At 33.6% G+C, this 84451-nt stretch carries 81 protein-coding genes and 3 pseudogenes; 47 read left to right on the top strand and 37 right to left on the bottom strand.

What is annotated here, in order from left to right:
• Positions 1–523: 523 nt before the first annotated feature.
• The 5 genes from POF52_RS24175 (at position 524) to POF52_RS24155 (ending at position 5516) form a co-directional block, all read left to right on the top strand.
• Complete coding sequence (locus POF52_RS24175; protein WP_171779158.1) at positions 524–1720, top strand: MFS transporter; 1197 nt, start codon at positions 524–526, stop codon at positions 1718–1720.
• Between the two features lie 13 nt (positions 1721–1733).
• The gene (locus tag POF52_RS24170) at positions 1734–2147 is read left to right on the top strand and encodes a carboxymuconolactone decarboxylase family protein (RefSeq protein WP_271995573.1); all 414 of its coding nucleotides are present in this window, start codon (positions 1734–1736) and stop codon (positions 2145–2147) included.
• Position 2148: 1 nt separating this feature from the next.
• Positions 2149–2940 (top strand): amidohydrolase family protein, encoded by a 792-nt coding sequence (locus POF52_RS24165; protein WP_171779160.1) that lies wholly within the window; start codon positions 2149–2151, stop codon positions 2938–2940.
• 130 nt (positions 2941–3070) lie between these two features.
• The gene (locus tag POF52_RS24160; RefSeq protein ID WP_171779161.1) at positions 3071–3907 is read left to right on the top strand and encodes a helix-turn-helix transcriptional regulator; all 837 of its coding nucleotides are present in this window, start codon (positions 3071–3073) and stop codon (positions 3905–3907) included.
• Between the two features lie 169 nt (positions 3908–4076).
• Positions 4077–5516, top strand: coding sequence for an MFS transporter (locus POF52_RS24155; RefSeq protein WP_171779162.1), 1440 nt, complete (start codon positions 4077–4079; stop codon positions 5514–5516).
• Positions 5517–5610: 94 nt separating this feature from the next.
• Here POF52_RS24155 and POF52_RS24150 read toward each other — a convergent pair whose 3' ends face one another.
• The 3 genes from POF52_RS24150 to POF52_RS24140 all read right to left on the bottom strand — a co-directional run bounded on the left by POF52_RS24150 (position 5611) and on the right by POF52_RS24140 (position 7474).
• The gene (locus POF52_RS24150) at positions 5611–5910 is read right to left on the bottom strand and encodes an ArsR/SmtB family transcription factor (RefSeq protein ID WP_271995564.1); all 300 of its coding nucleotides are present in this window, start codon (positions 5908–5910) and stop codon (positions 5611–5613) included.
• A 15-nt stretch (positions 5911–5925) separates the two neighbouring features.
• Positions 5926–7116 carry an MFS transporter gene (locus POF52_RS24145; protein ID WP_271995562.1) on the bottom strand — a complete coding sequence of 397 codons (1191 nt, stop codon included), beginning with the start codon at positions 7114–7116 and terminating at the stop codon, positions 5926–5928.
• Positions 7117–7186: 70 nt separating this feature from the next.
• Complete coding sequence (locus POF52_RS24140) at positions 7187–7474, bottom strand: ArsR/SmtB family transcription factor (protein ID WP_253948286.1); 288 nt, start codon at positions 7472–7474, stop codon at positions 7187–7189.
• Positions 7475–7736: 262 nt separating this feature from the next.
• Between POF52_RS24140 and POF52_RS24135 the strand changes: the two genes are divergently transcribed.
• The 8 genes from POF52_RS24135 to POF52_RS24100 all read left to right on the top strand — a co-directional run bounded on the left by POF52_RS24135 (position 7737) and on the right by POF52_RS24100 (position 16651).
• A complete protein-coding gene (locus POF52_RS24135; RefSeq protein WP_216651850.1) occupies positions 7737–8342 on the top strand; it encodes a response regulator transcription factor in 606 nt (201 codons plus the stop codon).
• A gap of 226 nt (positions 8343–8568) precedes the next feature.
• Positions 8569–9369 carry a DapH/DapD/GlmU-related protein gene (locus tag POF52_RS24130; protein ID WP_271995555.1) on the top strand — a complete coding sequence of 267 codons (801 nt, stop codon included), beginning with the start codon at positions 8569–8571 and terminating at the stop codon, positions 9367–9369.
• Positions 9370–9381: 12 nt separating this feature from the next.
• Positions 9382–10620, top strand: a complete 1239-nt coding sequence (locus POF52_RS24125; protein ID WP_271995553.1) for a glycosyltransferase — start codon at positions 9382–9384, stop codon at positions 10618–10620.
• A gap of 9 nt (positions 10621–10629) precedes the next feature.
• Positions 10630–12855, top strand: coding sequence for a prenyltransferase/squalene oxidase repeat-containing protein (locus POF52_RS24120; protein WP_271995550.1), 2226 nt, complete (start codon positions 10630–10632; stop codon positions 12853–12855).
• A gap of 34 nt (positions 12856–12889) precedes the next feature.
• Entirely contained in the window at positions 12890–13939 is a 1050-nt protein-coding gene (rfbB, locus tag POF52_RS24115; RefSeq protein ID WP_334314415.1) for a dTDP-glucose 4,6-dehydratase, read from the top strand.
• A gap of 10 nt (positions 13940–13949) precedes the next feature.
• Complete coding sequence (gene rfbA / locus POF52_RS24110) at positions 13950–14849, top strand: glucose-1-phosphate thymidylyltransferase RfbA (RefSeq protein WP_171779042.1); 900 nt, start codon at positions 13950–13952, stop codon at positions 14847–14849.
• 205 nt (positions 14850–15054) lie between these two features.
• Complete coding sequence (locus tag POF52_RS24105; protein ID WP_171779165.1) at positions 15055–15834, top strand: aldo/keto reductase; 780 nt, start codon at positions 15055–15057, stop codon at positions 15832–15834.
• 307 nt (positions 15835–16141) lie between these two features.
• Positions 16142–16651 carry a chorismate pyruvate-lyase family protein gene (locus tag POF52_RS24100; protein ID WP_257064996.1) on the top strand — a complete coding sequence of 170 codons (510 nt, stop codon included), beginning with the start codon at positions 16142–16144 and terminating at the stop codon, positions 16649–16651.
• A 187-nt stretch (positions 16652–16838) separates the two neighbouring features.
• On the opposite strand, the gene POF52_RS24095 is transcribed toward POF52_RS24100, so the two are convergent.
• The 5 genes from POF52_RS24095 to POF52_RS24075 all read right to left on the bottom strand — a co-directional run bounded on the left by POF52_RS24095 (position 16839) and on the right by POF52_RS24075 (position 23270).
• Entirely contained in the window at positions 16839–17225 is a 387-nt protein-coding gene (locus tag POF52_RS24095; protein ID WP_271995542.1) for a hypothetical protein, read from the bottom strand.
• Positions 17226–17981: 756 nt separating this feature from the next.
• Positions 17982–19082, bottom strand: a complete 1101-nt coding sequence (locus POF52_RS24090) for a GerAB/ArcD/ProY family transporter (protein WP_271995539.1) — start codon at positions 19080–19082, stop codon at positions 17982–17984.
• A 212-nt stretch (positions 19083–19294) separates the two neighbouring features.
• Positions 19295–20407: a GerAB/ArcD/ProY family transporter gene (locus POF52_RS24085; protein WP_271995537.1), complete on the bottom strand. Its 1113-nt coding sequence runs from the start codon at positions 20405–20407 to the stop codon at positions 19295–19297.
• Positions 20408–20428: 21 nt separating this feature from the next.
• Positions 20429–21658, bottom strand: a complete 1230-nt coding sequence (locus POF52_RS24080; protein ID WP_271995533.1) for a Ger(x)C family spore germination protein — start codon at positions 21656–21658, stop codon at positions 20429–20431.
• Positions 21648–23270: a spore germination protein gene (locus POF52_RS24075; RefSeq protein ID WP_271995531.1), complete on the bottom strand. Its 1623-nt coding sequence runs from the start codon at positions 23268–23270 to the stop codon at positions 21648–21650. The genes POF52_RS24080 and POF52_RS24075 overlap by 11 nt, the downstream gene beginning before the upstream one ends.
• Positions 23271–23402: 132 nt before the next feature.
• Between POF52_RS24075 and POF52_RS24070 the strand changes: the two genes are divergently transcribed.
• Positions 23403–23627 (top strand): hypothetical protein, encoded by a 225-nt coding sequence (locus POF52_RS24070; RefSeq protein WP_016763705.1) that lies wholly within the window; start codon positions 23403–23405, stop codon positions 23625–23627.
• Positions 23628–23704: 77 nt separating this feature from the next.
• Here POF52_RS24070 and POF52_RS24065 read toward each other — a convergent pair whose 3' ends face one another.
• Together POF52_RS24065 and POF52_RS24060 are read right to left on the bottom strand one after the other, a co-directional pair.
• Complete coding sequence (locus tag POF52_RS24065) at positions 23705–24478, bottom strand: hypothetical protein (RefSeq protein ID WP_271995529.1); 774 nt, start codon at positions 24476–24478, stop codon at positions 23705–23707.
• 481 nt (positions 24479–24959) lie between these two features.
• Positions 24960–25142, bottom strand: a complete 183-nt coding sequence (locus POF52_RS24060; protein WP_271995528.1) for a hypothetical protein — start codon at positions 25140–25142, stop codon at positions 24960–24962.
• 845 nt (positions 25143–25987) lie between these two features.
• On the opposite strand from POF52_RS24060, the gene POF52_RS24055 reads away from it, so the two are divergent.
• The gene (locus POF52_RS24055; RefSeq protein WP_025753496.1) at positions 25988–26260 is read left to right on the top strand and encodes an HU family DNA-binding protein; all 273 of its coding nucleotides are present in this window, start codon (positions 25988–25990) and stop codon (positions 26258–26260) included.
• Between the two features lie 104 nt (positions 26261–26364).
• On the opposite strand, the gene POF52_RS24050 is transcribed toward POF52_RS24055, so the two are convergent.
• From POF52_RS24050 to POF52_RS24035, 4 genes are all read right to left on the bottom strand, one after another.
• Positions 26365–26646, bottom strand: coding sequence for an AbrB/MazE/SpoVT family DNA-binding domain-containing protein (locus POF52_RS24050; protein WP_271995522.1), 282 nt, complete (start codon positions 26644–26646; stop codon positions 26365–26367).
• A gap of 176 nt (positions 26647–26822) precedes the next feature.
• Complete coding sequence (locus POF52_RS24045) at positions 26823–27059, bottom strand: hypothetical protein (protein WP_271995520.1); 237 nt, start codon at positions 27057–27059, stop codon at positions 26823–26825.
• 112 nt (positions 27060–27171) lie between these two features.
• Positions 27172–27732: a L,D-transpeptidase gene (locus POF52_RS24040; RefSeq protein ID WP_271995518.1), complete on the bottom strand. Its 561-nt coding sequence runs from the start codon at positions 27730–27732 to the stop codon at positions 27172–27174.
• Positions 27733–27927: 195 nt separating this feature from the next.
• A complete protein-coding gene (locus tag POF52_RS24035; protein WP_271995516.1) occupies positions 27928–28185 on the bottom strand; it encodes a hypothetical protein in 258 nt (85 codons plus the stop codon).
• 2185 nt (positions 28186–30370) lie between these two features.
• Between POF52_RS24035 and POF52_RS24030 the strand changes: the two genes are divergently transcribed.
• Positions 30371–30946, top strand: a complete 576-nt coding sequence (locus POF52_RS24030; protein WP_029321043.1) for a MerR family transcriptional regulator — start codon at positions 30371–30373, stop codon at positions 30944–30946.
• A 483-nt stretch (positions 30947–31429) separates the two neighbouring features.
• Positions 31430–32731 (top strand): replication protein, encoded by a 1302-nt coding sequence (locus tag POF52_RS24025; RefSeq protein ID WP_271995504.1) that lies wholly within the window; start codon positions 31430–31432, stop codon positions 32729–32731.
• Between the two features lie 66 nt (positions 32732–32797).
• Here the strand turns inward: POF52_RS24025 and POF52_RS24020 are convergent.
• Positions 32798–32882: pseudogene (locus POF52_RS24020) on the bottom strand.
• Between the two features lie 160 nt (positions 32883–33042).
• On the opposite strand from POF52_RS24020, the gene POF52_RS24015 reads away from it, so the two are divergent.
• From POF52_RS24015 to POF52_RS24000, 4 genes are all read left to right on the top strand, one after another.
• A complete protein-coding gene (locus POF52_RS24015) occupies positions 33043–33822 on the top strand; it encodes a plasmid stabilization protein (RefSeq protein ID WP_271995502.1) in 780 nt (259 codons plus the stop codon).
• A gap of 43 nt (positions 33823–33865) precedes the next feature.
• The gene (locus POF52_RS24010; protein ID WP_271995500.1) at positions 33866–34360 is read left to right on the top strand and encodes an SMI1/KNR4 family protein; all 495 of its coding nucleotides are present in this window, start codon (positions 33866–33868) and stop codon (positions 34358–34360) included.
• 71 nt (positions 34361–34431) lie between these two features.
• Positions 34432–34851 (top strand): hypothetical protein, encoded by a 420-nt coding sequence (locus POF52_RS24005; protein WP_176585756.1) that lies wholly within the window; start codon positions 34432–34434, stop codon positions 34849–34851.
• Positions 34852–35655: 804 nt separating this feature from the next.
• Positions 35656–36102: an RDD family protein gene (locus POF52_RS24000; protein WP_271995498.1), complete on the top strand. Its 447-nt coding sequence runs from the start codon at positions 35656–35658 to the stop codon at positions 36100–36102.
• 298 nt (positions 36103–36400) lie between these two features.
• On the opposite strand, the gene POF52_RS23995 is transcribed toward POF52_RS24000, so the two are convergent.
• The 3 genes from POF52_RS23995 to POF52_RS23985 form a co-directional block, all read right to left on the bottom strand.
• Positions 36401–36532, bottom strand: a complete 132-nt coding sequence (locus POF52_RS23995) for a hypothetical protein (protein ID WP_256656521.1) — start codon at positions 36530–36532, stop codon at positions 36401–36403.
• A 222-nt stretch (positions 36533–36754) separates the two neighbouring features.
• Positions 36755–36919 carry a hypothetical protein gene (locus POF52_RS23990; RefSeq protein WP_271995494.1) on the bottom strand — a complete coding sequence of 55 codons (165 nt, stop codon included), beginning with the start codon at positions 36917–36919 and terminating at the stop codon, positions 36755–36757.
• Positions 36906–37427, bottom strand: coding sequence for a hypothetical protein (locus POF52_RS23985; RefSeq protein WP_271995492.1), 522 nt, complete (start codon positions 37425–37427; stop codon positions 36906–36908). The genes POF52_RS23990 and POF52_RS23985 overlap by 14 nt, the downstream gene beginning before the upstream one ends.
• A 274-nt stretch (positions 37428–37701) precedes the next feature.
• Between POF52_RS23985 and POF52_RS23980 the strand changes: the two genes are divergently transcribed.
• The gene (locus POF52_RS23980; protein ID WP_034655635.1) at positions 37702–37926 is read left to right on the top strand and encodes a helix-turn-helix domain-containing protein; all 225 of its coding nucleotides are present in this window, start codon (positions 37702–37704) and stop codon (positions 37924–37926) included.
• 78 nt (positions 37927–38004) lie between these two features.
• Here the strand turns inward: POF52_RS23980 and POF52_RS23975 are convergent.
• Positions 38005–39209, bottom strand: a pseudogene (locus POF52_RS23975) (macrolide family glycosyltransferase).
• A gap of 334 nt (positions 39210–39543) precedes the next feature.
• Positions 39544–39693, bottom strand: a pseudogene (locus POF52_RS23970) (small, acid-soluble spore protein, alpha/beta type).
• A gap of 218 nt (positions 39694–39911) precedes the next feature.
• Here POF52_RS23970 and POF52_RS23965 point away from each other — a divergent pair.
• Together POF52_RS23965 and POF52_RS23960 are read left to right on the top strand one after the other, a co-directional pair.
• Positions 39912–40124, top strand: coding sequence for a hypothetical protein (locus POF52_RS23965; RefSeq protein WP_271995488.1), 213 nt, complete (start codon positions 39912–39914; stop codon positions 40122–40124).
• Between the two features lie 104 nt (positions 40125–40228).
• On the top strand, positions 40229–40513 hold the full coding sequence (locus tag POF52_RS23960; protein WP_074897707.1) for an AbrB/MazE/SpoVT family DNA-binding domain-containing protein: 285 nt from the start codon (positions 40229–40231) through the stop codon (positions 40511–40513).
• 24 nt (positions 40514–40537) lie between these two features.
• Here the strand turns inward: POF52_RS23960 and POF52_RS23955 are convergent, their stop codons facing one another.
• From POF52_RS23955 to POF52_RS23940, 4 genes are all read right to left on the bottom strand, one after another.
• Complete coding sequence (locus tag POF52_RS23955) at positions 40538–41182, bottom strand: hypothetical protein (protein WP_271995486.1); 645 nt, start codon at positions 41180–41182, stop codon at positions 40538–40540.
• Between the two features lie 485 nt (positions 41183–41667).
• Positions 41668–42570 carry an Rpn family recombination-promoting nuclease/putative transposase gene (locus POF52_RS23950; protein ID WP_176585750.1) on the bottom strand — a complete coding sequence of 301 codons (903 nt, stop codon included), beginning with the start codon at positions 42568–42570 and terminating at the stop codon, positions 41668–41670.
• 320 nt (positions 42571–42890) lie between these two features.
• Positions 42891–43265 carry a hypothetical protein gene (locus POF52_RS23945; RefSeq protein WP_176585749.1) on the bottom strand — a complete coding sequence of 125 codons (375 nt, stop codon included), beginning with the start codon at positions 43263–43265 and terminating at the stop codon, positions 42891–42893.
• A 17-nt stretch (positions 43266–43282) separates the two neighbouring features.
• On the bottom strand, positions 43283–44464 hold the full coding sequence (locus POF52_RS23940) for an Alp7A family actin-like protein (protein WP_271995482.1): 1182 nt from the start codon (positions 44462–44464) through the stop codon (positions 43283–43285).
• Between the two features lie 881 nt (positions 44465–45345).
• On the opposite strand from POF52_RS23940, the gene POF52_RS23935 reads away from it, so the two are divergent.
• From POF52_RS23935 to POF52_RS23920, 4 genes are all read left to right on the top strand, one after another.
• On the top strand, positions 45346–46293 hold the full coding sequence (locus POF52_RS23935; RefSeq protein ID WP_271995480.1) for a dihydrodipicolinate synthase family protein: 948 nt from the start codon (positions 45346–45348) through the stop codon (positions 46291–46293).
• A gap of 106 nt (positions 46294–46399) precedes the next feature.
• A complete protein-coding gene (locus POF52_RS23930) occupies positions 46400–47407 on the top strand; it encodes a LacI family DNA-binding transcriptional regulator (RefSeq protein ID WP_271995478.1) in 1008 nt (335 codons plus the stop codon).
• Positions 47408–47581: 174 nt separating this feature from the next.
• Positions 47582–48985, top strand: a complete 1404-nt coding sequence (locus tag POF52_RS23925; protein ID WP_271995476.1) for an MFS transporter — start codon at positions 47582–47584, stop codon at positions 48983–48985.
• Positions 48986–49207: 222 nt separating this feature from the next.
• Positions 49208–49618 carry a VOC family protein gene (locus POF52_RS23920; protein ID WP_271995474.1) on the top strand — a complete coding sequence of 137 codons (411 nt, stop codon included), beginning with the start codon at positions 49208–49210 and terminating at the stop codon, positions 49616–49618.
• 411 nt (positions 49619–50029) lie between these two features.
• Here the strand turns inward: POF52_RS23920 and POF52_RS23915 are convergent, their stop codons facing one another.
• Positions 50030–50395 (bottom strand): hypothetical protein, encoded by a 366-nt coding sequence (locus tag POF52_RS23915; protein ID WP_271995473.1) that lies wholly within the window; start codon positions 50393–50395, stop codon positions 50030–50032.
• A 231-nt stretch (positions 50396–50626) separates the two neighbouring features.
• A complete protein-coding gene (locus tag POF52_RS23910; protein ID WP_271995471.1) occupies positions 50627–51742 on the bottom strand; it encodes a GerAB/ArcD/ProY family transporter in 1116 nt (371 codons plus the stop codon).
• Positions 51743–52087: 345 nt separating this feature from the next.
• On the opposite strand from POF52_RS23910, the gene POF52_RS23905 reads away from it, so the two are divergent.
• The 4 genes from POF52_RS23905 to POF52_RS23890 all read left to right on the top strand — a co-directional run bounded on the left by POF52_RS23905 (position 52088) and on the right by POF52_RS23890 (position 55615).
• Entirely contained in the window at positions 52088–53308 is a 1221-nt protein-coding gene (locus POF52_RS23905) for an esterase-like activity of phytase family protein (protein ID WP_271995469.1), read from the top strand.
• Between the two features lie 452 nt (positions 53309–53760).
• Positions 53761–53910, top strand: coding sequence for a hypothetical protein (locus tag POF52_RS23900; protein WP_176585747.1), 150 nt, complete (start codon positions 53761–53763; stop codon positions 53908–53910).
• A gap of 324 nt (positions 53911–54234) precedes the next feature.
• A complete protein-coding gene (locus tag POF52_RS23895) occupies positions 54235–54897 on the top strand; it encodes a sigma-70 family RNA polymerase sigma factor (RefSeq protein WP_271995466.1) in 663 nt (220 codons plus the stop codon).
• Positions 54898–55468: 571 nt separating this feature from the next.
• The gene (locus POF52_RS23890) at positions 55469–55615 is read left to right on the top strand and encodes a sporulation histidine kinase inhibitor Sda (RefSeq protein WP_271995465.1); all 147 of its coding nucleotides are present in this window, start codon (positions 55469–55471) and stop codon (positions 55613–55615) included.
• A gap of 7 nt (positions 55616–55622) precedes the next feature.
• Here the strand turns inward: POF52_RS23890 and POF52_RS23885 are convergent, their stop codons facing one another.
• Positions 55623–55751 (bottom strand): hypothetical protein, encoded by a 129-nt coding sequence (locus tag POF52_RS23885; RefSeq protein WP_264467375.1) that lies wholly within the window; start codon positions 55749–55751, stop codon positions 55623–55625.
• A 388-nt stretch (positions 55752–56139) separates the two neighbouring features.
• Here POF52_RS23885 and POF52_RS23880 point away from each other — a divergent pair, with 388 nt between their 5' ends.
• The 3 genes from POF52_RS23880 (at position 56140) to POF52_RS23870 (ending at position 56916) form a co-directional block, all read left to right on the top strand.
• Positions 56140–56460: a YbjQ family protein gene (locus tag POF52_RS23880; RefSeq protein ID WP_271995462.1), complete on the top strand. Its 321-nt coding sequence runs from the start codon at positions 56140–56142 to the stop codon at positions 56458–56460.
• A gap of 2 nt (positions 56461–56462) precedes the next feature.
• Entirely contained in the window at positions 56463–56693 is a 231-nt protein-coding gene (locus POF52_RS23875) for a hypothetical protein (RefSeq protein WP_271995460.1), read from the top strand.
• Between the two features lie 67 nt (positions 56694–56760).
• Positions 56761–56916: a hypothetical protein gene (locus POF52_RS23870; protein WP_271995459.1), complete on the top strand. Its 156-nt coding sequence runs from the start codon at positions 56761–56763 to the stop codon at positions 56914–56916.
• Positions 56917–57602: 686 nt separating this feature from the next.
• Here POF52_RS23870 and POF52_RS23865 read toward each other — a convergent pair.
• A complete protein-coding gene (locus tag POF52_RS23865) occupies positions 57603–58241 on the bottom strand; it encodes a hypothetical protein (RefSeq protein WP_271995457.1) in 639 nt (212 codons plus the stop codon).
• A gap of 382 nt (positions 58242–58623) precedes the next feature.
• Between POF52_RS23865 and POF52_RS23860 the strand changes: the two genes are divergently transcribed.
• Both POF52_RS23860 and mprF read left to right on the top strand, forming a co-directional pair.
• Entirely contained in the window at positions 58624–59367 is a 744-nt protein-coding gene (locus POF52_RS23860; RefSeq protein ID WP_271995455.1) for a polysaccharide deacetylase family protein, read from the top strand.
• Positions 59368–59983: 616 nt separating this feature from the next.
• Positions 59984–62551 carry a bifunctional lysylphosphatidylglycerol flippase/synthetase MprF gene (gene mprF / locus POF52_RS23855; RefSeq protein WP_271995453.1) on the top strand — a complete coding sequence of 856 codons (2568 nt, stop codon included), beginning with the start codon at positions 59984–59986 and terminating at the stop codon, positions 62549–62551.
• Between the two features lie 534 nt (positions 62552–63085).
• Here mprF and POF52_RS23850 read toward each other — a convergent pair.
• The 3 genes from POF52_RS23850 to POF52_RS23840 form a co-directional block, all read right to left on the bottom strand.
• Positions 63086–63562, bottom strand: a complete 477-nt coding sequence (locus tag POF52_RS23850; RefSeq protein ID WP_271995451.1) for a hypothetical protein — start codon at positions 63560–63562, stop codon at positions 63086–63088.
• 319 nt (positions 63563–63881) lie between these two features.
• On the bottom strand, positions 63882–64289 hold the full coding sequence (locus POF52_RS23845; RefSeq protein WP_271995448.1) for a CBO0543 family protein: 408 nt from the start codon (positions 64287–64289) through the stop codon (positions 63882–63884).
• 238 nt (positions 64290–64527) lie between these two features.
• Complete coding sequence (locus tag POF52_RS23840) at positions 64528–65292, bottom strand: COG4705 family protein (RefSeq protein WP_271995446.1); 765 nt, start codon at positions 65290–65292, stop codon at positions 64528–64530.
• Positions 65293–65778: 486 nt separating this feature from the next.
• Here POF52_RS23840 and mreC point away from each other — a divergent pair, with 486 nt between their 5' ends.
• The 5 genes from mreC (at position 65779) to POF52_RS23815 (ending at position 70679) form a co-directional block, all read left to right on the top strand.
• Positions 65779–66591, top strand: coding sequence for a rod shape-determining protein MreC (gene mreC / locus POF52_RS23835; protein ID WP_271995444.1), 813 nt, complete (start codon positions 65779–65781; stop codon positions 66589–66591).
• 149 nt (positions 66592–66740) lie between these two features.
• Entirely contained in the window at positions 66741–67436 is a 696-nt protein-coding gene (locus tag POF52_RS23830) for a response regulator transcription factor (protein ID WP_271995442.1), read from the top strand.
• 331 nt (positions 67437–67767) lie between these two features.
• The gene (locus POF52_RS23825; RefSeq protein ID WP_271995440.1) at positions 67768–68451 is read left to right on the top strand and encodes a response regulator transcription factor; all 684 of its coding nucleotides are present in this window, start codon (positions 67768–67770) and stop codon (positions 68449–68451) included.
• Positions 68452–69870 carry a HAMP domain-containing sensor histidine kinase gene (locus POF52_RS23820; RefSeq protein ID WP_271995438.1) on the top strand — a complete coding sequence of 473 codons (1419 nt, stop codon included), beginning with the start codon at positions 68452–68454 and terminating at the stop codon, positions 69868–69870.
• A 140-nt stretch (positions 69871–70010) separates the two neighbouring features.
• Positions 70011–70679: a phosphatase PAP2 family protein gene (locus POF52_RS23815; protein WP_271995436.1), complete on the top strand. Its 669-nt coding sequence runs from the start codon at positions 70011–70013 to the stop codon at positions 70677–70679.
• A gap of 1182 nt (positions 70680–71861) precedes the next feature.
• Here POF52_RS23815 and POF52_RS23810 read toward each other — a convergent pair.
• On the bottom strand, positions 71862–72038 hold the full coding sequence (locus POF52_RS23810; protein WP_016766643.1) for an aspartyl-phosphate phosphatase Spo0E family protein: 177 nt from the start codon (positions 72036–72038) through the stop codon (positions 71862–71864).
• A 1101-nt stretch (positions 72039–73139) separates the two neighbouring features.
• Between POF52_RS23810 and POF52_RS23805 the strand changes: the two genes are divergently transcribed.
• Positions 73140–73580 (top strand): DMT family transporter, encoded by a 441-nt coding sequence (locus tag POF52_RS23805; RefSeq protein WP_016766641.1) that lies wholly within the window; start codon positions 73140–73142, stop codon positions 73578–73580.
• Between the two features lie 344 nt (positions 73581–73924).
• Here POF52_RS23805 and POF52_RS23800 read toward each other — a convergent pair whose 3' ends face one another.
• Positions 73925–74272 carry a DinB/UmuC family translesion DNA polymerase gene (locus tag POF52_RS23800; protein ID WP_271995433.1) on the bottom strand — a complete coding sequence of 116 codons (348 nt, stop codon included), beginning with the start codon at positions 74270–74272 and terminating at the stop codon, positions 73925–73927.
• Between the two features lie 274 nt (positions 74273–74546).
• On the opposite strand from POF52_RS23800, the gene POF52_RS23795 reads away from it, so the two are divergent.
• A complete protein-coding gene (locus POF52_RS23795; protein ID WP_271995431.1) occupies positions 74547–75959 on the top strand; it encodes an ABC transporter permease in 1413 nt (470 codons plus the stop codon).
• Positions 75960–76711: 752 nt separating this feature from the next.
• Here POF52_RS23795 and norA read toward each other — a convergent pair.
• Positions 76712–77911: a multidrug efflux MFS transporter NorA gene (gene norA, locus POF52_RS23790; RefSeq protein ID WP_271995429.1), complete on the bottom strand. Its 1200-nt coding sequence runs from the start codon at positions 77909–77911 to the stop codon at positions 76712–76714.
• A gap of 138 nt (positions 77912–78049) precedes the next feature.
• On the opposite strand from norA, the gene POF52_RS23785 reads away from it, so the two are divergent.
• Positions 78050–78874, top strand: a complete 825-nt coding sequence (locus POF52_RS23785) for a MerR family transcriptional regulator (RefSeq protein ID WP_034652888.1) — start codon at positions 78050–78052, stop codon at positions 78872–78874.
• Positions 78875–79048: 174 nt separating this feature from the next.
• On the opposite strand, the gene POF52_RS23780 is transcribed toward POF52_RS23785, so the two are convergent.
• Both POF52_RS23780 and POF52_RS23775 read right to left on the bottom strand, forming a co-directional pair.
• On the bottom strand, positions 79049–79927 hold the full coding sequence (locus POF52_RS23780; RefSeq protein WP_271995427.1) for an Rpn family recombination-promoting nuclease/putative transposase: 879 nt from the start codon (positions 79925–79927) through the stop codon (positions 79049–79051).
• Between the two features lie 154 nt (positions 79928–80081).
• Positions 80082–80426, bottom strand: coding sequence for a hypothetical protein (locus tag POF52_RS23775; protein WP_271995425.1), 345 nt, complete (start codon positions 80424–80426; stop codon positions 80082–80084).
• Positions 80427–80940: 514 nt separating this feature from the next.
• Between POF52_RS23775 and POF52_RS23770 the strand changes: the two genes are divergently transcribed.
• Together POF52_RS23770 and POF52_RS23765 are read left to right on the top strand one after the other, a co-directional pair.
• Entirely contained in the window at positions 80941–81102 is a 162-nt protein-coding gene (locus tag POF52_RS23770) for a hypothetical protein (protein ID WP_176586540.1), read from the top strand.
• A 225-nt stretch (positions 81103–81327) separates the two neighbouring features.
• Positions 81328–82407: a lysozyme inhibitor LprI family protein gene (locus tag POF52_RS23765; RefSeq protein WP_271995422.1), complete on the top strand. Its 1080-nt coding sequence runs from the start codon at positions 81328–81330 to the stop codon at positions 82405–82407.
• 397 nt (positions 82408–82804) lie between these two features.
• On the opposite strand, the gene POF52_RS23760 is transcribed toward POF52_RS23765, so the two are convergent.
• Entirely contained in the window at positions 82805–84034 is a 1230-nt protein-coding gene (locus POF52_RS23760; protein ID WP_271995420.1) for an NAD(P)/FAD-dependent oxidoreductase, read from the bottom strand.
• Between the last annotated feature and the right edge of the window lie 417 nt (positions 84035–84451).

Genomic DNA, 84451 nt, shown 5'->3' with positions numbered 1-84451 from the left:
AGCTTCTTGAACAATATCTTTAGCTGTTTCTTGGTTTGCACCTTGTTTGATTAAGTATAAATAAAGTTGATTCATGACATTCTTTAATTGATCGTTTGATAACCGATTTTTCAAATGTTTTTCCTCCTTCCTGTCTTATAACGTATTAACAACGAAAAAGTATACAATAATTTCATATTTTTCTATAAAAAAGAAAAAAGTAATTGCTTTTTAAGCAATTACTTTCTCAAAAAAAATCAATCCAGTTAACATAAAACGTATTACAAGAACCAACAAAAGTCCGTAAAAGTATACGTTTACGGACTTTTGTTTCGTATAAGAAATCTATCATTTTTATCATCCTTTTAAGTTTGAAATCAAATTACGAACGTCTTCAGAAAAAATCTACAATCAAAATTAGTTTGTTTAACCAAGAATAATAAATATTGAAAGTAAGACTGGTACTTTTTATAACAGTATAAACTCACTCCTATTACTGGGATTATGTTTTTTGTATCCTAAGTTTAGAAAAGGAGGTGAGAACATGGAACAACGAAATAAAATTAATAAAGGTATTGTATTGCTGATGGCTCTAACCTGTGGTTTTACAGTTTCAAATGTATATTTAAATCAAAATTTATTATTAAGTATGGCAGACTCGTTTCACATATCTTCAAATCAAATAGGAATTATAGCTACTTTAACGCAAGTGGGATATGCTATTGGGAATCTAACTTTAGTACCACTAGGTGATTTATTTGAGAGACGTAAAATCATCTTATCGCTTCTAATACTAGTTTGTTTAAGTCTTGTTGCTTCTGCTATATCAACTAGTTTTATTTGGTTAATAATATCGAATTTATTATTAGGATTCTTTACTATCGTTCCACAAATTATAGTACCTCTAGCTGCTGGTCTTGCTAGCGATAAAGAAAGAGGGAAAATCTTAGGTAATGTAGCTATAGGTTTAGTTTGTGGAATCTTAGGGGCACGTTTTATCAGTGGAATTGTAGATACTTACTTGGGTTGGAGGGCAATGTATTGGATTTCATTCGCATTTACTTTGTTAGTAATTCTACTCATTAGAATTTACCTTCCAAAAAGTAAAGGTAAACAAACAATGAAGTATGGAGAACTACTGGCTTCACTTTGGCCACTTTTTATTAAGGAAAACATATTAAGAAGAGCTTGTATTAGCCAGGGAATGATGTTTGGAGCTTTTAGTTTATTCTGGACTACATTGGTTTTTCGACTAAGTAATTCTCCTTTTCACTATGCGAGCAGTGTTGCAGGGACAATAGGTTTAGTGGGAATAGGTGGAGCATTTGCTACACCCATTATTGGAAGAATAATTGATAAAAAAGGGGCTAATCTTGCAAGTATACTATGTATGAATCTTTCATTGGTTTCATTCTTAATTTTTATCTTGTCGGGTTCGTCTCTAACAGCCATTATAATAGGAAGTTTATTAGTAACAATGGGAACCCAAGCTAATCAGGTAGCTTGTCAAGCTAAAATTTTTCAATTATCTGAAGAAAAAAGAAGCCGTCTAAACGGTATTTATATGGTTTCTACTTTTTTAGGAGGAGCATTAGGATCATACTTAGGTACGCTCGCCTGGAGCCATTTTAAATGGATGGGGGTTTGTTCTGTAGGTTTTATTATGGTTCTTTTTGCCTTCACTTCAATCATCGGTGTAAAAAAGAAATTAAATTCAATTCAACAAGTGAAAATTAATTGAGGGAGAAGATATTATGTTAAAACAAGATGAAAATTTTAAAAAAGGTTTAGAAATTTTAAAACAAATTGATGCTGACAATTATGAGGAAATTGTAAAAAGTTTTAAAGATTCCATTTCACCCGACTTGGGAACATTAGCAGTTTCATTCAATTATGGTCAAATATTTTCTAGACCGGGTTTAGATTTAAAATCACGTCTTCTTGCCACTGTTGCAGGCTTGACAGCGCTTGGAAATACTGAACAATTAAAATTTTATATTAATGGAGCATTAAATGTAGGCTGGACAGAAGAAGAAGTTATCGAAGTAATGTTACAAATGATTATCTATTCTGGTTTTCCTAATGGATTAAATACTATCTTAGGAGTTGCTACAGAAGTTATTGAAGAAAGAAAAAATAAAAATTCTTTAGCTAAAGTAGGTGAATAACTTGATTATAGATAGTCATTCACATGTAACATTTCCTGTTTCTAAACATATTCAACTTATGGATGACTTAGGAATTAACAAGACTATATTATTTTCTACATTAATCCATCCAGAAAAAGCTATAAAATTAAATTCATTTAAACAAGAAATGGAAGCCTTAAATCAAATTCTTAATAATAATGTCAATAGTATAAATGCTAGAAAGAATTCTATGAAGGAACTGGTAGAAGTTATTAACCAATATCCAGATAAGTACATTGGTTTTGGTTCTGTCCCCTTGGGATTAGAAGTCGAAGAAACAAAAAAATGGATTAAGGAATACATTGTAGCCAATAACTTAAAAGGGGTAGGTGAATTCACTTTAGGAAGTGGCCAAATTGCTTTCTTAAAGCCAATTTTTGAGGCATTGAAAGAATTTAAAGGTTTGTCAATCTGGATTCATACTTTTGCTCCTATGCAATTAGATGACATTGTAGAATTAATAGGGCTAGCAAAACAATATCCTGAGATTCCAGTAATTTTTGGACATTTAGGAGGTATAAATTGGCTTCAAACGATTGAACTTGTTAAAAATACTCCTAATGCTTATATTGATACTTCAGCCTTTTATACTACCTTTGCTTTAACCTTAGCGATGAACGAGATTCCAGATAGAACTATATTCGGAGCTGATTATCCATATGGAGATCCTTATATTACTATAGAGGCAATTAAGCGTTATGCACCTAATGCGGAAGTTGAGAGAAAAGTTTTAGGAGAAAATTTCAGGAAACTGTTAGATAATATAGCTTAATTACGTAATAACTTAAATTGGAAGGAGTGGAATAATTTCCACTCTTTTTGTTTTTTGATATTCTAATTGTATTAAGTGTATAAAAGAATTTGATTTCTTTTGTATAGCTTTTTATAGGAGGTATATAAAATTGAGTATTGAAAAAGAAAAAAAGAAGCAGCTTGGTAAGTTTCTAAAATCAAAGAGAGATAAATTGTCTCCTATAGATTTTGGTATCACTATTGGCAAAAGAAGAAAAACTTCTGGACTTAGAAGAGAGGAACTTGCTCAATTAGCCGGTGTTGGCTTAACTTGGTATACGTGGTTAGAACAAGGGAGAGATATTCAGGTTTCAACCCAAGTGTTGGAGAGTATCTCTCGGGTACTAAATTTGAATAATGAAGAGAGAAAGCATATTTATCTATTAGCAAATCATCAAATACCATTGGAAATGAAGGGAAACGTAGAGAATTCGTTGCATCCAGTTGTAAAGAACTTTATAGATCATTTAGAAGATTGTCCTGTATACGTCACAAATGAAAAATGGGATATTATTTCCTGGAATAGTATTGCTTGTAAAGTATTTGGTGATTTTACAAAAATGAGCGAGAAAGAAAGAAATGCTGTCTGGCGTTGTTTTTGCTCAGTAGAATATAAAAGCTTACTTGTTAATTGGGAAGATCATGCTAAGAGGTTACTTGCACAGTTTCGAGGTACTACTAATCGCTTCATTGGTGAGGAGTGGTTTGGAAATTTAGTTAACGATTTAAAAAATAACAGTAGGGAATTCAGCCAATGGTGGGGTGATCAAGAGATTTCTGGGACTCCCATCGGTGAAAAAGAAATTAGACATCCTTACGTGGGAACACTATTTATGGAACACATGACTCTTCAAGTTTATGATTCTCCAGATTTGAAATTAACAGTTTATCGACCCTTAGAAAAGGAAGACACAATTAAAAAAGTTAAAAAGTTATTAAATAAATAATTTATTTTTAAACCTCCTTTAAATTTTGTATGTATAAATATACCCATCTAATAGAACTTTCTCCTTAAAATTTATTAATATCTATCTAAACTTTTGCTGTAGGACAACTGAAATTATAAAGTGATATGTTTAATCCATAGAATTATGAATTTTAAATGGAGGGAAATTCTTGAGAAATTTTAAATGGGAAAAATATCATACTATTTGGTTGTTTCTACTTATAGGTTGGATTTTTAATTCAGCAGATCGTTCAATTACCGGTCCAGTTATTACTTGGATGATACAAAATCATGTTTCATTCTTACAGGATGCTGCTCACCCCTATGCACTAGGAGGGTTTCTAGGTAGTTTATTATTTACTGGTTATATGTTAACTCAATTTCCAGGTGGAATGCTAGGTGATAAGTATGGCTACAGAACAATATTGACCATTAGTCTTATTTGGGCAGGAATAGCTACTCTCTTAAGTGGTCTCTTTTCCTTGTTAATTGTATTCATTATTTTAAGAATCACCGTAGGGTTAGGAGAAGGTGCTTACTATTCTAACGATCGAGCACTAGTTATTGAAGTTACTCCCTATAAAAAAAGGAATCTGGGGATGGGCGTAGTAATAACCGGATTGGCTATAGGTTTAACACTAGGTACACTTTCAGTTCCTTACATGATTGAATTAGGAGAGAACATCCTTGGAAAACATGAGGGCTGGAGGATGCCTTTTATAATTTTAGGGATAGCTACCTTGTTAGTAGGAATATGTTTATATAGTCTATTTAAGCGTGATAAGAAAGAGATGCATTACCGAAATGCATTCATTGAACTATTTTCATATTCACTGTTATTTTTACTCGCTATTTTATTAATCTATAAAGTAACTGATTGGATTGGGTTATCTGATTGGATGGTAGCTGTACTGGAACTTATACTAGCATTTACTCTAATAGCATTTAGTTTGAGAGGTAAAAATAAAAATAAGAATACCTCAATTAATCTTTTTAGTAAAAACCTCTTGCTAATGTATTTATCGGCTGTAGCAATACTATGGAATTTATGGTTCTTTAGTTATTGGTCTATATCTATTGTAACTAGTACAGCAGGAACTTCATTTCTTCAAGCTACTTTGACTGCTGCTTTTAATGCCGGAGCAGGTATCTTAGGATATCCAGCAGGTGGATTTCTAGCAGATTATGTTATGAAAAAAAATTGGAGTAAGAAGTCTTTACTTTGTTTTTTAACTTTTGCGCAAGGAGCTTTAACTATAGCATTTGGATTCTATTTACTATCTGGTGGACACTCTGTACTAATTATGGGAATTCTTTTATTTATCACTAGTTTATTTTTTAACGCTCTTCAGCCTATTTCACACTCTTTAACCGCCGATATGGTTGAAGCAAAATTTCGAGGTTCAGCCTTTGGAATGTGGAATTTAATAGGTGAGATGGGGGCAGTTCTTTCTCCTGTCATTAATGGTGCTCTGAGAGATACAACAGGTAGCTGGATATTCCCGGTATTTTTAGACGGCATTATTATTTTAATAAGCTTTATTCTAATACTGTTTGTAAGTACTAAATCTCCAGATTTTAAATTAGTTAAAAGACAAGAAATTGCATAAAATGTTTTTAATGTAAAGAACTCCCCTTTTTAAATAGGGGAGTTCTTTATAAATTCTATTAATAAATATGGAGTATAAAAACAACAAAACGATTTTAGTGAATATTATCTTTATTATTAAGTATTATTTGAATTAAACCTGGAAATTGAGTATCAATAAGGTCTCTTTTTAGAAATATATAACGTTTAACGCCATCTCTCCTAGTATAGGTTAAGCCTGATTGTTTTAAAATCTTAAGATGATGAGATAAATTAGGTTTAGAACCTGAATATTCAAAAAAATTATAAGGTACTTCTTCATTCTCTATTAATTGAACTAAAAGCATAATTCTAGTAGGGTGATTCAAAGCATAAAACAGAGAAGATAAAGTAATATGATTACCACTAGGGTACATGTGAATTTCAGCCCTTTATTTTACTGCGTTTTGTTCTTTTGTAACATTAGCTTTAACAGGATTTAAAACACCACTTACCTTATAAATAAGAATAGAGATAATAAACATAGATGCTGTAAACGTAGTAACAGAAATGAAGTTACCAAAGTAGTGGTATAGAAACCCAGCAATGCAAGTACCTAGAGTAGTGCCTATGTACATAGCAGAATTTGATAAAGCTGCAATAGTTCCTCTTGCATTTGCAGACAGAGATTGTAATAAACTCATCATTAAAGGGAATAAAATTCCAGCTATAAAGAACATTAGGAAAAAAGCAACTTCTACCAGAGCGATATTATGATAGAAAGGTAAACTAAAGTATAAGGCTGCCATTAAGATTAAACCACCAAAAAGAGTAGAGGCATTACCAATTTTAGAGACATATCCACTGCCAAAGAAGCTTCCACAGAAGTTTCCAATACCTAATATAAGCATAGCGAGTCCTATTTGTGTAACGTTAAAATTATAGTCAGCACTTAACCATGTACCTAAAAAATTAAAGGAAGCAAAGTTTCCTGTTTGGAACAGAAGGTACGCTAAAAATAACGTGGAGGCTTTAGGATTTAAAAATAAAGATCTATAACGGCCAATAATGGATTGTTTATTTTGAATGTTTTGTTTATTTTCTATAGATGGCATTACTACTGCTATTAAAAGAATTAGAACAAATGAACATCCAGATAATACGAAGAATGGTGTATTCCATGAGAAAGAAGCAAAATAACTACCAATAGGCAGACCGAAAGCTTGAGAAATCGCTAAACCTGCTGTAGCAATACCCATGCTTTTTACTATCTTTTCTGGTTTTACCAATAAAGGAATAGATGCCCAAACTTGCGGAGTAACAAACGCTGCACTTATTCCTGCAATAAGTCGCATTGCACACATCATCCAAAAGCTTGAAGCTACACCACAAAGGAATGTTGAAATAGTAAATGCAATCATTCCATATAACATTACTTTCTTTCGGTTCAGATTATCAGATATAGGCCCAGCTATAAAAGCGAAGACAGCATATCCCAGAGCATATGCACTCACCATCCAACCTGAAATATCTGTAGATACATTATATAAATCAGAAAGTGTAGGTAATAAAGGGGATATTAGAAATGTATCTGTACCAATAACAAACATTACAAAGAAAAATAAAGTAATTATTTTATTCATATAAGCTCCTCCATCTTTAATAGTTTTAAAACTTTAAAACTATTGTACAAATTGTAACTTGGAAACTCTCTTAGAGAGTTTCCAAGAAGTTAGGTATATACTTCTCAAATGTTTCTAAATTTAACTTTACGTATTTAGTTCTAGAATCTTTTCTTACAGTTGTTAGTTTCGCCTCTCTCAAAGTTTTAAAATGATACGAAGCTGTTGTTTTTAAAATATCGCATCTTTCCCCTACCTCTCCACAACTTAACTCTCTTCCACTTTGATATAGAGTCCGAACAATTGTAAGCCTTGATTCATCTGATAAGGCCTTGAAAATTTGTACCCTCATCTGATCGTCTAATTGTTTTATATCCATGAAAGTATCATAGTATAAGGAAATTTGAAAATCAAGTAAATTTTAACAATTGCTAAATATACAAAAAAAATATATCTGGTAAAATAAGTACATGATTTTACAAAATAATCCTTATTTCTGTGGTAAAACCCTTTATTTTTTACAAAAAAGTACATTAATTTTAAAAATTTTACAAAAAATAGTTTTAAAAGTATGAAACAATAGTATAAAATGTAATATATTGTTTAAAGATTCTAACTTTTGAATTTTGGAGGAAACATTAATGATTGAAACTTATGTAGTGACGACAAATGAATATTTAGCTTGGATATTAGAATTTTCACTATCGCAGTTTGAGTTTACGTTTTTGAATAAACATGACTCAAATTTTTTCAGAGAAAAAGCTCCTAATTTATTAATTTATGATTTACCAACTGTTCATAACCAATCGGGCCTACATAAAATTTTAAATACTATTACCTGTCCTGTTATGTTTGTTGACTCATCTAACAGAAATGTTATATCTAACACTATTGAAGCCTTAAAACTAAAGGAAAACAATAAAGGTTCTTACCAACATAGAGACAATAACAATTCTTATTTATTAACCAAGAATTTAATCTTTGACATTGAAAGCCACTGTCTTTATAAAGGGGACGAGAAAATTCATCTGTCTACAATTGAGTTTAAATTGTTATACATCCTTACAAAAAACGAAACTCCTTTAAGTTCAGAAGAACTAATAGATTATTTAGATACTACTGGACCAGCAGTTTTATATGTTTATATAAGAAAACTTAGAGAGAAATTAGAAGATAATCCATGTAAACCTCAAGTGTTAGTTTGTTCAAGAGGAAAAGGTTATTACATAAAAAATTTTACTAAATGAACCTTTAAAAAAATAAAGGTTAATCTAAACATAAGTTGAAGGAACAGATTTCTTCTTCATGATAGGATGGTTTTAAGAAAAAAAAAGGGTGTGAGAATAAATAAAAAGTTCAAATACATATCTTAGTGATTTTATTAATGGAAATGAAACTCCACTTATTGAACCAGGTGTAGAGTTAATCAATTCTAAGGTGAGCTCATTTTCATGGGTAAGAAGAGAAAGTAAGTTGTCATCATCTACCATGGATACAGATGTTTTTGTTGGATTTAGATCTATACTCCAAAATGCAATAGTCAAAAGAGGTGTTCAAATAGCTTCTAATGCAAAAATTGGTGGTGAGAAGCTAACGACTATTGAAAAATATGTATGGATAGGTGCCGGGGCTGTCATCAAAGGTGGGTTAAACATCGGAGAAGGGGCTATTATAGGAGCAAACACTATCGTAGAAAAGAATGTTCCACCATACAGTATTATGGTTGGTCAACCTGCTACTAAATTGAAAGATAGAAATATTATGAATGACAGCGAACCTAATTTTCGAAACTTAATAAATGCGTTTAGAAGAAATTTTCGAGATCCTATCCTAAAAAATAACTTACAGAAAGAAATTGAAGATAGATATCAAAAATGCGTATTCAATTTTATTGACGCTGATATTGACGGTAATTTCCCTCTTCACCTAGGAAAAAACATTATCATGATTGGCAAGAAGATTAGTGACTCAAGTGGAAAATTGCAAATAGATGGAGGAATTACCATAGGCAAAAATGTTTCTATAGGTGATTCAACAATTGTCGAAGGCGGTGGAAAGGTTATTATAGGTGACAATGTTAGGATTGGGAAAAACGTACATATTATTTCTACCTCCCATGATTATAATAAACTCTCTCTACCGATGACTTTACTACCAGTCATTATTGAAGATGATGTAACAATCGAAGATGGAGCTAAAATTCTAGGCGGAGTAACTATTTCAAAAGGTTCTTTAGTCAAAGCCAATAGTTTTGTCCACAAAAATAATAGTTAAGGAGGAGTTCATATGGCAAGGATATTTATGGTACCTAATCCAACTGGTACAGGACACAATATGAGAATGTATTCAATAGCATATGATTTGGTTAAGGAGAAAAACGTAAATGTGACCGTTGTTCTCAGTTCTTTACAAGATACCTTTACAGATTTATTTAATGGAATAGGTGTAGAGGTAATAGATTTTAATCCTGAAAAAGTAGTGAACCATACAAAAAAGTCTCATTTAGAAAAAAATTTAAACTGGGAAACAATGATAGGTGGATATTTTTCTAAGACATTCTTCAATGGTTCTAAAATTTTAAAGTACATGAATTTATTTCTTGAAAATAAACCTGATGTAGTGGTAAGTGATTACAATATTAATGCTAGTATCGCTGCTTGTTTACTGAGAATAAAACATGTTTTTGTCACAGAAAGATTTAATTTTACTTTAGTAGACGTACCAAATGATCTTCTTGAAGCTGGAGAATTTAATGTTAACAAAAATGAGCTAGATGAGGCTAGAAATTCAATGAACGCTTTATTTCAGTGGCTAGGTGATAATACTTCATTAATGTTAACGGATAAGCCTTATGTGAAAGATATGGACGAAGGATCTATCATAGAAAAATATTTTCAAGAAGAAAAAATTCAGTTTGTAGGCCCTATGATTAGACCAATCGATCAAAATGATGATCCATCGTTTCTATTTGAACTAGGTGTAAAAAAAGATGCTTATCCATTAATTGTTGCTACAGTTAGTGGAACAACCATGTTTAAAGAAAATAAAGAAAAATTGATATCACTCTACACTAAGCTATTTGAAGATTTAAAGAAGGACTATCCAAAAGTACAAATGGTGCTGTTGGCTAAGGAAGATGTTTCTGTACCTAAGGGGATGCTTTCCATACCGTACATAAGTAATTGGATTCCTCTATTGAAAAAATGTGATTTGTTGTTATCACACCCTGGATGGATAACTGTTACTGAAGTTTCAGCTTTAAAGGTGCCTGCAATCTTTTGTCTATCGTCTTATAAGGAATATCATGAAGCAGAAGCCTTTGAAAGATTAAATAAAATGGGGTATGAAACCAACTATGGGTTTGATTCAGATTTATTTTATAAGAAAGCTCATAGGCTCATCAATAATAAAGAGAACTTAATAAAAAGTTATCAGAACGCGTACAAGGATCACTCAGGTTCCAAACAGGCTGCACATTTAATTACGGAAATTACTTGTGAACATTCAAAAAAAGTATTGAATTGAGGAGATATTATGACAACTATTTCTACAAAGTTACCACTAGAGGATTATTTAATTAATAAGTTTTATGATAAAGAGTTAAATGGTTTTTACGTTGCGGTAGAGAACAATACTATTGTAAGTGATGATAAAAAACTAGAAGATCAGGTTTGGTCGTTATTAGCTTTGGCTTCTTCAAATTACAAAATAGAAGATTTATGTGAAATGTCTAAGAGCTTGGATCGCTATTATGACGAGTATACAAATACTTATCATGAATTAACGGACCGATTCGGCATAGTTCATAGCGCAGGTATGGTAAGGCATACTCATATTCAACTTTTAACATCTTATGGACTTTTAGTAATCGGTAAATATACAAATAGCCAGGAATTAGTTGAGAAAGGATTAAATTTATTTAAAACTATCCATGAAACAGTTTTAGCGAAAGGATCTCCTTCTATTTTAAATGCAAATTTAACTGAACATATTAACCCCAATAAGTACGTTTTGTCTACCATTTTTGCAATTTTAACGCTAGAAGAAGCTTATAAAATAACTAAAAATTCATTATATTCGGAATACATAAAACATTATATTTCAGAAGTAGATAAATTTGAAGATCAAGAGTACGGAGGGGTATACGATTATTTGCTCACAAATGATGAGCCATTTAAATCTAAAGGAAAGAAAACCTTCTCAAATGCATTAGCTACTATAGCCCTTTGTAAGGCGCATGAAATATTACAAGATCCTGGTGTTATTGAAAAGGGAAAATCTTATTTCGATTTTATTGTCAACAACCTGAAGCATCCACTAACCGGTGGTTTTTGGAACAAGGCTAATTATAAAGGGGAAGCTAGAGTCGAGCCAGTTGAATCATACTACAATAATGACGAATCACCATTTCCAGTGAAATATACACACGATCAAGCTTTACTGTTTTTATGCACCCAGTTAATATCTAAATACCATAAAGCTACAGAATATAAAAGCTTAGCAGAAGACTTATTATATCAAGTTAATAAGTTTAAAAGTAAAGATGGAGGTATGTTTATTGGTCAAGGAAATTGGTTTTCCACTCCTACTGACCCAACCGTACCTTTAATTAGACATTTTATGGTGCCCCATCACACGCCAGGTGCATTCTATGCTGGTAATACTGGATATTTACCTTTACACGAGAAACAAGCAAAAACTCAGGCTATAACGTTATGGGTATTAAATACAGCAAATGCTCGCCTAGTTAATGAAGAAAAAGATATTAACCTTGATATGATTCCAAAACATAAAAGTGAATTGAAACAGAATTTAGATAAAATTACTTATCACAAGGATGTTAATTTGAAAATTGATGAGAAATCATATCTGAATTGGCTTGATAAAACAAAATCTGGTGCGGGTTTTGGCCTTACTCCTTATAAGTCACCATTAGGATTTAGATCGGATAAATCACCTCAAAATTTTTCAGCATTACATGTTGTATCAGATTTAACTATTATGGGCGAAAAAATTAGTAAAGAAGATAGGGAATCTATTTTAAGAGGAATGTTTGATTGCCAAAACGAAGATGGTGGTTTTGCAGAACAACCAGGACATTTAAGTGAGGTGTTTACTACCTATTGTGTTATATTAACGGCTTATATTCTAAAATCGAAAGTTCCAAATGAAGAAAAGTGCATTGAGTTTATTCAAAAGTGTCAAAATGAAGATGGTGGTTTTGGTAATTCAGAAGGCTATCCGAGTGATGTATGGCATACTAACCTAGCAGTTCTTGGTCTTCATGCTATGAATGCTAATCCACTAAGCATTGATAAATGTTTAGCTTTTGTAGCAGGTTGTCAAAATGATGACTTCGGTTATGGGGTAACACCAAATGCTCCTTCAGAGACGTTTTCTGTATTTCGAGCTATTGATACTCTTTTAATATTAGGAAAACAACCCACTAATTATGAAGAAACCATTAAATGGCTTAAACAGTGTCAAACAGAGAACGGTGGCTTTCGTTATAAGCCAAATGCTAATGAAAGTTTTGTAGGTAGTTACCATGCTATTGCAGCTTTATATTTATTAGGAGAACTTCCATTGAATGCGGAAAAATGTAAAGAATGGCTTAGTAAACATCAATCGAAGGATGGCGGTTTCTCCCGTGCTATTAATGCCCCTTCGGATACAACTGATGAAGGCTTCATTTGCCTTCAGGCATCCTATATGCTCGAAAGAAATTTAAATCCATACTGGGTAGCAATTATTACTTGATCTTGGTCCATATTTTTTAAAGGAGGCTTTCATATTGAAATATCTTATTACTGGAGGAGCAGGGTTTATTGGAGCAAATTTTTTAAATAAATTTGTCCACCTTAATCCAAAAGATACATTTGTAAATTTAGATAGTTTAGGCTACGCAGGTAATCTTTTAAGTCTGAAGGAAATAGAGAAGTGCGATAACTATTTCTTTGAAAAGGTAGATATTACAGATTATAAAGAACTAGAAAAAGTATTTGAAAGGTTTACTCCAGATGTAGTCATTCATTTTGCTGCGGAAAGTCATGTGGATCGCAGTATTGTTAATCCTGGAAACTTTATAAATGCTAACATTATAGGAACATACAACCTTTTGGAGTTATCTAGAAAGTATTTCGAAAGTAAACCATACTGTCGCTTCCATCATGTTAGCACAGACGAAGTATATGGAAGCTTAGGGAAAGAGGGGTATTTTACTGAAAAAACACCTTACAACCCTACAAGTCCTTACTCGGCTTCTAAAGCAAGCAGTGATCATTTAGTGCGTGCTTATTACCATACCTATGAGGTACCTATAACTATTTCTAATTGCTCTAATAACTATGGACCGTATCAATTTCCAGAAAAGTTAATACCTATTACAATTAAAAACTTTCTTAGTGGTAAAGGGGTATCGATTTATGGAGATGGGCTAAATATTAGAGATTGGTTATATGTAGAAGATCATTGCGATGCCATTTGGGAGATTATAAACTCAGATAATGTTGGAAATACGTATAACATTGGAGGGAATAATGAATTGACTAATGTACAAATAGTTAACATTATTGCAGAAACCTTATCTAATTATACAGGTGAAAATATCCAAACTTATCGAAATTTAATTACGTATGTAAAGGACCGACCTGGTCATGACTACCGGTATGCAATTGATGCAACCAAAGTGCAAAAAGAGTTAGGGTGGTATCCAAACGAAAGTATTAGTACAGGACTTCAAAAAACGGTGAAGTGGTATTTAGATAATCAAGATTGGATGAATAAAGTAGGAAATAAAGAAGAGTATGAAGGCTGGTTAGAGATTAATTATTCTAATAGATGAGGTGAATAAGTTGAAAGGAATTTTATTAGCAGGTGGGAACGGTACACGTTTATATCCTTTAACAAGGGCAACAAATAAACATCTAATGAGCATCTATGATAAGCCTATGATTTTTTATCCCTTATCTACGTTGATGTTAGCAGGTATTAAAGAAATTGCGTTAATATCTTCACCAAAGTATTTGCCCTTATATAAAGAACTTTTAGGAGATGGCAAGCAATTAGGGATTTCATTAACATATATAGAGCAGGAGAAACCTGAAGGAATTGCTCAAGCTTTTTTACTCGCAGAAGAGTTTATAGGAAATGATACTGTATGTTTAACTTTAGGTGATAATATCTTCTATGGAGATGGTTTCTCTAAATTGTTAAAAGAATGTGCCACTCTAGATAAAGGTGGAATTGTTTTTGGCTATCATGTCAATGATCCTGAAAGATACGGAGTAGTAGATTTTGATGAAAAAGGAAACGTTATAGACATTCAAGAAAAACCTTCTATCCCTAAGTCTAACTATGCAGTGCCTGGTATTTATTTTTATGATAATTCTATTATAGAAATCTCTAAAAGTTTAAAGCCTTCAGAGCGTGGGGAACTTGAAATCACCGATGTAAATTTAGCTTACTTGCACAGAGGGGAATTACAAGTGAAAATATTTGGGCGTGGAAGTGCTTGGCTAGACACTGGTACTCCTGAAAGTCTTCTTGATGCAAGTAATTTTGTAGGAACATTAGAAAAAAGGCAAGGAAATAAGATTGCTTGCTTAGAAGAAATAGCTTATAAAATGGGTTTTATATCTTTAGACATGCTAGTTCAGAACATATCTAAAATGCCTAAAGGAGAATACAAAAACTATTTAGTCCAGCTGTTAGAGAGTGAACAAACCAACTTAGTGTTGGCCACTACTGTATAAATTAATAACAAAATGAAAACTAAGGACATTCGGGTTCTTAGTTTTCATTTTATAATGGTACTTTTAATACTATTATAAATAAGCTCCTATTTTTCTATTACAGATTTGCTATGATTAATTCATCAAAGAATATTATGAAACGGAGGAGATACCCGTGTTAATAACAAAAACTTTGAATAATGGCGTAGAAATTCCTGCGGCAGGCATGGGATTTTGGCAAATAAATAATAAAGATAATATTAAAGAAATAATAAGTCAATCCTATTCAACAGGGATTTCGTTAATGGATACAGCTTCTGCATATGGAAATGAGGAACTAATAGGGTCTGCTATACAAGAACTAGAAATTCCTAGAAATGATCTTTTTATTACTACAAAACTCTGGAATAGTAACCAAGGCTATGACTCTACTCTGAAAGCTTTCAACCATAGCTTGAAGAAGTTAAAAACAGATTACTTAGATTTATATCTCATTCATTGGCCGGTAAAAGACAAATTTGTTGAAAGTTGGAAGGCTATGGAGAAGCTGTATGAAGAAGGTTACGTAAAATCTATAGGTGTATGTAATTTCCAAAAACATCATCTACAAACTCTCTTGAATGTGGCCAGTAATAAACCTGCTATTAATCAAGTTGAATATCACCCTTATTTAGTTCAAACGGATTTACACAATTATTGTATAGAAAATGATATCCAGTTAGAAGCTTGGAGTCCATTGGGACAGGGTGAATTATTAAAAGATGAAACTTTGAAGGGAATCTCCGAAAAGTATCAACGTACTGCTGCTCAATTAATTTTAAGGTGGCATCTACAGAAGGGAATAATTCCTATACCAAAGACAATCCGTAAGGAAAGAGTGATTGAGAATTATCAAATCTTTGACTTTAATATAGATGAAGCTGATCTTATATTGATTGATAATTTAAATAGAGATTTAAGGTTTGGTCCTCACCCCGATTCCTTCCAAGAATTTTTTGGTTCTTAAAAACAAAATAGTGTATTTACAATACAAGAAACCTTTCAATTTAACTTTGAAAGGTTTCTTTCTCTTATACAAATAATACATTTTAGGAATAGAAGTTGATAAAACTATGTTGTTTATTTGAAATTGTAGTTAACAAAAATTTAGTTTAACCTAAACGACCATTACAAGTTAAATTTTATATGTTAATGCTACAATATTGATTAAGTAATAAAATAGCTTAGAACCCCTTAATTAGTAAGTTTATTTTATATAGAATTATGAGGAGGGCTTACAAATAAATACTTATCTAGTTAATACGCCTGAGGAAATGATTAATTATTGTTTACGTATTATTTTATCAACAAATGGATCAACCACCTTAGCATTAGAATCCTTAATCATGAAAAAGGTTAGCTTAAATATTATTCATCAAGAGATAGTCACTTTTAATGATTTACCCTCTGATGTTAAAGTATTCTTTAAGAGTAAAGGTCCGTTCGTTAAAAGAATTACATCTTTAAATTTTGAGAACCGCACTCTTTCTGAAAATGTTGTCTATTTTGACATTTCAACTATAGATAAACCTATTCAAAACAGACTTAGTACCGAAAATATCCCAATTGGTAAAATGTTAAACAGTATGGAAAATAAAAGAGTCATTGTATCACACGGATTTAAGGAATATGATGAGTTACGTAATAGCTATCTTCCTCATTCAATTTTAAAGTCTACGTATCCTTATAAGGAATATATTATTATTCGTAATGAAAATTGTTGGTTTCATATAACAGAAATATTTCATTCCAAGGAAATTGTTAGCTGTATAGCAGATAAATAGAATATGATTGATCAGTACCTTAAGTATTATTTAAAGAGAAAAGCATTAAAAACAAAGAGGCAGTTTCCCATGTTATCATATCCTGGGAAACTGCTCTTTTTGTTTTTTTCTTTTTCTAGTCTACATAGTCCATATTCTAGGTAGTAAAAATAAAAGATGGGGAAAGAAATTTCTCTTTCCCCATCTTTTATTTTGGTTTTAACTCAAATTCTTCTGTTTTACCGTCCCATTTGATAGTTACATGAAAGGGTTCGGAGCTATCTTGTTTTGCACATCCTTCACAACCATCATTGATATCCAATTTGCCATCTACTGGTGTTGAAGTTTTATCGATAGTACCATAATCACCTTCAATTTTATATGTAACTTCTCCGATGTTGTCTTTATTGGATCCCTTATAAATAATACTTCCTTCACCATTTTCCCTATCTTTATCTTGAGTTAAGAAATATTGAGATTTCCAATTATCACTTTCCCCTTCAAAACGTAAACTCTTATCTTCTTCACTACAGCTAGCAAGAAGAAGCAATGTACAAATAAATACCATGACTAAACTAAGCTGTCTAAATTTCAAATTTATATCCTCCTAAAAATATCTATTTTTATGTTAACACATCCAATTTAGATTAAGGAGAAAAATGTATATTATATTCAATGCTAGTTTACATAAACACTCTTCCGGAACACACGAAAAAAAAGAACCCCCGTGGCATTGGGGTTCTGGATGGGGCCTTGTTTCTTTTTTATGCAGCTTTTTATACATCCTTGATATAACAACTATTTTCTTTCAGGTGATTGAAGAAATGATGTATAAAAAGCTCACCTTTTATACATATGCTTGTACAGTAAAATATAGTCTTTATGGAAAGAATATGTTATTGTATTTTTGCACATGCATTTTAATAGTGAAAAGCCACCTGTCCTGCAAATACTGGGTGGCTTTTTATTTTGTTGCCGATAAAATTCACTATGGTGACTGACTCTTTTAGATAGCGAACTTTTTTTAAATCATTAATATAAGTAATAACAATATCTTGTATAAATAATCAAATTTTAAATGAGAAAGGTCCACATTAGAAATCAACAAGCCCTAGTAACTGTTAATTATTTGTTTTTTTAAATTTAAAGTACGCATATGCACTTAATAGGATGGCTACCATCACTATACAAGTAAGAGGAAATAGAATTGTATTGATGAAATGATCATAAAACCAAGTATACAAAAAAACACCCCCATAGTTTAACATCACATTGATAAACACTAACTTAGAAGGATTCAACGGATTGTAAGAGTTATTTCATCATAAGAAAAATTAGGCAAATGAACCTTTTATCCTCTCTGTTTCTTTCTATTTTTCAAAAAAGCAACAAGAAGCAGCAGAAGAGGAATAATCGCAGAGAGGGGAATATACAAAACAAACATCTCTATCACCAATCCTTCATGGAGGTGTTCTTGAAAATTGCTAGAAATCGTCATTGACATAAATAGAATCATAAGTCCTATAGGATATGAAAGTCGTGAAGATGATTTAATCTTAAATAAGTTGGCCGTTCCTATGACAGCCGCATAAAGTAACACGCTTATCTTAAAGAAACCACCGGTAACTAAAGCAATCATAAAAAACACATCAAGACGTTCTAAAAAGTCAGCTACTTGGATGCTTTGTATGGTGCTAAGAAGAGGAAATTGGGAACGTGCAGTCAAATCAACCCCCAGTACACTAATGTTAATAAGCATGGCAATAGTCAAGTTGATGCCAGCTAATCCTGATGCACATAACATGGTCACTTTGGCTTTCTTTGGGTTTTTTAAATACGGTAAAATCATTGTAAACACAATCGCTTCACTAAAAGGAAAATACAAGATTTGAGTAAAAACAACTTTCAAGGGTGGGAATATCCCTTCTTCAAGTACTGGTTGTAAGTTCGTAATATCGATTAATCCCGAACATACAATCAGAATAAAGCCAGTGATGGCTAGGATATACATGAGTATAAAAAAGATTTCTCCGGATCGCGCTATTACTTCGATACCTTTGCGAACTGTATAAATAATAACAAGAATCAATAAAGCATTCGCAATAAACAAAGGGGTATCAGGATAGGCAAAGGTTAACAGCATCTCGCCGATATCACGTAGAACCCTTGCTACATTATAGATAAAATAAAAGATATAAAGAAAGGCCAGTACGCTTCCTAGGGCTTTACCTAAGATTTTTTGCATGTACTCTGTAGGTAAAATATCTGGATAGTACGAGTAAAGTTTATTATAGACTAGAAACAGAACAAAACTGAATACGGTTCCAAGCAGAATCGCAAGCCAAGAGTCCTGTTTTGCGTCCATGGCAATAGGTAACAATAAAGTAGTACCCAGCTCAAACAAAACCATTAGGATAAAAAGCTGACTGGCACTAATTTTAGCTTTCTCCATTCAATCCGCCTTCCCTTTCAACTGTATTTAAGGAAATCTTTTAATTTTTTGGATTATCCTTTACTGCTTTCACCACTTCCGATTTTTCGAACGTTATGTAATAGATACTAGATTTACTTTAAGGTTAATTTTAGGCTAAAAGTATTCTTTCCACGGGTAAGAACTTTACTGGAGAATTTAACAAGGATGACAATATTCCATATGAAAATTAGCTAGTTAAATTTGTTTTTCCCATGCTTCTTCCTATTTTTAAAGAAAGCTACAAGAAGAAGAAGAGGAGGAACAATTGCAAGAAGAGGAATATGTATAACAAACATGGCCACCTTTAGTCCTTCATGATTATGTTCTTGAACATTGCTCGCAATGGTAATAGACAAAAAGAGAATGATTAGCCCCAAAGGATATGATAACCGTGAAGGTGATTTAATCTTAAATAAATTAGCAGTTCCTACGACAGCTGCGTAGAATAATACACAGATTTTAAAGAAGATAGTGATGATTAAGGCCAGCATAAAAAATACATCAAGACGTTCTAAAAAATTAGCTACCTGGATGCTCTCAATTGTGCTAAGAAGTGGGTATTGTGAACGTGCAGTTAAATCAACCCCTAGTACACAAACATTAATAAGCATGGTAATAATTAAATTGATTCCACTTAATCCTGTTGCACATACCATAGTTACCTTTGCTTTCTTAGGATTGTCTAAGTAGGGTAAAATCATCGTAAATACAATAACTTCTGTAAATGGGAAATACAACGTTTGAGTAAATACCACTTTTAGAACAGGAGATAATCCCTCTTCCAATATAGGTTGTAAATTTTTAAAATGAATTAAACCAGAAGAAACAATTAAGATAAAGCCAGCAACCGCAAGAACATACATAAAAATAAAAAGCAGTTCTCCTGATCGAGCTATGACCTCAATTCCTTTTCTAATGGTATAAATAATGACAAGTATTAATAATGCATTTGCGATGAATAAAGGCGTGTCTGGATAGGCAAAGGTTAACAGCATCTCACCAAAATCGCGTAGAACTCTTGAGGCATCATACATAAAGTAAAGAATATAAACAAAAGCCAGTACGGATCCAAGTACTTTCCCGAGAATCCTTTGCATATATTCTGTGGGTAAGAGGTTGGGATAATAGGTATAAAGCCTATGATAGACTAATAATAGAACAAAACTGCATCCCATTCCAAGCAGAATCGCAAGCCACGCATCTTGTTTGGCATCTATTGCAAGTGGTACCAGTAAAGCACTCCCCAGTTCAAACAGGACCATTAAAATAAAGAGCTGACTAGCACTAATTTTAGCTTTCTCCATTTAACTGGCACCTCCTTTTCCTTACTTTTGATTCTCTTTTAAACCTGAAAGAAATGATTTATTTCGTAAGCCAGCTCGACGTACATAGGCTTCCACTGTAATATCTACATCTAACTTTGGAAAGTAGACATCATTCCATTCTGTTTTTAATTTTTTAAATTGATTTGGCCTAGTACGGTGAACGACTTCGCCAAATCCTAAGATATCCGTTTTGTTTTTTTGCGCACGGTCAATAGCTGTCTTTAGTTCTTTTTTAATTTCTTTCCTCAGGGATTGTTCGATTTTTGTAATGACCTTTGGATTGGTGATATCAACAGGTACTTCCATGTCACTAATATCTCCTTCAACACGTGTATGAACAGAAATATGAGGTTGCCCATCCTTCACTTGGGCAGACACACTTGTTTTTTGTCGTACAGTTTGATAGGCAATGGCTTGTTTTCTCCCACCCCAATTAATATTAATATCAGTACCTTGGATTTTGTCGAGAATCCATACTGTACCTCTTGCTGGTTCTCCATACAGCCAATCTACTAATTTCCCCTGTTTTAAAACGGCAATTCCGGAAGCTTGAAGCGTTGCTTCGGGTGCACTTTCTTGAAGGTTATCCAGTTTTTGTGCTTGCTGGGGATTCCCGACTAGGCGAAACCCCGATACGACGGTCCCTCTTCCAGGAGATTCAAGGCTCTTCATCACCTCTTGAACCGAAGTTTTGACATTCTCTCCCCATTTTCTTTCCGTAAATTCTAAGGTTTTCAGCACTTTATTCGCTGGAATCTTATCAACAGGCGTTAACGTTTTCACAATATCAGCTGCGGTTGAATGGTTCGCAATCACCATGGTTGCAGTATTACGAAACTCAGGGTCACGGTCAAGAACATCAATTAATGGGTTAAGCCCACTTTCTCTTGCCAGTTTTTCACCAATCACAACCAAGTTTGCATGGGCATAATACAATCGTCGAGAAATTCTGCCCGAAGCACGTCTGCTTGCTTCGACTATATTGTCTCCTGAAGCTGAATAAATGGTAATAGGAGGGCTTTGAGTACCGCCTCCTCCTCCTTGCATGCCTCCAGCCACGTTTCCAGGGTTTATAATTTGGAGTGTTAAGTGGTATCTTCCATCTTTCGTTTTATCGATACCTGCGGCCGATACAATGGCAAGGTCAGTTAGCTCTTTTTTACTCCAACAACTGGTGAGCAAGAGCGTCATTGCCATCATCAATAAAAGAAAAACTCCTTTACGCTTCATTGTTATCACCTTTTTCCAGATCGCGGTTCACCATACCACGAGATGCAGGAGGGTGTGGGTGTTGGCTTGCTCCTTCTCGCACCGTGTTAGCAGTAATTAATCGCGGTCTTTGTCTCAATGTCCACCACGGTAATCTCACAACAGTATCTTCGTTGTTTACGGGAATGAAGGGAGCAAATGGAGCCATATAGGGTACTCCAAATGATCGTAAGCCGCATAGATGGACAACCATCAATAAAAGACACAAAATGATGCCATAGAAACCAAATGTTGCTGCACCAATCATAAATAAAAAACGAATTAAACGAGCTGAAATCGCCATATCAAAAGATGGGGTGGCAAAACTGGCAATGGCTGTGATCGATACAATGATAACCATTGCTGGTGACACAATACTTGCTTGAACAGCTGCTTGACCAATTACAAGGGCCCCAACAATGGAGACAGCTGAACCAATGGCTTTGGGTAGGCGTATCCCTGCTTCTCGTAAAATTTCAAAGGTTAGCTCCATGAGAAGAGCTTCCACAAATGCTGGGAAGGGAACAGCTTCCCTTTGTGCCGCAATGGCTACAATAAGGGTGGTTGGCACCATTTCCTGGTGGAAAGTTGTAACGGCGACATAGGTAGCAGGCGCGATTAGCGAAATCATAAACATAAAAATACGTAAAAGACGAATGGAGGTGGCAATGTCAAAACGCGCATAATAATCTTCAGCCGATTGGAAGAATTGCATGAACAAAGCAGGCGCAATGAGTACAAAAGGGGTTCCATCCACAAATATAGCAATCCGCCCTTCTAGTAAGTTTCCTGCTACAACGTCAGGTCTTTCCGTGTTATATATAGTTGGAAAAGGGGTGAATGTTTGATCCTCTATTAGTTGTTCAATATAACCTGATTCCAAAATGCTGTCGATATCAATTCGCTTTAATCGCTGACGAATTTCTTTAACGACTTTATCATTGGCAATGCCATGTATGTACATAAATGTCACGTCTGTTTTTGTTACACGTCCGACTTTTAAAGACTCCACCCATAAATCAGGGGTCTTAATGATGCGCCGTATCATCGCTGTATTGGTCCCAAGAGACTCGGTAAATGCTCCTTTTGGCCCTCGCACTACCATTTGAGTAGTAGATTCCGCAATGGAACGTGTTTCTCCCCCTTTTGTGCTAGCACTTAGTGCTTGATCTACTCCATCCACTAATATAAGAGTATCGCCTACCATTAAAGATGCAAACAGGTCATCAAAGTTAGTGACGGAGGATATGTTTCCAATTGTCATCATATCTTCCGAAAGCAGGTCTAACGCGTTGTGCTGATGTATTTCTTCTTTATGATCATCCTTCATTATAGATTGCAGTAAGAATTCCTGAATCGCTTGATTATCTACAATTCCTTCTACATAAACAACGGCTGCTTTAATGTCGATATTTATTCCCATTTTTATTTCCCGAATAACAACATCTGAGCTATTTCCCGTTTTCTGCTTAATCATATTAAGGTTGCCTGATAATGAAACCTGTATCCGTTCTATTTGATGATCAGTAGTTTGATTCTTATCACCCTGTGGCCGTTTCTTTTTTGGTTTGCGATCTTTAAAAAACGAAGGCATAGATTTAAGCACCCTTCTGCATTTTTTAATTAACTTAACCACATTAATGATTTTTATGTAAAAATTAACAATAAATATTTATGTATCATCATAGAAGAAAGGGAAGAACCTATTATATGGAGCGTGATAGATATGAAAATCATAGGTATTAGCCTTTTAATGTTGGGATGTTTAATGGGCTTTTCTTTAGGTATTGATATGGTTCAAGGATTTGATGTGTCTCAGGCGTTGTACAACGCTGTGAGTCCATTTAGGGTAATGGAAGTCGCTGAATTATTTGTACTCTTTTTTCTTCTTTTTCTTTTTTTTGCTGAATCTTTATATCTTTTTATGAAGAAGAAAAATCAAAGCAAGTAACCATATACTCACCAATTATCATTTTTAAAAATAGGAATGTAGCTCAGGCTATCCGTTTTAATTGGTTCTTTCATTAATCAATAATTCATATAAAATAATCCATCATCTAGATTATTTAGTTGGTTTTTTATCCATTCCCTCACATTATTCATTCTAGAATTAAAAGCCATTTGAAAAAGACCTGTTAACTGAAAGTCGGTAAAATGACTTCCCTTTAATTTGAGAAAAGCCTCCTCATAAGAAGAGAAATGAAGCTGTTTGAATAAAAAATCGACCATTGCCTCCCGAACGTATTCTTCGTTTTTCCAACAATTCATGGGAACATGAGCAAATTGCCAAGGTTTAAAGACTCCAGGGTAAACAGCCTCTACTACTTGAAAAGGGGATTGGCCGAACAGGGAAAAGACACCTCTCAGGCTATGTTGACTAAAAAAGTGAATATTAACTTGAATAGGAATCTCTTTAAGAGGGATTTTTAGTTTTTCCTCTATTACATACTTTACTGCTTCAATAGCTCGTTTTTTTCCTTCGTCTCCATCCCAATATTTATCAGGAACTTGTTGAAACTGCCAAGCTTTAAATCTTCCTGGATAGGCGTTATCAATGACTTCGTAATAATTCCATTCATAAAGCATAGCAGGTGGTTTAAGACGATGAGACCATAAAGTGCCTGCCGTTACCTGTAGAGGAATCTCGTGAATAGGAATCGATAATCGTTGCTCAAGTAGATAGCATGTCATATAGCGCATATATTTTTTCCCTTCATTACCTACAAAAAAATAATTTGGAAAACGTTTTCTTTTCTTATCTAGAACATCTTGATAAATATCAATGACTTGTTCTCTATTCACTATCGAAAGCCCCTTTTGAGAAAGTATATTGGTTTATTATTATGTATAATAATGGGATTTATATACGGATGGAGCTGAATCTGATAAGATACATATTAAAAAAGGCATGTTAATTGGAGATTTTTCGAAATGTCATCTTAACTCATTGAGCCTATTCCCACATCACAGCACTAGGGAATAGGTTTTTTTATGCAATTATGGATATAATATTTAAACCCAAATTTAAAGTGGGATTATTTGTATAGATTTAACAATAAAACAAAATATATAGTTCATAAAAGTATACTTTATTGAACACTCCTTGAGCACCAATGCACACATTTTGTTTTAGTTTTTGCTGAGAAAAAGAGTAACTTTAGGGTTGCTCTTTTTTTTGTTAAATGGTACAATTTCCAAAATATAAAGATTCTATATGGTTTTAGTTTTGTAAGATAAAACTTATCGGAGAACCGCCTTACTTTTGTAGGGCGGTTTTTTCGTGCTATTTTTTTGGATGGTATCCGAGGTTTGCATTTACTTTTTCAGTTAGTCCATCGTTTTCAGCAGGAATTTTATTTCCGACAGATTGGGGTACATCTACTGGTTGGATACTTCCACCGTTTGTATCATAACTATTGCTATGATTGTTATTATTATGTGTTTGATTGAAGCCATGTTCTGGCATAAAAACACCTCCTAAACGTATTATTTGATTTGTGTTGAAGAAAATAAGAGGTAGTATGAGGAAATTACTAATACAACTACTCACGAAAAGACTTTTAATTTTACGTATTACAGAACATGACGATGAAAGAGTTCAAGCATTGGAGTACAAGGTCTTATGCTGAAGCAGGCTGTCTTATTACTGTATTGTCAGCATTAAATGTCACATTATTAGAGGCCTTATATTAAATCATTCTCCTAACGAGTGGGGGATGGGTATTATACGTTTTATATAATTAATGATGCTCTCAGTTGAGTATTTGATATCCAAATTAATTATGGATTCCATTTTAGATATATCAAATTTTTATAATTAAGACTAAAGTTGACTAATTTTACAATATAGATTCGGATCAATAACTTGGATACAAAAAGTTATTGATCCGAATCTATGCTAACTATAAAACTTTTACATATATAATGATCATTTAAGAGGAGTTTACAAGATCCTTGCTTGGGGATGGATAAATTTATATACAAAATATAGAATATAAAGAACTATTAAACCAGTCGTATTAGGAAAAAAGTGGGGTGTAACAACTGTTGTATCCTTTAAAGTAGCGAATAAATTTAAAAAATCGCCCTTATTAGATGGAGAATATATCCGTTGGAGATTCTTATAAACCATAATGTTTGTCCGTAAAAGTATAACTTTAAGGACAATGAATTTTAGTTATTTTGTATTAAAATATACTATTTCTTGAATAAAGAAGACCTACAAGAACGTATGTTTGACTTTTTTGAGGTGGCTATGATATATTTCTTGTCTATATACACTATACATAGTAGAGAATGAGGTAAGTAGATATGAAAAAAGCTGAATTAATTGATGCTGTTGCGTCAAAATCAGAATTAACAAAACAAGACACAAAAAAAGCCATTGATGGACTATTTGCAACGATTTCTGCCACACTGGCAAACGAAGAGAAAATTCAAATTGCTGGATTTGGTACATTTGAAGTACGTGAACGTGGAGAGCGTACAGGACGTAACCCACAAACAGGTGAACAAATTGTTATTCCAGCTACAAAGGCTCCAGCCTTCAAGCCAGGTAAAGAATTTAAAGAAGCTGTAAAATAAAAAAGACCTCCATAAACTCTCCAGAACCTTGTTCTGGAGAGTTTACATAGATCAATTATAAAAGAGGAAATGCAGATACCGTATGACAAGAACGCACGTCTACATTACGCTTTAATACCGAATCTAAATTCAATCTCATACTTTAAAATTTCTGCACCTCGTGGGCTTAATACAATTCCTTTTGCATATTCCCTGTTTTGTGAAGTGACTTTCCCTGTGATTATACATTCATTTTGAGCTTTGTATTTCTGAAGAATAATGTGATTGCCATCAACAAATATTTCTACAGGATCCTTTTCCTTGATAGCAAGAACCTTCCGTAACTCTATTGGGATAACGATACGACCCAACTCGTCTACCTTTCGTACAATACCCGTTGTTTTCATACTTTTCCCAACCTCCAAATATATAATAAAGGACATAAACTCTAGATATCCTCTTTTATAGAGTTTAATTTTTGTTGCATCAACTCTTTATTCTTATGGACAAACGAAGGGATTTTGTTTTCTCTTCTTTTTTCAGAAAGTAATTTAGTATGAGAATAAATAGTTGCACAAATTACTTAATACTGTCCCTTTGCATTTCTGCTACTGTGTCTTTTAAATTGTTCTTTCACATACGTACACGTACGCTCATGTTCATGGGAAAAGAAGTGATCTTTTTTATGGTACACTTTTACTCCACAAGATGGACAAGCAAAGAAGCCAATTGTTATCTCTCCCGGCACCTCATGTGCATAAAACTCACCAATTGCTGTAAACATTACTATATGATCAGCTTTTTCGGTTTTGGCTCTCATTCCTATTCCTCCTTACCCATATTTTTCATCTACTTCTATGATAAGGGCTATATGGTAAGAACACAAAAAATAAGCAGCATCCCGTGTTCTGACACGAGATGCTGCTTATTCTTCAATTGCTTTTTAACTTGTACCCTTTAAATTTGTAGCCATATATCCTTGTAAGATCAACGAGACTTTTATAAGAATACGTAATGGCAACCGGTGTGCCTAATTGGACTTTATCATAAAGCATTTCGATGTCTGCATTATGCATTCTCACGCAACCTTGACTCACGTATTTTCCAATGCTGCTTTCATTGTTATTGCCGTGAATGCCGTATGTATCACCATACGTACCGTTTGCATTAAACCCTAACCAACGTTTTCCTAACGGATTGCGAGAATCGCCCCCAGGAATATGTCCTGTATAGTAAGGACGGTTTTTAATTTTGTTCACAACTTTAAAAAAGCCAACAGGTGTTTTATCCCACGTTTTACCCGTTGCTACTGGATCAACGATTTCAATATAGCCATTGTGAAAATAGGCAAGCTTGTTGTAGTACTTGTTAATAATAATCAAATCTTGATTCGCTGGCTTACTTGCTGCTTCTGTTTTCCCCTGATTTACTCCACATAATGCAACCATTAATAATGTAAGAATGGTCATCGATTTAATAAACATGTTCTTCATAAAAGCTCTCCTCTTTTTTATATTTTTATAAGAAACGAAAAAAGCACCTTCCAATTAGAAAGATGCTTTTTCGTCACAATCATTTATAAATAAAAACATCACGATCTACATAATCAACATAATCTTGAAAAGCTTTTTTATCAGATGTAACAAACTTTGTTTTTAGCACCACGCCTGGAATAACAGAAGATGTACTCACTCCTCATCTTCTCCCGTCATATCTTGAATAAATCCATTGATTGTTTCAATTGCCACTAAACACCTTTCCATCATCTTTATGTTTCGATCAATGAGACGTTCTAACTCTGCTTCACGATCTTTTTGTTCTTGAAAAACAGCCAATGTTTCAATCTGACCTTTTAAAAATTCTTGCCGAGAAATCTTTTTTTCTTTTGCGATTTTATCAATTTTTTTTAGTGCAACTGGATCAACATATCGTATTTTAATTTCCATTTTATCCGACCTCTCTTTTGTAGTAGTGCTCTTCCCCCTGAAAAGAGAGAAGAGCATAAGGGGTTTTTGCCCCCACCATAGGTGTGGGGCTAGGCAGAGCCTAGCAAAACCGTGGGTACAAGAAAACCGGTTGAATGTGAACCTACTGTTGACCTACCACCTGCCATGTGAACCTACGGTGAACATGAAAAACTAATGATGTAAACCTACTGTGAACCTCAAAAAAACACATGTTGACCTACTGTCAACATGTGTTTCTTCACTTCATGCCTAAATCTTGTTTCTTTTCATTCATTTTTTTCATCTTTTCACTTAAAGTTTTCTGCTTATAGTGATGAAGCTGAATGCTTTGACCATCAAAGTGAATCTTTTATATCCTTGTTTCTGTTTCTCTATTCTTTTGATACAAATTAAAAGCATGTACTTTTCAAATTGAAAACATCTCATTAATTCACTAAATAACTTTTTAAAATTTCATTATTATCCTAATATATAATTAAACAATTAGATTTTCTTTTTGCTGCTGCACGAATCTAACTCTAATTTTTTTAAACCCAAGTTAATCATCACTAATTTAGACTAAAATGAATTAAAATTAACTCAACAGAAAAGAAGTTTAATTTAATTAAAATAAAGCATATTAATTTATCTGATTAAAAGCCATCGAATCTATGCTTTTTTACATTCAATTAGTAATTAATTGATTTAAACTAATTCCAATTAGATGTATACAGAGTAAATGTGCAAGTACAAGCTGACTCTACTAAAGTAATGTTCATTCAAGTAGTAATAACTAATCCAGACTCAATTGAGTCTGGATTAGTTATTACTACTTTGCAAAATAAGGAAAAATTATCCTTCAGAAAAGATCATTTTCTGAGTATAGAGAGAATAAAGCCCTATGTTAGATTTATTATAGTTTCGTGGACACGATTTAATTAAGTCCCTTTAATAATTTTTGAGAGAAGGTGTAGAAAATGAACATAAGTGGAAGAAAATAAAATGATGACTTTAAGAAAACGATTATGTATTTATATCATGCTGGAAACTTGGTTAAAGAATCAAGCAGCGAATATGATGATCAGAAGTAACAATTTATAATTGCGTGAATGTATTAACATCTTTTAATGCAAAGGAAAGCTCTCTAATACCTAGAGAATTAGCTAAGATTCTTCAGAAAAGCTCTGGCTAAAACAAGAGCTAGATATTCAAAAAAAGGCTATGGTCATATTCACGAAAAAGTAAAGCACATTCTAGCGCTTCAAAAATTTATCAAACCTCTCTAAACAATGGGTGCCTGAAATTAAGTATGTCCCTATGATATGAGGTGGTTGGTGCTGTTTAGCGTCCTCATTAAATTCACACTAAAGAAATTGTGTGCTATTTTTTCTCATTTAATCCCATCAGAGTTAATCATTTAATCCCATCAGAGTTAATCATTGAAGCACTTCAAAAAGCTTATACTGCTCAAAAGCCCTGAAAGGGCCTACCTATTCGCAACGATTTCGGTTCACAATACATAAGTGATGAATTTACTCAGCATGTGCACAAATACGAAATAAAGCATCTTTTCAGCCAAAAGACTGCTTTTATGATGATGTCTCCATAGATATGTCTCACACCATATTACAATTATCTAAACAGAATCGACAGTAGTCTCAGCTATTAAACTCCTCAATAGATTGAGGATCAAATGAGAAGAATAACTTAACACACAACTTTTTTGTTTCTAAATTATTGATTTAAATTCGATAGTTCAACTTAAGATTAACTTAAAATCAAATTATTGCACACAACCTTATTTTAGTTTAACTTAAAATGAAATAAGTCAAACTAAATTAAAAAGGCAATAAAGAGCCGTTTAATTAAAATGCAATTAAGTTGCATTTAGTTGAACTTAATTGCATTTTAATTAAACTTATTGTAACATTTTAAAAAACTATAAATCCATTTATAGTTTTTAAAGGATTCAGTTCAAATTTAATTGAACTACATAACGTAAAATATAATAAATCTAATTCAGTTAAGTGTAAAATCTGCTAGAATAATAAAGACAAGCTTCAAAATAAGTAGCATTTAATTAGTTAAGACCAATTAAGTTAGACTTAATTAAGTTATTAAAAATATGCCATATGAGAGGATACTAACTCAGTTAGATTAATTCGTTTGTGAAGGAGGTACAATTATGAGCGAAGAAACAATGGTTATTTCAGAAGTTGCTAGAAAATTTAATATAGAAAATCATCAATTACGGGACTGGTGCGAAGTCGGGTTAGTACGACATAAAAGAATTGGAAGAATAAGATACATATTTACTGATGAAGATAAAAAAATTGAAAAGATTATTGAACTAAAAGAGAAATTCGGAAAACATGCACCAAATGAAATGATTCGTGAAGAATTAATTAAAGCAAATTTAATGAGCGAAGAACAAACAAAAATTATTAACAAAGATTTAGAGGAAGAAGATACAAACGAAAACTCCTTTAAAGAAGCATTTTTATTACTTGCTAAAAAAATAGAAGAAATGGACAAAAAAATGGAAAAGAAAGAACAATTAACGCTTCCATCGGAAAATTTGGCAGAAAAAAAAGATGTTATAGAGATAAAAGAACAGATGAATAAACTTGAACAAGACAATCAGCGTTTAAAAGAGGTGAATGATCAATTACTTAAAAAATTAGATTCTATCCATTCAGCCATGACCGAAATTCAAAAAGAACAAGGAAAAAGCATATGGAAAAGAATGTTCACAAAATAATAAAACAGCTTCTAATTACTGGCCAGTAATTAGAAGCTGTTTTATTATTTTTGTAGCAGTTGTCAGAGAGAGTTCTCTTAATACCTTCAATAATAAATTCATTTAAATATAGATAGGATTTTCACCTCATAAAAGATGTAAAACTAAATCTTTTGAGATATATTACTAATTTTTATTGAATTATGAGATTAATTAACGCTATAATAAAACTAACAAAAATGACCGGAATAGAAAAAAGACTTCAACTGTTTAAGACGTGTTGGTAGCACTCTTAAACCGTTCCCCCTAAAGACGGTAGGGAAAACACTTGTCGAAGTCTCTTGTTAATAGAGTTAGTTTTTCTATAAAATAAAACTTATGCTTTTATTTTATATGAAATAGCTATCTATTTCAAGGGCTTAGTTCATCAAAATCAAGACATTGTTTTCCTTTTTCCAGGGAAACAGTGTCTTTTTTGTGTTCCTTAAAGGAGAAGATGAACAAATGACAAAAATATTAACCTGCTATTTAAGAGATGTAGACACCTTCAACGGACGGTTTAAGTGGTTATGGAAGAACAAATCCACACTTCGGAAAAAGAAAGAAGAGTTTTTAGAAATTATTCGTACTCATTATAAACAGAACCAATCAGCTATACATAAAGAATTTCCTAAAAAAAGAATGGAAATGCTCGATCATGTCATCTATAACCTTGTGGCTACAGGCATCCAAGCCATTCGTTCTGAAACACTCATGAAGAAATTTAAAGTTTCTAAAAGTACGGTTTCTCGTTTTGTACGTTCGTTAAAAGCGACACCTTTTATACTTGTAGCACGTTACATTAAAGAGGATGCAACAGGTACTCACCCTGATAGCTATGTATTTATTCTTAAAAGCCATAAGAACTTTAATCGGATTTGCGATGAAATCTTTTTTGCCCATGATACAACAGGGATACAAACGGTCCATCAAGAAGAAATGACAACTCCTGTGACGCTTCCTGTGATGTATCCAGAAAGTGCTGAAAACGTTGATACACCAATCTTAAGGGCTGATAAATTACCTGGTGCCTTTATTAACCTTGATTTACCTGTAAATCATATAAATAATCATTTAATGTCTGCTTCACAGTCATTTACCTATATCAAAGGTGTTCCTAAGAAAGTCAATCAAGTCTACGCAGGTAAGTATGGTCATCAATTAAAAGACTTTTATGCTCGCATTCAAAATGCTGCAAAAACGGTTAAACGAGATACAGAGATTGATATTACCAAAAGGCAAGTACATGAAATTGCGTATTCAACCATTGTTGGATTAGATAAATATGTGCATAAAGCTAATCATAAAGGACAACCTTTAACCTTAGATAATATGTGTCAGTTACTCTACAAAATTGCGAAAAACCAATTCTACCAGTTGATTGATCCTGGAAACGAGGATTATTCACCAGTATATCCAACTGAGGAGAAAGTTATACATAAAAAAGAGTCATCTACAAAATTGTTTACACCAAAGCGTATTATCCGTAAAGAAATTGTTCCGGATTGGTTAAAAGCTAAGCAAGGTCAAGAGAAGGGTAAAGAAAAAGCAGAAGTACCTTTAAGTCAAAAGTTAAAAATAATTGAATTAAAGCAGAAATTAGGACAAGAGCTTACAGAAGAAGAGGACTTCTTGCTGCAAGAACACTGCTCTACGTACAGTTCACTAGAAATGGCGGAACTGAAACAAGATTTAGGACAAGCATTAACACCTGAAGAGCAGGAATTGTTGCATCAACATGCTAAATTAAAGGAACCAGCTTCTTAATTTTTAAACATAACTAAAGCACAGCAAGGACTTTCACTATTTCTAACGTATTCAGTGTTTTAAGAGAGGACTTGGCAGGATTTGAACCTGCAAGACGCCAAAGTTGTATAGTGTAATACGACTGGCTGCTCTGCCATTGAGCTACAAGTCCACACTACAAGTATGCACATAGTCTTTATTTATATGTACGATAGGAAAAAATATAAAAAGTGAAGAAATCCCTTAGAAGCCAAATTATCGTTAGGATATATTTATTTAGATCACTGTTCTAAATAAGAAATAAATCTATATCTACGCAGGAGGAGCACATTATGCCACATAAAATTACGTTAACTGGATCAGCCACAGGACCACTACGAGAATACGATCGCTATGTTGCCTTTGATATGCGTGAAAAAGGGTCACCATCTGCGCCTAAAGGCTTGAAGAAGAGTACGTTTATTTCGTACACGGTATTTGTTGCAAAGAAGGCTTTTAACAAAACAGGTCTCACGAAAAAAAGTATTATGCATGAAAAGATCTTAATTCAAGGAGAACCAACTTTAGACATTCCAATTGATGAATGCCCTGGTGAAGTAGGTGTAATCTGCTTCCAGATTACCGTTCTCCCCAATAAGAAAGACAAAGAAGACAATAAACCAAACGATAAAAAAGAGGCCAAACAAGAGGCTTCTGCAGCGCAGCAAGAAGTTGCTGCTACCAAACAGGAAGAAAAACCGGCACCTACTTCACAACCTGCAGCAAATGAAGAGAAGAAAGCTGAAAAAGTACAGACAGAAGTGAGGGAGACACCTGTTCAAGAGAAAAAGGTGGAGCCACAAAAGAAACAAATAACAAATCAGCCAAAAGGGACACAGGATCTTCTAAGTTTCGATGAAATTATCGTACCTGAAGAGTTCTTAAGGACACGTCCAAACCCTGAAAAAACACAAAAGGTCATTGATTTTGTAAAGCGTACAGGGCGCCTGGATGAGCCATTAACGATTGAAAAAGGATCGAATATCTTGAAAGATGGTTACCGTCGTTATATTGTGGCCAAAACCGTTAAAATGGATAAAGTTCCAGTTATGTATGAATATCAGAAGTCGTAATGTATTTCCTTGAAGATGACCCAATGCAGGGAGAGCGATAACAGTGAGAATTGTGAAGAAAAGCATCATTTATCCATTACCACAGGACCAAGACATTGCAAAAATAGAAGGTTCTTTTCGCGTCCAATTGCCCAACGAGTATAAGGAATTCTTGAAACACTATCACGGATGTACAGTAAAAGATTCTACACCCTTAACTACAATCAATAAGAGAAGCCAAATTGAACGTTTTTTAGGTATTATTGAAAATTTCAGTGAGCCTCCTTATGGGGTGTATGACATTGGTTGCTGCGAAACCTCTTTAGGAGAACAAGGGCGGAATTTCTATGGTGAAGATCTTATTGGCTCTGAATTAATTCCGATTGCGAAGCTAGCATGGGGAGATTATTTGTGTTTGAACTTTCACTATAATAAAAACAATCCGTCTGTTGATTTCCTAGACTACGAAGAATCATATGAGTGTGAACCAGCTACATCAAAGATTGCTGAGACCTTTCAAGAGTTTTTGAGTATGTTATTATCTAAGGATACGAAATAACAGAAAATGCTATTTCGTAATGAGATTATCTACTCATTTTGATTTTCAATCATAAAAGAGGAAGTGTCGACATGAAAAAGTGGCTTTGGATCATGTTATCATTTGGAGTAATTTTTCTTGTATTTGTCATGAATCATTTCTTGGATAAAAGCCAACAACAGCCAAACATGATACGTAGCGTCTCACTTACAACCAGCACATCTCCTAATCAACGAAACATTGTTGAAGTAAAAAAGATGTATAAACAAACCACTGATTACTTTGATTATGAGCAAAAACAAAAGGCTGATTCTCTTAGAATGTACTATGGACAACCTGGAAGCACTCTTAACCAATATAAAGAGCTTCAAGGAATTCAACCTTCTATGATTCATGACGTTAATGTACATTGGAAAAGTGAGCAAAATGTCATCATCAATATCATGAAAACGAATCTACAACATAAAAACAAGGTATACAAGCGCTTTAAATATAACCTTAACGAGATGTAGGATTTGGATCTATGGGTTTACGTGTCTTCATCGCAGCTCTTATGTATGGTCTTACAATAGGAATAGTTGCTATCATTAGCTTTTTTATGGTGGCTTTCCGCCAGGATAAGCGAAGTTTACACGATTAGATAGCAACTACCTATGTGAAACGTGTAGAGCCTATCAAAGTAGAGAGCTATAACCTTACTTAAAGCCTTTTTCAAAAGAGCAATGTTATATATTCAATAACCCTATTATTTCTATTCTTTTACATTTCAAAAAGGAGAAACTTATATGAAAAAATCAACACCTTGTCCAGGGTGTCAAAACCTATTACAATTGAGCATTTCGAAGATTTTTCAAGTCCTTTTACAATGAAATGCCCGCATTGTCGAGAAAAACTGAAGGAAACCAAGGTGACCCCGTGGTTATTGTTATTAGCTGTTATTATGTTTCCTTTACGGTTTACCTAGGAATTACGGTTAAAAGTTTCTTGTCCGGCCATTTTCCTGTTGTTGAAAAGATCCCAACTATGATTGTATTTATGGCTTTTTGTTACCCTGTGTATGCCTTATATGAAGCTTATAATGCCGTTATTGTCTTTAATAAGGGAAATTTACAACTAAAAAAACCTAATTAATCTTTTATCTCTTTTCTATGAATATGTCTTTAGTAATATCAATACTAGAGACATGTATTTTATTATTAGTGGATAAATATAAAATATTTTATATTTTTTACCTTCCTCTTCAATCATGTTATCATCATCTGAGGAGCTATTTAGATAGATAAAGTGTTAATTTACAAGAAGGGGAGAAATATAAAGTGGATCAAGTAACAAAACCAGCAGGATTTTGGATGCGCCTATTAGGAAATCTGTTAGATGGCATTATTGTAAGTATTCCTTTGGGGCTTATTGGCTTTCTTATTACAGGAGACTTTGATCGTGAAGATCCCATTACATCACTCATAGGTTTCATCTATGCGGTTGCTGTACCTATTTTATGGTATGGATATACTATAGGGAAACGAATTGTTGGAGTTAGAATTGTCAAAGTCAATGGAAAGAAACTTGGGGTTGGAGCAATGCTATTAAGAGTTCTTGTAGCCGGCATTGTTTATGGTATTACATTAGGTATTGCGTTAATTGTAAGTGTGTTCATGGTGGTTTTCCGTAAGGATAAAAGAAGTCTTCATGACATGATGGCAGGCACGTATGTTACATATGCAAAACCAGGTAAAATAGAGGATAAACAAGCATTTATAGATTAATACCCAATCTACAATAGAATAAATTGTAACTTATTACCTTTTGTCATTCCAGATACAGGTAGCAAATTGGGATGGTTGCCATATTCAATAGGAAAGATACTTTTGATAGAATAATATGGAAAGTTAAACTTTCATTTGCAATACCGAATACCCTCTGTTTCTAATCTAATATTCGGGACTATTTAAAAATCCTACGCCTCAGTGTGTAGGATTTTTTCTGTGTGTCACCTGCCCTGTATAGGTACTTCTACGCTATATATAAGAAAATTTTTAAAAAGGTGAAGAGGATAACTGTAAATTATTGAACATACTTATTACTTTCTTCTTTGGTTATCCATACAAGTAGTTCTTTTTCCTTGGCATTTAAATGTCGATCTAACCGTTTTTCAAAATCAGAGACTAATTCTGCGAAACGAGGACTATTTTCCATTTACATACCTCCTGTGTCATTTTTATTATAAAATATATAAAGATATATTTTATATGAATCTTTATGCTTGTTTTTCGTTACCTAAACTCTTTCCACTCCCCAGAATTTTTTAATCATATTTACAACAAAGACCGCCCATTATGTATCAGTTTATAAGGTGGTCTTAACTGTATTCATGCTATATGTTTATGACCAAAATATCGACATTATTCTAAAAAGACGTCAGCTAAAAAAGGCTATTGCTAAAATAGCTGCGACACAAGCTAAATAGACACTCCCATTCCAATCCCTCTTTTCTTTTTCATTCACTGCATAGCTATTATAAGAACCTTCAATTGGTTCTATTTTAAGTTTTCGTTGTAAGGCTACTTCTTTACCTGAAATCAAGTCTAATTCCTCCATTGTTGGATAGTCGTAAGGTAGGAACCGTCCTTGTTCGTCTCTCAATCTGTTGCTGACGTCTCGTGATACATGCTGCCTTTTCTCTGGTAGAAGACTGTTGATTGGGTTGAATAGCTGTTCCTGACATGGATTGGCCATCTGTTGATGTTCTAAGTAACGTAAAAGCGCTTGTAGACGTTCCTTTTCGCTCAAGGTTATCATGTTTGCCTGCTCCTTTCTCTTCGATGTTGGGCTCTTGTTCTATCCATAACGGGTGAGAAGAAGGCTGCCATGGAGAGGAGGGGAGAGGGGCGTCACTCATTTTATACTGATTCATTAATGCTAAGAAAATAGGGTTATGCGCTGCTGTAAAAAGCGCACACCTCATAATTTGGTTTCGGTCTAATTCGGTAGCGTGAAATAGACTATCTACATATGTACGATAAATAGAATGATACCGCACGGTTGGTCGATAGGTTTCTATGTGATTTTTCGGCTTCTTATTTTTCTTCATACGCGTTTTTCTCTTTCAGGATGACCTCTAACATCTGCTTACCTTCTAACGTTAAATAGACGTCTTTTCGATTCAATAACGAGATTGCTAATTCTTTTGTCATACTACTCTCTCCAGTCCTGATGATTTAAGGTGACGTCTCTTTTTAACGTCTTAATAAATGATATGAGCTGATGCTTGTCCAATATGTGCAAAAGAATGAAATAAAGTGCAAAAGAATGTATATCTTGTTTTTTAAATGGGCAGTATGATAACAAAAACAGGAGTGGTAAAGTTGTGGTGGAAAAATCCAAAGAGGAGCAAATTCGGAAAATTTCTAGATCGGGAAGGTATCACACAAAATGAATTTGCTAGCGAGAGTAAAATATCTAAACGAACAATTTCTACTTTGTGTAATGACTCTACATACGAACCTAGCCCTAAAACACTAAAGAAAATTATGTTAGGTGTAAAGAAAATAGATAAAAGTAAACAGCCTCATGATTTTTTTGATATATAAGTAGAAAATGCCCTAACAATCTTAGGAATGATATGTAAATGTTTTATAGAATTTAACGTAGCATAAAGAAACCACTTGTTATATACGAGTGGTTTCTTTAAATTTTAGAATAACTTCTACTGCTTTTTTATATCCTCCTGCTTCCCTTAAAGACTTTCCAACTAAAGAACTCTTATCCTTAAATGAAGCGTTTGATAGTACTTGTTCTGTTGTGTTTCGTTTCGTAATGTAGGAGCATCTAGGTTCAAACGATTAAGTTGTAAACCAGCTCCTAACTTTTCAATTTGATTAGCAACTATTGGTTGATCCCCCCTAACAGGAATGACAACAAGAGGAACTCCAAAGTAAAGTGCTTCACTAGAACTATTCATTCCACCGTGCGTGATAAAAACATCTGCTTGCTCTAATATTTCTAATTGAGGTACATATTGATGCACTCTAAAATTGGAGGGAATATCATCAAACTGATGAATATCCGTCTGCTTTCCTACTGCTAGTATAACGGTATGGGGGCTTTTCCTAAATGCTTCAAAACATGTTGTATATAATTCAGGTTGCTGATTAAATACGGTTCCCATGGAGATAAAGATAAGTTTAGTATCATGCTGTACTTTAAATGGAATGTGCTCTATATCGTGACGTTTTGCAATAGATGGCCCAACAAAAATAAAAGACTCATCAAATTCTTCAGCATTAGGTTGATAGAACTTCGAGGTGTATACAAGGGTGATATCGCCAGGGCATGTCATAAGATTTTTTTTATTAGTAAGAATCACGCCATACTTATCTTTCCATTTTGTTTTAATCTCTTCAATCTCTTGATACTTTGGAGAGGTTTTATCCATTTCTCCTCTATTTTGCATAAGAGTGGAGAAGATTTCTTGATTAATAGCAAATGTTGTACAAGAAGAAATTTTGGGTAGATTTAAAACATCAGCAATAATCCACCCTGCAGCAAAGTTATTGTCATAAATTACGTAATCGTATTTCTCATCTCTTACTTCTTTTAAAACCTTCTCTACGGTTGCATCCATGGCTTTCTCCATATACAACAGCATTTCAAGAGGGTCTATTTTTTCATTTACTCTTTTTGTGATATGGCTAGGCGTTAGAAAATTTTCGTAAGGTCGAAACAATGCACCCGTTTTCTCTATTTTAGTTTTATATTCTTCTACACAATAATATACGACCTCCTCACCTTGCTTTATCAATTCTTCTACCAAGGGAATTGTAGGATTAATATGACTTTCTCCAGGAAAATTAAAGAACAAAACTTTCCCCATCTAATTCCCTCCTTGTTCAAAGATATTTACTACCTTCAGATTTTACTATATGCGTAGCTTTCCCTTAGTTTAAAGGCAGAATGACATTTATTAAATGGATAAAATAAATAAGAATTAAACTTTCCGTTTCTTCATTGCTCTTAATTAAGGTGTAAGCATCACTACATGAATTTCTTACGTTAAGGTAAAAAATATCCTTTATTGAGTGTTATGTATACAAACAACTCCACCCTGGCTATAGATGCTGTGAAGTATTAGAAGGAGAAGATTCTTACAAACGGAAAAAGGAAGAATAGATATCCATTCTTCCTTCAGCCTTCATTATAAAGTTTTATTAGAAACGTCCGCCGCCAAGTTGTTGCTCAGCTATTTGTACAAGACGTTTTGTGATTTCGCCACCTATTGATCGGTTTGCACGTGCAGTTGTATCAGCACCAAGGTTTACACCAAATTCGCTAGCGATTTCATATTTCATTTAATTGATTGCTTGTTCAGCACCATATACTAATCACAGAGGAGAGTTCCGCCCTCGACGAAAAAAATTATAGAAATAGTATTGAAAGCAACAATCTCATATTGAAATGTCATAAGATTGCTGCTTTTTCTGGAAATATAGCCGTAGACTTATATATTTTCTTTTACAAACCGCCCTGTTAACCCTTATTATGGAAATAAACTTAAAATAAGGTGGGAGATACTTTTATGAGAGCAAAGATTGAAAAAGCAAACCATGTAGTTATGTTCAAATCAAATGGTGAATTTTATGCGCATGAAGTGACTCAAGGTGTTAAAGTCGGTTTCTATGCCTGTCCCTCTTGTGGAGTAAAAGTTTATCATAAACAAGATCATTTCTTTTCTCGTGAACACGAGCGCACATGTAGTTATGTACAAGAGCAAATTAAGAAGAAATTTTGAACTTATATCTTGAGAGCTGATTTATAAACTTCTTATAGGTTAATTTATACATTTATAGTATAATATGAAAGTTATGCTTATGAGTATATAAAAGGAGAGTCAGCATGAGAGGACTAAGTACATTGCGAAAGATAGATGCAGTAGGACGTATAGTAATTCCCATTGAACTCAGAAAGGTACTGGATATAGGTAAAGACGACTCAGTAGAGATTTTATTGGAAGAGGATCATATAGAAATAAAGAAATACAAAGAATGTAACGAATGTGTAATTACAGGTGAGATAACAACCGAAAATCGTAAATATGCAAATAACCTGGTTCTAAGTCCGTCAGGTGCAGAAATATTGTATAAAGAAATAAAAGATAAGAAAAAAGCCTTTGAATCTTAGATTCTAAGGCTTTTTTAGGTGGAATTATTTTTTATGTTGTATACTTTCTAACCAATTTTGTACAGAAGAACCTAGGTTAGTGGCCCCTACTTTTAATTCATCCATAATATAAGAAATTAAATTGTGTAAACTGTACTCTTCCTTATACGGATTGTTTTTATTGATGAATTTTAATACCTCTTTTAATTCCTTTAAACGTCCCTGATCCAATTCTTCTTCCAAATGTCGAGTCATGTACTCATCTACAAAATCAGAATTCCTGATGCTCGCTTCAATTAAGAAAGATGCTGCTAATGCAGGAGAACAATCTAAAGCATAGGCTAAACGTTTTAGAACATCATACGTTTCTCCGTGTCCATCTTTTAAGCGAGTAGAAACACGTTCTTTTTCTATGTTTTTATATAACTGTCTAATTGGCTCTTTGGACATATCACCCATATACACTGTACTGCCACAGCTAAATCCTCTTCTGAAATAATTTGATAAGTAGTCCATAACTTTTGAAGAAGTAAGACCTGATATACAAATTGATTCAACTACATTTTTTACAGGGGTATTTGTAATGTAGGATAATCGATAAATACATTCTTTAAGATCAATTGGAAGTGATGGCTTTACATCTCGTTTTTTGTCACTTCGAATTCTCCTCTTCTTCTCTTCTACTCTCACACAATCACTCCTAAAATCTGAATTTATCTCTAGGACAATGACTTTCTGTACATACCTAAAACATATATATGGCAGGGGAGGGAAGAGCATGTATAATTTTTTTGGATATTGGAAAAAACTTATAATAGTAGAACATGAGAGGAGTCTTTTGTATGAAAATGACGAAAGAAGAAGCAGAAGAAATCGCAAAAAAAATAAAAGAAAACTCTAATAAGTACGGATTACCTGTAAAAAAAAAGAAAAATGCTAGTACAACTTAAAAGGGAATATATAAGAAAAGGTTCTCGATTTAATAAAAAATATAAGATTTATATTTTCCTACTATAGTACGCAATAACATTTAGTACGCTGCATAATAAAGATAAAATAAATATAAGCTAACTCAATTACAATAAACTTCAAATTAGAAGTGCTGATAATGAGGAAATTAAAAAAGGGACTGCCTCACAAATTAATTTGTGAGGCAGTCCCTTTTTTAATTATGATTATTGGTGACGTAATTTATCAATTTCTTCTGGTGTAAGGTTTGTGAATTCAGCGATTGTTTGGGTATCTAAACCCTTTTGAATCATACTTAAGGCCACCTTTATGATACCTTTCTTTTCGCCTATTTCTTCACCTATTTGTTTTCCTTTTTCTTCTCCAAGTTTCTCAGCTCGTTTTAAAGCTGACTTTTCATCTAATAATGCTTTTCTTCGTGCTTCATATGCTAGTAGCACTTCTGGATCTTGGCTAACACGTTCCCACTCGTCCATTGCTTTCTTTAATACTTGATCTTCTTGCATCGCAATCTCCTCCAATACCTGAGTGATTTCTTCATCTTCGGATGCTTCAAGTAATAATAACCATCGCACAAGCTGATCTTCCCGTGGATCTACCTCTCTGTTACGCCATTTTATTAATAACTTAGGTAGCTCCATAAAGTGAATTTCCAGCATATCCGTTAAGAGTAATTTCTGCTCTCGCTCATATAACTGAAAGGTGGAGTGATACTCATGCATATGAGATAAATAACGGAAGTTCACAATGTTAATAGTAATGGTTTTACAAAGCTCTCCGTAGTCCATGCCTTCTTTCATTTGACTACTATACATTTTGGACCAGTAATAGAGCGTTCGTTTTTCCATGTCATGTTTGTTATTAAGCTGAATTTCAATATTAACTCGGCTTCCATCCTCTAACTGTGCGTGCACATCTAAAATAGAGCGTTTATCTTCTTGGTTTTCTTTATTAAAATGCGGATCTAATAACTGCACCGTCTGAATTTTTTTATCATCTGGAAAACGGAGTGCTGCGTTCAAAAAAGCAGCTAAAATAGATTCATTTCCATGTGTGCCAAATAGTGATTTAAATGCAAAGTCGACACGCAAATCTAATCGTTTTGTCATAATACCCTCCATCATTTCCATGTTTGTTATTAGTATACCATGACTGTACCGATTCCTTCTATCTAACACTTTAGGAGTAAATTTAGTACCAATACAGTATCTGTCATACCTAATTATTAATGTTCTTCAGACAAAGAAGTAAGGAGGGGATTTAGAATAAATAGAAGTACTCGTGCTGATTGCTATTGCTCATAAATAAAATCCTCTTTACCATTATTCTTTTAGTCCGATCAGGTTCTTTATACATATAGAAATACATTAAAAAATCAATAGACCATGTAAAGCAAAAAAGCCACTAGAATACCTAGTGGCTTTTTATTTTAAAAATCGCTATACTCTTCCAAATCATCGTCGTCTAAAGAACCAGATACTTGCTCTAAATCTGCAACCTTACCTTCTTTTAAGGTTTGACTTTCTGAAGGCTTGTCTTCTAACTCCTCTTGCTGGACTATAAAGCCATTAGCCTTAGCTAATTGTTTTAATTCCTTCAGTTCTGAATTGATATGTTCAAGAAGTTCTTCTGTTCTGTGACCTGAATCTACTTGGTCGGTAGATGAATGATGAAGGTCCCGAACAATTAAAGATGAAATATAGTCCCCTAATTTTCGAGACTTCGCATATTTTGCAAGTACGTCATAGACTTCATCACTCAACTGGTTGGTTTTAATCGTAAAGGCATTTTGACGCTCTGACATGGTTATCACCTACGCTGTTAGGATTTAACGGCTTTCTTCTCGGCTTGTTTTTTTTGAAGATAACCGATGCTTCGGATTTCTAGGCCAAATAAGTTTAAGTGACGGCTATCTGCTGGTACTTTATGATATTTCTCTGTACGTTCTTCGCCAATTTTTTCACTCATGCTTGTCATAATCGCTACTTCTAGTGTGGGAGCGACACCACCACTATATACGTATTTACGAATTTTATTTGCCGGTGGTGGGGCCACATCATTTAACTTCGCTAGTAAAATTTCCACATACTCTTTTAAAGAGGATGTAATTTGAGCTGTTAAATCAGTGGATGCGCCTGTGTTTTCATTTTTTAACTCGAATTTTTGTTTACTATAGTTATCTAAAATGAATTGATCAAAAGCACGTAAATCGGTAAACAGCTCTGGGAACTTCTCTTTACGTAACTTATCAATATGAGCTAAATAGGGAATACCCTCGATACTTTGGAATGATTCACGGCTATTCGCAGCCTTTAATCCTTCCGGTAAAATGACGACATCAATCGAGCCACCACCGATATCAACCATCACGGTTTCACATTCCACATATTCATTGGCATCTTCACGGTCTTGAAGTGTTAGGTCTTTCTTTAACGCAAAGCGCGCGATTTCGCCTTCTTTCAGGCAAGCACTTTCGTCCACAGCTACTTTTAATTCTTTTTCAAACCCTGGAGTATGAATACGGAATGTATGGTCACCTAGGAAGCGAGTAGCCATGGCTTTTTGAGCTTCGCCAAACGTACTTTCTTTTTTTAGTAACCAAATTGGTAACATCGTAGAGAAGTAGTCAATCTCGATGCTATTATCTTTATGATCTTTCGCATGCAACGCATGGTAGTATGCAATGGCAGCTAGAAATGTCACATAAGGAATATGGCTTGTAATTTTGTTATGTAAACGATTGATGTGGTTATTCGCAAGTTGTTGGCTTGCTGCGATGTCACCAACTAAGAAATAGCGTTCTTTCTCTTCGTCACCGATTGTTGTAGATAGTAAAATACGCTTCTTAAATTCTTCTGGTGCTGTCACAGCATCTGTAAAGAATGAATCAGCAACATCTTTTTGTAGTTCTACAACGTTGGTTGGGAAATCAAATAGGTATCCATCAATGATATTCATATCAACGGAATTTCCACAGTCTTTATTAAAACGTGAAATTTTCATGTTTATACACCTCATTTTTAAGTTGAACTTCTGTTGAACTCATTATACAAGAAGAAGGGCGAAAATTCAAGCCTTTAGTTCAACTTATTTATCTTCAAAAAAATACATATATCAACAATTATTTTTATCTAGTTGAACTTATTTTAAGATTAAAAATCTGAAAGTATGCGTAGGTTTTTTATAAAATAAAAAGAGAATTTTTAACACTCTAAAAAAATAAGAGAGCATACAGCACTTAGTTTTATCTAGATAACTGATATTTGCTGCAATAGAGCTACCTACATAAAAGGATATTCTTTATTTTGCTATTATGTGATTTAGAAGCTTAATACCTTAGAGAAAAACATTATATTTGTCGTCATTAAGTGTAAATGGTCAAACTTTAATAATATATTTTAGTATTTACTTAGAAGGTAAAAGAACTTAAATAAGGTTATTTTCAAAAAAATCGATCATAATATTTATTTTTAAAGTTATATGTATATGAATCTACAAATCTGGACAGACTAATAAAGTATTCCCCCTATTCCAAAAAATTTGAAAAACCTTTGCCCCTGTATGGAAAAGGTTTCTTTGTATGTAAATAGTTTTCAAAGTGCACATCTTCCAAAACTAACAGTAAGGTATTAACCTTAAAATCCAATTTTAAAGTTAATTATTAAAAATAAAAGCTTAAAATTATGGCACTAAATTAGTAAACGTTTACTTTATATTTATGGTATTTTTCATAGTTTTAACTGCTATGAAAGGTGTTAAAAGGGTGGTTTTTAATTTACTTTGTCAGAAAATAAAAATAATATTGACAATTAAGCGTTTTCATTTTATGATTATTTACGTAAACGATTACTATAAATTAAAAATTGACAAAGGGGATGTTTTTAATGAAAAACAAAGTAAAATGGAGTGGCGTATTTCCAGCAATTCTTATTCCATTTAAGGACGATTATTCAATTGATGAAGAGGGCTTTCGTTCTTTAGTTCGCTGGGTCGCAGGTCATGAAGGGGTTAATGGAATTGTAGTAAATGGTCATACAGGGGAAATTATGACTTTATTGCCTGAAGAACGTGCAGAGGCCGTACGAATTGCAGCTGACGAACTAAAAGGTCGCATTCCTGTTATCTCTGGTGTTTCTGCAGAGGGAACAATCGAGGCTATCCAACATGCTCAAGCTGTAGAAAAAGCTGGAGGAAGTGGAATCCTTCTTATGCCTCCACATTCTTGGCTACGATTCGGGATGCAAGAAGAATCACCAGTACAGTTTTTTAAAGACGTGGCAGAAGCTATTAATATCTCAATCGTTGTTCACCAATATCCAACTTGGACGAAAACATCGTATACAACTAGCCAATTATTAGAAATGGCTGCTATTCCAAACGTTGTGTCTATCAAAGTTGGACAACGAGATATTGCACAATATGAAGTAGATATTCGAGCACTAAAAAAGAATGCGCCTGATGTTTCACTCTTAACATGTCATGATGAATACTTATTACCTACTTTAGTTCAAGGAATTGACGGTGCATTAGTTGGATTTGGTTGTTTTGTACCGGATCTAATCGCAGAACTAGTGAAATGCGTGAAAGATCAAGATCTAACGGCTGCTAATGCCGTGTATGATCGTATCTTTGAATTAAAGCAAGCTGTATATAAAATGGACGAGCCTTCTTCTACCTCTCATTTACGTATGAAGGAAGCAATGTATCAACGTGGATTAATTAGTAGTTCATTAGCAAGACGTCCAGTATTACCTTTAAAAGAAGAAGAGGTAGAAGAGATTCGTCAAGGGTTACTAAAAGTAGGATTACTAAGAGATGAAGTGAAAGCGTAATAAATGTGGTAGGTAGTGGGGGCAATCTTGCAACCACTACTCTTTAGTATTTAGGTGGGACTCGTTTATAATAGATAGATATACTTGACCCACGGAGGTATGTACTATGAGTGTAAGTATCAAGGACGTGGCACTTAAAGCTGGTGTGTCAACAGCTTCTGTCTCACGAGTATTGACAAATAAACCTGGTGTTGGTGCGAAAACGGCAGAACGAATTCGCAAAGTAATGGAAGAATTAGATTATCGTCCTAATTTAGGAGCAAGAGGACTTGTTAAACAAAATACAGGAAATATTGCAGTTGTAGTTCCAAGGGGATCGTTTATTTTAAATAACCCGTTCTTTTCAACAGTTTTAGAAGGAATAGCAAAAGGAATTGACCAGACGGACTATAATATGATGATGTCGTTTACCTCTTCCCAACAGAAACGGTTGCTTGAAACTCAAGCCGTAGATGGTGTTATCCTTTTTGCACCTAGAAATGAGGAATTAAGCTTAGAATGGTTAGAGAGTATTCGATTACCGATTGTCGTAGTAGGTAGCTATTTAGAAGGATCACCTTTCCCTTGTGTAAGACCGGATGATGAAGATGGTATCAAACAAGCAGTGAATGCTCTCTATGAGCTAGGGCATCGAAATATTGGGATTGTAAATGGACCGATGAGTTCCATGCATAGTGTCAAGTGTTTGAACGGCTACAAAGAGAAAATGGATGAATTAGGTTTAAATTATTCTTCTGAAAATGTTTTTGAAATTGCTGAATTTGATGCTCTAAAAGCTACAACAGAAGTAGCTACGTTTCTAAAAAGACATAGAGACATCACAGGCATCGTTTGCTCATCTGATTATTTAGCCATCGGCGTGATTAAAGCAGCTGATATGATTGGCTTGTCAGTACCTGAAGACTTATCCGTTGTGGGAGCTGATGATGTTCCGATTTCAGACTTTATAACTCCTGCATTATCTACGGTTCATGTGGATTTACTAGGTATTGGACAAAGAGCAACCTCGATCCTGATGAGTATGTTAGAAGGGAAACAAATTCGAAAGAAAGACGTCGTATTCACGATGGAATATGTCGATAGGTCCACAACCGATCGGCCAAAACATAACTAACATTTATACGTAGGCTCTAAAAAGATTTTAGGGTCTACTAGTTGTTGGTTTTTGTTGTAAACCTTTTCATTTTATTAAAATCTTATATTTCCACTTCAATTAAGTATTGTTTTGTACATCTTAGTATCATTGTCATTGCGATTAGAGGGAATCGCTACTAAGGAGGATTTATGTATGAATACAGAATTAAACAGAAATTCTTCAGAACCCACTAAGACTATCAACTATGATCACGAAGAAATTGGTTTGTCTAATCGTGCTACTGAATTGCTTACACGTATAGAGAGCGTTCCCTTTTCACGTTGGCATATTAAACCACGTGTCATTATGGGTTCAGCCACATTTTTTGATGCTTTTGATGCATTATCTCTAGCATTCGTTTTGCCTGTATTAATTGGCATATGGAATTTAACTCCTGGTCAAATCGGTATTCTTATCGGTTCTGGATATCTTGGACAAGCGATTGGAGCTATCTTTTTTGGTTGGTTAGCTGAACGATTTGGACGTGTTTATAGTGCAAAATGGACCATCTTTTTAATGTCAGGAATGAGTATTGCTTGTGCGTTTGCGGGGAATTTTCATGCCCTATTATGGCTGCGTTTTGTGCAAGGCATCGGAGTAGGTGGTGAAGTTCCTGTTGCTGCAGCTTATATAAATGAACTTTCAGTTGCACAAGGACGCGGACGTTTTTTTATGCTATATGAAATGATTTTCCCTCTTGGGTTAATGATATCTGCACAGATTGGCGCTTTAGTTGTACCTAGTTTTGGGTGGAAGTGGATGTTTTTAATCGGTGGAATTGGTGGATTAATTGTCTTTTTATTCTTCTTTAAGTTGTGCGAATCGCCTCGTTGGTTAATTTCAAAGGGCAGATTCGATGAAGCAGAACGAGTCATTGAAGAAATTGAATCGAGTACGGATAAACGTATAGAAGCAAAAATTAGTGCACCTCAAGCTGTAGTAAAAGGAGATTGGAAAGAATTATTTTCCCCTTTTTACCGCAGTAGAACGCTAATTGTTTGGACTCTTTGGTTTTCTTCCTACTTTGTTGCTAACGGACTTAATAACTGGCTCCCAAGTTTATATAAAACAGTTTATAACCTTCCATTAGAGGAATCTCTACATGCAGCGTCATTAACAAATGTGATTCAAACGGTAGCTGTGTTTGCTTGTGCATTACTTATAGATAGAGTTGGACGTAAAAGGTGGGCAACTATTGCTTTTCTAATTGTAGGGTTACTTTTAACAACGCTTTGGTTTAACGGTGCAAAATCTGCTGAAAGTGTTATGTATTTAGGTTCAGCAGCATACGGTGTCATGGGAACAATTACGGTTCTTCTCTACCTCTATACACCGGAAATTTATCCAACACGTATGAGAGTACTTGGAATCGCGTTTGCGACAGCATGGTTACGACTAGCTTCAGCCATTGCTCCTACGATACTCGGCTTTGTATTAGGCGCTAAAGGGATTAGTTCTGTTTTTGTTCTGTTCGCTTGTGTAGCTGCAGTAGGTGCATTTATGGCATTTAAGATGATTGAGACACGTGAGAAGGTGTTAGAAGATATTGCGCCATAAGCGATCCAGTTCTAAGAGGTAAGGTTAAAATAATCTTACCTCTTTTGTTAATGAGTACTGCAATGCGCTAACCCCTACGTAATATATTATATCCTTATCCTTACAGGTAGAGAAAAACAGTGAAATAATAATAGCTACATTAATTTTGCAGTACATAGACGATCACTAGATGAACCAGCGTTTTAAGTAACGTTATTTTTTATGGAGAGAGGAAGAATATGAATGATAAAAAAAGTGGAGCACGTAGCTATAATTGTTAAGGATATGGATCAGGCCATTGAATATTACTTAGATATGTTTGGCTTCAAGGTTCGTCTTCGAGGGTCTTCAAAAATAAAAGAGATGGCATTTTTGTATTTGGACGAACAGCCAAGTGTAGAAATTGAACTAATTCGAAATATTAATTCTATGAGCGACTATAGTAAAAGTGGAATTGTTAATCATCTTGCTTTTACAGTAGAGAATATGAACGAAGCAATAAATCACTATAAGAAAAAAGGAATTAAATTTTTATCCCCTGAACCCCAACCGGCGTTAGAAGGGGGACGTATGATTTTGTTCCGCGGCCCCAGTGGTGAACTGTTACAATTAGTAGAAAGAGTAGCAGTTATCGCCAAAAATCCACTGGCCTAGTCAATGGATTTTTGGCTTTTTCAGTTAACATAAAACGATTTTACGGAACACATTAAATACCTATGCAAAATGATATTGCAAATCTATTATGTAAAGGTTGCATAGCTACTGCAACCTTTGAGCAAACTATTCAAGATGGATAGCGTCCTATTTATACAGATTCTATTCTATTCCATTACACCCAATAAACTCCCCTCCACTTTTCTAAACGGCTTAGGGGTAGTTTGTTTTTTTGAAAGAAATAAGTCATAGAACTATAAAGACAAGCATATAATCTAAAAAAGGACTCAACAACTTCCCTATAAATTGAACTAGTAGATGACCCTTGAATACATTTGTTCAAGGGTTATTTGCTTTTTATATCAATTAGAGGGTCTTTTTAATAATCAATAGGGGTATCCATAAGATGTATTACTGTTCTTTAAGATGAATAAAATAATCTTCTAAAGATTGCAATGAAGGGGCTTCTTTGCAATCGAACTTGTTATCTTCATCTGCTATTTCACAATGATCCCAAGGAATGGATTGATATACTTCATTTATTAAATCTTTAGATCCTGCTACTACAATCTTAGCTGCACGAGGCTGGGTCACAACGAGATAAGCAAGTCCACTTTTTCGACTCAGAGTTTGGAAAACTGTGTAGATTTCTTCTGTTGCTAAGTCAGCTAACTTAGCAGGATAGTAGACAACATCATTACACGGCGTAGGTATAGCAACTACTTCTTTGGCGAACGTAGACGTAGATTGAGTTACACTTTTTGCTATCACTTTCATCACCTCTTTTATATTAGATTTAGCTTATAGTTCTTTATACTATCATCTATTTAGTATTTATAAAAAGACATACGGTTGCCTTCTTACTGTTATAAAGATATGCTGAGATACATTTTGTTGGCATGGCATACTTCATTATACATTTCAGCTCGTAGAAATCTTTCTACATACAACTTAAAAGTGAATATCTAAAAATGTTGGTTTGATTTAGGTAGATTAAGCTGACATATTTCATTTATGAAGATTGACACCAGATTGCTTAAGCTTGGCTCTATTTTTAAAGAAAGCCACAGTAAGAAGCACAAGAGGAATTATAACTTGAAGTGGAATGTCTAGGTAATAGGGGAGTGCTTTAATCCCTTCTTGTATAAGTTCCTCATAATTATTGGCTAGTGACAGAGAATAAAATAAAATAACAAGCCCTAAGGGATAGCATAGCTTAGATGGAGATTTAATTTTAAATAAACTTGCTGTCCCTATTACAACAGCGTAGAAAAATACACTTGTTCTAATGAATACCCCAAAAACTGCTGTAATCATGAAAAACACGTCAAGACGCTCTAAAAAATCGGCCACCTGAATACTTTCTACTGTACTTAGAAGAGGAAACTGTGAGCGTGCAGTAAGACTTACTCCCAATACACTGACATTTATGATCATGGTAATCATTAGGTTGATACCCGTTAATCCAATAGCGCTTATGCCAATTCCTTTACTCACATTTTTTACATACGGTAAAATCATCAAAAATACAATTGTTTCACCAAATGGAAAATATATATTTTGAGTTAGGGAAACTTTTAGAGGCAACCAAATGCCGTTTTCTAATACAGGTTTTAAATTTTTAAAGTCAATTAAACCAGAACATACAATGAGTAAGAATCCAGAAATGGCAAAGAAGTAGAGCAAAATAAACAGAAGTTGACTGGATCTTGCCAATACCTCGATTCCTTTGCTTACAGTATAGATAACAACAAAAATCAGTAAGGCATTTACAATAAATAAGGGAGTGTCTGGATAAGCAAATGTCAATAACATGTCTCCAAAATCTCGAATGACTCTGGCTGCAAGGTTCGCAAAGTAGAAAATGTAAAAAAATGAAATGAGGCGACCGATCCATTTTCCCGTAATTTTTTGCGTGAGGTCAACAAGTAATAAATCAGGATAATAACGATAGAGTTGATAGTAGACTAGAAATAGAAGAAAACCACCTACCATTCCAAACATAATGGAGAGCCAAGCATCCTGCTTCGCTTCTATAGCAATAGGTAGAAGGAAAGCAGTTCCAAATTCAAACAGCATCATTAAGGTGAAAAGTTGACTTCCACTAATTTGTGCTTTTTCCACTCGATAAATTACCTCCTGTTGATGGCTATCTTATTAGCTAAAAGTTACTTTGAACATATATCTTTCCCTAGAGAAATTTATATAGAAACAAATTCCATATGTCTAAGATACCCAAAAGTAATTTTTTCTTGCACAGTTCACCTTAATTTTTACATGCTGAGTTCCCTTTTTTAAGAGTAGTAGTAGTAATGTTTTTACGTTTTAAAAAGTTATTGTAGTTATTTCTAAGTTTCTATACTTGAACTGACTTTACAATGGATTAATGTTACTTTAAAGGGAAATTCATATATGATTGCTATCGTATTATATGTATCCCATCTCATCTTAAAAATTCGGGAGGTTATTATGAATACGCAAAAATCAGGAAATTGTTTTAAAGTCTTGAGTATTATGGCATTAGGTTCCTTTTTAGCTATATCTACTCCTGCAGATGCAGCTAAAAATAATAAAGAAACAGCTGGTCAACCGTTCCAAAATAAAAAGTGGGAATACAATATAAAAGAAACACATAATATTGGAAGCCTAAAAATGATTGGAGAGCAAAGGATCCCTTTTAAGAAAGAATTTCAAGGAACTATTGTAGGAGGGTTATCAGGACTTTCCTATAACGCTAAGCAAGGTACATGGATAATGATAAGTGATGACAAATCGGATAACAGTCCTGCCCGTTTTTATACAGCTCAATTGAACTACGATAATAAGAATTTCGCTTCGGTTAAACTGACAGGAAGGAACTTTTTAAAACAAGCTGATGGTACAAACTATCCTAATCAAACACAATATGCCGTAACGGGAGGAGAAGTACCAGATTTTGAATCTATACGTCTAGATCCAAGAGACGGAAGCGTTTGGTATACAAGTGAGGGGAGCCGTTCTCTTGGCTTAAATCCTTTCATAAAGCATGCGAATGGGGAAGGGAAATATTTAGCTACTTTACCTTTAGTGAAACAATTTAACATGACACCAGAACATGAGATTGGACCACGTGATAATTTAACGTTTGAAGGAATGACCTTTGCAAACGATGGTAATTCCTTATGGGTTTCCATGGAAGCCCCTTTATATCAGGATGGACCTGTACCTACACCGACTAATGGGGCGCTTTCACGAATTACACAATATGACCGTAATGGAAAGCTGTTAGCACAATATGCATATCCTATTGATGCCATCCCAGCGAAGCCTGGCCCTGGTAAGTATGCAGATAACGGAGTATCAGAAATTTCATCTGTAAATAAACACAAATTTCTAAGTATTGAACGTTCTGGCGTACAAAGCGCGGATGGAGCATTTAAAAATTATATTCGTATTTATGAATTAGATACGCGCGGAGCTAGTGACATTAGGAACATTCATTCATTACAAGGACAAAAATTTAAACCTGTGAAAAAGCGTCTTATTTTAGATTTAACAACATTAGGTTTATCGGTACTGGACAATATTGAAGGGATATCCTGGGGACCAAAGCTTCCAAATGGACATGACAGTTTAGTTCTACTTTCCGATGATAATTTCAACCGTAATCAAGTAACCCAATTTTTAGCATTTGAAGTATTGCCAAAATAGAAATTCTAGTGCAAAGCCCACTCTCTAGAAACATAGAATGTTAGTTTCATACGGCAGGTCTAACTAGCTTCAAAGAGAAAGTCTCACCTCTGAGAACGAGGATGCTTCTTTTAAGAAATCATAAAGTTCTAACGAGAACTTAAAAGAGTTCTCATCAGTCTGAAAAGCAGGTTAATATTTATTAACCTGCTTTGTTTATTATGATTGATTATGATGATTGATTATGACAATAGTAATGAAGATTATCTGTTTGTTCTTCACATTCTACTTTTATTACTTTTACAATGGAAAACGTTCTCTGGAATACTCTGAAACAAACCTAAAAGTATACCTTTCAATAATAAGATGAACTACTTATTACTTATAGATTTAGCATAAAGATGGTTTTTTTTAACATAGTTATAACTATGTTAAATTGAATTTATTAAGTAACTCAAAGGTGGTGAATCTTTATGAAAAACAGGGATAAAAGACGAAAAAAGAAACGTGATTTTTTAAAGGATTACGTAAAAAACAAGTTAGGAAATTGGAAACCTAAACTTGGCAAAGAGCCTACCTCTAACTCTAAGACGACGACTCAAGAAAATCGAAACCTTGATTAGATAATGTTTGGATGTAGGTATTTAGAAATTTTCACCATGAAAAATAGCCCCCTTTAGAAGTTTATCTCTATAGGGGGACTTTCTTTTAAGGCATCCTTATTTAACAGCTTATTTTAATTCTTTTCCTACTTTAAGCCCCGGACCTTTGTTGCTGGAATTGTTATTCCTGCCTCTGTTTGAGGATTACGACCTGTACACTGTGTAATGTCCCTCTTCTTTCTATCTAAATATTCTTTTTACTCATTGCTTTTTCGACATTTTTTATACTTTCTCTTTTTTATAATTAAAGTATACAGAAAGCATAAGAGAAGAGGAGGAACGCAAATGAACATATTAGCTGATGTAAAACTAGGAGAAAAAAAGACAATTTCAAGTGATGAAAAGATTGTTCAAGCGTTTCAACTAGGCGACGAGGTTGCTTTCAACTTACTAGTGAAAAAATATGAGTATTTAGTCTGTTCGAAGGTGAAAGTATACTTCCTATTAGGAGGGGATCGAGAGGATCTCTTACAGGAGGCAAAGTTAGGATTATATAAAGCTGCGCGAGATTTTAGAATAGAAGGGAAGAGTTCATTTAGAGGCTTTGCGGAGTTATGCATTACACGTCAACTTATTACAGCTATAAAAGCAGGGAATCGTCAAAAACACTCGCCTTTAAATAATGCTCTTTCTTTAAACACATCTAGAAATTCAAAACGAGCAGAGGAAGACATAACCCTTATGGAGATACTTCCTCACCCTTACGCAATAAGTCCGGAAAAGGCAGCTGTAGAAAGCGAGAATAAAAAAGAGAGAGAATACATCCTGGGAGAAATGTTATCAGCCATCGAACAAGAAGTGTTTGCCCTATATATGAAGGGTCAAACCTATATACAAATCTCTAAAAACCTAGATATTCCTCACAAAACAGTGGATAATGCACTTTGCCGAATTAAGAAAAAGATGAGGCATCAAATGAAATACCTTTATTTGCAGGAATTATCCTGACAAACACGGAATAAAAGCATGAAGTTGCTAAAAGTACTGATATTTAAAGGTGGAAAATATCTAGTACGTAGATATGTTTTTCTTTACGTGTTCTTTTTATTTATCATAAAGATACTATTGAGTAATCTAACAGAATGTTATGGAAATGAAAGAACAAAAATGGAGTATAACGTTTAATTCCACCTTCCTAACATTAAAAGGTTAGAAGGGCAACTAATTGTTAAATAGGTTTTAGGAACAGGGGGTTTTCCTTCTTTAAATAGAGAGTATATTAAGTGAAAAAACTGTAGAAAGAACAGCTTTTGTAACAGTAAGATCAGGAGAGCTAAAAGTTTATTATATTTAATTACTTATAGTTATATCTAAAATGTGGATCTATCAAAAATAAACAAGGTGCATGAATAATAACTTTGTAAAAGCAAGTGAGTCCTTGAAGATAAGGGCTTATTTTTGTTAGGATATCGCAAATTATATAAGCTAAAAGAGAAATGTAAATATCTTTTAAATACTTAACATCAAATTCAATTTGTTATATATGTAAAGATGTTGTTCAAAAAAAGCGAGGAGAAGCATGGATAAATTACAGGATGAAACATTATTAGCATCGTATTTTAAAGCAATTGAATTAAAGTTAGATAAAGATTTTATTCTTATTCTTGAAGAAGAATTGAAAAGAAGGGATCTACGCTTCATGACTAAAACAGATAGAAGTAATTAATTCAAAATTACGCTTTTATCTGTTTTTCTTTTTTTACAACCCACATTAAGAATTCTTTTTCTTGATGATTCAGCTTTCTATTTAAGGATTGTTCAAACTTTAAGACTAACTCTATAAAACGCTGCATGTTATCCATGTATGTTATAACTCCTTGAGTTTATTTTTAAGTATAGAATAAGGTTAAGGTTTTTATTTTGTCAAATTCTGTTTGGTTTTAATGCTGAGATTTTTTAAAAAGCAATAAATGGAGACTAATGATGTTATAGAAAAGAAAAGCCCCAAAGCAGTTTTGAAAACTGACAATAGGACTTTTCTTAGAAAAAGGTTAAGGTGTATATTCTATGTGTTATGCAACGTTGGAGTTTTGCATAAATCTATTTTAACATAAAAAAATTAGGTTAGTAAATGTTTCAGTTAGTGAAATTATTTAGTTTAGAAGTAAAATAATTACTAGTTCAAGATTGCTATACAACTCTTTCATTTCAATATCTTGTAAATATCATAAATAAAAGGAGAAATGGTTGATGATTATTGTTACAACAGAAAACGTACCAAACTATAAAACAGTAGAAGTAAAGGGCCCTGTATTTGGATTAACTGTACGAGCAAGAGGTATTGGTAATGATATTCTTGCTGGGCTAAAGGGACTCATTGGGGGAGAAATTAGTCAATATACAGAAATGCTTGAGGACGCAAGGAAGCACGCGTTAGACCGTATGGTGAAAAACGCCCAATTGATGGGTGCCAATGCAATAATTATGATGCGCTTTGATTCTGGTGAAATTGGAAAAAACATGAGTGAAATTGTGGCATATGGAACCGCAGTTATTGTAGAAGAGATGTAATAATGGTGAATATAATCATTATATATTATGTAGTAATGAGTGTTGGTATCTTGATTTTAGCCCTATTATCATGGCTTATTTGGGATAAACGCTTTCGAAACCGACAGGGGCAAGGTATACCGAATGGGTTTATCCGCACGGATGAAGTTATGGTTGATCCAACGACAAACAAAAAATTGCGTGTATACTACAATCATTACACAGGAGAACGATTTTATAAGGAAGAACAATGAACTCTGTTTCTAATTTACATAATACTGTTTATCGTTGAGAAAAATATACTCGAAAGGAGTGTACTAAATGAAAAAACAAAAAAATTCAACTGATAAGCCAACAATTGCAGAAGGAATGAATACTGAAGATGAATTGCAAAAAGATGCAACTCCAGAGGAAATTTCTAAAGGAGAATATACTAACGTAACGACTCTCTTGTTAGACGAAAATGATCCAAGCTAAATTAAATTAGAACAAATTTTTATTACACCGTTTATTTGAAACGGTGTTTTTATTGATTATTTTTCTCTAGTAATTGTCACTCTATCCGGAAATAGAGAAGTCAGAGCTTACTTACAAAGTAATGTTCGTGTTAAAAGAATGATTCGTAATGAGAAATCTCAAGCAAAGTTCTTATTGCTCTTAAACAGAGGATTGAAATTATGATTTCTAACATATGTCTGTTAACATACTCATTCTTATTAGCACTCTTTTTTATAGCTCTTAATAGAAATTTAGTTTATCTACCATGCTATAATAAGCGTTTATAAAGGTGAAAAATCTATAGATGAATAGGTGTTAATGATGAAGAATAAAAGAAAATACTTTAAATACTAATGAAGAAGATATTCTTGAAATACTTTCCGAGTACCTTTATACAGACTGCAATTCCGAAACTATAGGTTCAAAAGCAATATTACTTGGTGAGCCTGGGAAAGATCTGAGGTTAATTGCAGTTGTAGGTGATGGCGAAGATGAGGAGCTTTATGAGACAGATTTAGATGAAATGGATAAGAAAATAGATTTTAATGGTTCACACTAGGAATTGCTGTGGGTCATATATATTGTCTATTTACATAATACCGTTTTAGGAAAGAAAAAAGCTGAAAGAACTCAATTTTTGAGCGTTCAGCTTTTTCTTTTATTAACTAAGTTAATATCCAGGGAACATAACATATAAATACTGTCTCTTCTAATTCTGGTCGAGCAGTAGCTTCTTCATGAAAGAAATAATCATGTTTATATACTAATCCTACTTCTTTTTCATTTAAAAAATTGAGTAGTGCATTTGTTTCTTTATTTCTCCAAGGTTGTAATTCCTCATTTTTTAAATAATCGACTATTAAATTTTCACGAATCTCTTCCTTAGAAAATAAGATAACTGTGTCGTTATCCCCATTAAATAAATCTAAAGTGAATGGATTATCATCCTTATTTAAACTTTTATAACAATACTTAATGGTTCGAATGTCTGCTGATACATAATAAGGTGTATTGCTCTTTTCGTCCCTTATATAAGAGTAATGTAGGTCTTGAAATCCCTTCTTTTGAAGATTTCTTTCACGGAACAGTTTTTGTATTTTACTATGACCCTCAATAGGCTTTACAACATAAAAATAATAATTTTCACTATTTAAAAATAAGGAGAGCTTATCTTCTTTAATTAGATATCTGTTTACTAAATTTGCTCCTTTATAATTATTATCAAATTTGTAGTCCCAGTTATATGAACCTACGTTAGATGCGGGTTCATATTTGGCTAAATACCATTTATCATTTACATTCATCTATGTATTTCCTTTTACAATCTTTATTGGGATAAATAAAAAAGACGCTCTGCCAGGAGCATCTGTGTGATAAAAAAGAATTTTCTACAAGGTAGTCTCATTATACACTAATACTTGTGAAATTGAACTAGGAGTCTTTTTCCAGTAAACCTAATGCAAAAGACTTAGCCGCATCATTTAACAAATTTGTTTCTTTTTTCTTCTTCACATTATCCCCCCTTATAATATGTAAAACCAAAGTTAATTTCCTTAGGCAGCGTTTCCCTGCACATTCATTGGTATTCTGCTGCTGAGTTCTTCATAGCTCATGATAGAGGGCTTATACATAAAAACAACTCAATAGGTTATCTTAACGAATAATGTTTTAAAGAAGGGGATGCTTATGGGTCGGATGGTTTTATTGGTTGGGGTATCTTTATTTATCTTGTTTGTAATGAGTGAAAAAACAGTTAATGCCTATTCATTGATGAGTCCGTTATTTTCTATCTCTCTACCTCAAGAGCATGTCATTCATTCTATTCCTATCCAAAAGAAGAAAATAGCTCTTACATTTGATGATGGACCAACATCAGATGAAACGGTACAAATCTTAGATCTTTTGAAAGAATACGATGCAAAAGCGACTTTCTTCGTCGTAGGGTCTCGTGTAGAACGTTATGCATCTATTGTTGAAAGGGAAATACGAGAAGGTCATGAAGTTGGAAACCATACATTTCATCATTTGATTTGGACTCGCAATGTTCCCGAGAAACAATTGATCAAGGAAATTGAATTAACTCAGAAAGCTATTTCTAATATAAGTGGGTATCAGCCTTCATTATTTCGACCCGTTCAAGGGTTTTACAACCAAAAGCTCGTGGACGTGGTGGAACAATCTAACTTGCAAGTTGTGTTATGGTCTCAAAAGCATGATACGCGTGATTGGGATCGACCTGGAGTGAATTATATTGTTCAAAATGTATTAGATGATATAGAAAATGGAGACATCATTCTTTTACACGACCATGTGAATGGAAAAAGCCAGACTATTTCAGCTCTCAAACGTATTTTGCCCGCCCTAAAAGAAAAAGGATATGAATGTGTCACAATTTCGGAGCTATTAAAAACGTTTGAAATTACACACTAATATTTATGCATCCACTCAATTTGCTATGAGCCTAGTCTATTGTGAACATCTTTCTTTTGTGAATTATGTGAAGAGATATTTGTAAACAAAATGAGGATTATAAGAAAAAAAGCTCACCTTTTTAGGTAAGCTTGAAAATGGAAAGGGGAATATCTATAGAAAATGCTTTATAGCATGATTAACACTTAAGTTATCATTTAATAGTGAAAAAAAGATGAAAAAGTAAACACACTATAAATATAGTTGCATTAAAGGATTAAGAGTTTATCCTAAATGAAGAAAACAGGGGTAATAGATAATACAAACAGCAACATACTTTACCACTTTAGGATTTAATATAATCTTCCTTTGTAAATATTAAAAGTGACAGGAATGGCTTCTCTAAAAAGTCTATATATCCGTTATCATATTTAATCTATATTTTCTTTGCTTGTTCAAAATGTTTCATAGTTACCTCCTAACTGTTTCCTTAAAATATAGTACTACGGCAAATTATATTTCAATATGTAAAAACATAGTTAGAATCCAACTTAAATATGAGCTTACTCGTTTGGTACATAATAAACTAGTTGCGTGGATAAGATAACAGTGAATCTTGTTGAAAGTAGAGGGTCGTATGTCAATTGCTTTGAAACGAATTTTACATGTCGGGAAATTTTTATTTCCAGTTTTTATACTAATTATTGTAGCTATTGAGGCTCGAAAAGAACTCGCATCGTTATCGATTAGTAATGCCGTACATGTTATTAAGAACATTCCTACAGGTGGTTTTTTTTTAGCTATTACAGTAGGTATACTTGCGGTCTCTATGATGTTTTTTTATGATTTTCTTATGATACGTTCTATGAAGATAGATATAACTATACAGAAAATATTCCGTGTGTCATGGATTGCCAACTCATTTAACGGTATTTTTGGCTTTGGCGGCCTTGTAGGTGCTGGCTTACGTGTCATGCTTTATCGTTCTTACGTGCAAGATAACGGAAAGCTGATTAAAAATATCACATGGATGACTACTGCATTTATTACCGGACTTTCTTTTCTGTCTTTCTTAGGATTGCTCGGTGTATTAAATATATGGTTTTTATTACAGGAGAAGCCTTGGCTTTGGCCTGCTTTAGTTATTTTCTCCTTTATTGTCCCTGTATACATTGGAATTTCAAAGGTGAAACGCAAAAAAGAAAAAGATAAAGTGGGAAAAACTAGAACAGCTGTTTTATATTGCCTCGTATCACTTGTAGAATGGTTGTCAGCTAGTATTGTTATGTATGTTATTGTTTTATTGCTGGGTGTAGAGATGAGCTTTAGGCAAATCCTAGGTGTGTATGTTATATCTTCTATTGCAGGAAGCATCAGCCTTGTGCCAGGTGGTCTTGGATCATTTGACCTCATTTTTTTAATGGGGTTGAAGCAATATGGAATAAGTGCAGAAACAACCTTATCTGTTCTTTTGTTATATCGTCTCGTTTACACTGTATTCCCATTTGGAATAGGACTTGCGTTTGCAGCATTTGAAATGACTGGGTTAACATTGAAGAAAGTCGAGGATAGGCCATTTATTGCCCCTACTTTAGAGACAACCGGTGTCCTATGGGCATTAAGACAACGGCTTTTCTCTACGTTAAGTTCATGGTCTTTAGCAACGTTGACAGCCTTGACGGGATGTATCATCATTTTATCCGTTTTACTCCCTACTGAGGCTAATAGAGCACATGAACTACGTATTCTTGTGCCTAAACAACTCATACAAATTTCATTCGATTTGTCTCTTTCGTTTGGAGTACTTCTTATTCTTTTGACAAAGGGAGTTTATCATCAAACGAAAAGATCCTATTACATGATGTGCTTTGTGCTGATAGGTGGGGCAGTGTTTAATGCATTAAAAGGAATCGATTTAGAAGAAACATTTCTACTACTCATCATTCTTGCAGTGTTTTACGCACTAAGAACACGATTTGTAAAAGAACGGATAGAGCTTACATTAGTTGACGTAGTAAAGGCTATTGTTGCTTTACTTGTTATTTTATATATATACGATTCACTGGGAACCTGGATTTCTGAAATAACAAATACATTTGAACCGCATTATGTTGTCCGAACTACAGCCCAAGTACATAGAAGTACCCTATTAACCGCAATTATTGTGCCTGTTTTTTTACTCGGAGGATTATTATCTTTCAAACGTTCACGAACGAAAATGGTGGGACAGCCAGCTTCTTCTGTCAGTTTACAAAACTTTTTAGAGAAATATGGGGGAAATGTATTAAGTCATCTTGGGTTTCTCGGAGATAAACGCCTTTTTTTCAGTAGTGATGGACAGGCTTTGATTCAATTTACTCGTTCAGGTGATCGACTCGTTGTATTAGGAGATCCCAGTGGCAATTCTTTGTCTTTTTCAAAGGCAGTTGCAGAGTTTCTTCATGAAGCAGACAAGTTTGGATATACTTGTATTTTCTATCAAATTGAGAGCAAATGGATGGGCTTGTACCATGACTTTGGATACAATTTCTTTAAACTTGGAGAAGAAGCTATTGTAGATGTAAATAAGTTTACCATTTCGGGGAAAAAACGAGCGAGCCTTCGTGCGACAGTAAACAAATTTAAACGAGAAGGTTATGTGTTTTCTGTGATTCCCCCCCCACTTACAAATAAGTTATATACACAGTTAAAAGGAGTATCAGATGCATGGCTCAATGGTAAAAAGGAAAAAGGATTTTCACTTGGCTATTTCAGTTTAGATTATATTAATCGTGCACCAGTTGCCATACTTGCAGATAAAGATGGTTATATTATTGCGTTTTATACTCTTATGCCGGTTTACCAGCCAAATAAAATTTCTATCGATTTAATGCGATACATTCCTAATGCCCCTAGTGGTGTAATGGATGCTATGCTGATTCACCTTTTAGAATGGGCGAAGCAGGAGGGCTATCTCTATTTGAACATAGGAATGGCTCCTCTTTCCAATGTAGGTATTTCCCCTCATTCTTTTTGGTATGAGCGCGTAGCAGCAGCTATTTTTAATAACGTACGTTATATGTACAGCTTTAGTGGTTTACGATTTTTTAAAGACAAATATAAGCCTGTATGGAACGGCAAGTATTTAGCCTATCGAAAAACTCGTTCGCTCCCAGGTACTATGCTTGTTGTAACACGATTAATAGGAAAGCGAAAAAAGCAGTAAGGAAATGAACCTTTACTGCTTTTTTCATTCATCTATATTAGACAGATTATTCAGATAATGTTTAATTATATAAATATGAGGTTCCCTGTTCTTTTGGTTAACATTATACGGGACATGCCTATTACATAATAGAGATAAATATAGTTTTAAAAGACAAAAATATGTCAATTAAATAACAGAGTTAAAACAAAATAAGTGCTTTGTCTATTACTTACATTATGGTTAAGGAACCAATTTGTCGTCACTAAGAGTAAATTGTGAAACTCTAATAATATACGAAGTACTTTAATATTTACTTAACAAGTAATGATAATTAAATGAAAGAAAGTGTTTGTTTTTTTAAAAAGTAGAGTCGATTATAAAATTCGTTTTTTAATGTATATATATTAGTATATCTCTTAGATACTTGAAACAAAATGTAATTAGAATACCTTCCGACGTTGGTATTCGTAACACGATTTTTCTACCGACATATTCATTGGGAAATCTCCATAAAAGGCTATCTCTCCTAGAAGTCCAGGTGCCCTTTCATTTCTATTTCTTTCTTAATAAAAGCTTATCCTCTAGCTTACATACCCACTTATAAAAGCATAGTAAGGTAAGTAAAAGTACAGGATTAAGTAGAGCTGAATGCCATAAATCCCACCAACCATAATGAAAATACCCCCAAGGAGCCGGTAATAATGTAAACATTTCATAAAGCAAAATGGCTATTAACCAAAAAATAAAATAACAAACTTTCCTAATATAACTCCTTTTAAATGGGTACCAACTAAGGAACATCATATTAACAGGTGGGAGTAACACAGTATGAACAAGCAGCCCTTTCCAATCCGCACCGTCTGTGAAATACCAATATCCATGATATTTTAAATCTATATAGACATCGAAACTACTTTGAAAAGCGATGGTAAACAACCAGAGATGAAGAATTTGATTTGATGTCAGTCTTTTATTCGTTTTAAATGCAATAAAATTAAATACAATAATGGAAATAATAAGTCCAATCATTTTTTTTCCTTTTTATTTTATTATGACATATAATTACACAAAAAGGAATTAAAGGTATTAAATAGATTTGTTTCTTTAAATGTTTCTATAGAACTCCCGTATTTAGGTTGACTTTTAAGGTGAGCTTTTTTCCTGCCATTAAGTATGCCCCGCATAAGTTATTGTACGTGTATGAAATAAAACAAACGACTAATATGGCTGTTAGTCGTTTGTTTTAGGAGAGGAACCTACTTGTTTTGGTTTAACGCATCTGTCCTTAGATAGTATAAATTTTTGAGATTTATTTATTCATCTAGAGCAACAAATCGTATGGAGCAAGCTACTTACGTTGATTAGAATATATGAACTCACTAATGACTTTGATAAATAATCCGATTGGATAGACTGTTATAAATGCCTTCCATGTATTCCAATGATTCAAATCATATAAATGGAAAAAGATAAATATCGGTACGCCAATAAAAGCAATGAACGCTGCGGCAATAAGAGCAGCAATCCAATAGAATTTCCATTTGCTAAAGAACTGATACACTAATGTAAGTATAACTGGGATAACTGCGAAATCGACGGAATTAAACCGATGAGTAAAAATCAAAAATTGGTGAGGGTAACTCCATACGTCAAAGAACTTTCCCAGTTCATCGACAATACCTACTACGACAAAGCTAATGAAAAATACTAAAAGGATGAACACCATTCGTTCCCGATCAATAAGTAGATAAAACATGAATAGAAAAAGCGCACTTAAAATGACAATTAACCACCATTGAGCACTAAATAAATCGTGATGAAGCCATTAATAGTATTGTTCGTGATTGACATGCTGGGTAAGAGCTTCTAACTGATTAATCATAAACACCACCTTGGTACGAGTATGTGCGAAAAAGAGGGTATTCATGCAATCAGTCACTTCATTAGAAGTGTTCTCTTTATAGGCTTTATAATGTAATCAATAAAAATAAAATCTACAGTGCTTGTTCTGAACTTATGTTATTTTGTTTAAATGTTGTATAGATCATAAAAGCAATAAGAATGGAGATTAGGACTAAAGAAGATCCTGCCGTGCCTAAGTCTAAACCACCTTTTTCATGTGGCTTTGTTAAAAGATCCCCAAACGTTGCTCCGAAAGGACGAGTTAAAACAAATGCTATCCAGAATAAAAATACACGAGAAATTTTTGTATAGAAGGTACATATAACGATGAAGGCTAGTAAGCTGCCGATTAAAATAGCTCCGCCTATATATCCAAGTCCAGACGTATCAGACAAAAAATCTCCTAAAGCTGTACCTAATGTGTTTGAGAAAAGAATTGCAATCCAATAAAGTACTTCAGCCTTACGGTTTCTAATATAATTGATATTCAATGAGCGCTCGCTAAAATACCAGTATGCAAATATCAACAACAATATAGTGATTAATATCATTGAGCCTTTTGCGTAACCTAATGCTAGTGTACGATCTATAAAATCTGACATTGTTGTGCCAGCTACGCTAGTTGAAAGAATAACAGTCCAATAAAGGGCTGGAATATACCTATTAGAGCTCAGTTGAGCTATAAGTGTAATTAAAAATATGCTGAAAAAGATCAGCGTACTAACTCCATATCCAACCCCTAATGTCTGTGCTAATAAGTCACCGGCCGTTTCCCCCAGTGTCGTAGCTGAAATTTTCATAATCCAAAAAACAAGTGTAATTTGTGCAATTTTATTCATTGGCGATGATGCATGCATTCTTAATTTTTCTCTCCTTCTTGTGCTAAGTGTTTATTCTTTTAAATAAACGGCACCCTTACCTAATTTTTTTCTTAGAAAATCCCTTGAAAGTTTTATCATTGCAATTCAAACTGTACAGTCTCTTTCTAAAATCAAAATGAAAAGTAGATAAGAATTTAATGAGATTTCTATAAAAAACTTTTTATGAATGTTTTATCAACTCTTAAATATTGAATAAATAATTGCACCATAACGTTTTTATAAAATATTTATTTTTATTAAATCTTCATTTAAATTTCATTTAAATTTCATTGCACAGTATTAAATTTGAATTATGTGAGTCAAATTTTTAAAACATAACGTTATGCCTTCAGCTTCTGAACTTTAAAGTTCATTAAAAGAAGAGGAACCTCAAACAATTACTAAGAGTTCAAAGATGGATGATACTTAAGAAGTAGTTAGTAATATTATAAATAGCATGACTATTACGAGGGAGGTATCATTTTGATACGTTTTCAAAGAAAGAAGAAAAGACATCAATATATTTTGATAGGGGGTATTTTTGTTATAGGAGGATTCATTGTTGTTGGAAGCTTGTACAAAGATAATTTACCTTTTCTAGACAAAGTTTCTTGGAGTGAACTTCAACAAGTAAGTCAATTATTTTCCACTTACCACGAAAACATTATCTTAAAGAATAAACTAGCCACTGAAAATCAGGAGGAAGCAAATGTTTATAAGTTGGAACATGAAAATAAAGTATTTAAAAAAATTCTAAAAACAGAACCTAAGGTAAAAGCCTATAAGCCTGTAACAGCTACCGTAATTGATCGTTCCATAAATAATTGGAACAATGAAATAACAATTGATAAGGGAAAGAGGCAGGGGATGAAAATAGACATGAATGTGCTTGGCACAAATGGAGTTATTGGGAAGGTATCTAAAGTTTTCCCGTCAACCTCTATAGTAGAATTAATTAGCTCAAACCTTAGGACAAATCGCATGGCGGTAATGTTAAAGGATGGGAAAAGTGTGAATGGAACATTAGAAGGCTATGATGATAAAAAGGATAATTTAATTATTAGAAAAATCCCCAGTGAGGCCGAGATTAAGGAAGGGGATAAAGTTCAAACCTCCCCTATCAGTTCGATTTTTCAAGGGAAACTAGCTTTAGGAAAAGTAATTAAAGTGAAACCTGATGAGTATGGACTAACAAAACAGGCCATTGTAAAGCCCTCATCGAACTTTAATAATATTAGTGAAGTAATTGTTATCAATTCAAAAAACAATGGTAGGGAACTTGATATCACATCTTAATAATAGTCTTTTATCTTATGTTTTTATATTCAGCATTTAAAGTTTTCTATTTTCCAATGAGGTATCGGTCTGTGAGAGCTATATACTTCTCTTTATCTAGAAAGAAGAATATGAAAAGTGACAATCTAGAGATTGAAAAGAGGGATTAGATGAGAGAAAATATTTTAATTGTAGAAGATGAAGAGGAAATAGGGAGCATATTAAAAATGGAACTTGAGCATGAAGGTTATCAAGTGAAAATTAAAAAAAATGGAAGAGATGGTCTCGAAACAGCCTTATCTAATGAGTTTGATTTAATTTTACTTGATATTATGCTGCCTAAAATGAGTGGTATAGAGGTCTTGCGTAAATTAAGAAAGAGAGAAAATTGCGTCCCTATTATCCTTTTAACAGCCCGTAATTCAACTCTAGACAAAATCATGGGGTTAGATCATGGAGCAAATGATTATATAACTAAGCCCTTTAAAACAGAAGAATTGTTGGCTCGGATACGTTCTTTATTAAGTTATAAGTATCTTATTATTAGGAAGAAGGCAGAAAAAGACTCGTTATTATCAATTAAAGACATGGATATAAATACCGACTCAAGAGAAGTAATAAGAGCTGGGCAAAAAATCTGCTTAACTCCTAAGGAATATGATTTATTAATGTATTTAGTTCTCCATAAAAATAAGACGGTTACACGTGAGGGTATCTTACTAAATGTATGGGGATATGAATACGAAGGAGATACAAATATACTTGATGTTTATATAAGTTATTTGAGAAAGAAAGTTGAAGAAGGATCTAATACCCCACTCATCGAGACTGTTCGAGGTATAGGATATACCATTAAAGAAAGTTAAAGAAACGCATAATGGATTTTACTTCTAAGCGTTGAATTTATACATCCAGTTTACTATGGCATTTGATGGTAAAGGTTTTAAGAGAAACTTTATATAACTGGTTGCAGAAGATTAAGAAATAATTTCATTTATTCTTAATCTCTTTTTTATTCAAATCTAATTTTTATTTGATAAATTGAAGAAAGGCTTATAAGGAAGCAAGAAAATCATAGAAAACTTATTTCATACTCCATATTATGAACTTTTAGAACTGGGGTATATAGCTATAGCATTCATTAATTATATAAAAATTTCTTATTTTTCATTTTTATACAGAAGGGGAATATCTCATATGAAAAAGGTACTAATCATAGAGGATGAAGAAGGGCTAGTAGAATTTTTGGAACTAGAACTAAAGTATGAAGGATATTTAGTTGACGTATCTTATGATGGGCGTACTGGTTTAGATAAAGCAACCAATCAGGATTATGACATTATACTGCTTGATTTAATGATGCCTGGATTAAATGGCATTGAAGTGTGTAGAAGGCTAAGAACGACTAAAGATACTCCAGTTATTATGCTCACAGCTAAGGATAGCGTCATGGATAGGGTAATGGGACTTGATAATGGAGCTGACGATTATTTGTCTAAACCATTTGCCATTGAAGAATTATTTGCGAGAATGAGAGTCATTTTTAGACGTCAAGAAAACAACAAGATAGTGGATCAGAAGCTACTATTAACATTTAAAGATATTGAACTTGATTTGGAATCAAGAACAGTGATAAAAGAAAAAAAACTAATTGAACTCACGAATAAAGAATTTGAACTTCTAGCCATTTTTATGCGTAACATTAATAAAGTATTGACAAGAGATATACTCCTAGAGCAAGTGTGGGGATACGATTCAGTTGTTGAAACGAATGTTGTAGATGTATATGTTAGATACCTAAGAAACAAATTAAGTGCAGAGGATAAAGAGTTATATATTCAAACCATCAGAGGGGTTGGGTACGTGATGCGTGATGTTTAAATGAGGAAGTGGATAAATTGTATAAAAGATTTACCTATAAGATGGAAGATAACGTTATGGTCTTCCATGTTTCTATTTTTACTTTTTCTCTCTTACAACCTCTTTCAATATATTGTGATTGATAATAGTATTTTAAATTATGAGAAGCAAAATGGTATTCATCAATTAAACGAGGTTCTCGCTTTTATTCAATCCGATGATGAACCTTTATCTTTAAAACAAATTGAAAATAGTGAAGGATACTTATCGAAAATTAATGAAAAGAATCAGTTGATTCGTATTCTTGATAGGAAAGGAAACGTCATAACCAGCACATCAAATAATGTTTCACCAAACTGGCAGCAACCGAAAACGGTGAAGCACCAAGAGTATAAAGTAATTCGAAACCACGATGAACGTCTACTAGTTCTTCGTTCTCCAATTGTCACCGACAACTTCACTGGAACGGTTGAAATTGTTAGAAATATGGAGATGTCCGATGTTTTTATGGACAAGATTTTTTTATTAATGCTTGCTGCAGGAGTAGGCTCACTAATCTTTAGTATTCTAGGTGGAACCATTCTAGCAAAGAAAATACTATCTAACGTTCAAGCGTTAACATTGACGATGAAAAAAATAAAAACAAATGGCCTTGAAGAACGTGTTCCAGTTAATGAAAAAAATGATGAATTTGCTCAATTAGGCAGTTTATTTAATGAGTTGATGGATAGCCTTGAAGACTCCTTTTTACAGCAAAAACAGTTTGTAGAAGATGCTTCACATGAATTAAGAACTCCGTTAGCCATTATCCAAGGACATTTGACATTGTTAAATCGCTGGGGGAAAAATGATGCGGCAGTATTAGATAAATCCTTGAAATCTAGCCTAAAAGAAGTAGAGCGTTTAACGAATCTTGTGCAAGATTTATTAGAGCTATCCCGAGCTGAAAATAGCCTGATAAATCCTGTAGATGTTGAACCTATTAACGTATTGGCCACTGTTCAACATGTTGTAAGGAATTTTGAAGTACTGTATAGCAACTATGAGTTTAAAATAAGATACTCACATGAAAATCTGTACGTAAATATTTCTTCTCGCCATCTAGAACAAATATTAATCATTTTGTTAGATAATGCAGTCAAATATTCTAAGAAGGAAGAGAAAGAGGTAGTGATAGACTGTTCTCTAATCAATGAAAAGGTATCCCTTAAAGTAATGGATAAAGGAATTGGCATTCCAGAAGAAGATATACCTTATATTTTAAATAGATTTTACCGAGTCGATAAGGCAAGGAGCAGGAAACAAGGAGGACTTGGCTTAGGACTGGCGATAGCCAAACGATGGATTGAAAAGTACCATGGTACCATTAATATCGAGAGTAAAGAAGGCGAAGGAACAAATGTAACGATTTTATTGCCTCTATTTAATAACTCTCTATAAATGTGCATATAAAACAAGGTCCTTATTTTTAATACTCCTAACTTCAAAAGCAAAGAAACATTAAAACCTAGTAATAAGAAGACCTTATCAAATTTCATCAAAAGTAACTTGATAAAGGAAAGAATTTAGGGGTGTCTAGTATGAAGTTGAAATTTCAATTTACACTTGCTTTTATGTTAAGCTTGTTGTCCCTTATTTGTTTTAGTGGGATGGCTATTTTAATTAGTGGATCAAAAATTGTCGCATTTGATCGGTCTATTATATCGCTAATTCAAGGGTTCGAAACTTCTGGCCTAACGACTATTATGAAATGCTTTACTTTTATTGGCTCTACGCCATCTGTTGCAGTGATTTCTCTCTTTAGTTTGTTTTTTCTCTATAAGGTATTAAAACATCGAACGGAGCTTATTTTATTTATCGCGATTATTGTAGGTTCTCCAATCCTCAATGAGCTGCTAAAACTACTTTTTCATCGTGCACGTCCTGATTTCCATCGATTAATCGAAATCAATGGTTATAGCTTTCCAAGTGGGCATGCTATGAGTGCTTTTGCTGTTTATGGAGTCCTTTCGTTTTTGCTCTGGCGTCATATTCCTACTCGCTGGGGACGTACACTTTTAATCATTATTAGCATTATAATGATTCTAGCAATAGGTATTAGTCGTATTTACTTAGGCGTGCATTATCCTAGCGACGTTATTGGAGGCTATTTTGCTAGTGGCTGCTGGCTAGCTATTGCTATCTGGTTCTATCAACGCTATCAGGAGAAGCAGTTTGGGCAAAGAAGGCCTACTCAAAGTAAAGAATGAACAAGACTATATCAACACTAAAATTGGGTTTATGGTCTAAGGTAGCAAGTGACTGTATTCATAATTAGGTGGGTGAAAGGATGGATCCTCAAAAGTACTGATATGAACAGGCGGCGGTTTTAAAACCAGCAAAAATATGGTTTAGTACATAACTTTTTAAATACTTGAGCAAACTACCCAAGATGCAACGAGGCATCACTCATGAAACTCAATTACGTAACCGAAAAAACTACCCTATCACACACCAGGGTAGTTTTTTCGATTTTTAGACTATATACGATATACAACCTTAGTTAACATAAAACATTTTATCAGCAACCATAAACAAATAGCAGCTTAATTCAAGTTGCTATTTGTTATACATAACTTCCCTTTATTTGAACATTCTACTTAAGAAGGGCTAAAATATTCACTCTAATATATAAAGGTGGATTCATATAAATGAAGGGTAAAATTTATAAACATAAAGCTTTTCTTGCAATTTTCGTTATTTATGCTATTCCCTTTGTTATTATCTTTTTTACCGATTGTTTAGTTCGGATAAATAGTAGAAAATAATTTATACTCTTACTGGATAATAAACGGTATTTTGAACAAACTACTCAAGATGCCAATAGGTGTCATTGGATAAAGTCGTGTAATAAGAAAAAACCACCTTGGAGAGAAGGTGGTTTTTTCTGTTTTTAAGCTGTATATCGTATACAGCTGTAGTTAACATAATGTCTCTTCAAGGAACCAAGCAAGCGAAAGAACCCTTATAGATAAGGGTTCTTGGAAGTTTTTTTTATTGGATATACAGTTTCTTATACATCTTTGGTATAACTGATTTTTTCCGTTTATCAGTTGAGAGGATAATGTATAAAAAACCTACCTTTTATACATATGGCAGTGTACCTAACCATTAGTCCTTATAGCAAAAATGTGCTATTGTGTACATGCGGTTATATTTTGGTACTTTATAATTAGCAGTCCTACTAAAAAGCTATCTCGTTTGTTAATGTCGAGATAGCTTTTTATATATAAATAAAAATATAAAAACAACTTTACTTTATTATCCAAATTATTTATAATTTACAAGTCGATTAGTAAGTTAATCACCACTTACTAAAAAGCGATCGCTTTCTCTTGCTAGGCCAATGCTGAGAGAAAGCGATCGTTTCTTATTTATAAAGAGACGAATACTTACTTCGTTAAGCTTACCTTCTGTAATTCATTCAACAATTGATCAATGGATCGGCTCACTTGAAGTGTGCGATCACTTGTTATACCTTCTTCTCGTGCTACTTGAATCATCTTCTCCCTCTCTTTTTCTATCTCTATAAGTAAAGTTTGTTGTAAAACACCTTTATACCCCTGCAATTTCTCTACCACCTATTTACTAAAAATGTTAATAAGTTCACCTATTTAACAATAAATGTATTCTCCTTTTATTTCAACACCCAACATAAAAGAAGTCAGGGGTATCCTTTGTAATACCTATTTAATAGCTCGAAATCTAGAAATACGAGGATAGATAGTCATTTTGCAGTCTGGTTTATCTTGTTATCATTGCTATTCTATTTGGAATTCCCCAAGGGATATTGAATTTAGCTAACCAAAATGCTGTCTATTTTCAGGCTTCGCTCAAACACATTGGTGCTTCAGTTGGTTTATTAAGAACCTTTATGTACATGGGAGCTATACTTTCTTCTGCCACAAACAGATTGTTTTTTAAATCTGAAGCAAATACAAAAGGAATCCATCATCTAGCACTATTTAGTTTAATCATTTGTTTTATTCTGATTGTTACCCTATTCGATCAATCTCTGAGTAAAATTTAAAAAAACAGATAACCGTTTAAAATGCTGTATTTACACTTAGGCATGCTTATCTGAAAGAAGATTTTAGTAATAAACTTCAACGATTGGACGCTTTTATGTAGTAACGAAAAAGCCCAGTTTCTCAGTCAATAAATTGAGTAATTGGGCTTTTTATTACTGTAAATTCCTTAGTGGGAAAAATGCACATTTTGTATATGATCGTGCACTTTAGGGGATGTTAATCGAACTCATTAGCTATACACCAAATGAATTAGATTATCCAGAAGAGAGTGAAGCAAAACGTTTCACACTTTAATAGATAATCTGTTGGGTGTTTATATTTAAAACATAAAATAATAACTTAAAAAGCTGCATTTCTATAAATCAACATAGGAATGCGCTTTTTGTTTGTTGAAATAGTAACCGTATACCTTATTTGTTGAATAAATGAACATTGCCAGACAAGTAATGAGGTATAGCTAACCGTCATATTTTAAAATTATTGAAGAAGTAAATAAAATTCTTAATGAAGAGATATCTTAAATACTGAAATAGACATTAATAATTTACGTTTATTTACAGATTAAACATAGGATAAATAGTAACAATTCTCAGTAGCAATCAGCTCTGTTGAATATAAAAGAGGTGTGGGAGGAATATAATGATAATTTTTTTAATTATATTTGCAATATTAGCTGGCATGGCTTTACCTACTCAATTTAGTGTCAATGCTCAATTGAGATCTGTCGTACATTCCCCTATCATTGCTTCGACTATTTCTTTTATAGTTGGTGCAATTATTTTGCTTATTATATCTTTATTTGGAAAAGGTATGAGTGTAAATAAAGAATGGTTCGCAGCACCGTGGTGGGTATGGACCGGAGGCCTGTTAGGAGCTTTTTATGTAGTTGCTTCTATTGTACTTATACCTCGTCTAGGAGCTACTGCTACAGTTGCTTACATTCTTGCAGGTCAAATGGTTGCTTCTACTTTAATTGACCATTTTGGATTAATAGGAGTGCATGTGCACTCTTTAAGCATTCCTAGAGTAATAGGAGTAGTTTTAATCATTGTCGGAGTTATTATCATTCAAAAATTTTAAAATGTAATAATATAAAAGAAAACAGTTATGAAATCGATAATAAACATAACGCCATACAGTAGAAAAAAATAACCAATACTTTATCTAAATAAGCACTGACTATTTCCTATTTTAGTTAGTGCTTATTTTAAATACGTTTTTATTTTATCCTTACATAAAACGAGCATCAATGAGTTCGCTTAATCTCATTTTATTCTTTAACTCAAATACGTTATCAATAAAAAAATCAATTATCAAGGGAATCGACAAACTGAATGAACCTTGTCTCTGTTATGTACTGCCCTTTTTTATAATATGTAAGGTACACTTATTTATTTGTATGTAAGGCTTCAATTAAGGTGAAATTAATCTGTAAGACTATTTCGATAACGAGCTGTTGAGTGAGGAAGATGACTAGACTCACGTAGTACACTATTCTTGCCATAACGCAGCCGAATGTCATCAATCGTTTTAGCAAGAGCATAGGCTCTTTCACGCTGATCGATATCTTCAAATAAGCTCATTTGCTCCTCTTCCTGAATGCTAGTGTTTGATAAGGAAATGCCAATGGAGCGAATCGGCATCCCACTATCAAATGTATGTAAAATGGTTAAACAATATGGAAAGATATCTTGGCTTAAGTTCGAGGCTCTCCCCATTTTCTTTTGTCTGGACAAGCCTCCACCTGTTTGTTTGCTGTAGCCAATCGACAAATGAATCGTTTAAGCTACTACTTGATGCATGCGTAAACGAAAACACACATATATGGACAACTCGTTGGTATGCTCCTCTGTTCCTCTACGATGGTTCAAATGCGACAACTCAGAAAGTCTTTTTGAAAATAAAAGACTGAAGAAATATTAATTTTCTCCAACAAAAGAAACGTTCCTGTAACTATGAAAGGTGTCTTTTTATAACCTAATAATCGATACCAAACTGGACATAATAAAATGAATAAAAAATATCCATTGTTAGGGGAATTGAATCGTGAAGCAATTGTTTAAATTAAGCTCCTCATGGTTTCCAATTTGGTTAATATCATTATTAATGTTAGTCATGGTATTTGTATATCTGCCTATATTTAAAGGTGCAAAACAAAACATGTCTGATGTTCCTCTAATTGTTGTAAATGAAGATAAGGGAAAAGTTGGCGATGCCATATTATTAAATCTTATCGAAAAGCAAAATGGGAACTCTTTTAAATGGGAAGTTGATAAAAGTAGGAAACAAGCATTCACTGATATAAGAAATAACAAGGCATATGGCGCATTAATTATCCCTTCAGACTATTCAAAAAGTCTTGATCGAGTCCATGATACGCTTATTTCCGGTCTTACAAATGATAAACCTGCTGATTTAGAAATTTTATTGAACGAAGGGATTGGGCAAACTGCATCCATGATTGCGAGTAATACCCTTCAGACAGTCGCTTTAACTGCTTCTAAAGGAATTAGTAGTCAACTAAAAAATGAATTACTGCAAAAAGGAATGAGAGTAGCACCAGAGAATGCTTCATTATTGGAAAACCCCGTACAGGTTGTTTCCAAAAATGTACTGAGGCTGCCGGTTAATCTTAATAAAGGAATGACACCGTTTGTCATGGCCCTTATATCATCTATTACTGGAATGTTGGGTGCAAATATGATACATGGATATCTTTTGCGAAGTAATGGCATTTTGAAGAAAAGGGGATCTGCATTAAGTGAATCTGAAGTCCTTACATCAGAAATAATTTTTGGTATCATTTTAACTTTCTGTGTTTCAATTTTTATTCAACTAGGGGTATTTGGAATTTTTGGGAGTGCACATGCTTCAAACATTTGGACGATATTCCTGTTTACTTTCTTTAGTTGTACAACCATGTTTTTGTTATTTAAAACGATAGCAGTATTTTTAGGTGGATGGGGAATGTTAGTAATGTTCCCGGTGAATTTTATGGGGATATTTTCTAGTGGCGGAGCATTTCCTCTATCAACATTACCTACTGTCCATCGACTGTTCAGTCATATTCTACCTACAAGATATATTGTGGATGGAATAAGGGCATTACTTTATTATGATGGAAGATTGGAGGCAGGACTTGGACCAGCCTTATTGGCACTCTCCATCTATTTTGTTTTGACATTAGCAATTCTTATTGTATTCATTAGTCTTACTAAAAAATATAAAGAAGCAGTTGTTGATGAAAGTGGAAAGAAAATTGAAGTAGAAGTAGAAAATGAAATTCCTCATGAACCACCTACTCACGAGCAAAGGAAAAGTCGTCATACAGGAGAAAAAGATGGAATGTTTCGTCAAGCAGTGTCTAATTTAGCTAAAGGCAGTAATAAAGAGAAACAGGAAATGAATGATAATGAGTATCGAAACGCATTGAAGTCCTTAGACAAAAATAAAAAATAATATTATTGCTTGAAGATGAGAGTAATAATATTATTTTTTGCGTATTTCTAGATTTTTTACATTAACAAAAATACTGCTATAATAGCAGTATTTTTAAATTACTAAATAAAGGTAAAAGAACAATAAAATAACAATATCTAGTTCCTTAACATACAGGTAACCGGATAAAATGTATCTAAACGTGTAACTTTTTACTTTGGTGACGTGACCCCTAGTATAGAAAAGCTAAAAATTTTTAATCGCTTAATTATTAGAAGGTGGAGGAAGCCTTTGTTCAATAAGGCTTTGCAATGATATTCAATAATCAAGCGAGTTTCTCAAATATTCGGTTCTCGAAATAAAAAGCCACCTTAAGTAAGTTGAAGAATGACATTTTTCTGTGTTACCAATCTCAAAAACGAATGTATTTGATAAGTTTTATTTTCTCATTTTTTGATCGTAAAATCTTTGATGATTTGTTATCAAAACTATTATCAAAAACAAATTAACAATAACCTCCTTTCGAAATTAGCTCCAATACATACATAAAGCTTGTATTAACGCAGTAACGCTAACGAAGTAGATAGCCTTTAGATACTATGTAGCTACTGCAGTAAGCTTGCCTGTCCAATCGAAAAATAAAAAGAACTCTTACCGCAGTAAGTAAGGGGGAGCTAATTATGAAAGAAGTAATGGGTTTTTATATGCTGATGGTTGTCTTAATAGCCCATTTTTCATGAAATAGATGAGAAATCAGATTTAAATATAAGAGTTTACAAGGTACTCTTTTTAGATAGGTTTAACTCTTCAGTTTTAGGTTTTTTCCATAGTATAGTGATGGCTAAACCAATGATAATGACACCTGTACTGAAATAGTAGGGGTAATTAATATTAATATCAAATAAAATGCCACCTAAGATGGGGCTAAATACGTTGGCCAGGGAAGTGAAAAAAGAGTTCATTCCTCCAACAAAGCCTTGTTCGTTACCAGCAATGCGTGATAAGTACGTTGTTACGGCTGGGCGAATGAGATCCGCACCTATAAATACGGTAAATGTGACTGTCATAACCGTCCAGTAAGAGCTCACTAATGTCATTGTAAAAACTAAAATCGCAGATAATACCAATGACCAACGAATCATATTAATTTCACCCATGTACTTTACTAACGGTTCGAATAGTACAATCTGAAATATTGCACCTATAATGGCACCGCCTGTGATTGAAATAGCAATATCCAATGGACTAAACGCGAATTTATGATCAACGTATAAACTGAAGAATGACTCAAATGCTGTTAACCCAAATGTCGATACAAAAATGACTACAAAAGCAATAAAGAACATAGGCATGAATATCTTCTTTAAGCCCATCTTTTTTTCTATTAGTCCTTTGACCTCTACTTTTTCTTGAGGAGACGCGGGTTCTTTTAACAGCGTAACGGATAAGATTGCAGCAACAAATCCAAGAACTGAAGCTGAGTAAAAGGGTACTCGCGTGCCAATCTCAGCTAAGAAGCCACCTACGCCTGGCCCTATAATTAATCCAGTAGTAATAGCTGCTGACATATATCCTAGCATCTTTGGGCGTGTTTCTAATGTTGTTATATCTGCAATAAAAGCTGTCACAGCAGGCATAATACAAGCACCACTAACACCGCCTAAAATACGTGATACGAACAATAACTCGATTGTTTCCCCTATTCCAAATAATAATTCTGATAGACTGAAGATAAATAATCCTATTACTATCATGATTTTACGGCCAAATTTATCAGCTGCTTTCCCCGCAAATGGAGAAATAATTAATTGTGTTAGGGCAAATATTGCTGTTAAATAACCAACAGTTGTACCACTAATGTTCAATTCATTCATAATACTCGGTAATACAGGTATGACTAAACCAATTCCTAAAAAAACAATAAATATGTTTATAAGTAAGAGGTATAGTGTACTTCTTTTTGTCTTACTCATATGGAAACCTCCGTCTGGATAGATTGCTATGCAAAAGCTTATATAGCTTGATGTACCTTCCATGTCATATGATATAGCGTTTGCTTATGGTAGAGTATGAAGTATGGAGTTAGTCTATAGTCAAGAGGAGTTTTCAACTTGGAGAGAAAAACTAAAACTTTAACTACAGGAGAATTTGCTAGCTACGTGGGAGTGAAGAAAGATACATTATTTTATTACGATAAAATTAATCTTTTCAAACCTGCAGGGAAACTTTTAAATGGTTATCGCTATTATACCTATGATCAAATTAAATCATTCTCTACACTCCAGTCTCTTCGGAAATTAGGTGTATCAATTGAGGAGCTAAAAGAATATCTTAGTTCCCAAAACACTCATAAATTTATTCAAATGGCAAATCAGCAAACCGTTATAGTAGAAAAAGAAATTGAAAAATTGCTTCAAATTCAACGTTTCTTTAAGCAGATTATTTCAACGGAAGAGGAACTGAAAGGTGTCGAATTTGGAAAAGTTTATGTCCAAAAAACGGAGAAAAAGTACATCCTTCTAAGCAATAAAACCTCAAATGAGGGCATGAATACTGTAGAAGAATGGTCAGAGCAATATAATCATTTTGGAAAACAGATAGGTTTGCAAGTTCCGGTACCTATTGGATCTTTACTAACAAAAGATACCCTAATTCAAGAGAGGTTTGAGAGGGTTGATTATTTATTTTCTTATAGTGAATTGGACACAGGACAATCAAGGCCAGAAGGTCTTTATGCCATTTATTATCACGAAGGACCTTATAAAAATATTGAGTCTTCCTACCTCCATGTAACTAATTTTATTAAGACAGAAGGCTATTCTATTGTAGGTGACGCGTATGAAGAGTACTTGTACGATTCGATGAAAACTAATAACGAAGAAGAATACCTTACTAAAATTAGCATACAGGTGGAGAAAGATTTAAAGGAACAGTAAGATTTATTTTTTAATCTTGTACTTATAGTTGCACCAAGGGGCCACTTTCTATGAAATAGTACAAAATTCCTTCTAGAACAAGAGGTTTGTTATTTTATCTGAGTAACGAAAAATAAGTACCTAATCTATAATAAAAAGAGCTGTATATTACGATACAGCTCTTTTTATTGATATTTATTGGTAACGAAGTTTCTCCACGTCTTCTATTGTAAGACCTGTCAATTTACTTATCATTTTATTGTCTATACCTTCTTGAATCATGCCTAAAGCAACCTTCTGAATCCCCTTTTTTTCTCCTCGCTCTTCTCCCAGTTTCTCTGCTCTTTTTAAAGCAGATTTTTCATCTAAAAGAGCTTTTCGTCTTGCTTCATAAGCAAGTAATACTTCTGGATCTTGGCTCACACGTTCCCATTCATCCATTGCTTTCTTTAATACCTGATCTTCTTGCATCGCAATCTCCTCCAATACTTGAGTGATTTCTTCATCTTCAGATGCTTCAAGTAATAATAACCATCGCACAAGTTGATCTTCTCGAGGATCTACCTCTCTATTACGCCATTTAATTAATAACTTAGGTAGCTCCATAAAATGAATTTCCAGCATATCAGTTAAGAGTAATTTTTGTTCACGCTCATACAGCTGGAAAGTTGAGTGGTAATCATGAATATGGGACAAATAACGGAAGTTAACAATATTAATTGTAATGGTTTTACAAAGCTCTCCGTAATCCATGCCTTCCTTCATTTGGCTACTATACATTTTGGACCAATAATAGAGTGTTCGCTTTTCCATATCATGCTTATTATTAAGTTGAATTTCAATATTAACGCGGCTTCCATCCTCTAACTGCGCGTGTACATCTAAAATCGAACGTTTATCTTCTTGGTTTTCTTTATTAAAATGCGGATCTAATAACTGAACCGTTTGAATCTTCTTCTCATCTGGAAAGCGAAGTGCCGCATTTAAAAAGGCAGCTAAAATGGATTCATTTCCATGGGTGCCAAATAACGATTTAAACGCAAAGTCGACACGTAAATCTAATCGTTTCGTCATAATGCCCTCCATCATATTTATGTTTGTTATTAGTATATCACGACTAGATTTCTTCTTCCTATATCACGCGTTCTAATTCGATACGTTCACATTGAAAAACTTGTTACTCCTGTTAGGTACAAGATATTTTTAATAACCCATTAATTGAATATAATTAGATAAATAATAAAGGGACTTTCTTTTTGTTTAAGTGCTGTAAGAACTTAATAAGGTGATCAATATCATCTTGAGAAATGGGTAAAAGCTGTGCTAGAGCATTTTTAATATCTGTTAATATACATAAGTCATGTAATTCATGATCAGTGAAGATAGTTTGGAGGGGGTTCAATCTGAATAGTAATGGGAGATTGTCATATAGGTCAGTTCCACACTTAACAAAAAAAAGTTGTCGCCATAATGGTCCATATTGTGTAATCATCTTGTGTTCGATGATCCTTACTATTGTTATTTCAATTTCAAATAGCAACATATAAGACTTAAATATGAGCTCTTTTTCCATGTGCATTCCTCCTTTTATAGGACTTTTAAAATAAGTTAAATTATAGTTGTTCCGCGGTCCACTGTGCCTGCCTAGATATACAGCGAATGCATACATGCGTTTCTTGCTACTTTTCCATCACCACTACCCCTCTCTCTATTTGACCATCGTTGATTCCTTATCATCTATTAGTGCAATCATTTGAGAAAGGCAAACAACTCTTTGTTCTGAGTTTCGGTCTCAATATAAAAAAAGCTAAGAATGACTGTTTGAAACTAATGTTTCTGTATCTTAGAGGTGAAAAGATAAGGTCATTTTAAAATGTCAATCTACTAAAATTCCTAAAACAGTACATTTCATTACTATTCACCTTCATTTTACTACTAATTCTCATGTATAACATGACTTTTTACACCTTTATAAGTAAAAATATTCAATTTATTTTATATTAACGTATGGTTTCGTGTAGTAAAATTAATTTTGCTATAAATGAACAATGCAAATAAAAATACATTTATCAAAAGGGGATAAAACAATGAAAAGTCGTGCTATCAAAATTGTTTCTTCACTCGCTATAGGAATAGGAATTGTTGCAGCTCCAGCTTCCTCATACGCTGCAACGCCTAAAACCATGAAAGTACATTACATTGATGTTGGTCAAGGAGATAGTATTGGGCGGCAGATGATGTCGTTATAATAATGTGCTAAATAAAGTATTCTTGCTCTAGCATAAGGAATAAGATGACAGTCTCTTACTTTGAGACTGTTTTTTACGAATTAATTATTAATAAACTGTTTTGAAAAAATTATAATACTTCACTGCTAAATAATATCATTACTAAGGAATAAAACGTTGTTATACTATCTTTTAATATTGGTAAAATACACATGAAATTAACAACTTTTAGAGGGGAGAACAGCTATGTATAAAAAAGGTGTTTTTTTATTAATTACGGCAACTTCTTTACTGGTTTCTGGCTGTCAACAAGAAAAAAAGGTTGATTCAAAATCAGGGGAAACTGGGGAGGTTAGTAGCCAGGAGACCAGTGATAATAGTGCTATTAAAACAAATCAAGATAGTAATAATGCTACAGACAATAATACTGGGGAACCTTCAACTATAAAAGGTAGCGATCATGCGAGTGCTGTTCACAAAAATAGTAATCAGCAATACTCAACTAATTCAAATACAGTCTCCGATGACGCTTTTGTTACTAAAGATACAGCAGCTTTAGTAATGGCGGACTACATAAATGGACTAACAACTGCAATTAATACAGGCCAGTTCAGTAACGTTGCGCATGTTTTAAAAGGTTCGTTATATAGTGACCAACAATCATTAGTAAGCAATTTATATAAGAAGGGGATTAAAGAGAACTGGGTAGATTATTTTGTGGTAAATTTTACGAAAGCAGGTAACTCTTCTGATGGGACTCTTTATAACATACAAACTGTCGAGACTGTATCTGTTATACAACCAGATGGATCTCAAAAAACAAATAAATACAATTGGATGTACACAGCCGTGCTTATCAATAATCAATTATACTTAACTGATATAGCTAAAAATGGGTCAATTACTACTGTATCAAAGACTGGTCCAACTACAAGCACTCCATCAACAAATAGTCCAGCTACAACCATAACTAATAGCAAAAAAGCTTATTATTTAGATTTATTAGAACAGACTAGAACTAGTGAAGTACAACCAGTTAATGATCAAATTGATGGTGACAGAAGACAAGCTTCTGGAGCAAATTATCAAATGTGGGACCAAGTGTTGAACGACATCTATGGCGAATTAAAAAACCAATTATCTGCATCAGAGATGAATGATCTAAAAATCAAACAACGTCAATGGATTAAAGATAGAGATGCTGCTTCTCAAAAAGAGTTGAAAGAAGCTGGAGGCGGAACTTTAGCTTATGCTGAAGAAGCTCGTATTTTACACGAAATGACTAGAGAACGTTGCTACGAGCTAGTTACTTATTATATGAAATAATGAGAAAGTGCTATATTTACATGGTGGAACTTTATGTATTGGCTATCTTCATTGTTATGTGTGTATATGCCATCCTATAAATCACACATATACACATTTGCTCTTGCTATTTCTTGCCGTTATTTCTCTTCCATTTCTATCTGATTATTATTAGCTAACACCATTCTTTGCAGATTCATAAACTTCTCATAGTGATGGGCATGATTTAATGTATTCAACGTAACAAAGAGCCACTTGTTTCATACAAGTGGCTTTTTATATTGAGTATGTTTTAGATAAAATGTACTAATCGTAACAGAATATTATCTTTGTTTTCAATATATCCCTTTCTGCTCTCGGTTTACCTTCCCCTCATTGCTAATTCTTGAAAACTCTTAAGTTAATTTCAAAATTATTGCTAGATTGACTGCATAATTCGTGTGAGTTCTTTTTCTAAAGCATCGGGCTCGTTTGAGTAATTATAAATCCCTAAAAATTTCTCTATAGCCACTGGATGAGAACTGATTAGCTTATTGACAGCATTCTGTTGTTCAGAGATGCGTTCATTCTGCGAAATTTGACATCCCATGTGAAACCGAACCATAAACTCGTCTTCTATTGCCTTTTGATATTCTTCAGATATTTGATTTGATTGATTGGATTGTCCCTTATATTTTGAGAGAATATTGGATAATATACGTGCTCCACATATAGCATCATGGATACCTTGTGCCATGCCAGGATCTTTAAAACAAACTGCATCTCCAACTAACGCCCACCCTTTTCCCATCCCTTTATACCAGTAATTATCATATCCGAGAATGCCTTTAACCGGTTCTACTAGTTCTGCATTTTTTAAACGCGTCCCTATTGTTGTATTCGGAAAGTTATCTGTTAAAAAATTGCGTAGACAGCTTTCTGGATTTAATTTCAATCGTCCTATCAATTCCTTATTTTCTAATGGGAAAATGCCGGCAATAACATATAAATTATCATTCGTTGGAAAGAGAATGGCTGTGTTATCTTTTATCTTGTATACTTCAAATTTAGGGACATTGTCATGGCGAAATTCAGAGAAGTACCCGAAATAGATGCCGACTTTTGCCGAAATGCTTATTTTGATTTCACTTTTTACCAGCCTGCGAATAATTGAGGATCGGCCGTCTGCCCCGACTACCATGCGAGCTAAAAATTCTTGTTTCTCGTTATTGCCATCTAGACCTTCCACCCCTACTACTGTATCGTCATCATGAATAACATCCATCACACGAAACCTTTCTAGAACGGTTACATTCATTTGTGATTTGGCTTGTTCAAGTAGGATCTGATCGAGATAAGTTCTTCTAATGCAGTAACAACTTTCTTCTCCGTCAACCTTAGGGATGAGTCCTTCTATCGCGGTATCCTCAAATTGAAATTTAATATCCTGTACCGGTGGGGCGTTTGTTTTCAATAATTTGTCCATGACACCAATTTCTCGAAGAAGAGCGACAGTATTATTGAAAAAAGTATGGGTTGATAATGTATCCTTTGGAAAGGTCGCTTGGTCTACTAACAACACATGGAAACCTGCCTTTCCAAGATAAATAGCAAGGGTAGAGCCGGCAACTCTAGCACCGGTAATGATGACATCATACGTCTTATTCATCGTATCGCTCCGTTTCCAAGTACAATTATTAATTTGCGTATCCATTAGAAGGATTCCAAAACTCATGCTCTTACGAGTTAAAGCAATGAGGTAAATTGACAAGGGTATGCTACATACATAAAGTATGGAAGTTAAAACAAATTAAGCACAGGGAATTCCCACCTGTTAAACAATTAAAAAGAATTTGTGCTAAAAATCGAAATGATATTTTAAGCATTAAATAAAAGCTCATTTACAACAAGGTACAATAGAGGGATTGAAACATAGATATAGATTCTAGACATATATTTCTTTTCCTCTTTTATTCTTTGAGCTTTCTTCCTGTTGAAAGTTCACAAAGTTTACACAATAAAATGTAAGCGTTTCCCATAAGTTTGTTGTATACTAAATAATATAAAACAATATAACTTTTAACTT

The sequence above is a fragment of the Priestia sp. AB genome (assembly GCF_028369225.1).
Lineage (GTDB): Bacteria > Bacillota > Bacilli > Bacillales > Bacillaceae_H > Priestia > Priestia megaterium.
Note: the sequence above shows the minus strand (reverse complement) of the source record. Positions and strands in the feature narration are given on the sequence as shown.

What these genes read in the sequence shown, in the direction of transcription:
- POF52_RS24175 (WP_171779158.1), top strand. Translation starts at nt 524, where the DNA reads ATGGAACAACGAAATAAAATTAATAAAGGTATTGTATTGCTGATGGCT.
- POF52_RS24170 (WP_271995573.1), top strand. Translation starts at nt 1,734, where the DNA reads ATGTTAAAACAAGATGAAAATTTTAAAAAAGGTTTAGAAATTTTAAAA.
- POF52_RS24150 (WP_271995564.1), bottom strand. Translation starts at nt 5,910, where the DNA reads ATGTACCCTAGTGGTAATCATATTACTTTATCTTCTCTGTTTTATGCT.
- POF52_RS24145 (WP_271995562.1), bottom strand. Translation starts at nt 7,116, where the DNA reads ATGAATAAAATAATTACTTTATTTTTCTTTGTAATGTTTGTTATTGGT.
- POF52_RS24140 (WP_253948286.1), bottom strand. Translation starts at nt 7,474, where the DNA reads ATGGATATAAAACAATTAGACGATCAGATGAGGGTACAAATTTTCAAG.
- POF52_RS24135 (WP_216651850.1), top strand. Translation starts at nt 7,737, where the DNA reads ATGATTGAAACTTATGTAGTGACGACAAATGAATATTTAGCTTGGATA.
- POF52_RS24125 (WP_271995553.1), top strand. Translation starts at nt 9,382, where the DNA reads ATGGCAAGGATATTTATGGTACCTAATCCAACTGGTACAGGACACAAT.
- POF52_RS24120 (WP_271995550.1), top strand. Translation starts at nt 10,630, where the DNA reads ATGACAACTATTTCTACAAAGTTACCACTAGAGGATTATTTAATTAAT.
- POF52_RS24105 (WP_171779165.1), top strand. Translation starts at nt 15,055, where the DNA reads ATGGGATTTTGGCAAATAAATAATAAAGATAATATTAAAGAAATAATA.
- POF52_RS24100 (WP_257064996.1), top strand. Translation starts at nt 16,142, where the DNA reads ATGATTAATTATTGTTTACGTATTATTTTATCAACAAATGGATCAACC.
- POF52_RS24090 (WP_271995539.1), bottom strand. Translation starts at nt 19,082, where the DNA reads ATGGAGAAAGCTAAAATTAGTGCCAGTCAGCTTTTTATCCTAATGGTT.
- POF52_RS24085 (WP_271995537.1), bottom strand. Translation starts at nt 20,407, where the DNA reads ATGGAGAAAGCTAAAATTAGTGCTAGTCAGCTCTTTATTTTAATGGTC.
- POF52_RS24080 (WP_271995533.1), bottom strand. Translation starts at nt 21,658, where the DNA reads ATGAAGCGTAAAGGAGTTTTTCTTTTATTGATGATGGCAATGACGCTC.
- POF52_RS24075 (WP_271995531.1), bottom strand. Translation starts at nt 23,270, where the DNA reads ATGCCTTCGTTTTTTAAAGATCGCAAACCAAAAAAGAAACGGCCACAG.
- POF52_RS24070 (WP_016763705.1), top strand. Translation starts at nt 23,403, where the DNA reads ATGAAAATCATAGGTATTAGCCTTTTAATGTTGGGATGTTTAATGGGC.
- POF52_RS24060 (WP_271995528.1), bottom strand. Translation starts at nt 25,142, where the DNA reads ATGCCAGAACATGGCTTCAATCAAACACATAATAATAACAATCATAGC.
- POF52_RS24055 (WP_025753496.1), top strand. Translation starts at nt 25,988, where the DNA reads ATGAAAAAAGCTGAATTAATTGATGCTGTTGCGTCAAAATCAGAATTA.
- POF52_RS24050 (WP_271995522.1), bottom strand. Translation starts at nt 26,646, where the DNA reads ATGAAAACAACGGGTATTGTACGAAAGGTAGACGAGTTGGGTCGTATC.
- POF52_RS24045 (WP_271995520.1), bottom strand. Translation starts at nt 27,059, where the DNA reads ATGAGAGCCAAAACCGAAAAAGCTGATCATATAGTAATGTTTACAGCA.
- POF52_RS24040 (WP_271995518.1), bottom strand. Translation starts at nt 27,732, where the DNA reads ATGAAGAACATGTTTATTAAATCGATGACCATTCTTACATTATTAATG.
- POF52_RS24035 (WP_271995516.1), bottom strand. Translation starts at nt 28,185, where the DNA reads ATGGAAATTAAAATACGATATGTTGATCCAGTTGCACTAAAAAAAATT.
- POF52_RS24030 (WP_029321043.1), top strand. Translation starts at nt 30,371, where the DNA reads ATGAGCGAAGAAACAATGGTTATTTCAGAAGTTGCTAGAAAATTTAAT.
- POF52_RS24025 (WP_271995504.1), top strand. Translation starts at nt 31,430, where the DNA reads ATGACAAAAATATTAACCTGCTATTTAAGAGATGTAGACACCTTCAAC.
- POF52_RS24015 (WP_271995502.1), top strand. Translation starts at nt 33,043, where the DNA reads ATGCCACATAAAATTACGTTAACTGGATCAGCCACAGGACCACTACGA.
- POF52_RS24005 (WP_176585756.1), top strand. Translation starts at nt 34,432, where the DNA reads ATGAAAAAGTGGCTTTGGATCATGTTATCATTTGGAGTAATTTTTCTT.
- POF52_RS23995 (WP_256656521.1), bottom strand. Translation starts at nt 36,532, where the DNA reads ATGGAAAATAGTCCTCGTTTCGCAGAATTAGTCTCTGATTTTGAAAAA.
- POF52_RS23985 (WP_271995492.1), bottom strand. Translation starts at nt 37,427, where the DNA reads ATGAAGAAAAATAAGAAGCCGAAAAATCACATAGAAACCTATCGACCA.
- POF52_RS23965 (WP_271995488.1), top strand. Translation starts at nt 39,912, where the DNA reads ATGAGAGCAAAGATTGAAAAAGCAAACCATGTAGTTATGTTCAAATCA.
- POF52_RS23960 (WP_074897707.1), top strand. Translation starts at nt 40,229, where the DNA reads ATGAGAGGACTAAGTACATTGCGAAAGATAGATGCAGTAGGACGTATA.
- POF52_RS23950 (WP_176585750.1), bottom strand. Translation starts at nt 42,570, where the DNA reads ATGACAAAACGATTAGATTTGCGTGTCGACTTTGCATTTAAATCACTA.
- POF52_RS23945 (WP_176585749.1), bottom strand. Translation starts at nt 43,265, where the DNA reads ATGTCAGAGCGTCAAAATGCCTTTACGATTAAAACCAACCAGTTGAGT.
- POF52_RS23940 (WP_271995482.1), bottom strand. Translation starts at nt 44,464, where the DNA reads ATGAAAATTTCACGTTTTAATAAAGACTGTGGAAATTCCGTTGATATG.
- POF52_RS23935 (WP_271995480.1), top strand. Translation starts at nt 45,346, where the DNA reads ATGAAAAACAAAGTAAAATGGAGTGGCGTATTTCCAGCAATTCTTATT.
- POF52_RS23930 (WP_271995478.1), top strand. Translation starts at nt 46,400, where the DNA reads ATGAGTGTAAGTATCAAGGACGTGGCACTTAAAGCTGGTGTGTCAACA.
- POF52_RS23925 (WP_271995476.1), top strand. Translation starts at nt 47,582, where the DNA reads ATGAATACAGAATTAAACAGAAATTCTTCAGAACCCACTAAGACTATC.
- POF52_RS23920 (WP_271995474.1), top strand. Translation starts at nt 49,208, where the DNA reads ATGATAAAAAAAGTGGAGCACGTAGCTATAATTGTTAAGGATATGGAT.
- POF52_RS23915 (WP_271995473.1), bottom strand. Translation starts at nt 50,395, where the DNA reads ATGAAAGTGATAGCAAAAAGTGTAACTCAATCTACGTCTACGTTCGCC.
- POF52_RS23905 (WP_271995469.1), top strand. Translation starts at nt 52,088, where the DNA reads ATGAATACGCAAAAATCAGGAAATTGTTTTAAAGTCTTGAGTATTATG.
- POF52_RS23900 (WP_176585747.1), top strand. Translation starts at nt 53,761, where the DNA reads ATGAAAAACAGGGATAAAAGACGAAAAAAGAAACGTGATTTTTTAAAG.
- POF52_RS23895 (WP_271995466.1), top strand. Translation starts at nt 54,235, where the DNA reads ATGAACATATTAGCTGATGTAAAACTAGGAGAAAAAAAGACAATTTCA.
- POF52_RS23890 (WP_271995465.1), top strand. Translation starts at nt 55,469, where the DNA reads ATGGATAAATTACAGGATGAAACATTATTAGCATCGTATTTTAAAGCA.
- POF52_RS23885 (WP_264467375.1), bottom strand. Translation starts at nt 55,751, where the DNA reads ATGGATAACATGCAGCGTTTTATAGAGTTAGTCTTAAAGTTTGAACAA.
- POF52_RS23880 (WP_271995462.1), top strand. Translation starts at nt 56,140, where the DNA reads ATGATTATTGTTACAACAGAAAACGTACCAAACTATAAAACAGTAGAA.
- POF52_RS23875 (WP_271995460.1), top strand. Translation starts at nt 56,463, where the DNA reads ATGGTGAATATAATCATTATATATTATGTAGTAATGAGTGTTGGTATC.
- POF52_RS23870 (WP_271995459.1), top strand. Translation starts at nt 56,761, where the DNA reads ATGAAAAAACAAAAAAATTCAACTGATAAGCCAACAATTGCAGAAGGA.
- POF52_RS23865 (WP_271995457.1), bottom strand. Translation starts at nt 58,241, where the DNA reads ATGAATGTAAATGATAAATGGTATTTAGCCAAATATGAACCCGCATCT.
- POF52_RS23860 (WP_271995455.1), top strand. Translation starts at nt 58,624, where the DNA reads ATGGGTCGGATGGTTTTATTGGTTGGGGTATCTTTATTTATCTTGTTT.
- mprF (WP_271995453.1), top strand. Translation starts at nt 59,984, where the DNA reads ATGTCAATTGCTTTGAAACGAATTTTACATGTCGGGAAATTTTTATTT.
- POF52_RS23850 (WP_271995451.1), bottom strand. Translation starts at nt 63,562, where the DNA reads ATGATTGGACTTATTATTTCCATTATTGTATTTAATTTTATTGCATTT.
- POF52_RS23845 (WP_271995448.1), bottom strand. Translation starts at nt 64,289, where the DNA reads ATGTTTTATCTACTTATTGATCGGGAACGAATGGTGTTCATCCTTTTA.
- POF52_RS23840 (WP_271995446.1), bottom strand. Translation starts at nt 65,292, where the DNA reads ATGCATGCATCATCGCCAATGAATAAAATTGCACAAATTACACTTGTT.
- POF52_RS23830 (WP_271995442.1), top strand. Translation starts at nt 66,741, where the DNA reads ATGAGAGAAAATATTTTAATTGTAGAAGATGAAGAGGAAATAGGGAGC.
- POF52_RS23825 (WP_271995440.1), top strand. Translation starts at nt 67,768, where the DNA reads ATGAAAAAGGTACTAATCATAGAGGATGAAGAAGGGCTAGTAGAATTT.
- POF52_RS23820 (WP_271995438.1), top strand. Translation starts at nt 68,452, where the DNA reads ATGAGGAAGTGGATAAATTGTATAAAAGATTTACCTATAAGATGGAAG.
- POF52_RS23815 (WP_271995436.1), top strand. Translation starts at nt 70,011, where the DNA reads ATGAAGTTGAAATTTCAATTTACACTTGCTTTTATGTTAAGCTTGTTG.
- POF52_RS23805 (WP_016766641.1), top strand. Translation starts at nt 73,140, where the DNA reads ATGATAATTTTTTTAATTATATTTGCAATATTAGCTGGCATGGCTTTA.
- norA (WP_271995429.1), bottom strand. Translation starts at nt 77,911, where the DNA reads ATGAGTAAGACAAAAAGAAGTACACTATACCTCTTACTTATAAACATA.
- POF52_RS23780 (WP_271995427.1), bottom strand. Translation starts at nt 79,927, where the DNA reads ATGACGAAACGATTAGATTTACGTGTCGACTTTGCGTTTAAATCGTTA.
- POF52_RS23775 (WP_271995425.1), bottom strand. Translation starts at nt 80,426, where the DNA reads ATGGAAAAAGAGCTCATATTTAAGTCTTATATGTTGCTATTTGAAATT.
- POF52_RS23770 (WP_176586540.1), top strand. Translation starts at nt 80,941, where the DNA reads ATGAAAAGTCGTGCTATCAAAATTGTTTCTTCACTCGCTATAGGAATA.
- POF52_RS23765 (WP_271995422.1), top strand. Translation starts at nt 81,328, where the DNA reads ATGTATAAAAAAGGTGTTTTTTTATTAATTACGGCAACTTCTTTACTG.
- POF52_RS23760 (WP_271995420.1), bottom strand. Translation starts at nt 84,034, where the DNA reads ATGAATAAGACGTATGATGTCATCATTACCGGTGCTAGAGTTGCCGGC.